Genomic DNA, 113,973 nt, shown 5'->3' on the forward strand with positions numbered 1-113,973 from the left:
TATTTAAAAATCCGTCATTATTTGTGTCTCTCGTAAATTCTACGGTTGGAGTAGGAGGTATAATGATATCTGCTGCATCCTGTGCATTTAACCTACCTCCACTTATTGTAGAATAATCACTTATATAACTACCTCCATTATCCGGCAAATTACCATAATTGGCGTATATGTTACTAATGTGGCCTCCTTCTGCAAAGCTAGTAGAAGATAAGCTTACACCATCTCCACCATTACCACCTGCTTGTGGACCACCTGCAGCAGTTTCTTCTAGAGCATTAAGATCTGTTCCTTTTAAGATGGCTTGTTGTAAAGCTGAGATATCAGCTACTGTTTCGTTATTGTTAGAGTCTTGGTCTAGAGTTAGAGTGTCTTTACCTATTAAAGTTATATCTTTACCATCAGTTTGAGTTATTGTTACTTTAGAGTTAGAGCCCTCTGTAACTATCTTTTCACCTTGGTATACAATATCTCCTACACTTAATTGTCTTACCTCTCCTGTTAAGTCATTAAGTGCTCTTGCTATTCCTCCGTTTATGCTTTTAACTACTCCGGCTTCTTTAGCCATCATGTTCTCCTTATTGTTTATAGTATTTGAAATTTTGAATGAATTATATAAATTTTAGAAGGACTTGTCTATTGTACTGGGGTACGATATGAGATTTTTATAATATAAATAAACGGCATTGTGATACTTCAGAATTTATTTACCATTACTCTATTCCTAGAACATATGACCACCTGATCACCATTTTTATAGTGTTTTATCTTTTAATTGATTTTTGGGATTTTTTTGTTTTTATATTACTACTATACTTTGGATATCTCTAGAAAATTTCCTTACCCCATCTCCATCCCAGCATCATCTTTTGCAAATTTACTCCTTAGCTCTGGCATTTCATTTACTATCATCTCTCTTAACTCTGGGTTGATATTTGCTATTTCTAGTAAAAGACCTAAGCTTTTGTCATTAAATTCTTTTAGTGCGATATTTTCGTTTTGCAAACTTTTGGCTTTATGTATTAGAGATAAATTTTCTCTATTTTTGCTTTCTATTAATGCATTTTGTTTGTCTATTTTAGCTTGTTGGTCTGTATAGGTTTTTAGACTATGCCTTAGCTGAGCTATCTCCTCATCGTTGCTTGTTTGGATATCTTTTTGTTTATCTAGCTCTTTTTCTAGCTGTTCTTTTTCTTTTAAGACTTCTATGCTTTTCTTTTTATCTTCCTCTATGATCTTGTTTTGTTCTGTTACTTGCTCAGCAAGAAGTTCTACCTTTTCTTTTAGCTTCTCATCAGATGTGATGGTTATGCTTTCTTGCATTTGTTCAAAAACTAAATTTGCAAGACTAGATAAATAAGCCTCTTTCTTGTTAGCTTCTAGTCTAAAATGCTCATCAAACCATAAAAATTTTTCCTTTGTCATATACTTATTTGCTTCCGCTTCTATAAGCTTTTGAATTTTCTCTTTTAGCTCTTTCTCGCTCTTATATTCACTTGCTATTTGGTGCATTTGGGTTAAATTCTTATGTCTATTTTTACTTGACTTACCACGAAGCACCTGACCCTCAAATGCCTCTGTACCCATATCTTGTAACTCTTGGCCAAATTTTGCTGTTTGTGCCCTACCACTAAACCTCAAATTTGCATGCTTCTCAAAGTTATAGTTTGTAAAGATGATCTGATAGTGTTTGGTCTTCTCGTCATTATGTTCAGCTATGAGCAGGCACTTTACACCATACTTTGAGCAGTATGCATTTATAAATCTCATTACTCTATCCATGCGTATGTTTTCATTTATAAATTTTGACTCTTCTTCGCTTAATCCTTCTTTTGGCTTTTTCTTTCTATCTGTACCAAACGTGATGATAATCTCACAAAAGCTACTCATATCTTTGCGCCAAGACTTTTTTATAACAGTATCTTTGCCATTTCGCTTTTGTGTGTAGGACTGCTTGGCATAGTCTTCTTTAAAGCTATCCTAAAAGCCTTTAAGAAAATTCTTTACAAAGGCTATATTATGTAGTTCATCATCTTTGCTGTTAGCATCTCTCATATTGCCATTACTATTAAACTCGCTTAGGAGTTTGTAACGATTAATAGTGACTGGATTTTTATTGATATACTTTATATGCTCGGTTTGATTTTTCTCACGACATGCATGTGCAAATCTACCTATAGCTCTACCATATGTTAAAAAATCTAACCTTACGTTTATAACTAGGTTGTGGTCGTTTATTGTATATGCATTAGCCATGGCAAATCACCTCACTACACAAACTTTCTTCCGTGCTAGCGGTGTTAGTTACTATTAATGAAAATTTTTTCATTTTTATCCTTTTAAATATATTTATAGTAATTACACCAATTTTGAAAAAAATCTTCGCTAGAAATGCAAATTTTCGTAAAAAAGTTTATTTTTTAAGAAAGAAAAGTTAAGAATATTAAAATGATAGATGTTGAAAGTGCGTATTTATGGGGATTTGAGATAAAAAGCTAGAAGCAAGAATTTAAAACAAATTTATTTTTATGGTATTAAAAGGGTGATGGCTTTATAATCATTGGAATTTTTAAGAGACTGTCCCACTTTAGTAACTAAGTGTTCCACTCTTAAAGGAAATTTTAAAGAAAGGTAAATAACAAAAGCATCACTACTAGTGCCTAAAATAGAGTGTTTTGGTGTCACGGGGGAGACTTGAACTCCCGACCTCCAGCTTATGAGGGTTTAAAAATAAACCTTGTGTAAGCACCAAAAAGACGGCACACAGCCAGTTTCACAGTAGGTATCTGCTACATTTTGCTACAAAGTTATATTGCATAGGTAACAAAGATGCAATATCTAGTCAAACGAAATGGTATATACTACTTTAGAGTAGCCATCCCACTATATCTGAGGCCTTATTTTGGTAATAAAACCGAATACATAACCTCCTTCCTCACAAAACGCTTTGATACAGCAAAAAATCGTGCTAAGATCTACTCTATAATTTTTAACGCGATCAAAAAGGCATGGAAGATGAATTTGAGCAGCGAACTTATAGAGCACTTGGTGCTTATGCTTTTAAAAGCCAAGGAGGCCAAAAGTATCAAAGAGCATGATATGCTTGGCAGATATATAAATTTAGATGGACTACTATCACTAAATTTGTTTTTAAAACAGAGTTTAAAAGAAGATAGCTTGCCCAGCGTCATATCAAAAGAGGTTGATGATATCTGCAAAAAGCTATCTTGCACTGACTCTCACACCAAAAAGCTTCTTGGCAAAAGAGTGCTTGAGGCAACGATAGATAACATAAATCACATATCATATAAGATGTGCAAAAACCAAAAGCTACTAAATGATAAGCAACAGACATTTGTACCACTTGGTAAAAAGCACAATAGTGCAAATTTAGATGATAATACTAAAGACAAGATAGCAAAAGGTGTTAAAGAGGCTAACATAGATAGCTATCAAGACGACATAGAGACTTTAAAAAAGCAGGATTTGGTGCTGCCTTTCACTAAAAAGTCCTTAAAGCACTCTGTTAGTGAGCTAAGAGATGCTATAAATGAACTAGCTAAGCAAAAGGGAGCACTCACACAAAACGATATCCTAAGAATATTTGGTTGTGAGTTATCACCAGATGGAGACAACGAGCTAAGTGAAGATCTAAAATTTGGATATGGTAATTTGAATGATCCTACCTTTGGTGGTCAGGTGAAGCTATATAGGGCAGATAAATATGAAGATAAAGGCATAGTTTTAAATAACATTGAGGCTAAAGATCTTGCGATAGATGATACAAGTGATGCTAGTAACATGACTTTTAATGAGGCTATAAATTTCTTTCAAAAGCTCTTCTCAAATAGAGCTAGAAGCTTTAAATCACAGCTAGTCTCATCTACTAAAAGCGAGAGCAAAGCTGACATGGTCACGCTAAAGAGTGCATTTGAAAACTATGTATCAAACACTAGTATTTCAAACAACTGGAGTGATAGCACATTTGGTCTTGTTAGACATGTAGGACGGCTAATGTTTATGAAATTTGGTGATGGGCTAGATATTAAAAAGATAAAAAGAGATGACTTGCTAAATTTTAGGAATGTCTTGCTACAACTACCAACCAAACTCTCTCAAAATAGTCTCTATAAAGATAAAAGCCTAGATGAGATTATAGCTTTAGCAAAGAATAGACCAAAAATTTCTAAATCAACCATCAAGAAGTATATTGTTAGAGTTAGTGAGTTTTTTAAATACTGCTACGATAGCGACTATATAGATAAGAATCCAGCTATAGATCTACAAATAAATTTAAACCAAGATGATGTTACAAATAAAAACCCTTATGAAGATAGTGACGTAAACGCACTTTTGGATATTGTGAGTAAGATGAGATCAAATGGTGATACCAAAAGTCAAAGAATTAACAAAGATGAGCTATTTTTCGTTACTCATATAGCAGCTTACTCTGGCATGAGGCTAAATGAGATAATCCAGCTAAACACAGATGACATAGTTGAAAAATATAACATAGTATGCTTTAGTTTAAATACAAAAATAGATGTAAAAACGGGTAAGAGCAAGACTTTAAAGACTAGAAACTCTGTAAGGATAGTTCCTATCCACTCTAAGCTAAGTAACATTGGGCTGTTTGAATTTATAGAGAGTAAAAAGAAGCTAGCTAGGAAATGTGGCAAAGCAGTTAGGTTATTTAGCTGTGATAATAAAGACTTCTCTGAATATTTTAGAAAAAAGATTAATACTAAAGTTATAAAAGATGGTGATAAGACAAGGACATTTCACTCATTTAGGCACACTTTCATAAACAAGCTCATCCAAAGCGGTCAAAGGGTTGAACATATAGCTGCTCTTGTAGGACATGAACAACAATACAAGATCACTATGAATACTTATGGCGAACCAGTAACTCCAAAAATTCTAAAGGATTTAGTTGAAGAGGTAAATTTTTATCAAGAAGGAGAATAGTGAGTACTTTTTAATTGTAAATGCATATAGTCATTTACAATAAAATACGATTTTATTTAAAAAACAATCTTGTCTGTATCTTATTACACACATTTTTGTGCTATAATTGTATTGCATCACATAATTCAGGGATAAGCCATGTTAGATCAACTTTTTTTAAAGAGCAATGACCTTATAAGGTTAAATAATCATAAATTCAAAAGATATTTTATAGATTCCAAGGATTTATCTCATAGGCTTATTGTTATCCTTGGGCAAAGAGGTATAGGTAAAACAACTACTTTGGCTCAGCTTGCCAGTAAAAACAAAGATAGTCTTTACTTAAGCCTAGATGACATAGAGATATCAAACGATATAACCTCGATTATAAGAGAGTTTGTATTAAATGGTGGAAAGCATCTATACCTAGATGAAATTCATAAAAGCAAAGATATATCGGCCGTATTAAAATTTGCCTATGATAATTTTAAAGAGTTAAATATAGTAGCTACTGGCTCGTCTGCTCTTGAAGTGTTAAAAAGCTCTCATGATCTAAGTAGAAGAGCGATCATATATAAGATGAGTGGAATGAGCTTTAGGGAGTATCTAGGACTAAGATATGGTATAAATTTAGAAGCGGTTGAGCTTACAAATTTACTTACAAATCATCAGGAAATAGCTGTTAATACCAATAACGCCTTAAAACAAAAAGATCTAGCAGTTATTAAGCTTTTTAGAGAGTATCTAAAGGCGGGTTACTACCCGTACTATAACGATATGCCAAATGATACTGCCTTTTATCAGACTCTAAGGCAAAGCATAGAAGCTACGATAGATAGCGATCTTTTAAGTATATATCCAAATTTAAACGGCAACACAGCAAGAAAGCTAAAGATATTAACTCATGCCATAAGTACAAGCGTCCCATATCAGCCAAACTACTCAAGCCTAAAATCGCTTGTTGATATAAGGGATGATAGGACGCTAAAAGAGTATCTTGCTATGCTTGATAGTGCCGGGCTTATAAGGCTTTTAATGAAAAACGAGCTTGCTATAAAAAATATGGATAAGGCAGACAAAATTTACCTTGAAAATACAAATTTAATGTATATAAACAGCCCTGATATAGGAAATGTGAGAGAGACGTTTTTTGCCAATCAGCTTGGAAATATCACTGAAATTTACTCGGGCAAAGCCGGAGATTTTATAGTAGGCGAATTTGTCTTTGAAATAGGCGGAGCAAAAAAGAGCTTTGAGCAGATTAAGGATATGCCAAATTCATTTATAGCAGCAGATGATATTGAAGTAGGAGTTGGAAATAAAATTCCACTTTGGCTGTTTGGGTTTTTGTATTAGGATTTATATATGAGTAAAATAAACCAAATAGAACAAGAGTTATCTCAGATAGATGCTTCAAAATTTCACAAATTGATAAACACATATTTATCCAAAAAGTTTTCTTTTATGGTTCATTCAAACGGTACAAAAATAGGCGAAGATAAACCTATTTCAGGGACCCCAGATAGTTTTGTAGCTCTAGAAGATGGGGATTATGTCTTTGTAGAATGTACAACGCAAAAATCGGATATATTGTCTAAATTTTTAAAAGATTTGGAAAAATGTTTTAATGAGGAAAAAACCAATATTAGTATATCTAAAATAAAGAAAATTATTCTAGCTTGCAATTGCGATATTAAGCCTAATGAATTAGAAATTTTACAAAAGTATTGTAATTCAAAAGATAAATTATTTTTTATAGGAATTTCAAGTCTAGCAAATGACTTGTATGCAAACTATTCTAAAATAGCATATGATTTTCTTGGTGTAAACGTAGATACCGTGCAGATATTAGACGAGCGCGATTTTGTTTCGGAGTATGAAAGCGGCGGCTATGCTACGCCACTAAATACGGTACTTTGTTGTAGAGATAAAGAGGTGGCTGATATAGAGCTTGCTTTAAAGGATAGTCAAATAACATTTATAACAGGAAAGGCTGGAGTTGGAAAAACAAGATTAGCAATAGAGGTTGCACCTAAATTTGCTAAGGAAAATGGGTATAAATTTAAGGCCATTTTTAATAGAGGTGTCAATATTTACGATGATTTGATGGCGTATTTTAAAGTTGAAGATGAGAAATTCTTAATTTTTATCGATGATGTCAACAGGATTCATCAAGCACTTGAATATTTGCTTGACTTTTTTAACAAAAAAATTACAAATTCTCAAATCAAAATAGTTGCTACAGTTAGAGACTACGCTAAAGACATTATAGAAAAAGTTCCAAGCAACATTAGTTGCTCAGTTATTGAAATACAATCTATGGACAATATCTCAGTAAGTGAAATCATTTCTAAAAATTTTAAAAATATAGATCCTATACATAACGAAAAAATTTTAGAGATTTCACAAAATAATCCAAGAATGGCTTTTATGGCTTGTAAAATAGCTCAAAATGGATCTTTTGATGCTGTAAATAATGCCTATGATTTATACAAAGAGTATTTTAAAAGTGCTGATAATGATATAAAAATTTTTGGCGATATTGAGATTAAAAAAATAGTTGCGATAGTAGCATTTTTTAGAGTGATCGACAGGCAAAATGATAAACAAGTGGAAGTTATAAAACAAGCCTTTGGGGTTGATATTGTTTCTATTTGGGATAAAATAGAAAAGCTTCATAGATATGAGATATTTGATATGTATGAAAATAGTGTCGTTAAAATATCAGATCAGATACTAGCAACATATCTTTTTTATAAGACTGTATTTGTGGATAAAAGCCTAAAAATAAGTAGTTTTATAGTAAATTTTTTCCTAAACCATTCAGGCAAAATAAGAGATGTTTTAAATCAAATAATGCCAGTTTTTGATATCAATTTAATCTTAAAAGAGCTAAAAGGTCCTGTAGATAGGTTGTGGATAGAATATTCAGATAAATCGTTGTTGTCGGGGCATGATAATAATCCAATAATAGAGTTTATAGAAATTTTTTGGTATCTAAAAGAATCAGAAATACTAGAAAAACTACATGAAGAGATACAAGACTTAGAACAAGAGCATATAGATGTAAATAGTATTGATATTTTTAAAAATGGCGATAACAAATCAAATTTAGTGCTAAAAATACTCTCTTTACTATCCAGAAGCAATGATGAAAGCAACCTAAAGATCACAATAGAATTAATAGTGATGTATCTAAATAAAAAGCCAAATAAAATACATGAAGTTATTTATACTTTGGTAAAAGATTTTGGATATGAGCTTAATAGCTATAGATATGGATACAAAAAAGAAAAGATAGTTATGGATGGGCTTTGGGAACTATCAAAAAATAGCGATACTTTGCTCTTAAAAAGACTATTTATTAGGATCGCCAGTGAGATGTTGGGCACTGACTTTCAAGATGCTAGATATTATGGTAGAACATTCAATTTATACAACTATACTCTTGTTCCGACACAAGCTTTGATTAATTTTAGAAAAACTATATTTGAAAGGCTTGATGAGATCTTTAAAAATAACTGTTTTTTGGCTGACTTGGAAAAATTTATAAATACATACTATCGAAAACCCAATATTTCAAATAGCATAGAAATAATAGAGCAAGATAAAAAATATATAGTAGATTTAGTTGTAAAATACTTTAATCCAAAGATTTATAAACATTGTAAAATAGTAAGAAAATTTTTATCTTTTTTGGATGAAAATAAAATTTCATATGACAAAAATGCACAAATTCTATTTAAGAATAGTTATTTTGATATAGATGATTTGTTGTGCGCAAGTCCTTATAAATTTAAAGGCAATGATATTGAACAAAACAAGGCATATATAAAAAATGAACTAGAAAAAATTTCGAATAATAATAAAACAAAAGATAGGTGGCTAGAGCTACTTAATATATGTGTAGAAATTTATAATGTGATTGATGATAGCGATACATATAGTTTTAAAAACAACTTTAGTATTTTGCTTGAAATTTTATCAAGCAATGATTTGCAACTGTTTATAGAGGTTTTAGGCGAGTATTTTAAGCTAGGCGATCCATTTTTATTATATTTAGATCGTCGTGTTCTTATAAAGATTTTGGGCAAAAATGGTGCTTTTGAGTTTATAGAAAAACAGAATTTTAAAGCAAAAGACTTTTGGAGATTCTGGATATTTGCAGCTATAGACGAAAACGATATCACTCAAACAGATGTTAAGAATTTGCTTGATTTTTATAAAAGTGCCGATATTGCAAATATTCCACAATACTTTGACTATTTACAAAAGTATGAAAATATCAAAAAAGACATTGCACTAAAAATATTAAAAGTACTTTGCAATAGAGCTATCAGCAATAACAAATTTTTAATAACTATTGAGATGTTTTTCTGCCAGTTTGCTGGTATGTTAGATGAATATATCAAAACAGATAAAAAACTGACAGAAACAGCATATTTTATGAGACTAAAAGATAATATAAATTTTGATCATGATGCCAACATCTTAAATAAATTTCTAAACTATGATTCTGATTTTATACACAGATATATAATTAATATATTAAACGCTCTTGGCAATGGTGTTTATAGCGTTGATATGCATACAGATTTTTCCATCCTATTTAATAGAAAAGACCATGAAGAAATATTTTTAAAAATTATAGAAACTATACATAAAATACCTGATAAGAAATTCGTTTTTGAAAAAGGGGAATTTCTAAAATCATTTTTTATGGGATTTCATTCGCCATTATTAGATACACAAAAAACAATAAATATTATTAAGAAATTTATAGATAAATATTTTATGGATAAAGAAAGGATGATTTTTATATCTAGACTTATCTGCGAGTTTAATAGCGATAAATCTGAAAATGCCAACATTGATACCAGGGCACATCTATACGCCTATATGGTTTCAAAAAATAGTGATTACGAGTTATTTAAAAGCCTAAAATTTGAGAAAAATTCAAGAACAGCCTATGGAAGCTGGGTGTCCGTAATACAAAGAGATATTGAATTTTATGAAAAACTAATGTCTGTGATGAATACGGCAAACTTATTAAAACACAGGACTTTTATTAAAGATATAATTGATGATTTAAAACGTCGTATTGATAGAGAAAAGAAATTTGATTTTATGGAAGATGAGAGATTTATAGATATTAATTGGCAATAAAATAAATTAATATAGTTTTTTACAAAGTAAAGCTTTGACTAATTTAAATAGTAATTACAGACAAGATGACTTTATCGTGTTATATTTGAAATTAGAGGGACTAAAAAGGCTTTGAACAGATAAAGGACATACCAAACTCCTATATGACTGCCGATGACATAGAAGTCGGAGTTGGGAATAAAATCCCACTATGGTTGTTTGGGTTTTTGTGTTAATACCTGCCTGATCAGATTAACTTTATTTATTTGTGCATATTAGTATTATGTTCCTAAATATTTAAGGATTAGATACTAAAGACTAGTATGATTGACAAGAAAAGAAGAAATATATTGCCGCAAGGCTAGCAATCAAAAAGATATAGACTTTTAGCTGATACGTTTAGTTTTATAAGAGACTTTCATACCTCGCTGATGTTTGTTTTGCCTACCTCTCCAAACTATCATATCCTGACTTTATATTCTGTTCTTTGGTCTCTATTATATTTGATGGTTGTTTTGTTTGCTCTATCCCAAAATCTTTATCAAGTCCTTGATCATATAGCTCTTGCTTTATTATTTTTAGTGAATCAAATGATATATGATCCTCTGTTAGACATATCTTATCTGTTTTATAACGCTCCTTTAGCTTATTAAAACCTTGCATATCTTTCCAATCTTTCATATATGTTTTTATATTATAAATTAAGCCTTTATAGTTAATCTTAGCTATATCCGATAGATATTTTTTAAAGCTTTCGGTTCTATTTATAAAAGCCAAATAGTATCTATTTATATCTAGATGGTAATCGATGCCTTTTACGAAGCCTTTATATTCATTTTGTGTAATACCTAGCTTTTGAATGAGATCATCATCATGAAATCCAGTTTTTATCTTTCTAGCTGCTTCATAAAATTTATCTCTAATGTAGATATATGGAGTATAGTGTCTATTTTGGCTAAAAGAATAAGCTATGTTTTCTTCTGGCAAGTATAGATATCTACTGTTATTATTAAAAAGTATTTGATAATCTTTATATTTTTTAACCATAGTACTCTCGTCAAAGTATTCTATTAACTCTTTTATTGGAATCTTTGATGATATAGCTTGGTAGCTTGCTCTTTTAATATGTGAGTTGGTATCTTTTGGTTCATGACCAAGCTCATATTTTCTTAGATTTTGTAAATCTTCATATATGGCTTTAATATCCATATTATTAATATATGTTTTTAAGCCCGCATCTTCAATGGCTCTTGTATTATCAAAAGTTTTTCCACTAATGCTTATAACTTCAGATCCTGGCACTGGAGTGTAGTGAAATTTACTAGGATGCAAGCTGGAGTTATTTACTATGTTATATAACCCAAGCTCTCTTGTTATCTCTTTTATGTATTCATCATATTCATTTAAGCTTGGAGCCTTTGTTGTGGGTATGATGAGTTTAAATTTCTCTACTTTTGTGTCTGGCGCTTGATAGGTGGTTGGGTATATGAAGCCTTTTATTCCTTTACTTTGTAGTAAATTTTGAGCATCATTTGCAGTAAATTTAGAGTTATCTATATCATATATAAGCGTAGGAGTTATGCCATCAATACTGCTAGCTTCTTCACTTTTATCTTTGAAACTTGCCACTGATATAGCTGAATAGTTTTTAAGTATTGATTTTAGATTGTATGGCTCTATTTGTACCGTTTCCCAGCTATTTAACACTTGAGCTTTTGGGTCTTTATTTAGCGTACCAAAGTCACTACTTACACTTAATGTTATCTTTGGCTCATTTTTATTAGCTTGAAGCTCTATAAGCATTTGCTCTAGCTCATTAACTACGTGAAACAACGCTCCTTTTCTGCCATTATAGACTATCTTACACATTAGATCAGTTAGATTATAAGTTCCATTAAAACCATCCACTCTTACTTTATATTTGTCATTTACCATTTCAGGTTTTGCGGTGATGTTAAATTTTGCATTGATCATAGGCAAAAATTCTCTTATATCCACTGTATTAAGTCTCTTTGCCCTATCATAATAGTCTTTTTTGAAACCCTCATCTTCTTCTATCATTCTTAATAGATAATCAGCTGTAGAATTTTTAGCATCAGCTAGTAGCTCTTCAACACTTATATTTTGCTCTTTTATATTTGCTTTTGGCTCGATCACTACATCTGTTTCTATCTTCATCTGCGTATCTTTTTCTTTGCCTTTCTTAACCTTTTGTGCTGCACTTTTAAAGCTTTCATATTGCTTTTTTAATTGGTCTTCATCCATACTTAAAGGCTCTATATTATTTAATCCATACTTGTTAGATAAGATATCATTAACTACTCTTTTAAATTTCTCTGCTGACTTAGCCATAATAGCTTTTACTTGTTGCTTGGCTGCACCTTTTGTATATATTACTCCGCCAGTTTTTACACTATGAGTAAATTTCATATTTTCAAAAGAGACTATTAGATGAATATGAGGCTCTCTTTTTAGCGGTTCGCCATTTTTATGTTTCTTATTTAATGTTCTATTTTCTAGTGCCCCTTCTGGACGAGGAATATATGGCTCTTCTTTTATTATAGGCAGATGAGCTTCAGCATAAAAAAGTAGCTCATCTATGTCGTGATTTGGGAAAGTGAGCTTCAAAAAATCCATTATAAGATCATCTATATTGCCACTTTCATATAGCTTGTTCCACTCCTCTGAAGTAAATGACAAGGATATATGATAGTAGTTATGTTTCTTATTCTTTTTCTTGCTCTGGTGCCTTTCAGACATCTCGATAAGATCTAAATTTCCAGCCAGTGGCAATCTATCATCTTTTTCATCTCTAGTTAGCTTCGAATCTCTTTTCTTGCCAGTTTTTAGATAATCAGCTATGCCTTTTTCTCCCTTTGAGATCTTAACTATCATAGCTACTCTTTATTAGGCTTAAAATTTCAGTTAGCACTGATTGAACTTTGTACAACTCTTCTTGTGTCTGCAGTATCGTTTTTAAATCTATATTGCCACTAGTCTTATAAGCTATATTTAGTTTCTTTGCTATTTGATTGATGTTATTAAAAGGTCTAGCAAAATATGTAATGATTGTTGGATATAACTCTTTCTTTTTTATGGATTCAGAATTTACAGTGCCATTATCTATAAGATAGGAAATGATTTCTGATTTTGACATATCTAACTCTAGAGCTATTTTAGATAACTTATCGTATTGTTGATAAGTAATCCTTGCGGAGAGCACTTTATCCTTGACATTTTTTGACATATGATATCCTTTCATAAAATGTGATAGCGAGATAAAGCGTTTTAAAGCTTCTTATATCTCGCATTGTAGCCCTCGGCAGAGCAAGATTATACAAGGTATGAAAACGAAGTGTCATACATTGTATGTGTCTTGCCTATTAGAAAAATTTGCTTACTACTGAACATTACCGTCACCATTTTTGTTTAGCCATTTAGTAAAATCTTCACTAGCTTTTTGACCATCTTGGTTGTAGATATGGATAATAAAGCCTTGAAGATTAGATATGTTATAAAGTGCCTTATCTAGCTTGCTTTGTAGTGCAGATTTGGCTTCATTTGTCTTATGGCTATCATAAAACAAGTAGCCAAAAAAGAAGATCACTTCTATAAATACAAAGGCAATTAATATAGATATTATATTCTTCATCAAAGAGCTAAAAGATGAGTTGATCTTCGATATAGTTTTATCTGCACTCTTTAGAGTATTTTGAAAGTTGTTTTGGACCTCTTTTGCTGCACTTATAAGTTCGGTACTTCCTTGCTTTATTAGCTCTATTTTTTCTTTAAAATCTCCATTAAAACTATCCGCAGTTTTATTAAAAAGCTCAATATTATTTCTAATATTTTCACTAACCTTATTGCCCATTTCAACATGTTCTTGTAGTGCAATTACGGCATTTGCCGCAACTGCTGTATCACTACTCTTGATTGTTAGCGCCATTGCTTAGCTCCTCACTTTCTTTCTTGTCTTCTTTGGGCTCTGGAATATGACATGCATCAGAGGGTTGATTTGCATTTTTTGCATCATACTCTTTCCTCCATTTGGAAAATTCCTTGTTTGATAGCTTTACGCTATAACGATTTTCGATTACTAATCTGCACTCTTTGATCGTAGCTTGTTGTGGAAACAAGGCTTCAAAGCATGCTTGTTTAATCTCTTCTTTTGTTTTATTTTTTCTAATAGCCTTTAAATCATTTAAAATTATTTTTTTATTTGGCATTTTTTCTCCTTTTTGCCATTTAAAAAATCAAGAGACAGTAATAGCCATCTCACCAAATGGACATACCTATAGTGTGCCCAATAAACTCAATATGGTTGGTACTAATGAAGTTTTTTATTTAAGTATTTTAAAAGTAGAGAACGATTACAATAAGAGTGTCACCAACTTAATGTGGGGGTTCTCTTTTAATTACTTAAATAGAACCTCTGCTTTTAACTAATTTTAATCATCTTAATCTCCTTTGGTTAAAAATATTTTATTTTTAAAAATTGTGAGCATTATAATCTTTTTTTATAGTCGAGTCAATGAATTTGATAGTAAGTAGAATAAAAAAATGATTTTATGTTTTAAAAAGCACGATATATCAAGGGGTTTTTACTTATAATTGATTGTATAGCATAAAAATACTTATAAATTACTTAATGCTCGTATTTATACGAGGAATCGAAACAAATATCTTAAAATTACAGACCAAAAGTGACTTTTTTTTGAGTATAAAAATAAAAATATTATTAATAACACATACATTTTTAAATTACCAAATAAAAAATTATTACATAATCATCAATTGCGCACCAAATACTCTCCAAGCAAATTCTCAAATTTTACCTTTAGATATTTTGGATCTTTTATTTTTATAAGGCTCAAGATAAGTTAAGCGGATTCTCTCTTATCAATTTCAACAGTTTCTGATATAAGTTTTCCTGTGTAGTTTTAGTATTATATCTAAATTCACACTCCTTTAGATGAAGTAAAAAATTCTCTTTCTTGATGCCTTTAAATTTAGCTAGTCTATGTTTAGCGTATCCCCAGAAATTTTCTATGCCATTTATATGGTTTTTACCATTAGCAAATTCATTCTTAGAATGCTTTACTCTATAATGAGCTAAAGCTGCATAATCTACTAATCCATCATAAGCTTTCCAACAATCAGAGTATATAGTAGAGCTATCAAGCTCGCTATATCGCGATAGTATTGGTATTAGTTCACTAGCAGAGCAGTTCTTAACTATTTGGGTATAGACTTTGCCATCTCTTTTAAGCATACCGAACACCGGAGTTTTATTTGCTGCTCCTCTACCTCTCTTACCTCTTACTCTTTTAGCTCCGAAGTAGCTTTCGTCAATCTCTATCTCACCTGAAAACTTACTTATTTTTTCACACTCACTAGCCATTAAAATTCTGATGTTTTTTAGAATTTTGTTGATGGAAATTCTAGAAATCCCGGTTAAATTTGCTATTTTAGTAGCCTCTATATCCTCTGCAAAATACTTGAGAATTTCTCTAAATTTCTTCTGCGAAATTCGGGAACGGACTATATACTTATTTTTCATCGGCAGGATCATAGTTAAAACTCCTTTGAAAGTTTTTAACTTATCTTGAGCCTTTAATAAATGTGAGCCGGTATTTGACCACGCGCAGGATCTCGTGATGCTTATGCAGCCTATCTCTATTTTGTGTTTTATTGCTAGGAAATATGAATAAATCATAATCATCAAAAATATTTTTTAGCCCATATTCAATAGCTATAAACGCCATTTTTACTACACATCTATACTCATTTTATTTAAGTTATGGTAAAAATTTAACCCAGTAGAGTGACAGATTATATCATAGTAGATGATTCGTTAAAAAATTTTACTTGTTTTTTAAAATTTTACAAAAAACGTGTTAAAATTACTGCAAGCTTAAAAATTTGCTACATAAAATTTTGTTTTGCTACAAACATTAAGCTATATTTAATGAAAGGTAACTGCAATATAATATTGTAGAAACATCGTAGTTTAGGTATTTATGGTGTCACGGGGGAGACTTGAACTCCCGACCTCCGGCTTATGAGGATTTTTTATATGAGCTCCTAAAAGCCTGAAATACGCACTTTAGACGATTTTTTGCTTAGTGATTACATAAAACTGTTCCATTTTTGACCGGTTGGCTATTAAATATGGGACAACACTTAAGGGAGCGAAACGGTATATATTACTACCGAGTGACGCTTGCTCCAAGCATCAGAAAATTTTTTAACGAAAAGCGAGAAATTTGCTTCTCCACCTCCACTAATCTCTTGGAAAAAGCCAGAAAAAGGGCTAAAATTCTAGACAACAATCTTTACTTGATAAAAAGGGCGGTTCACATGAATCTTAGTGATAGCATAATCCAGTCTTTTGTAAATTCGTTTATGAAAGTAAAGCTTAGCAAGAGTATCAAAGAGCACTCTCTTCTTAATAAGAAGATGGATGTAGAATTTCTAAATGCGCTCAATGACTACTTTAAACAAAGTTTGATAGATGGCAGTCTGCCTCAAATTTTAATTAAGGATATAAGTAATATCACTAACACTGCTGGCGCTCTTGGTAGCAAGGATAAAGAGAACATAGGGCAAACTCTTTTAGAGAAAAACATACTAACACTTAACTATCTTGTATCAAAGCTTGAGAAGAGCAGTGTGCTCTTTGATGACAAGCGTGAGTACTGTTTCCTTGAAGATGGCTCTAATGATACTAAAGCCACTCCTAGTTCGTTTGATGCTAAGGATATAGATTCTTTTCAAGAAAATATAAAAGAGCTTGAAGATAGTGGTTGTTTGCCCATTACTGATGGGCAGCTTAAGGCTATGGCTCAGAGGATTAGCGAAACGGTTTATGCCATACTAGATCAAAAGTATGGCTCAACTTCAAATTTAAAGCTAGTAAGAACAAAGAATGACCATAGAAGCATGGAAGATATCATAATGGATCCAAATCCACCAAAAAATATCAAGATAAAATTAGATGACGATAGTAGCTTTAGTATTTTTAATCCTAGCGCCAAAATAACCAAAGAGTATGAGATCAGGCAAGTACTGCAAGCAACATCTGGCTCTAGCAATCAATTCTCAGCTTTAAATTTAGAAGATCAAAAGAGCTTAAAGGATGCATTCGAGATATTTGAGACAAACACTAAAAGAGCTGACAAGTGGTCGCCAGATACGCAAAGATTAGTTACTGGCGTAAAAAAGCTCTTATTTTTATACTTTAACGAAGATACGCCAGTTTATAGGATCACGAGAGATAACTTGCTTGAATTTAGAGATCTTCTTTATAAAATTCCAACTAAGCTAGCTCAAAAGAGTAGGTATAAAGATAAAAGTTTATCTCAGATACTTAAGCTAGGAGAAAAGGACGATAAACTCTCTGAGCCTACTATCCAAAAATATATGATAAGGGTTATTCAGTTTTTTAACTACTGCTTTGATAGTGGTTATATAGGTAAAAGCATAACTGCAAAAATGAACGTCAAGATAGACATAGACCCTAGCGAAAGGGCAGTGCTTCCATACGAAGTATCAGAAGCTAGGAAGATCTTTGAGATAGTAACTAGTATCAAACAAAGTGGTAAATCTCCAAGCTCAAGGATAGAGGCTAATGAGCTCTACTACGTCACAATGATAGCTGCTTATAGTGGCATGAGGATAAAAGAGATCACACAACTTCATAAAGAAGATATAGTCTTAAAAGATGGAATTTACTGCTTTAACATAAACACAAATGATGGTAAAACTACCAAGACCAAAAACAGCATTAGGTTTGTGCCTATCCATAGTAAGCTCATAGATCTAGGCCTGCTAGAATATGTTAATAGCAAGAAAAGCGGAAATATATTTAAGGTAAGCAATAAGGACTTCTCTGAAATTTTTAGAAGCTAGATCCAAAGAAAGTTTATAGACAAAGACTCTAAAAAGACATTCTACTCTTTTAGACACTACTTTATAGACTATCTAGTGCAGCGCGAGGTAGAAGCTAACCTTATAGCTCAGATAGTAGGGCATGAGAAGCAGTATAAAATTTTGCTAAACACTTATGCCAAGCCTATTAACGCTAACACGCTAAAGGCTAAAGTAGAGATGGTGTCGTATGAAAATGAATATGGGCAAATTTCAAAGCATGAGTTTTAAGACTATCTTTATATCTTATTTAGTATTATTTTAGGTATTAAATAAAGGATAAAAATGCAAACCATACAAGCAAATTTCACAGCTAGCATAAGCGAGCTAAAAAAGTCTCCAGCTCAAATTTTAAAACAAGCTGGAGATAATGTCGTAGCTATACTAAACCACAATGTCCCTAGTGCATATCTAGTACCCAGCTCTGTCTATGAAAAAATGGCAGAGATAATAGAAGAGTATCATCTAAGTAAAGCAGTAGACGCTGCTCTAGTAAGTGGTGAAAAGCCAGTAAAAGTAAGCTTAGATGAGATATGAGTTAGAGTTCTTACCAAGTGCTTTAAAAGAGTGGCAAAAGCTTGATAACAGTATAAAAGTGCAGTTTAAAAAGAAGCTAAGTGAGCGTCTAGAAAACCCAAAGGTTGCTAAAGATAAGCTACGAGGCTATGAAGATGTTTATAAGATCAAGCTAAGAGATGCCGGCTACCGCTTGGCGTATCAAGTAAAAGATGACGAGATCATAGTATTGGTGCTAGTTGTTGGCAAAAGAGAGAACAACGAAGTGTATGAGATGCTAAAGGATAAATTTAACTAAGCATAAAGCTAGACTTTAGTCTTCTGTGATTTGCTAGTAACTAATTTTATGTTATTAGCTTGTCCTATCTAAAGTGCTATTTTATGATGAGCATAACCCCATACATTTTTATTATTTTATTTTCTTAATTTCATACCAGACTAAATTTCTAAGAGAAATTTAAAAGCTACAAAAATTATATTATATATTTCATAGTATTTTTAAAAAACACGCATTTTAGCGGCCTGAAGCCTACCGAATTCCTTGTTTTAGGTTGTGAAATTTTATAAAATAACCTTAAAAGATATTTAAAGAGCAAGTCTGCCAAAAATTTTATGACATAGGATTTTTGAGTGGCTTCTTCTTGGATTAGGAGTAAATTTACGTGAGTTCTGAAAAGATAAAAAAACGCAAGGTAACCAAAGTCATAACTAAAAGACTTAGGCTAAGTAATGCAGAATGGTTGGTAATTAATGATAAATTACAAGAAAGTGGCCTAACTTTCTCAAAATTTGCCCTAAGAGCTATGTTGTCTAAGCAGATTTATGCACCAATTATGAGAGAGCTTTTAGCTGAACTATCTAGACATGGACAAAACATGAACCAAATAGCTGCCAAATTAAATAGTGGGCAAAGCCTAGATAGAGTTGGTATTGAGATCATAGCGGACGATAATGATGTCTTACATAAAGTGTATGAAGCATTGGGTAAATAATATGTTGCTTGATTTACTTTGCATCAATACAAATAAAGGCACTAGTGATGCTAGTTAAATTTCTTCGTACTTATACTGGTGGTGGCCTTGGGAGCATAAATTATCTTTTAAATGAGAGAAAAGCTGCTGGAACAGCAAGAGTTATAAAAGGTGATGAAAATTTAACTAGAGCTATTATAAAAGGCATCACCTATAAACAAAAGACTTGTTTTGGTGTTTTATCATTTGAAGAGAAGTATGACTTTTTGACTGAAGAGCAAAAACTAAAAATCATTAAGGATTTTGAACGTGCTCTTTTGGGTGAATATATGCTTGAACGTACAAATGTATTATGGGTAGAGCATTCTGATAAGGATGGACGGCTTGAGTTAAATTTCCTTATCCCTAAAAGATAGATCTTGAAACAGACAGGTCATTTAATCCTTATTTTGCTAAATATGATCAAACTAGAATAGATCTAATTAAAAAGATCATTAACGATGAGTATGGACTATCAAGTCCAGATGATCCAGCAAAAGAGCAAACTATATTATCTAGTAAGAAAAACGTCAATCATTATAAAAATTTAGAAGAGCTAGATCAAAAGTTGCACGATCTAGTTAAACAAGGATATATTAAAAATAGAGATCACATGATCGAACTTCTTGGTCAACAAGGTATTGAAGTAGCTAGATCTACCAGTAAAAGTATAACAATAATACTTCCTAATCAAAAAACAAAAAATCGTCTTAAAGGAGGAATATACGATGCAACTTTCACAAGCGCTCAAAGACTTGGAGAACTCAGCCAAAGCTCAAGCAGAAGAATTAGAGAATTCCATGATAGAAATACACAAACAGAGTGTAGAGAAAATAGGCGAAAACTTGAGGAGCTTATTGCTAAAAGAGATAGATTTAATCAAAAAAGATATGTCGAAAGAACTTCAAAAAACAATATCCTTGCATCACAAGGACAGATCGGTGATAATCTCGCTATCAGTGGCTATCTCAGTAATTTTGGGAATAGCAATTGGCTGGGTAGTGCACGCAATGATATTGAAGGAAGAAGTAGCTTGGACGATACCAAAACAATGGAGATACAGCCAACCTGCTACGGACAAGACCCAGAGGGAGTATTACATATCGATTCCAAAAGACAAAGAGATAATAGAGAACGAGAGCAGGAAATTTATATTAATGAAAATGGAGTAGAGGATGACAGCATTAGAGAAAGCATTGCTAGAAGAGAACGAGCGCTTGACGAAGACGATCGAAGACGAAAGGAGCAAGCACGAATTAGAAACAATGAATTTGCAACAAGACTGCGAGAAGAAGCTCGCGATATTACAGACAAATGTGACAGAGCTAACAAAGAAAGTCAAGAGCTTGAGCAAAGATTGCAACGACGCCTTAACGGAATCTCTGCAGCAACAAAGAGATATGTACGAGAGTTCAATATCTTGCTTGGAAGAAAAATTAGAAAATTTAGAAGAAAAATTCCAAAATTTGAGAGAAGAATACGAGAGCTTACAGATAGAGCACAAGAGGCTACAAGAATATGTAGAGAATTTATAGAGGAGCGTGAATACACCCAAAAAGCCAGCATGTATCACCATGTGAGTGATGTATGCAAGGAAAAGACTCAAAGCTTAGATATGTTTTAAACGTAGAGACTCTATTAAGTTTATTGCATAATCATCTCATTTATTACTTCCAAACATTATTTGTTACGTTGCCATTTTAAAAATATATTAAAATATATTTTGCAGACTACAAAAATAATTTAGTCTAATTATTTTTATTTTTATGGCTGCCTTTAATCAACTTAAGCTTTTATTAAAAAAAGCCTATCTTGCATGGCCACTTTAATAAAGAAAATATTTTTTAAGCGTGGGTCAAGGGAGCGGCAAGCTATCCTTGCGAGCCTCTATGGAGATGCAAATGGTAACATTTTGTAGCTACATAGAGTATGCTCGCCCTAATATCTGAATTGAATTTTGGCGCATACTGGAATTAAATCAGTCCCACCAAAGAATGACTTAGTAAAAGTAAATTTTTGTAATTTTTGTGATTGGCATATTTGTCACTTGTTTATTTTGACTGATAAATTTGGATAGTCAATTATTTTATGGTTACTTTAATTAAAACTTAAAAAGCAAGAAGCTAGGAGGCAAACCACGAATGATATTAGCATCTTAAGCACCAATATAAATTCATACACTAAGCAACAGCACAAACAAGGCAGGTCTGCAAATTTTAGTGATATTTTTAACCAAAAGACCAAAGAAAAGATTAGCGAGCCAAACCTGTAACAACTTGTCAAGGACTTTCTAATCATTTTTATCATTTTTTTGATGTTTTTCACTCTCAATTTCTCTAAGCATTATGCGTTTCAATTTGTCTTGCATTGTTTCAGTAGTATTTTTATTAAAATGTACAACAACTTCATAGGTAGTTTTTCCAATCTTCTTTATTGTTTTTGTTTCTGTATTATTTTTTTGCATATCATCATTCCTTTTCTTGCAATTAAAAAGCGATTAGAATTTTTTTACTTTTCCAATCGCTCTCATTCATCTATTAAGTTTTGTGCTTTCTTCAGCTTTTCTTTGCTCTGTATTTTTCTTCTATCAAGTCCCGTTATCCTAAGAGGTAAACACATCTCGATTATCCTTGAATAAATCCTGCCAAGCATTATATCTTCCTGTTCTTTTTCTATATCTTTGAAATTAAGGTTAGTAGTTATAATGGTTGGTCTTGCCTTTAGGTATCTTGCATTGATTACATTGTAAATTTGCTCTAAGGCATATTCTGTATTTCTCTCTATTCCAAAATCATCAAGAATTAGTAGGGTAGGGCTTGTTATCTATTCGATATATTCGTTTCTATCAAGATTAAAGCCACCTTTTTGTAAGTCGTTTAATATCTGTGCAAAGTTCCTCATTTTTACTGTATGGCTATATTCTGTAATTATAGCGTTGGCAATAGCACAAGCTACATAGGTCTTGCTACTTCCTACATTTCCGTAAAGTAACAGTCCAACATTATCTTTTCTCATTTCTTCAAAATGTTTTACATAGTTCTTTGCTTTTTTGATGATTTCCTTATCTGTATCTTCATCGGCATTTTTAAAGGTGTAGGCTATTTGATTTTTGGATATAAAGCAGCTTTGTCTCAACCTATCTTGTTTTAACAGTTTTTTCTTGTTCAGCTCTATCTCTATCACATTTACAAGCCGTTCTGATAATCATAGGCTTATCCAACATCGGAATTACCTTACCGTCTATTCTTTCATTACAAATCTTGCAATAGATATGTCCGTCTTCTTCATAGTGAGTATCTTTGTTGTAGATAAAATCTGTCCCTTGAATTTTTGTAGTAATCATATTTTCTTTATCATTCATAATTTTAGTCTCCTTTTCTACATCAGGCTCTATAATGCGTTTTAAGGCTTATTTTTATCTTAACCATAGTCTGACACCTCTTTTATGATTAAACCCTTAAAAACACCTTTTATAGGCTGTCGCTGTCTTCATAGTTGGTTGAATAGGTTCTATGGCTTTTATTTTGATTATTTTTCTGTGATAGCTTTTCTTTATCCTGTTCATACCAATTCATACCAATTAAGGATTGTTACATAGTGGTCTTTGTAGTCTGTGCCTTTACTTTTGATATATCTTAATAGCTTTTCAGTCATTGTATCTGTATGACCTTTCAGCCTATCTTTTAGATTTTGGTATTTTTCATCGGTTAAATGAATATTTTGATACTCTCCATAAAGGGACACTGGGGCAACCTGTTCTATTCTCCTCTTATCTAATCTACCCTTAACTATACTATGCGGACAAACGGTTGACACTTGGTTGTCATTTGGTATACCAAGATTTTCAACCTTGATATATGCTCCATTTTCCGTTTGCGTTATACTTTGCTTTTCTTCAAGATACATCGTTTCTTTTCGTCTGTCATTTCTGATGTAGTTATTTATCTTCCAATAGGTAATGACTATAACCCCTCTTTAAAAGACAATTACAAAACCTTTTGTAATTAGAATTTTTAAGTCATCATCATTTGCCCTCATAGATAGATGAAAATACAGGCATTGGCTACTTAATGGCATATCCAAAAATAAGTCGCTATCCACTATCTTTATTGAAAACATCCTTTTATCTGCCATTTTTCTCTCCTATCTTTTGTTATGAAAATGTAGCAACAAATCGTTACTCCTTTTATCTTTTAAGGAAGTCGTGTTTCACTACCCCCTTTGATTAGTACTGTCTTTGATTTAGGTACACTCCCATTTTGGGAATGTGGCATTTGTCATCTTCTTATTTTTCTTTTGTTGTTTTAGATGTCGGTCTTAAAAATACTTTTGCTTTTCTATAAACTGAATGAGCGTTTTGAAACGGTACAATAGAAAAAGCCGACTATACTTTTAACTTTTGTTGTTTCAGTATGTCGGCTTAATGTAAGCTATCTGTTTCAAATTTTTATTGTCAAGGGTGAGCGATAGTGAATGCGCTTTACCCTTGATGATAAAAAAGCGAATGAATTATATTCAGTTGTCTTTTGCCTTTAATACGGAAAAATGCTTCGGCTTTTTTCTTTGCTCCCCGCAAGGGTAAAAGCACCGCAGGTCGCAAGGACACCTAAAGGGTGTATAATTGCGCCCTTAGAAAATCTAAGGGAATTACAATTATACTATGTCCTTGCGTTTCTTAGTCTTTTTGAAATGCTCTTTGCAAAATAGCCTTTATTTCTTCATTACTTTTCTCGCTTGCTCCCTCAATTAAACTTTCTAAGATTGCTCCTCGCTCTATCAATCTATGGTTTCGCTTTTTTCTTTCTTCAAGGCTCGTTTGCTTTCTGATTTTCTTTTCCTGATTTTTAAGCTGAGATAGTTTCTTTTCATATTTTTTTTCTTCTTACTTGCTTTCAATCTTTTCTTTTACTTTTTCTAATTCTGTTTTTATTGTCCATAAATTTCATCTCCTTTCAAGTTTTTTTCATAAGAAAAGACGATAGATGTTTTACTTTCTATCGTCTTGAATCTGTATTATTCAGCTCGACAAACTGAAATTTGACTTACTTCTTGTATTTCTCAACGATTATGCCTGCTACAATACCTACAATAAATCCCGCCGTAGTAACAGCCGAAAACTTAAACTTACCCCAAAGAGAAGGAAGCGCAGAAATCGCAAGTGCATACCAAAACAGATTACTACTGAGCAACCAACCATATAAATAACTATGCTCACCAGTTGGAATATTAGTAAATAGCCAACCAATCAAGTTGCTCTCACCAATATATCACCAGATATACAGCTATGTATCCCAATGTTATATAAACATTTTTCTTTCTCAAGTATAATCACAATCCTTTGTCAAACGGGAATTTTATTCTCCTGTCACTCGTTTATAGGATCATAGTCGGAAGGGACAGGTGCTACTATACTTACAAAGATGATATCCTCATCTCCAGTATTTTTTGCTCCGTGGCAGGAGTCTTTCTTCGATACTATGACATGGCCTTTCTTGAATGGAACCTCTTCATTAGGCTGGGGGTAGAATATTCCCTCTCCCTGAAGGACGATCCATATATCGTCGGAATTGTGGTGATAGTGCTTTTGCAATGTCTGACCGGGTTTGATAACCCAGACCGATCCGCCTGTAGATTCTGTCTGATAAAACGGTGTTCTGACAGCCTTTTCCGGATCCTCTTTTTTTACAAGGTCCATGCAATAGATTCTCTGTTCGCTCATGATTATTTGCTCCTTTGTATTCCATAGTTTAATCTAAAAAATGCGATTTAATGATATACCGACAAATTCTAATTTGTCTACTTCTTTATGTTTTTTAATCGCTCATCATAATATTCTTCTACAAATTTATGATTTTGGTGTTTTTCAATTTGCTTAGTGATAAGCTCTATCATTTGCTCATTTTGTTCTACTGTGTAGTTGAAATTTTTCCAATGAGAAACATTGTCTAAACATATTTCAACCAACTTTTCAAAGGTTAATACCCTTTCATTATCGGAATAATATGTTTCTTTTATATTTTTTGTTGTTGTAACTTGTATATTAGCCTCATATAGAGTGTTCAATACATCAGAGCTAATAGAAGTATCAAGAGTTGCTAAAAACATTTCTCTTGCACCTGTTCTTCCCATTTCTTCAGGTACTTCTTGCCATCTTTCTCTTAATGTGGTTTTTGCACTAATTAAGACAGTATTTCTCTTATTTACAATGTATTCTAAAACACCCGGAGAAACTAAATCTACCAATTTACCAAGACCTTTATTGACAAACTCTTGTTTACCTATATTACCTTGACTGTCAAGTGGAATCCCTGCACCAATCAAAATGAGTTCTATAATACTTTCAAATTCTTTACCTGCTCTACTCCTCCTACTTTGAGTATTTGACAAAGTCAAAGCATATATATGTTCCGGAAATTCTTCCACAAACCAAGTAATTGCCTCTATTGGTGTAAGAGTTTTGATATACTCATCATCAACTAACTCTTTTAGCATTTTTGAAGTAAAGTCTTTTTCTAATGGCTGAAATTCACTCCAACAGCTATTTCTAAGTTTTTCAACAACTTCACTTGCATTACTTAAAAAGAATTCTTTAGGGACTTTGTCGTATCCTAATGTAATAAAATTATCATAAACTAAGTCATAAGGCTGTTTAAAGCCTTCTTTCCTTTTTTCTTTAACTAAGTTTTTATATTCATCAAGAGAAATATTTGCCATAACTCTTTTCCTTTCTTGAAAAATTTTCTTCTATATGGTACAATAGTGTCAAATAGAGGACAGTTAGTCCTTGAAATAACATATATAAAAAGGAGAATATATATGAATATTATACCACAAATCATAGATAATTCCCCTGCTATTTTAATAAAAAATAAGCGTATCAGATTACAAATGACTCAAAAAGAATTAGCTGATGCTGTTGGTATGTCCAAATTCGGAGATAGGACAATTCGCAGATGGGAAAATGGAGAAAGTCAGCCATCGTCCATTGAGCTGAAACATATTTTATCATTTCCTGAAAAAGTACCTTTCCCTAATAATGAAAATGCCCCCTATAAAATCATTGATTTATTTGCCGGAATTGGTGGTACAAGGCTTGGATTTTACCAAACAGGTAAAACAAATGTCGTATTCAGTAGTGAAATTGATAAATTTGCAGTAAAAACATATAAGGCAAATTTTGGTGAAACTCCTTTTGGAGATATTACAAAAATATCTGAAAAAGATATTCCTAATCATGATATTATTGTCGGTGGTTTTCCTTGTCAAGCATTTAGTCAAGCCGGTAAAAAGCTTGGTTTTGAAGATACTCGTGGAACATTATTTTTTGAAATTGCAAGAATTATTAAAGAGAAACGACCTAAGGCATTTCTTCTTGAAAATGTCAAAAACCTAAAATCTCACGATAAAGGTCGTACCTATAAAACAATAGAAAAAACATTAAAGGATTTAAACTACGATGTTCATTCTATTATACTTAAAGCAAAAGACTTCGGTGTTCCACAAAATAGAGAGCGTATTTACATTGTTGGATTTGATAAGGATAAAATAGATAACTATAAAGATTTTTCTTTTCCAATTCCTCCCTGCCCAGATGTTTCTGTGGGAAATATTTTAGAGCAAAATGTTGATACTAAATACACCATTTCAAATGCACTTTGGCAAGGTCATCAACGACGAAAGAAAGAACATAAAATAAAGGGAAATGGATTTGGTTACACATTGTTCAATGAAAACAGTCCTTATACAAATACATTATCTGCAAGATATTATAAAGACGGGAGTGAAATACTTATTGAGCAAAAAGGAAAAAATCCACGAAAACTAACACCTCGTGAAGCTGCAAGACTTCAAGGCTTCCCCGAAAACTATATCATTCCTGTAAGTGATACTCAAAGTTACAAACAGTTTGGTAATTCTGTTGCCGTTACTGTTATCCATGCAATTGCAAATAACATAATTGATATACTTGATACCTGTACTAAAAAAGAGATTGACTAACTTCAATCTCTTTTTTCTAACTTATTAACTTGTATACCTGCCCTTTTCAGAACCTTTAATTTTTCTTGTTTTCTCTGTTCTCTCCTTGCCTTATACCTTTCCTCATATTCCTGTTGTTTTCCATTTACTTTACGCTTTAAGTAGTTTTGATGAAGTCTATCTTTTCTTTCCTTGATTTTTCTCTTTTCTTCCTCAATTTTTAATCTTTCTTCTTCTTCAGTCAATTCTTCTTTTGGTGGCTCATAGTTACCGATAAAATTAAAATATATCTCTATTTTTTTGCTTTGATGTTTGACTACCTTTTCTATTCCTTTCATGAACAATAATCTTTTCTACAAACTCATTTATCATTGTAGTTGTAAGTTCATCAAAATTTTCATATCGGCTTATTAGAGATATAAACTTTTTCGCCTTATCTGTTTCTTTTTCATATCTTGATATTGCAAACTCTAAGTCTTTAATTTCTTTGCTTAAAGCTATTTGCTCTGTTTCATATTGACTGTTAAGTATCTCATATCTATTACTTGGTATTTTTTCAAGTATCATATCTTCGTAAATACGGCACATCAATCGTTCAAGTTCCTGAAGCCTGTTTTTACTTTCCATTAATCTTATTTTTTTCTTTTCTATCTCTACTTTTTCCTTTTCTTCCATTTCATTTTAAATGGAACGGATAAAGGCTTCGTGATCTTCATCAAGATATTTTTTAATGTCTTTTAAGGTTTCCTGTATAAGGTTTAAGACTGCTTCCGCTTTTATCCTGTGAGTAGATGGACAAAGCGTTCCACAGGGTACTTTCGTGTAAGCACTGCAAGTGTAGTAGGGAATATTTTTGTAATTACTTGTTCTATGAACATACATTTTACTGCCACAATCTGCATAATACATAAGCCCAGTTAAAGGGTGATATTCTCCCCAACCATCGGGATACCTTTTTACATTTCCTCTTATCCTTTGCACATTATCAAAGGTTTCTTGGTCTATAATTGCCTCGTGGGTATTTTCAAATATCAGCCAGTTTTCTTCAGATACATATTTGCTTTTCTTATCCTTGAAATGCTTTCTTGTTTTGAAGTTTACAGTATGACCTAAATATTCCTGTTTCTTTAAGATACTTACAATTGTAGAACTGCACCAACGATAAGGATGTTCAAACACTTTGCTTTGATGTAGTCCATATCCTAATTTTTGCTGATGGTAAGCAGGTATATCTACTTTTTCACTTTCCAATATCTTTGCTATTCGATACGGACCATTGCCTTGCATGGTCAGATTGAATATTCTCCTTACTATCTCCGCTGCTTTTTCATCTACAATCCACTTATCTTTGTCTTTTTCATCTTTGATATATCCATAAGGTGGAGAGCTTGCCGTATGCTTTCCGCTTTCCCCCTTTGACCTGAATGTAGATTGTATTTTTCTTGAAGTATCTCTTGTATACCATTCATTCATAATATTTCTAAAAGGGGTAAAATCATCTTCTCTATAAAAGCTATCTACATTATCATTGATAGCAATGAGCCTAACTCCCTTTTGTCTTAAGATTTCCATACATTGACCGACTTTAAGATAGTCTCTGCCAAGTCTACTCATATCTTTTACGATTATACAACCTATTATATTACCTTGATTAACTCCGTTCATCATTGCCATAAAGCCCGGTCTATCAAACTGTGTTCCGCTTATTCCATCATCTGTAAAATGTATGATGTTGCTTAAATTATTTTTACCTGCATATTCTTCAAGGATTTTCTTTTGATTTACAATAGAATTGCTTTCTCCTTGAAGTTCATCATCACGACTTAATCTCTCATAGAGTGCTGTTATCTTTTCATAATTCCTCATTTTTACCCCCTTTCTCTTAGTTTCTTAAATAAAAAAGAATTAAGAAGTACATATTTCACTAATATAGTGATTAAGTGTTCTCCTTAATTCTATTACTCCAAGAGCCAGCTAAATTTACTTATACTACTTCTTCACAAAATAGTCTCAGCTCTTTAAATTTTAATGACCTTCAAGCTTATGGCTACACAGTAGATAAAGCTGGCTTTATGGGAGCTGATTTTAACAAAGCAGCAGGTTTGCCAAAGGACTTTAAAATCCATAAAAGCACGCTTGATGAACTTAATAGATTTGCCGAGCGCAACCATGTGCTAAATCGCATCAAGAGCAAGGACGAGCAGATAAAGATCTTTGATAATATTGATATGGCTGACACCATAAAGCACTACTACAGACTATTTGACCAAATGACCTCTGCCTTAGGTGATGATAAAAAGAGCTACACCCTTGCAGATATAGGCAAACTACCAAAAGGCTACAGCACAAAAGGCACTAGCTACGATGCCAAAGGACACCTACTAAAAGATCTATCAAACTCTACTATCTCAAACATCTACTCTAGCACTGATGAGCTAAATAGCGCTAAGTCTATAAGTAAAGAGCTTTCAAGTGCAGGCGTTAGGCTCATAGTAAAAGAGGTTGATTTTACGATGAGCGAAGCAGGTGATGAGTTTAGCTTTAACCCTGATATGTCGGTATATCAAGCAGATGAAGGTTACAGTAAAGAGGCTCTTTTTATGGGATTTTTGCGCAGCTCTAGACCGCTACCAAGTGATAGTGCAAAGACTAAGCTAAGTAGCGCTGCCTTAAATGATATCTCAAGCACTGGAGAGCATAAAGAGTACTTTGTGGATTTTGAAAAAGTGGGTAAAGATAGTGAGAGCATAAAAGCGCTCATAAAAGAAAGACTTAAAGAGCTAACTCTTTTAATGTATGCAAGATCAAAGAACACTAGCGCAGAAAGTGTTACCTCAAACGAATATGAGAAATTTAAGCCAACTAGCGAGGATATAAATTCTCTAGCAAATTCTTGGAGTGGGAGGATAAGCGCTATCAGCAATACTTTTGTGTCGAGATAAGCCATATATAAACTAAATTATTTAAAAGACGATTTACCAACTAAGAAAATTTCACTCAAATAAATTTTGAAAAATCGTTGAGTAGTTTAAAATTTACTAAGGATAGTAAAATGCAAATTTCTAGCTCACCATATCCTTATCTGTCTAGAGAACACATAGCTAGTGAGATGGGGTTTAAATTTAACGATATTAACGAGATACTTAGTAACGACATGGGATATGGTATGAGCTTTCCTAAATACGCAAGGCTTGATAGAAAAGCTCAAGCTGCGGCTTACGATAGACACATATATCCACTATCTGGCTTTACAAAAGGCGATGAAGCAAAAGTCACTATCATAGGAAAGCTTAGAGGCTATGATCCTGATTTTACAAGCGAGCAGCTATCAGATCTTAAAAATTTCATAAATGAAAGCAAGGGTTTGTTTGTAGAGTATATACAAGGTCAGCAAGCAAAACCAGACAGTGATAAGCCAAAAATTTTAAGAGATATCCCATACACTGTAAATGAATTTTTAAATGAATATAGTGGCGATCGACAACTGCTATTTATGCAAAACTCAAGGACTGTTGATCTGCTTGATAGCGATATGAGCGTTGATGAGTTTAAAGAGGAGTGGGCTAAATATGCATTAAAAGAGCGGTTTAACATAACTTTATCTGGCGAAGATGCCAAAAATGCTGTCAATATACTAAAAGAGATGAATGAAAAAGGTCTTCAGGATATAGAGAGCGTTGAAGAAGAAAAAGACGACACCAAAGAGAAAAAATTTACTCCCATCCAAGCTGAAAGCAAAAACACTGAAACTTATGACATTACTAAGGATGAGAAATTCTCATATTTACTTAAGCTTCAAGAACTTGAGAGAGAACGAGGTATCGATGTGCTTCGTATCATGCAAAAACTTGAAGAAAATGGTAAAAAGGTTGTCGATAAAAAGGTTTAAATTTATCTTTGTATTTAGCGCAAGCCGCCACTAAGTCATCCTATGACAAGATAGAGGATTATCCTCATTCTGTTTTATTCATCAAACCATCTTATTTAAAATTTGCTTCTTATCTATCTTTTGCATAAGCTCTAAGACGTCTATGCCTCTTTTTTCTTTGAAATTTAAAAGCTCTCTTGCATAGAATCCTTGTTTATATCATAGGTCTCATACTTCTTCTTAACCTGCATAGGTTTAAATTTCTTCTCATTTTGCTCTTTGGCAAAATTTGCATTGTATTCTTGTTCTTCTTTGTGTAGTTTAGTTAGAAATTCTTTATGCTCTTTCGTAGTTTTTTCTACATCTTCTCTATAAAGCTTTTTAAACTCTTCTATACTTAGATCAGCTCTAACAAACAAAGCAGCACCATCATTACTCATCATTGTGTCTTCAGAAAATGATTTTACAAAAGCTTCTAGTTCCGCCTCTTGTTCTGCTGTGCCAAGACCAACCATTTTACCAACTATCGTTGGTTTGCCGTCTATAGAGTTTGTAAGCAACCAGTCCATGTAATCTTGGAGTTCGCGAACTCTAAATTCTTCCATGTTTTCTGGCTCTCTTTTTGCTGATAGAGCTCGTCTTTCTTGAATGGTGTAATTAGATAGCATATTATCAATTCGATTTATAGTATCTGCTATCCAGCCCTCTTTACTTTTGTCTATATCTATAAATTCTTTTATAGTTTCGCTCCAGGGTTTAAAAAGATTCTTTGATCCGTTTATGCTAGTTATCATTTTAACTCCCCCTTACGCCTTTATATCAACATCTCTTTTTATACCAAGCATATCTACTAGATATTTTCCAGCTGGGTTTTCATTTAGCTCTTTTACTAAATTTAAAGGTGGCATACTAAATTTTAAAAAGCTATCCATAAAGTCTTTGCTCTTTTTGCCATCTTTATCTATCTCACCAAAGAGTAGCTTTAGCATTTTTAGATTATGCTCCATCATCTTTTTAAATGAGAGTTCGTCTTCTTCATCTGAATACTTACCAACAAACCCAGTCGTTAGATCTACATAGACAAGGTCTCTTTTATACTTAACATACTCTTGCATGTATTCAGGCATACCAGCTAGATCAGAGTCGCTTGCTTTGTTGAAATTTGCTCCAAATTTCATCTCACCCATAAGCTCAAATAGCTCAAATGCCCTACTAAATTCTTTACTATCTACGCTCTTATCAAAGCCTTGCTTCTTTCCAAAAACGGTGGTTTCACCTTCTTTGACGTCAAGGTTGCTATTTATGACGGCTGCTAAAAGCCCGCCTCTAGTTATAGAGCCATCTTTATTAGTGTATTTCTCTCCATGCGGATCGATAAAAACACCACTGCCTACACTCTCTTTGCCGCCATTGTTATTGTTAAAGATATCTGTTGTTGGCTTTAGTGGCTGCCTGCCATCTCCACCATTAAAGCTTGGGTTGAAAAAAAGCGTGCTTATCATCTGCTTATTTGACTCTTTGCCGTTAAAATCAGCCGCAGCCGAGCCAAATTCATGAATGGAGTTATGGATTTTAGTTACTTGCATACTTTGGCGGTTATAAGAAAAGCCTTGAGGGAAATTTCTTATCTCGTCTAAGCTAAAGCTATCCTTTGAATTTAATGTATCTTCGCCAACTACTTGTGAGAGGATTTTGTAGGCATTGCCAGCAGTCTTTGCTATATCTATGCTTTTAAAGGTGCGACTAAAAAACGATGTCCCCTCTGCAACATTTACTAACGACTCCAGCGTGCTTGAGTGAATTTTATAATCACTTGGGATGCCAGCTTGTTTATTAAACTCATCTGTAAAGTAGCCATCCTTATCTACCTTGTAGCCTAAAACCTCTGAGCTGGTTTGGTTGGTAGAAACTTTGGTTGATACCTTTATGTTCTGCTCTAAATTTAAGTGGTAGCTACCAAGTGTGTTTATCATCTTAGATCCTTTAAATTTAAACCATCTTATTTAAAATTTGCTTCTTATCTATCTTTTGCATAAGCTCTAAGACATCTATGCCTCTTTTTTCTTTGAAATTTAAAAGCTCTCTTGCGTAGAGAAATTTTTGATCCTTGTTTATATCATAGGTCTCATACTTCTTTTTAACCTGCATAGGTTTAAATGTCTTCTCATTTTGCTCTTTAGCAAAATTTGCATTGTATTCTTGCTCTTCCTTAATTATCTGCTTTCTTTGTTCTTCAACATCCTTTGTTGCTTTTTCTCTTGCTTTGGCAAATAAAGTCTTAAACTCTTCTATGCTTAGATCAGTTCTACTTAAAAGACTAAGAGACTCCTTGTTATTATTTGGATAAAGAGAAGACATACTGTCCATAAATGCTCTTAGATCGGCCTCTTCTTCTTTTGTACCAAGACCTATCATCTTACCTTCTATTGTTGGTTTGCCGTCTATAGAGTTATCCCTCAGAAAATCCATATAGCCTTGAAGTTCCCAATCTATCGCTTTTTCTATGGTTTCTGGATATTTTCCGTATAGAGCTCTTCGCTCTTCTGGGGTGTATTTGTTTGATAGCATACTATCTATTTTATCTATGGTTTTTGTTATCCAGTCTTCCGTTCCTTCTTCTATACCGATTATCTTATCTAGTCCAACACCAAATGGTCCTTGCATATAAGCATCAACTTTAGCTTTCTCATCTTCTGCAGATAAATTTTTATTGCCATGAGCTATGTAGTCATCTAAAATTTCTTTATATTGCATCGATCCATTATAGGTAGTAATAAACATTTCAACTCCCCTTTATGCCTTTATATCAACATCTCTTTTTATACCAAGCATATCTACTAGATATTTTCCAGCTGGGTTTTCATTTAGCTCTTTTACTAAATTTAAAGGTGGCATACTAAATTTTAAAAAGCTATCCATAAAGTCTTTGCTCTTTTTGCCATCTTTATCTATCTCACCAAAGAGTAGCTTTAGCATTTTTAGATTATGCTCCATCATCTTTTTAAATGAGAGTTCGTCTTCTTGGTCGCTAAATTTATCAAGGCTTTGTCTGTGTCTCACATAATCTTGCATATAATCAGGCAGCATAGAGACAGCACCATCATCTGCTTTTGAGAAATTTACCCCATAAGCCATTTGCCACATAGCGTTAAAGGCGTTAAATGACCTTTGAAATTCCTTTGTGTTGATGTTTTTATCATAGCCGCCATATTTTCCTATCGCAGTGGTTTCGCCCTCGTATATGTCTAGGTTGTGATTTAGCACACCAGCTATGAGACCGCCTTTGGTTATAGATCCATCTTTGTTAGTGTATTTCTCTCCGTGTGGATCCATAAATATACCAATGACTGTGTTTTCTTTACCGCCATTTGCGTTGTTAAAGATGTATGTTACGTTTTTTGGATGTATCTGCTTGTCTGGTCCGATAGATAAAGAGCCATTATAAAAGAGCGTGCTTATGGTCTTTGTTGGTGTATGCACAAAGCTATCTTCTACCGCAGAATACTCACTAGCACTAGCATATCTTTTATCTACTTGCAGACTTTGACGATCATAAGAAAAACCTTGAGGGAAATTTCTTATATCTTCTGCGCTAAAGCTTTCCTTTGAGCTTAGTGTATCTTCGCCAACCACTTGAGCTAGCAGCCTATAAGCGTTGCCAACTGTTTTAGCTATATCGATACTTTTAAAATTCTTGATGTCTGGGTCTATTATGTCGTTTGATCTGACTAACGACTCCAGTGTACTTGAGTGAATTTTATAATCAATTGGTATGCCAGCTTGCTTGTTAAACTCATCTGTAAAATAACCATCCTTATCTACCTTGTAGCCTAAAACCTCTGAGCTGGTTTGGTTGGTGGCAACTTTGGTTGATACCTTTATGCTCTGTTCTAAATTTAAGGGGTAGCTACCAAGTGCGTTTATCATCTAATATCCTTTTAGCTTCATGCTAAAGATATCGTCTTTTTTGTAAAAAGATTTATTTTGCAAAGGGTTTTTAGTCTGCATAAATTTACTCCTAAACTCTCGCATCTATCTTTTTATAAAGCCTATCTTTACTAGATAGTTCTTTAAAGTTTAGGTCATTTTCAAGATAGGTGATGTTGTAAATTTCTTTGGTGGTGATGCTTTTGCCGTTTTCAAGTCCGATCAGAAATTTGCTTGTAAATTTATCAGAGAGGTTTTTAACCAGCTTTGCTCCAAGCTCTTTTAGGCTAGATATCTTCTCATCTTGCTTTATGCCTATATCTTTAAAGTCAAGTCTATTTAGCTCTACATCATTCATGCTCTTAGCATCTAAATTTATACTTGCTCTTTTGCTATCCTTGTCATCTTTGCTGATTAGCTTGCCAGTGTCGCTATAAATTTCTTTTACCTCTAGCTCTCTTCCGCTATCAAATTTAAGCGTGATCGTGCCATTTTTGTTTAGCTTCATAGCTATTACGCTGTCTGTGTCCTTTAGCGCAGCTGCTGCCTTGCTAGTATCACTCTCAAAAGCATGCTTTGCTCTTTCTAAATTTTCTAGGCTAAACTCCAGTCCAGTCGCTTTTTCAAACTCACTCTCCATAGCGATTATATAAGATGACTTTGTGACTTTTAGCTTTGAGATGAGATCATCTGCGTCTTCTACATCATTTTCTTTTAAATTTTTGCTTATCCACTCTACGTCTTTGCTGTGAGCGCTAGACTCTTTTTGGTAGTCGTTATAAAATTTCATAAAGCTATCTTTTTGATAGCCTGCGTATGAAAAGCTCTCATCTTGTTTAGGCCCAGAAGGCTTTATGATAGGGTTAAACTCGCTAAGCTTTTTCTTGCCGTCAAAGCCAACTTTCTCATAGGCAAAGTTATTTAAGCCGCTCTCTTCGTTAAATATCTTATTATCCCTAAGATCTACTCAGCCGTCTTTGTCTGCATGGTCTTTGAAAAATTTATTAGTCTCTTCTTTGTCTATCTTTTGGTAGCGATATTCGGCTGAAAATAGAGTATAAGGGTTTGAGTTATTTAAACTAACTCTGTAATCAACCGTGTTTTTGCTAGCAAAGTCCATAGCCTCATGGCTTAAATTTCTAATATCTTTTTTGATAAAGTCGTTAAGGTTTATCTCGCTTACAACTTCGCTTAGTTTGAAAATTTTCTCATTTCCGTCTTTATCGTAGCCTCTAACTTTTAGCTTATCAAAGTATTTATCACCAGAATTTATCACTCCGTCCTTGTTGCTATCAAAGTTAAATAAAAATCCATTTGCATCTAGCTTGCCTATGCCTAGTTTGTCATTATCGTTATAAAGATCCAAAAAGACCTCTACATCACCCAGTGAAGTTTTTATCGTTTTTTCATAGGCGTAGTCATTTAAATTTGTAAATTTAGTATCTGCTGCCGCAATGGGCTTAATGGGAGTTTTTGAATTTATAGATGAAAAATAGGTGCTAGTTTGATCCACTTTCCTTAGTGCTGAGGCATCTTCGCCAAAGAGATATTTGTTTTCAAAGTCCTTTTTGTCCCAGTTTCTCCGCTGGATATCCACGTAAGAAAAAGCATCGTTTGTTCCGTTGTCTGCTTTAGCATACTCTGACTTCACGCCACTGGTGCCTGCACTTTGGATGATAGAGTAGGTGCTATTTGAGATGAGCTTAGTAGCGATGTCTTTAAGCTCAGACTTTAAATTTATGTTGTCTAAAGTTTGCACTCTATCTACGCCAAGAAGGACCCTTGAATAGATCATATCTTTGGGTAGATTTATATTTATTGGCTCTAAATTTGGTGATATCGTCATTTTAAATCCTTTTAAAATATATAGCTTATATCGGCAAATATAAAAAATGTTTAGTAGTATAGGAGCTAAAAGGGCTTAGAGCGAATGCCTTCTATGTTATATATTTTTATAGCTCTCTTACTTTCGTCCTCTCATCAAATTCTTTTAAAACATCCATTATCTTACTTGCTAGTCCCTCAAGCGTTTGATATTTTTTAAGCTCTAAATTTCTAAGCTTTAAAATCCTGGCTAGTATATCTTTTAGATCTTTCTTGCCAGATAGTATCTCATCATAATAAGCCTTTGGTATGCCTATCTCGCTTCTATCTTGCTTTGTAAGTATGAGTTTGTCTCTATATACATTGCGAGCCTCATCAGTAATCCTTGTTGTGCCACCTTGCAGCACAAGACCTTGCTCGTTTTTCAAAAATGCCACAAAGATTTGCTCCTTAGTATAGCCTTGTTCATTGTCATATACAGACATATCAGGCTTGAAGTCATATCCAGCGCTACTAACCCACATATAAGGGATAGTATGCTCAGTTGTCATCACTTCTGGAGAAAAGTCAAGGAAATTTCCATTGACTTCTACATTTATATCGCTTAGATCATCCCACAGCCTATGTGCATCTTCTGCGTCTTGGGCTGTCCTAAAGATATGAGTTACCTTCTCATTGCTCCTATCGGTTAGTCCATCTAGCTCATCGCTAGTCATCCTACCCATTAGGTATTCGTAATGCTCTATTTTTTTATCTTTTGAAAAGTAGCCCTTTGGCATCTTTGCTAGATCTTCATTCGAGTAAAACTCTTTACCCTTACTGATCACTCCAGCTGAAATTTGATCAAAAATTTTATAGTATTGCTTTATAGTATCTGCTAGATCGATATTTGCAAAACTATCCTCTCCAAAGAGTTGGTTATCTTTCTTTGTTTCCATTGAAAAATTTATACTATTTGGGTGCTTTTGATTGTGTAGCACTATCGCATCAAGTGTGCTTTTGTGGATTTTAAAGTCCTGCGGTAAGCCTGCAGCTTTGTTAAAATCAGCTCCCATAAATCCTTTAGCATCTACACTATATCCGTAACCCTCTTGTGAAGTAAATTTAGCCTGATAAAGAGAGTCGATACTACTAGATGAAACAAAGTCATTCTTGGGAGTAGTGGTTTGGCTGATCGAATTTATATTTGTAGTGTTAGGTAAGAAATTTGCAAAACCTTCGCTTTTTGTATGTTTTTGGTAGTGCTGTTTTGTTAAGATGGAGTTATAAGAGATTTTCATAGCTTACTCCTTGAATTTAGCTTCAAAGAGTAAGCAAAAGTTGTGCCGAAAATTTAAGAGTGAGATAAATTTAAGTTTGTTCACTTTGAGATAAAAATTTTATCTATCAGTAAAAATAAAAGCAAATTTATAGAAATCATCTTGTAAAATAAATCTATCCTGAAAAAATGTACCACTTTTTATAAAAACTGTACCATACTTTTAGGAAATTTTAAAGAAAGGGAAACTGCAAAAAGGGCAGTTAAAGTATCGATAAGTAGGACATCTATGGTGTCACGGGGGAGACTTGAACTCCCGACCTCCGGCTTATGAGACCAGCGCTCTAACCAGCTGAGCTACCGTGACACTTTAAAATAAGTTTCGGATTATATAATTTTTAAACTTATTTGTAGATAAAAACCATCTTTATCTACAAACACAAAGTAAAAGCACCAAGAATCGACAAAACGTCTATTTTACGAAATAATTTTGAGCTAGAGATTTATCCTCAGGTGTAATACTAAATTTCTCGCTATCGATGCTAACTTCAAATTTATTTTCTCTACTTGCTTTCGTATAAGCAAGTGCAAGTTTAGCAGCAAGCTTTTTATCAGCAATGCTAGCATTTTTACTTATAAAACTAACGGCTCCTACGATGTCATCACTCTCTTTAAATTTTACTTGATCAAATTTATCGTTTGGATGTGCTAAAAGTGCGTTATTATCGCTTTCGTCACGACCTATTATCATTTTTGCACCATCTGGCAAGCGCAGATGCCTACCAAGCTTTAGCCACGTCACATCGATATCTCGCATCTCTTTATCAAAATTTAGGTAATCCTTTATCTTCACAGCAAAGCTCTCGATCGTTAGCAAACATCCACCTCCAGGCGTTGCAAAGTCCTCAAAGCCAATTTCCTTTGCCAAAGCAAGCTGCGGCTTTCTATCGCGCCCGCTTATATCAAGCAGCTTCTCTCTATCAACCCAGCCCTCGCGCTCTGGCTTAGTTGGTGGCAAGAGCTTAGCGCACATCGGACGAAGCACCAGATCATCCTCGTCATCAGCTAGGCGCTTAACCTGAAAGAGTGCATCTCTTCGCTGACTCATCGGTCTTTGACCCAAAACTTCGCCCGTGATGATGAAATTTGCATTTTCACTTTTTAGCATATTAAGAGCTGTTTTAAACATATAACCATGGCAGTCGATGCATGGATTAAACTGCTTGCCGTAGCCGTACTTTGGGTTAAAAAGCACGTCACGAAGATACTCATTTCTCATATCAACCACTTTTAAGCTAGCTCCAGCCAAAGCGGCACGGCGTCTTAAAATTTCATGTTTTTCTTCATCTACGCCAAATCCGGTATCCATATAAAGTGCGACCACTTCGATGTTTTGATCGCTTATTAATTTAATTGAGAGCATGCTATCAAGCCCTCCGCTAAACAAAGCTAAAGCCTTCATTTTTATCCTGAAAGTAAAATTTAAAGCCTAAATTTACTAAATCTAGGCTTTTATGAAGTTTATTTAGTAGCGTTAATTACGATTTTTTTAATCACTTCGCTAGCGGCTTTTAGACTGCTAACTGGTAAATACTCGAAGACGGAGTGAAAGTTATTTGCCCCTGTGAATAAATTTAGAGTTGGTACACCTTTTGCAGATATCACAGCGCCGTCATATCCACCACGCATCGGCTTTATATTTGGCGTGATATTTAGCTCGCTAAAGGCATCTTTTGCTAGTTTTATCGGAAGTGAGTTTTCATCTTTTAAAAATTTAAAGACATTTTCATAGCGTGTTTTTAGCGTGATCTCACAACGCTCTCCATAAATTTTGTTAAATGAATTTGCCATATCGCTTAAAAACTCAAGCCTTTTTTGAAATTTCACCTCATCAAATTCTCTTATGTCGATCTTGAGCGTCGTTTTTGCGCTATTTCCGCTAAGCTCTTTTACCCAGAAATAGCCCTCCTTGCCCTCGGTACACTCTGGTACTTCGCCACCTGGCAAAAGCGAGATAAATTTATGCGCAAGAAGTAGCGAATTTACAAGCTTACCCTTTGCGTTCATCGGATGAGCCGAAACACCTTTAAAGACCATTGTGCAGTCAGCCGCGTTCCAGTTTTCATATATTAGCTCACCTATCTCGCAGCAGTCTAAGCAGTAACCAAAATCAGCTCCCAGCAAATTTACATCAAGTGCTTTTGCGCCAAGCAAGCCCTGCTCCTCATCAGGCACGAAGCAGATCACGATCTTGCCGTGCTTAATCTCAGAATTTTGCATAAAATAGCTAGCCATATTTACGATACTAGCGATTGCCGCCTTATCATCAGCTCCAAGTAAGCTAGTACCGTCAGTCACGACTATGTCATCACCAACGTACTTTTTAAGCTCTGGGTTGTCGCTAAATTTTAGATAAATTCCCTGCTCTTCGTTTAAGCAAATGTCGCCACCAGTGTATTTTACTATCTTGGCTTTAGTATCATTTTTTTGCTCACTACTTGTATCTAAATGCCCAAAGAAGGCGATACTTGGAGCATTTTCGCAGTTTTCAGGAATTTTTGCTATCAAGATAGCATTGTCTTGCAAAATTATATCTTTTATGCCTAGCGAGCCAAGCTCATCTTTTAAAAAAAGAGCCAGCTCGTACTCGGTTGGGTTAGAAGGCATGACACCTTTTAACCCATTTTCTTTATTTGTTGTGGTGTTAAATTTTGTGTAGTTTAAAAATCTCTCTACGATATCCATTTTTCATCCTTTTAGATGACAAAAAATGCAATCGCTACAACAGAGACAAACATACCTAAAAATGTTCTTTTAGCGATTTCAACTGGACTAACCATAGCAATGCCTGCACAAACGATAGCAGCACCGGCAATCGGAGAAGCCGATCTACCTAAAGCACCAGCAATAGCTGCAGCCATACCAAGCTTATCTTGTTCAAAGCCAAGTGCAGCGGCATTTGTTGTGACAGCTTCGTTAAATGCAAATGTAGCAGCGTCGCCTGAACCTGTAACTATACCCATGATAAATGGCACAAATGTTCCGCCAAATTTAACGTAACTTTGATCTGTTTTTAGCCATGCGATGACCACATCAACGGCTCCACATGCCTTTAAGCCAGCGACAAAGACACCAGCTGCGATGATGATACCCATAACATCGGCATAAGCGTGGCCCATTCCGTTAAAAAATTCTTTTGTGATCTTCTGCGGATTTGTAAGCGTAGCAAAGATAGCTATGATGGCACCTAGTATCATTGCCTCAGCAACGCCCATCTTTGTCCACGCAAGAAAGCTGTAGTCTTTTGCTAGGCTTGTTCCGCCAATAACCAAGATAACAAGTGGAACTAAAGGCATAATAGCGTAGATGAAATTTACTTTAAATAGCGGCTTCTCTTCGCTAGCAGCACTACTTTCAAGAGTAAAATTTGTATTTTTTTGATAGTCTTTAAGCAGTATCGCAACAATAACTAATGCGATCACTACGATAACAAGAGCAGTAAATGCACTTGGAATTTGTACTTTTATGACATCTTGAACTGTGTAGCCCTCAACCGTCTTTTTAACAAGATCAGCCACATAGACGTTGTGAGCCGATCCTGGGCTTAAAACTCCACCAAATGTCCCTGCAAAAACAGCAGCGCCAGCCATAGCTGGGCGGATACCTGAAGCCATTAGAAGCGGTATAAGTGTCGCACCAACAGCAGCGGAGCATCCTGCAGCTGAAGGGATAGCGATATTTATAAAATAAGTTAACACGGTTGTTGCGGGGATCAAAATAAAGCCTACATTTTTAAGTGGCTTTGTAAGAAGTGCGACAAGGTGTTTATCGCACATTGTGTATTTCATAACAAATGCAAAACCCATACTTGCACAAATCGCCTTTATAAGCCCTGCTTTAGTCATATAGTCAGTAAAAGCACTTAATGCTCCCATAGGTTTTAGTGCGATTATACAAAGCAGCAAACCAACGCCTATTAGCACCGTTCTTGTCTCTTTTTTTAAGACTAGAAGCGCTACAACAGCTGCGATACCAAGAATGGCAGCAATTAGCTTAAATGTTTCCATACCTCTCTCCTTGTTTAGATTTTAAATTTAGTTCCAACTTCTATTTTTTCTATCTCTTTTTGATACTCAAATTTTAAAATTTCACTGTGTCCTATGACCTGGGTCTCGCTACCCTCTATGAGCAAAGCCGTACCTTCAGGCAAAGCGTAGATAGTCTCTTTTGGATTAGCTATCAAAAATTCCTCCAACCTCTCCTCCCTACTCTCACCGTTATGACCTGCTAGCTTGCCACTTATGAAGTGCGGGTTTATTTGATGAGGAAAGATATTTAGACTATCAAATGACTTTGGCATGATGATAGGCATATCATTTGTCGTCATTATCGTCTTACCAGCGATGTTTGCACCAGCTGACCAGCCAAAGTATTTTGCACCATTTGCCACAGCTTCTTTTATAGGCTCAATCAAATTTAGCTTATAGAGCATGTGAAGTAGCATGAAGGTATTTCCGCCGCCAACTGCGATACTTTTTGCATTTTTGATAGCAGAAATTTTATCTTCATAGCAGTGGATAGATTTGATATTTTTATTATTTAGACACTCTATCACCTTTTGTTCATACTCGTCATTTGTACGTCTAACCCCAGCATAAGGGATAAATAGTATCTCCTCGTCCGCGTCACTTCCTAAAAATTCCTTAATCCAACCCTCGCAGTGTCTTAAGTAACCAGTATCTTTGTAGCTTGAAGCGCTGATTAGTAAAGCGTTTTTCATTTTTTTACTCCATTTAGTTTGTAAGCAGATCTTAGATAGACATCAACTCCGGCTACCAAACACTCCTCGTCAAAGTCAAATTTGTAGTTGTGATGGCCTGCTTTTAAATTTGTACCGATCATCATATATCCGCTCTTTGCGCCTTTGTCTTGCAAAGCTCTCATAAAGTGAGCAAAATCTTCACAAGCACCAAAGTCAAGCTCTTTTACGATCTTATCATCATCTATAAATGGACTCTCTTTAGCTGCTTCATAGAAAATTTCTGTTACCTCTTTATCGCTGTCAGCTCCGCTTGTGCCACCAGTCATTACGACTTTACTCTCTACGCCGTAAATTTGGCTAACGCCTTTAACGATATCCATGCATCTTTCATACATAAATTCGTTTAAATTTGTATCCTCACCTCTTGTTTCGCAAGCTAGATAGCCGTTTGGAGCAATGACGTTTCTGCCTTCACCTGCTTTTAAAACGCCTACGTTTATCCTAGTCACGCCTTTTGCATGTCTTGTGATGCCATGCATGCTTAACGCCATTTGAGATGCAGCTAAAAGTGCATTTGCGCCATCTTGCGGTGCTCCTGCTGCGTGAGCTGAACGACCTGTGATATGCACGTCAAATTTTGAAGTTGCAAGTAGCTTATTTGTTCCACAGATGATGCCTCTATTGGTTTTTGCTTGAAAGCCGATGTGTCCGCCTAATAGGTACTCTATACCATCAAGCACACCAGCAGCTTCCATAGCCACAGCTCCTCTTGTGCCCTCTTCTGCTGTTTGGAATATAAATTTAAATTTACCGTTAAACTCATCTAAATTTTCAGCTATAAGTTTTGCTACACCAAGACCTATCGATATATGACCATCATGCCCACAAGCATGCGTGATACCAGCGATATCTGCACCAAAGCCATCTTTAAAAGGTCTGTGATCCGCATCCTCGCTCTCTGTCACATCGACGCTATCAATGTCAAATCTAAATGCTGTAAATTTACCAGGCCTTTTCGTATCTATAAAGGCAGTTAGGCCAGTTAAGCCATCTTTCATATAAGGAAGATATTTTGCCTCTTCAGGACTTAGGAGTTTTTTGGCCCTTTCTATTGCTTTTTCGCATTGCTCTTTTGAGCCAAGTCCAAGCCTTGCATCGGCTTTAACGACTTTTTCACCAAGGCTTATTTCATAACCAAGATCGCTAAGCCTCTTTGCTAGCACAGCGGTTGTAAAAAATGTAAACCAGCCAGTCTCTGGATGTGAGTGAAAATACCTGCGATCCTTGATCAGCTCATCTTTTAAAGAAAGAGCCAAATTTGCTATCTTATCCATAGATTTCTCCTTATTCATTTGATAGTTTAATTAGTGCATTTGTTAAAATTTGTGTAGCTTTGAAAGCATCATCAAAATTTATAGCTTCTGCTATATTGTGACTGATGCCACCAATACAAGGTATAAAAAGCATGCCAACGCTACTTGCAAGTTTTGTTAGATTCATCGCATCGTGTCCAGCTCCGCTTGGCAAAGTAAGCGTTTTTATGCCAAGTTTAGCAGCCTCTTCGCCTAGTAAATTTATAGTATGTTCGCTTAGTTTTACTGGCTCGTCACTACTTAATTCTCTTATCTCATAACTAAAATTTAGCTCACTGCTTAGCTCTTTTATAAAATTTCTAAGCTCTAAATTTAGCTCTTCTAAGCTTACCTTATCAATATCTCTTAGATCAACTCCAAGCCTTGCCTCGCCTGGCACGACATTTAAAACGCCTGGTTTTGCATGTGCGTAACCAACAGTAGCCACAGCTGTTTTTTTATTTTTAGCAAATTTATTGGCTGCGATTATGATGTGTGAAGCAGCTAGCAGCGCGTCGCTACGCATATTCATCGGAGTTGCACCGCTGTGATCTGCCTTGCCATGAATAATAATTTCAAATCTTATAGGAGCGGCGATCCCACTTACTACGCCAACGCTTATGCCGCTTCGCTCAAGCACTGGGCCTTGTTCAATGTGAAGTTCTAAATATGAATGGAGTGAGTGTTCTTTTAAAATAGAATCATTTAAATTTTGTGGCTCAAGTCCAAATTTGCTCATCGCTTCAAAAAGCGAAATGCCATCTTCGTCTTTTAATTCATGAAGCCTTTGTAGACCAAGTTTACCACTTATTATCTTGCTGCCAATTGTCGCTGTCTTGAACCTACTTGACTCTTCACAGCAAAAATTTATGAGCCAAAGCGGACGCTTTAGCTTAATGCCAGCCTCTTTTATCGAGGTTAATGCTTCAAGTCCAGCCATAACGCCAAGCGTACCATCATAAAAGCCGCCATTTGGCACGCTATCTATGTGAGAGCCTACGCAAACTGGCTTCTCACCTTGATCACAGCCATCATCATAGACGGCAAAGATATTGCCAACATTGTCAATTTTAAGTTTAAAGCCATTTTCTTCTATTAAATTTATAAGAAAATTTCTAGCTTCCAAGTCTTCTTTGCTAAATGCAAGCCTTGTTAATCCTCCACCTTTTAATGCTCCAAATCTGCTTATAGCATTAAAATTAGCCTCAAATCTTTTAAAATTTATCATAATAAATCCTTAAAAATAAAACTAATCTTAAAAATATTTATTACCTTGAACATTTTACATTTAGTTTTATGATTTAAAGCTGAATAAGTGTTAAATTTTGAAATCTAATTTTTTTGTAGTTTGTTGTGTAAGCCTTTAATAATCTCTGAAATTTTTTGCATTATTTCGATTTTATTTGGCTTTTGTGATTTTCTAGTATCTTCGCGAAACTTCTCGTAGTATTTTAGCTTTAGCTTTAAAATGGCCTCTTTAAGACTATCTTCACTAGAAGCTACGTTTGAGCTTTCATCAACATAAATTTCTCTAACAAGCACCGCATTATCTTCAATATTTGGCAATAAAACAGCTTGAAAATAATCTTTATGGTGCAAGAAGAATTTCTCCTCAAGCTCGTTTAAAACAATAGCTTCGTAATTTTTATTTGCTAGCATGCTCTTTAAAACACTAAATTCTAAAATATCAGTTTTATCTTTTTTTTGAGCTGTTTGTTTATTTGTCGTTGCATTTGTAAAATTTTGATCTTGTCTATTTATATATCTTTGCCCATGAAGGCTAAAAGTATTTAGCTCTATTTTGAGCAAATTTGAGACCAGTAATTCGTAACTTTTTGCAATTATTGGCTTTAGAGAATTTGTAAATTCCACTATCTCTTCTAAACATTTTTGCTTTTGCACTGGGCGCGTAATATCATATTTTTTTACAATTTGCTCAATATAAAACTCGCCAAGCTCAGTCCCTGAGCCAAACATCTCTTTTAGCTCGTCGCTTCTACCTGCAAAGACCATATCCGCAGGGTCTGCACCATCTTTTATGATTACAACGCTTCCATCTATTTCGTTTTGAACCAAAAGACGAGATGACTTTATAGCGGCATTTATACCAGCCGAGTCACCATCAAAACAAAGCACAACACTTATCTCTCCTCTTTTTAAAAGTGGTAAGTGATTAGTCGTAAGCGCAGTCCCAAGCACGGCAACAGCGTTTGTAAAGCCAGCAAAGTGCAGCATGATAACATCCAAATATCCCTCTGTGATGATAATCTGCTTCTTTTCAAAAATGCTTTGTCTAGCTAAATGATAGCCGTAAAGCAGCTTTGACTTGTCAAAAACTATGCTTTGTGGAGAATTTACATATTTTGCAGGATGATCTGAGATCGTTCTACCGCCAAAGCCAACTAATTTTGCCGTGTGCGCATATATGGGAAATGTGATACGCTCAATAAAACTAGCATAAATTCCCTTCTCGTTTTGTTTTACTATGCCAACTTCAAGCGCCTCTTTTGGCTCGATATTTTCATTTTGTAAAAGCCTAATAGTACTAGCGCTCTCCCCTGCCCAGCCAAGCTCAAATTTCTCGATCATCGCGTCATTTATGCCACGAGAATAGATATATCTCACAGCGGCTTCATGCTTGAAAAATTCGCTCCTATAAAAGGCATTTGCCTTTTCCAAAATATGCTTATTTTCTTTTTGTGTTGGGGCTTTATCGCTTGTGTATTCGAGGCTAAAATTTACAAGGCTAGCTATTCTTTCGATAGCTTCTGGATAGGTTAATTTCTCATAATCCATTACAAATTTGATCGCATCTCCGCCGGCCTTGCAAGCAAAACAGTGAAAAATTTGCCTACTTTGACTTATGCTCATACTAGGATTTCTATCATCGTGAAATGGGCAGACACATTTGTAGTTTGCACCCATTTTTTTAACTGGTAAATAGTGCTCTATAATGTCAACGATATCGATTTGATTTTTGAGTTTTTCTATGGATTTTGGATCTATCATAAGCAAAATTATACAACCGCTTTGTTATAATTAAAGTAAAATTTTATTACAAAGTATGAGCGTGGATATTTTTTTCATTGGGCACAGAGATCCGATATTTAGCCTTATTATTTTATTTAGCATTATTTTGATGATAGCCGCATTAAGCTATGCTTGGGGTATCTTTTCAAGCAAAGATGAGAAAAAACGCATTGAAAAATTTATAAGAAAATTTGATAGCAAAGATGGCATAAGTAGCGAGCATAAACAGATGCTACAAAGCCCAGAGATAGACGCTCAAAGCCTTTGCATGCTAGGGCAAACTTTTGCTAAAAATGGTGATTTTGAAAAATCAATTAGTGTTTATCTCATCGCACTTGGCAAAGTTAGAGATAAAAATGAAAAAGAATTTATCCTAAACGAGCTTGGAGAGGTCTATTTTAAGGCTGGATTTTTGAAAAAAGCTAGCGAAGTCTTTGAAAAAGTGCTTGAACTAAGCCCAAGAAATGTGCTTGCGCTTCGCTTTTTAACGATGATAGATGAAAAACTGAAAAACTACAAAGAAGCCCTTTATGCGCTAAATTCTCTTGAAGAACTTGGTGTAAATGTAAAAGATCAAAAGGCCTATATAAAGGCGATCAGCACGCTTGATGATAGAAATTTAAGCTTTAACGAAAAGGTAGAAATTCTCTCGCACCTTAGCCAAAATTTTGAGCTTTTAAAACGCATGATCTTAGCCCTTTTCATAAGACACAATGAAAATTTAGAAAATTTAAAAGATTTTGCTCGTTTTGAAGATGTGATCGATCTGCTTTACAACCTAAAAACGCCTATAAATTTAAACGATCCAAAGTACAAATCACTCTTTTATGCAAAGGGCGATATAGATGAGCCATGTGAAATTTATGGCTTTGAGCTAAACGTCATCAAAAAACTAAAAGACGCTAAATTTGACGCGGCTGGGTTAAGCTTTAACTATGTTTGTAAAAGCTGCAAAAACTCATTTCCTATGCATTTTTACCGCTGTCCGGTCTGTCACGAGCTAGGAAGTGTAAAAATTTTATCCCACATCACAGAAAAAGCAAGTGAAGATAGTAACACTTTTTAGCGACGGCTCGTGCCTTGGAAACCCTGGAGCTGGCGGCTGGGCGTATATATTGAGATTTAACGAAGCGCAGAAAAAAGCAAGCGGAGGCGAGGCATTTACTACAAATAATCAAATGGAGCTAAAAGCTGCGATAATGGGGCTAAAAGCGTTAAAAGAGCCTTGTGAGGTGAGGCTATTTACCGATAGTTCATACGTGGTAAATAGCATAAATGAGTGGCTTGCAAACTGGCAAAAGAGAAATTTTAAAAACGTAAAAAATGTCGAGCTTTGGCAGGAGTATTTGAAAATTTCAAAGCCCCATAAGGTCATAGCAAGCTGGGTCAAAGGGCACGCTGGACACCCTGAAAATGAAGAGTGCGATCAGATGGCAAGAGATGAGGCACAAAAGATAAAAGATAAGAACGAAAGATGAAAAATTTAGAAGAATTTGAACATAATCTTGGATATAAATTTAAAAAAACAGAGCTTCTCGAGGAGGCGCTGACTCACAAGAGCACCAAGCAGGCGTTAAATAACGAAAGGCTCGAGTTTTTGGGCGATGCGGTGATGGATCTGCTTGTAGCTGAGTATCTTTTTAAAAAATTTAGCAAGATCGCAGAGGGCGACATGAGCAAGCTAAGAGCTGCGCTTGTCAATGAAAAAAGCTTTGCAAATATGGCAAGGCATCTAAAAATGGGTAAATTTTTAAGGCTAAGCACGGCTGAAGAAAACAACGGCGGCCGCGAGAAAGATAGCATCTTAAGTGACGCATTTGAGGCAGTGATGGGCGCTATCTACCTTGAGGCTGGACTTGATAAAGTGCGAGAAATTTCGATCGCTCTGCTTGAACTTTGCTATCCACAGATCGACTTTGCACACCTCGAAAAGGACTACAAAACCGCTCTTCAAGAGGTTACTCAGGCTAGTCTTGGTGTCATACCAATATACGAGCTCATCGGCACGTCAGGTCCTGATCATAAGAAAGAATTTGAGATAGCCTTGCTACTAAATGGCAAAGAAATTTCACGCGCCGTTGGCAGCTCTAAAAAGCAAGCCCAACAGCTCGCAGCAAAAATCGCACTAGAAAAAATCAAAAAATAGGAAAAATTTTGAATACATTTGGCAAAAAACTAACCTTAACGACCTTTGGCGAGAGCCACGGGGTGGCGATTGGTGGCGTGATAGACGGACTTCCAGCTGGGCTAAAGATAGATGTAGATTTCATCCAAAGTGAGCTAGATAGACGCCGCCCGGGACAAAGCAACTTTACAACGGCAAGAGATGAAGCCGATAAGATAGAAATTTTTAGCGGTATTTTTAACGGAGTAAGCACTGGAGCACCGATAGGTTTTGCCATTTTTAACAACAACCAAAAGTCAAACGACTATGACAATTTACGTGAAATTTTCCGCCCTGGCCATGCGGATTTTACATATTTCAAAAAATATGGCTTTAGAGATCACAGAGGCGGCGGACGCTCAAGCGCAAGAGAAACGGCCATTAGAGTAGCTGGTGGAGCTTTTGCACAGCTACTTTTAAATGAGTTTAATATAGAAATTTTAAGTGGAGTGCTTAGTATCGGTAAAGTTTTTAGTGACAAAATAGACTTTAACTTTGCTAAAAATTCTCAAATTTACGCTCTTGGCAACGAAGAAGCGATGAAAGAAGTGGTAAATAAAGCTAGAAGCGAGCACGATAGCGTGGGAGCTGTGGTTTTAAGCGTGGCTAGAGGAGTGCCAGCTGGTCTTGGTGAGCCACTTTATGATAAGCTAGATAGCGCTTTAGCAGCGGCTTTGATGGGCATAAATGGTGTAAAAGCCGTTGAGATAGGTGCTGGCGTAAATGTAAGCTCCATGCTTGGCTCAGCAAACAATGACGAGATGGACGAGCTTGGCTTTTTGAGCAACAACGCTGGTGGTATGCTCGGGGGCATAAGCAGTGGCGCCGAGATCGTGCTAAAGAGCCATTTTAAGCCTACGCCTTCGATATTTAAAGAGCAAAAGACGCTAAATTTAGCTGGCGAAGTGGTAGATTTTGAGCTAAGAGGTAGACATGATCCTTGCATAGGTATACGTGGTAGTGTCGTTGCAACTGCGATGATAAGGCTAGTTATCGCCGATATGTTACTACTAAATGCTAGTACAAAGCTTGAAAATTTAAAGAAGATTTACGGCTAAATCTATAAAAATAAGTAAATTTAGTGGCTAAAAAGCCACTAAATTTTTAGAATCTATAAGCAAACTGAAGTTTTGCGCTGCTTTGATCTTTTTTGCCAAAAGATTGTGCTATGCCAAAATTTATGAGTGTTGCATAAGTTGGCGTATATCTTAGACCGACCTCAACCTCTGAGCTTGTGCCTTTTTGAGTTAGGCTGATCTCCTCGTCTTCTTGGATTACTGCTATTTTTGAGTAAAATTTAGCTCTACTTGATGTAACGCTGTTAAATTTTAATGTGCTTTGTCCGATATCTGCCTCATCGCTACCGACATAAGAGAGTGCGTAGTTTAGCCCACTATCAAGCATAAAACTATCAAATTTTATCTTTTTGCCGACGCCAAAGCTAGCATTGTAGTATGGCATCGAGATTTTATAATCTACATCTTTTGCATCAACCTTAGTTTGACTCCTGCCAGCTTTTGCCATGAGATCGATATAAAAATCACGTGGTAAATTTAGCCTTGAAAAAATACCAAATCCATAATTTCTAACTCTGCCATCTATTTTGGCATCTTCATCACTGTTATCAAATGTTGGTATAGCAAAAACCCCAAGCATAGACTCGCCATTTTTATTTTTACTTTACTAAAATTTACATCACTTCTATCTGTTAAACCAATATAAACACCTGATTGTCTACTTTTTTCAATAGAAGGGCTAATTGTATTAACTCTTTTATGCATTGTATTTACCCTAACTCCACTAGTAAAATTTATCCATTTTACTTATTTTGTTTCTAAAAAATTTTTATTAGAAATTTTAGCCTTAAGATCGATTTTTCAAAAACGAACTTTTACTAATTTTCATCTATAATCACTCCATGAAAAACGAAGTACAAAAATTTTATGCCGTCATTGATCTAAAGTCCTTTTACGCCTCAGTTGAGTGCGTGGAGCGAGGGCTTGATCCGTTTAAAGCCGACCTAGTCGTGGCTGACGATAGTCGTGGCAACGGAAGTGTTTGCCTAGCCGTTAGCCCAGCTCTTAGAGCAAAAGGTGTAAAAAATAGATGCAGGCTTTTTGAAATACCAAAGGCTATAAAATTTATCATTGCACCACCTAGAATGCAGTTTTACATCGACTATGCGGCTAAAATTTATGAGATATATCTAAAATATGTCTCAAAAGACGATATCTACGTCTATTCTATCGATGAGGCCTTTATCGATCTTACTTCTTATGTTAAATTTTATAATACCGACGCAAAATCCATAGCCAAAAAGATAATGAATGAAATTTTAAAAACTACTGGCGTGACAGCCACCTGTGGCATGGGTACAAATTTATACCTCGCAAAAATCGCCCTTGATATCCTAGCTAAGCACAGTGATGATGGGATTGCATTTTTAGACGAGCAGCTTTATAAAGAACGTCTTTGGACGCATCAACCGCTAGATGACTTTTGGCGTATCGGTAAGCAAACTAGACTAAAACTGGAAAAACATGGAATTTTTTGTATGAAAGATATAGCAAATGCTCCGCGAAGCCTACTTGAGAAATTTTTTGGAGTTGATGCCTATATAACGGTAGATCACGCAAATGGCATAGAGCCAACAACAATAGCTGATATAAAAGCATATAAACCAAGCACAAAATCCTATTTTAGCTCTGAAATTTTACCAAGAGACTACGAACGTTGTGAGGCGGTAGTCGTACTAAAAGAGATGGCTGATAGGCTAGCGCTTAGGATGATCAACAAAGAAGTAATGGCAAGTGGAATAACGATAAATATAAAATTTGCCGACAAGCTTGAGCCACACCAGCGTGCAAGCGTTCGGTTTAAGACACCAACAAATGTCTCAAGTGTGCTGATGAGTTTGGCCGAAGAGCTACTTTTAAACAAGATAAAAAATGTTGGGCTGATTAGGCAAATTAGCATCAGTGCAAATGACGTAGTAAAAGAAAGACTCGCTCACTCTAGTCTTTTTGAGGATAACACTAAAGAAAAGGCGGTTTTAAAATCCCTAAATCTCATAAAAGAAAAATTTGGTAAAAACTCGGTTTTAAGAGCGATCGATCTACTACCAGAAGCCACTGGGCAAGACCGAAATAAAAAGATCGGAGGGCACAAAAGTGGCGAGTAAAGATAGAGTAAAAATTTTTAGCTCGTTTAATCCCCTATCAACCTTAGAGCGAGCCCTGCGACAAAAAGAGCGAGAAAAATGCGAAAAACTAGATCTTGACGAGAGCAAGGTCGATGAAATTTTAAAAAAGATAAGCAAGTTAAGACCAGCTGATGAAGTATATGTGAGCTATCATGACGGCTATACCTATGCAAGTGCTAGAGGGCTAATCTCCGATGTAAATTTCAAGAACAAAACTCTTATGGTTGTAAAAACTAGGATCAAATTTGAAGATATAAATGACCTAAAAATAATTTAGCCCCCAAACGAGGGCTAAATTTATATAAATTCTACAAAGATTGTAAAATTTTTGGTTTAGAAAATGCAGTGATCGGCTTGATCTCGCCTTTATATTTTTCCAAATTTGCAAGGATCGTGTGTCCGCAGTTGCTTTGAGCGATACTAGATGTACCTTTGTCGCGAGTTAGGACATTGACGCAGCCATGCTTGCAAAGGCTCTTCTCACCTAGCACTTCAGGATCGTACCATGCGCCTTCGCAGATGGCGATGACGTGCTCTGGGATGATGTCAGTGACAAGCGCACCGACCAGAATTTCGCCCCTGTCGTTAAATACTCTCACCACGTCGCCAGTTGCGATGCCTTTTGCTTTGGCGTCATTTACGTTTATTAGCATTGGCTCGCGCGCACATACTTCAGCGTAGTTTCTGATTATTGAGTTATTTAGCTGTGAGTGGAGGCGGTATCTTGAGTGTGGGGTTGTGACGCTAAATGGATACTTTTTGGCTTTTTCGCTACCAAGCCACTCAAATGGCTCGATCCAAGCAGCGTGCGGCGCAAAGTCTTTGTAGCCAAATTTAGCGATAGTTGGAGAGTATATCTCTATCTTGCCAGATGGCGTGCCTAGGCGGTTTTTGTGAGGATTTTCTCTAAAAGCACTAAGCCTTGTGTAGTATCTGCTCGCTTCGTCATCTTGCTCAAATCTAACATATCCCTCTTTCCAAAACTCATCAAAGCTTGGCATCTTGACATTTATGCCCTTAGCTTGCTCGGCTGCGTCTGCGTAAAATTCTTTCGCCCAGCCAAGCTCATCTTTGCCCTCTGTAAAGACCTCTTCTCTGCCCCAGCGTTTGCAGATTTGTGAGCAGATCCAGTAATCGCTCCTGCTCTCGCCCATAGGCTCTACGACAGGCTTGTAAGCCACGATGTATTCGTTTGTAGGCACGCTTTGGTTGATGTCATTTCTCTCGACTTCAAGGGCTACTGGCAAGACGATGTCGCTTAGTTTTGCTGTGCTTGTCCAAAATGGCTCAGCTGTTATTACGGTGTCAAATTTACGCCACGCTTTTACGGCGTTATTTACGTCTTGATGCCTTGTAAACATCGATCCAGACGCCATGTAAGCCACTCTCATGTGTGGTAGCTTGATCTTTGAGCCGTCATAGTCTATCTCTTTGCCAGGGTTTTGCAAAGCCTCGATCGATCTTGAAGATGGGATGGTGACGTTTTTAAATTTCTTCCATGGAGCACCATCTACGTTGTCGTATTTCTCGCTTATGCTAGTGCTGATGCCTTTTAGTGACGGAGCGATCTTGTCTGTAGCGCCATTTGAGTGGTAGAGGTTAAACTCGAAGCCAAGTCCCTCTTTGCCTATCTGACCTAGCATCGCGCTAAGTGTTACGATACCCCAAAAGCTCATCTCGCCGTGATCTTGTCTTTGAAGTGATCTGCCTGCGATGATGACGCTTGGCTCTTTTGCAAGTGCTGTTGCAAATTTTGCGATATCCTCAGCTTTTACTCCGCAAATTTTGCTAGCCCAGTTGATATCTTTGACTACCTTGTCGGTTGTGCCAAGCAGGTAGTCTTTAAATTTATTAAAGCCAACTGTGTATTTTTTGATAAATTCTTCGTCATAAAGCTTGTTTTCATATAGATAGTGGCACATGCCAAGCATCATTGCTACGTCGGTATTTGGACGAACGATGATAGCTTCAGAGTCAAGGTATCTTGTGGTGTCGTTTTTAAAGACGCAAACGCTATAAGTTTTTATGCCTGCCTCTTTTATCTTTTTGATGCCAAGATAGCCATCATGTGTTGGTGGTTGCCATGAAATTTGATCAGTTACAAGTGGGTCAGTGCCCCAAAATACAACATTTTTAGCGTTTTTAGCGATAGCCTCCCACTTTGTCGGAGCATCATAAACGGCGCTGTTGCCTAGGACGTGAAGCATGATAACAAGGCCAGCACCCGTTGAGTAGTCGCCGCTCTCTTCTACATATCCGCCAAGCACTTTTAGCATCCTGTGACCAACAGTCCTACCCCAGCTGATCTTGCCGCTACCGCCCCACCAGTAGCACTCGCCGTAGATGCTCTCAGGGCCATATTTGTCGAAATTTTCTTTTAAGGCTTTTGCTGCTAGATCAAGGGCCATGTCCCAGCTAACACGCACAAATTCCTCTTTGCCACGAAGCTCGCTCTTTGCTGCGCCTTTTGCTTTTAGATAGCTCTTTCTCACGTATGGATAGAGCACGCGGCTCTCGTTTTGGATGAGGTCTGGCAAGCTGTTGTTCATGGTATTTGGAAATTTATCGCCCTCAAATGGATCGACGGAGACGATTTGGTTTGAGTTGGTATTTGCCCAAAATAGCCCAAATCTATTTGCGCCAAAGGTTTTGTTTTGGTCAAAAATGGTCTTTGTCACGCCCTCTATCTTGCTTGCTTGCGCTGCTGTGGCAGCAAGTGCAGAAAATTTTATAAAATCTCGTCTTTTCATATTTTCTCCCTTATGAAAATTTATTTTACTTTTTTGGCATTGTGTTGTAGGTATTTAAGCACTAAATTTAGGTCAGTTTCATCTAGTGCGACAAATTTAGCATCGACCATACCAGATAAATTTGCTGGCCACTGAGCAGCTGTGAAGCTGTTTGGCTCGTGCAGCCTGTGACATGCTGAGCAGGTCTCTTCGTAAATTTTCTTTGCCTTTGCGTAAAGCTCTTTTTGGTTACCACCAAGCGTGTCATTTGGCACTTCATAAACGCCATCAACTTGGTACCAAACCTCGCCATAGTCATCTTCAAGATCTTTTACTTTTTTGAAATTTGCCTCGCTCTCGTCATTAAAAGCTACAAAAACTTCAGGATCTTCTATACTTCTTTGAAGTTGGGCTAAATAGTTTGCCGAAACTACGCCATTAACCTTGATCTTGCTCGTTTTATCGCCTTTTTCGACGACTTCAACTGGTGTTAAAACCTCGATCTTTCCGATCATCTTGCCATCTAGCGTTATATTGGCATCTTTTGCGATGACATCGGCACTAAAAGCAAGACTACATGCTAAAGCAGGGGCTAAAAATAGCATTTTCATGTTGCAATCCTTAAAAATAAAATTTAAAAAAATCTTATAACCTAATGGCTTAAAATTACATTGTTATATTTAGCTTTATTTAAGAAATTTAATATTCATTTTTATTAAAAATAAGATTTAGAAGAAAATTTATCAATGAGTTTTATTGATTGTCTTAATGATTAAAAGTATAAGCAAACACAAGCTCTGTAAAAATTTTACTTTTAAGTCTAGTGAAGTAAAAATTTAACTTTACTTCACTAGCTACTATAAAAAGTATGGCAAAGTTTTTATAAACTTAAAAACATAAATTAGTAAACCTCTTACAGTATTTATAAATATACTAAAAGTTACTACTCTACATTGCTGGCTATGCTAAGACTTTCTAGAGTTTTATCGTTTTAAAATTTTTTGTCAAAACGCCTTATTATCAATTTAACAGCTTTGCTTATCGCCTAGCTCGCACGCCTTTTTTCGCATTTGCTTTGCCTTTTTCACGTCTTTTTTTACTTGCTCGTATCTGTTTTCGTTGAAATTTCCCTCATACAGCCACGCCGCCCTCTCGCAGCCGCCTACGTAGCCTAGCTTACACGAGCGCTCGTAATACTCCATCATCTCGCCTATATCGCCTCCCGTTCGCTCTATCATCCAGCCCACGTTGTAGCATCCGGGAGCGTATTTTTTGTTGCATAGGGTATTGTTTATCGCAAACGACTGCACCTCGTCGCCCAGCTCTTCTTGCATGAAATTAGCCAGCGCCAAGCAACCGGGCAAATACTCGTAAAGGACGCAGCTAGCCTTGTAATACGCGCTAATCTTAGTCTCACGCTCGCTCTTATCCGCAGCTTTTACTAGGTTGTTTTTATAAAGTTCGCCCAGATAAAAGCAGCCCTCGCCGTCTCCTTTGGCGCAGGCTAGGCTAAATAGCCCCTCCGCCGCGCCGTAGTCTTGCTTTAAGTTAGCCGCTACCATGCCTGCTTGCACGCACTCTTTGGTGGCGTTTAGGTCGTGGTTTTTGCATTTTTTGAGCTTTTCTAGCGTATCTGCGGCTAGCAATGGCGAAAGACTAGGCTCGCTAGCGAATAAATTTAACGCTACAAGTAGCGCAAATAATAAATTTTTCATTTTTACCATTAAAAATTTACCTAGCCCCGCGCTTTGGCGATGCAAGCGGCGACGGCATCCATCAAGGCGCCGCGAAATCCGCCTTTTTCAAGCGCGACAAGTCCCTCGATCGTGGTTCCCACCGGCGAGCACACCTCGTCTTTTAGCGCGGCCGGGTGCTTGCCGCTTTGGATTAGGCGCGCCGTTCCTTCCACGGCTACCGCAACGACGTCGTAGCAAAGCTGCCTAGGCAGTCCGCCCCGCACGCCGGCATCGGCCGCAGCCTCGATAAAGGCGCACGCATACGCCGGCAAGCTTCCCGCGATGCCCGTAAATGCGGCAAACCCGGCCTCGTCTATCTCATAAATTTTACCGATTTTAGCGATTATTTCGCGCACGGTCTCTTTCTTAGCTTCGCTAAATCCCGCGTCAAAGCAAAGAGCCGTGGCCGATGCGCCGATGCAAGCTGCGATATTTGGCATCGCGCGAGCGATATAAACGCCATCGCCCGTGATTTGCCTAGCGCGCTTTATGTCAAAATTCGGCGCCAAAAGAAGCAAAATTTTGCCCGCAAGCTCGGGCGCGATCAGGCGCAAGATAGCCTCGTAGCTAGCGGGCTTAGTAGCCAGCACGACCGCGTCCACTTCGCGCGCTAGATTCGTTTCGCTCGCGGCTATTTTTACGCCGAATCTCTGCCGCAAAGCTTCGTTTTTGCTTCTGGCATAGGCTAGGATTTCAAATTTCGTCTTTTTTTCGCATTCGCGCTGGCTTGGAATTTTATCCGTTTGCGCTAAATTTTCCGCCCTTTGCGCCTCGCTGCCGCCGTCAAATTTCCGCTCATCCTCGGCCGGGCTTCGCCCCGCGTCCACTTCGTCAGATTGCGCGCGCCAAAGCGCCTCTATCATTGCGCCGCCCATATTTCCGCCGCCAATAAAGCCTATTTTTACGTTTTTCATTTCGCCGCCTTTCTTAGAGTGCCGATTTTGACCGTCTTGCCCGCGACCGCATCACGTACCGCCGTACTATCCGCCCAGATCGCCCCCGTAACCTGCCCAGGCGTCAAGGTATAAACGCCGCCCGTCTGCGCCTCATCGCTAGCCTTAAAGTCGTTTCCGACGACCAGCTCATAGGCGGCCTTCGTGTTGTTTTCAAATTTGATCGCCGCTTTTAGCGTCGGCGCTTCACCCTGTTTCGCCGCGCCCGCATACTGCTCAAGTACGTTTTTGCTAAGCTTGCCGTAGATGCCGCCGTACTCGTCCAGATATATCCGCACGGCGCGCTTGTCCGAGTTTTTGCCGCCCTTTTCGCCCTTGCCGGCGCTAACGCTCATCTCGTAGGCGGTTTCTCCCGTCGGGAAGTCCTTAAATTTTGCGTCCGGGACAAAAATCCGTACGTTGTCCGTTACTACTTTTTCGTCGTGCGTCTGCGGCGTTACGTCCGTTAGCACGATCGTGGATTTCACATCCGCGCCTTTATCCGAAGCAAGCGCGGAGATCGGCACCCGCGTAAGTAGCGTCGTCTCGTAGCAACCGCTAAAAATAAACGCCGCGGCAAGAGCTAAGATAAATTTTAGTTTTTTCATCGGTTTCCTTTAAATTTTCGCCGATTCTAGCATAAACTAAGTATTTTTGTATTGATTATATTAAAAGTAAAAATAGAAAAGTAAGTATGGTATTTTAAAGTATAAATAGTTTTAGGATTGATAAATTTTAGATGAGAGAGAATGACTCTATTTCGTCTTGAACAAAGCCAATTTAAATAAATAATGCAAAAAATATGAGAAATTTATATAAATTTATTTGCTGTTTTTAGAGTTTAATTATTAGCCCCTTTACAAAGGGGCTAGATGACAAATTTTAATTAGAGTTTTGCTTTTCTTTTGCGTTCTGTTGGATCTAAATAGCGCTTGCGAACGCGGATATTTATAGGCGTAACCTCGACTAGCTCGTCATCTTCTATCCACTCTAGCGCGCGCTCAAGACTTAGCTTTCTAGGTGGGACAAGCTTGATCGCATCGTCACTACCGCTAGCACGCACGTTTGTTAGGTTTTTGCCCTTGATAGGATTTACGTCAAGGTCGTTTGGACGGCTATGCTCGCCAATGATCATGCCCACATAGACTTTTGCTTGCGGATCAAGGAAAAGCACACCACGATCTTGCAAGTTAAATAGCGAATAAGCAAGCGTTACTCCGTTTTCCATCGAAACTAGCGCGCCATTTGTTCTGTGCTCCACTGTTCCACTTAACGGTCTAAACTCCAAAAAGCTGTGGTTCATAACGCCCTCACCTTTTGTATCAGTCAGAAACTGGCTTCTAAAACCGATAAGTCCGCGTGCTGGGATCTCAAACTCGATCCTTGTTTGACCATCACCTGTTGGGTTCATAGAGACCATTTCAGCCTTTCTTTTGCCTAGTTTTTCTATGACAGTGCCTGTCGTATCATCAGGTGCGTCGATGACTAAAAGCTCGTATGGCTCGCATTTTACGCCGTTTATCTCTTTTACGATAACCTCAGGTCTGCCAAGTAAAAATTCATAGCCCTCGCGGCGCATATTTTCAGCCAAAATAGTAATCTGAAGCTCACCACGGCCACTTACTTTAAATTTGCCCTCGCCGATGTTTTCGTATTTCATCGCGATATTTGTCTTCATCTCGTTTGCAAGGCGCTCATCGATCTTATTTGATGTAACGTGTTTGCCCTCAGTACCTGCTAGTGGGCCATCGTTTACAGAAAATACAACGCTAAGTGTTGGCTCTTCGATGTGGAGCGGATCGAGTGGATGAGGATTGTTTGGATCAACAACGCTATCACCAACATCAAGTGCGTCAAATCCAGCGATCGCTACGATGTCACCAGTACCAGCTTCGTTAATATCTGTTCTTTCAAGACCCATAAAACCAATTAACTTTGAAATTCTACCAGTTGTCTTTGTGCCATCAGCCTTTGCAAGCATGACATTTTGGTTTTTTGATATCTTGCCGTTAAAAATCCTCGCAATACCGATCTTACCGACGTAGTTATCATAATCAAGCGTGAAAACTTGAAGCTGAAGTGGGTTCTCATCGCTACCACTTGGAGCTGGTACGTGAGATAAGATGGTCTCAAAAAGTGGTTGCATATCTTTGTTTTCATCACTTAGTTTTAGTTTCGCGTAGCCATTTTTCGCAGCTGCATAAACTACCGGAAATTCTAGCTGTTCGTCATTTGCATCAAGTGCGACAAAAAGGTCAAAAATTTCATTTATAACGCGGTCTGGATCGCCAGCAGGCTTGTCTATCTTATTTACAACGACGATTGGGCGAAGTCCAAGAGATAGCGCCTTTTTGACGACGAATTTAGTTTGCGGCATAACGCCCTCTTGCGCATCAACAAGTAGCAAAACGCCATCAACCATCTTAAGAACACGCTCTACCTCGCCACCAAAGTCGGCGTGGCCTGGGGTGTCTATGATGTTGATCTTTGTATCTTTGTAGCGAATGGCGGTATTTTTAGAAAGGATCGTGATGCCACGCTCTCTTTCGATGTCGTTGCTATCCATTACACGCTCGCCAAGGTTTTGATGCTCGTTAAATGTTCCTGACTGCTTCAAAAGCTCATCAACCATTGTTGTCTTACCGTGGTCGACGTGTGCGATAACGGCTATATTTCGTATCTTTTCCAAATTTTTCTCCGTTTATTAGTTTGCTATTTTTCGTTTGTCAGTTTTAAAATAGGGGCAGATTATAGCCAAATTTTTATAAATTTTAAGCTGATATCAAGAAATTAATTTTTGGAATAGATTTTGCATGTTTGGCATTAAGTTTAAAAATTTGAAAGGTTTAAATGCAAGCTTATACAGCGAAAAATAACGTAGATTTGCTGGCTCCTGCTGGAGGTAAAAAGCCATCTGCTTCTAAGAAATCTCAAAACAACGGCGAATTTTTGTCGATGGTTTTAGATGCAGCTGCGAGTAAGGCAAATAGCGGCCAAAAAATCACTGAAAAAGATGTCAAAGAGATAGTAAAAACGGTTACAACTCAAAAAGAGACGCTACAAAAATCTCAAAGCGAAAGTGCGGCAAAAATTTCGGCCGCACTTGAAGAAAATTTGGATGAAAACACAAAAAATGAGCTCTATGAAAATGCAAATTTCATGCAGCTTTTGCAAGTTTTAGAAATTCTAAACGGCAATGAAAAAGTAAGTAAATTTCCAAATTTCAGCGACAAAATAGCAAATTTCTTAAGTGTGCCTGAAAACGTCGAAGAGCTTAGCAACGTTAAAAGCGTTAGCGATCTTATCGACCTTGCTAAGAAATTTGACCTTGGCCTTGAAAATATAGAAATTTCAAACGAAGATGTGCCAAAACTAAATGAGATGTTTAAAAATTTGGGCAAGCAGGAATTTTTCACGCCGATAAAGACTGAGGACAAACCTTTTTACCTAAAAGAGCTAAAAAACGAGGTCGAGCAAACTATCATCAAAAACGAGCCAAAAGAGGTCGTAAAGCTTGATACTTTGTTAAAAGAGGTAGTGGCAAATCCAACTAGCGAAGTTAAAAATTTAGTAAAAGAAGAGCCTAAAAAGCTAGATGATAGCGAAGTAAAGCTTGACGATGAGCCAGTAGATATAGAGCTAGAAAACGAGCCAAAAGTAAAGGTAAATTTACACGAGCAAAAGGCGCAAAAAGCTCCAACTCTTGAGTCGCTACTCTTCCCTGAAAGAGAACAGCAAAAAAATGAGAATTTAGAGAGCAAAGAGACATTTAACAGCGATAATAAATCAGAACTAAATCAAATGGTAAAAGATATCGCTAGTAGCGCTAAACACCAGCTTCAAACAAAGGCTGAGATAAAAGAGACGCTTAGTAACTTCTCTTCTACGCTAAAAGAGCAGGTTCAAAATTACAAAGCTCCGATCACTCGTTTTAACATAACGCTTAATCCACTAAATTTAGGCGAAGTTGAGATCACGATGGTAAATCGCGGCAATAACTTACATGTAAATTTTAACTCAACCACGGCTACGATGAATCTTTTTTTGCAAAATCAAGCCGAGTTTAAAAATAGCCTTGTAAATATGGGATTTACCGAGCTTGAGATGAATTTCTCAGATCAAAATCAAAGACAAGATAAAAAAGAACAAGCAAAGAACAAATATAGCTCAAATCAAAGTGAAGAGAGCGAAAACGCTCAAGCGGAACAAAGCTTGCTTGAGCTAGTAATACCAAGATATATTTAGGAGAGATTATGGCTTCAGTTTCAGATATAACTACACAAACAACACAACAAAAAAACGCCGAGAAAAAGGCAAAAGCAAAGCAAGATGCGGCAGCTGGCACAGGAACTAACCCAAATGCGCAGCTAGATAAAGACGCATTTATGAAGCTACTTTTAACAGAGCTTCAGTATCAAGACCCAACAAGCCCTATGGATACTGAAAAGATGCTCACACAAACTAGCCAACTAGCATCACTAGAGATGCAACAAAATACAAACTCAGCTATGAAAGAGCTTGTAAATCAATTAAAATCAAATGCAAATGCCTACGCTATCTCAGCTCTTGGAAAAATGGTCTCAACCGGTTCAAACTCAGTTTTACTAACAGATGAGCAAAAAACTGTGAATTTTGCACTTTATTTTAAATCAGATCTTGCAAATGGCAAGCTTGAAATTAAAAATGCAAATGGAGAGGTCGTTCGTTTAATTGATATAAAAGATCTAAAATCAGGAGTTCGCAGAATATCTTGGGATGGTAAAGATGATTCTGGAAAACAATTACCAAACGGCGCATATACAGTTTCTGTTAATTACACTGGAAAAGATGGTAATTCATACAAGACTCAAGTAGGTAGCTATCCGGTTGAAGCAGTAAAATTTGTAGATGGCAAAGCTATGATAAAAATCGCAGGTGAATATGTCCCAATGGATAAAATATCTGAATTTTACGAAGGATAAAAGCCATGATGAGAGGTTTTTACAACGGAATTAGTGGCATTAAAACACAAAGCTTTGGCATGGATGTTTGGGCAAATAATATCTCAAATATCAACAACGTAGGTTTTAAAGCTTCAATCCCTGAGTTTAAAAATTTAATCAATCAACATATGGCTTCCGCTGGAAGTGGTCCAACTAACAATCAAGTAGGTCTTGGAGCTACGAAACAAACGACAGCTTTAAAGATGACAAATGGTAGTTTTCAAAATACCGATAATAACTTCGACCTAGCCATAGGTGGTAAAGGTTTTTTTGGTGTCGTTGATAAAAATGGCAAAAACTACTATACAAGAACAGGTAGCTTTGATATAGATGGGGCTGGAAATTTAGTAGATAATAAAGGCAACTTGCTTCTTGGTACGTTAACAAGTTTTACTCCAGTTACTCCAAGTGCTAATGCTCTTAGAAAATATGGTCAAACAAAAGGTACCACGCAGGCATTTACTGCAAAAGAAGAAGATCTAAAACTAGGCGATACTGGCTCACAAAAAGGTATAAATTTACCTCATTTTTTATATATGCCAGCCAAGCAAACAAAAAATATAAATTTAAAAGGTAACCTAGACTCAAGTCTAATAACAAATAGACAAACAACAGCCATTGATGCGGCAAATTTTAATTATACACTTGATAATACAAACAAAACTATCTCACTAAATGGGCAAATCCCACTAAGTCAGACAAGATTTGGTGCAAAAGCAGGTGATAGCGTGGTGGTAAAAGTAAAAGACGGTGATGGTAAAATTAGCGAGTTTTCAACTATGCTAGAGAGCGATGGCAGCTGGCATATAAACAATAAAAGCCTAAAATTTATGAATTTTGCTAGCTTAGATGTAAAAGCTGAAGTTACATCACTAGTTGAAGTAGCTAATAAAGAAAAACTAAGCTCAGAGATATATAACAGCGATGGTACAAAGAGCTTAGTAACTATAAATTTTATAAAGCAAATCCCTCAAGGTGGCAATCAAACTACATGGAATGCCACAGCTACGATAACTGATGCTAATGGTGTTGTACAAAATACAGCTATGGGAACACTTACTTTTGATGGTAGCGGCAGGCTTGTTACAAATACATTAACAAGCGTTGGAAACGTAGCTTTAAATTTTCTTGGCGATGGAGATGCAAATGTCTATAATGGCATAACAAGCTCGGCTAATTCAAAAAAAGACTTTGTCATAAAAGCAGATGGCTACGCCGAAGGAAATCTCTCAAAATATAGCGTCGATGACCGTGGAAATATCATGGCAAATTTTGACAATTCTCGTTCATTTATAGTTGCAAAAATAGCTCTATATCACTTCCAAAATGAACAGGGCGTATCAAAAGTAGGTGATAATCTCTATGAGGCAACTCCAAATTCAGGTGAAGCATTTTTTTACAAAAATAAAGCTGGTGAGACCATTTATGGAGCGCAAATTCTTGCAAATAAACTTGAAATGAGTAATGTCGATCTTGGTCAAGCGCTAAGTGAGGTTATAGTCACACAAAAGGCTTATGAGGCTAGTGCAAAAAGTATCACAACAAGTGATGAGATGATCCAAACTGCTATTCAGATGAAGAAATAATTTTTATACTAGTTGATGATTAAAAATTTAAATATCAATGATAATTTTAAGAATAGAGTTTGACTTCGTTTATTAAAAACTCGTAAACTCTTTGCTGAACTAAAATTTCTTCCTCGCAGCCACTCATCAAGCGACGAAGGTGAGAAAAATCTATCTTTTTGGCATATCTTTTGTGATCTTTTAGGTCTTTATCAATGCTTAAAAGTAGTGCATCAAGTGTGATCCTATCGTTTCTTTTAACTCTTGCTACATACTCTTTAACAGTTTGGATTAAAAAATCTTTTCTGGTTTGGTCATTTTCATAAATTTCATTTGTAATGTCATTTAAAACAAAAAAATCATCTTCGTCTGGGTCAAATTTAGCAGAGATCATAGCGGCAAAAATTTTGGCACGAAATTCTAAAGATTTGTGATGATAGATAAAAAAATCTCTAAAAGCTGATAAAAAACGAAGTTTAAACTTTCCAGACATTACTCTACTTTTTATGAAATTTGGGCTGATTATATACTTTTAAAGCTAAATTTTTAAAAATGTAACTATAAAACAAAATTTAAGTATAGTTTCTGTATGATTGCGAAGCTCCTTCTTAGACCTGTGCAATGCTTTTTATGAGCACCGCTTCAGGGTGGGAACACAGCAGAGCACTTGTATTAAGTGTGTGCCGCAGTTATCTGAGAGGGGGTCTTTCTAAACCAAAATGTTCATTAAAATCATCGCAAATTTCTAAAAAATCCACTCCGTCAATCTTAGGTTTTTCACTAAAAAATTTATACATATTATTAAAGCCATCAGTTAGCTCTTTTGACTTGACGCCGTAGCTTATAGAAATTCCAGCTTCGATGTAGGCTGAGAGTTTGTCGCAGTATTTTAATGCTTTGCCGTCGATCGGGTTAAATTTATCCTCATTTACGTTTTCCATAGTCCCTTCGTGGCAGATGATCTTGCGCTCATATGTTCTATTTTCAAACTCATCTTTTATAAATTTCTCGCCATCTTTTCTGATACCAAGGATATAGCTAAACTCATCTTTGATCTTTTCAGGCACAAATGGCAAAATCCTCTCATCAATAAGCCTCATCTCATACTCGCTGATGATCTCATTTAGCCCCTTTACGCCGTATTTTACAGGGCTTATGATATCTCTTGTGAGGCTCTCTGGCAGATCGTGAAATAGTGCGCAAAAGAAGTTATTTTCTAGGCGTCTTTTGCAAGCTTTTGCTTTGAGTGAGTAAAAATAACTAAGTATCGCAACTACTAGCATATGTCCTAAGACCGCAGTTTCAGGGATGCGAGGCGTTTGTGCCCAGCGCTTTTGAAACCTTAGCCTACCGCTTAGATCAACAAGGCGGGCTAATTTTTGGTTCATAGCGATCTTTCTAACGCCAATTAGCTCATAATAATCCTCCATCTCCTCTTCAACCTTCGCCTTAAGCTCGTCGATGTCGCTTAAAAACTGGCTCGTTTGATAGACAATAGAAAATTCCCACCTCGTGGCAAGATAACTGGCTGCTTTTAGGATTAGGCGCTCTTTTTCATGCTTTTTATCATTTTTAAAGTGGTTTTTAAATCTCTCTAAAAATTTGCCATCTTCGATCTCTGAGATCAGCTCCTCTAGGTTGCTTAAGACCCAGCTATTTATTTGCTCTTTTTTTGTCTTTTGTATGTGATGAAAGACATCTGGTCGTATGTCAGTGACTACGACCCTACTTAAAAACTCAAAAATTCCAGCCTCAATGATATAGTTCATATCGGCGTCTTGCTCTTGTTTTGCTATGAAATAAGCGATGATAAATTTATGAGCCTGCTTGTCAAGCTCGACTAAATTTGTCATCTTTGGATAGTCGTTCCAACGTGATATAGATGCTGCTTTAAAGATATGTTCTATAAGCTTAGCACTTATCATTATTTATCCTTTTTGACTACTTTTGGCTTCTTATCATCGGCATAGCTTATCTTTCTAAAGCCCTCTTTGTTTGAGCTTCTTCTTGGCTTGTCATCTTTTTTAAATTTATCATCTCTGCTGCCTCTGCTACTAGCACGATCGCTTGTGCTACGTCTCTCACGCGCTTTGTCGCTAAAGCTTCTCTCCCTACTTCTTGGAGCGTATTCTTTCTCTTCAGCTGGCTTTTTTACAACTAGATCGGAGCTGATCTCAATAACCGTATGAACATTTCCACGTGGGTTAAAGTCGCCCACTATCTTCATAAATTTTGGCTCAAGTTTTTTTTCTAAAACAGAGTAAATTTCATTTATACTATCTTCGTGACTGATGTTGCGGCTCATAAAGCTATTTATATAAAGCTTTATCGCTTTTAGCTCGACAACTAGCTTGTTTGGGATGTACTCAAGATATATCGTCGCAAAGTCAGGATAACCAGAGCGAGGGCAAAGGCAACAAAATTCAGGCAGAGTGATCTTTATGACATAGTCCCTTGTTTGCTTATTTTCCCAGACCTCAAGGTCACTCTCTACGTCAAATTCTTTCAAAATTTTCTCGCCGTATTTCATCTCTATCTCTAGCTCTTCGCTCATTCTTTATCCTTTATTTTTTGCTAATTAGGTCAAATTTAAATTTGATCACCTTTTAAATATCTAAGTGTTTTACATCTTTTGCGTGGTCTTGGATGTAGTTTCTTCTTGGCTCAACCTCATCGCCCATAAAGAGATTAAACGTGTCAGAAGCGCTTATAGCGTCGTTTATATCGATCTTTAAAAGTCTTCTGTTCTCAGGGTTCATCGTAGTCTCCCAAAGCTGCTCAGGGTTCATCTCACCAAGACCTTTATAGCGCTGGATATATGCACCTTTTTTCGCATTTTTTTCTACTTCATCAAGCACTTCTATAACATCACTATGCAAGTCTAGGCCGCGCTCTTTTATCTTTTGGCTGATATAAAGCGCCTCTTCATAAAGTGGGTTTGTGAATAAATTTTCATTTACTACAAGCTCTTCTAGGCCGCTTTCAGTTTGCACATAAATTCTAATCTCATCTTCGCTAACGTAGTGGTTTAGGATGTTATGACCCTCAGCTTTTAAGAAATTCTTTAAAATTTCAAAAATTTCATTGTAGCTTTTTGAGACGATGTCTGGATTTTCTATCATATAGCGGATCGCTGAAAGGACGTTAAAGCGTTTTTCAAGCTCTTTTAAGACACTTCTATAAGCCGCAACGATCTTTAAAAAGTCAATCAAATCCGCACTGCCAATGCCCTCTATATCAACGCCTTCGATACCAGTTTCGATAAGAAATTCGTTTAATGCCTTTTCATCTTTTAGATAAATTTCTTTCTTACCTTTTTTATATCGGTAAAGTGGTGGCTGAGCTAGGTAGATGTGGCCGTTTTCTACGACTTTATTTAAAAATCTAAAGAAGAAAGTTAAAAGCAGTGTCTGGATGTGGCTACCATCGACGTCTGCGTCGGTCATGATGATGATCTTATGATATCTAAGCTTCTCAGCGTCAAATTCATCTCCAATGCCGCAGCCTAGCGCTGTTATCATATTTTTTATCTCATCAGACTTTAAAATTTTATCCAGTCTTGCCTTTTCAACGTTTAGAATTTTACCCTTAAGCGGCAATATCGCTTGAAAAACTCTATCACGTCCCTGCTTTGCAGAACCGCCCGCAGAGTCGCCCTCCACTAGATATAGCTCGCTAATTACTGGGTCTTTGCTTTGACAATCAGCTAGTTTGCCAGGGAGCGTGCCTACGCTCATGCTCTCTTTTTTGCGAGTTAGATCCCTAGCTTTTTTAGCAGCTTCTCTACCACGAGCTGCCATTAGAGCTTTGTCCATTATCGCTCTTGCTTCAATAGGATTTTCTTCAAAATACTTTGTAAGCACGTCAAAAACCATCTTTTGAACGATAGGTTTTACATAGCTTGAGCCTAGTTTGCCCTTTGTTTGTCCCTCAAACTGCGGCTCTGGCACTTTTACGCTAACAACTGCAATAAGTCCCTCGCGGATATCTTCGCCAGTTATCTTTGTATCTTTTTCACGTGCAGCAGCGTTTGCTTGAACATAGTTTGTGATGACTCTTGTAAGGCCCGCTCTAAAGCCAGCCTCGTGCGTACCACCATCTGGAGTTTTGATGTTATTTACAAAGCTTAGTAAATTTTCACTATAAGTGTCGTTGTAAAGCAGGGCAAAATCAACCATAACATCATCTTCGCCGCCGCTAAATGATACTGCTTTACTAACAGCATTTGCTTTGTTCATATCAGTTACAAAGCTCTCTAACCCGCCCTCGAAATGAAAGCTCTCGCTTCTGCCATTTCTTTGATCTTTAAAATTTATAGTTATCTTTGGGTTTAGATATGCTAACTCGCGAAATCTTTTTACTAAAATTTCATCATCAAATTCTGTCACTTCAAATATACTATCATCTGGCCAGAACTCAACTTGCGTACCTGTGCGGTTTGTAGTTTTTATCACTTCAAGATCACTTTGAGGGATACCTTTTGCAAATTCTTGTCTATGAAGCTTGCCATCACGCTTGATATTTACGACTAGCTTTTTAGAAAGGGCATTTACGACAGATACACCAACACCGTGAAGACCGCCAGAGACCTTATAAGTATCTTTGTCAAATTTACCACCAGCGTGAAGCACTGTCAAAACAACTGTCGCAGCTGAAATTTTCTCAGTTGGGTGCATATCTACTGGGATACCACGGCCATTATCGCTAATGATCGCTGAGCCCTCACGTGTAAGCTCAACATCTATCGTATCACAGTAGCCGGCCATTGCCTCATCAATAGAGTTATCAACTACTTCGTAGATCATGTGGTGAAGGCCGCTTATGTTAGTATCGCCTATATACATGCCTGGGCGTTTCCTGACCGCCTCAAGACCTTTTAGTACTTTGATATTTTCTGCGCCGTAATTATTTTCCATAACCTAGACCTTATCTTATAAATTTATCGGCATTATCACTGTTGTTAGCTCCTTTGAACTTACAACAAATGCCAATGAGCTTTCATTAAATCCAAGCTCAAAATTTTCATTCTCGATGCTACTTAAAAAGTCAAGTAGATATCTATTTTTTATACCTATGAAAAATTCATCTCCAAGCTCTAAACCAGTTTGATAATCTATCGTAGTTTTTGCTTCAGAATTATCTTCTATAACACTTTCAAATGTTATATTGTCTTTTGAAAAAGTTATTTTCATTGTATCACTTAGCATTGAGATAGTTTTTATGCCTTCTATCATCTTGTCTCTATTTAGTTGAAGCCTTTTTCTTACCTCTTTTGGTATGACACGCTCATAGTCTGGAAATTTACCATTTATAAGTTTTGTGAAAAATTCAAAATTTTGGCTTTGAGCGATTAAAATATTTTCATCATAGTAAATTTCTATCTTGTCAAAAAATAGTTTTTGTATTTCATTGATAGCTTTTTTAGGGATTATGAGTGAAAATTCTTTTTCAGTTGGTGTTTGAAATTTAAATACACTAAGTCTTCTTGTGTCGGTTCCAACGATATTTATAAAGTCTTGTTTAATATCAAGGAAAGCACCATTTAGTTCAAATTTTGGGTTATTACTATCAATACTTGGTAAAATTTTCTTTAAACTTCTTCCTAACATAACAGCATCAACATCAAATTTTGATTTACCTTCTATCGTTGGAAATTCTGGAAAATCTTCAAATTTATACATTGGAAGTTTGTATTTTGAGTTTTTTTGTTTTATATAAAGATAGTTATTTACAGTTTCTAACATCACTTCTTCGTCTTTTAGACTTTTTATAATGTCAAGTAGTTTTTTACCATTTGCAGTTGCATAACCTTGATCAACGATTTTTACATTACTTAGCTTATATGCTAGACCTATTTCATGATCAGTTGCTTTTATATTTAAAACCCCATCTTTTGCTGAAATATAAATGTGAGAAGTTATAGCACTAAGATCTCTTTTTTCAAGATATGGATTTGTATTTGTTACTATGCTTTCAAGCATATTTTTGTTTATTAAAACTTTCATTAAAAACTTCCTTCTATTTTTAAATTTAATTTTTTTGTTTTAGTAGGTGATGTTAAAAAGTGAAAAGTGCTTTCAAACATCGAAATACAGCTATTTGAAATGTGAAAATTTATATTTTCTTTTTCACATTTATTCACAAATTTCATATTGTATTTTATCCTTTTGTCAAAATTTTGTTTTTTAATTCAGTAACTTTTAGACTAAAAATTTCATTAGTTTGTATTAGTTCATTTATCTTTTTAATATTATGACTAACGGCACTGTGATCTTTCATACCAAAATAGTTTGCAATTTGTGGCATTGAGTTTGTTGTAAGCATCTTTGCAAGATATATGATGATTCGTCTTGCTTCTACTATATTTGTAACTCTTGATTTGCTTTTTATATCACTTTGTTTGATATTTAGTTCTTTACTAACTATTTCAACGATAGTATCGAAATTTATATTTTCACGTTTTTCTTTGATCAAATCTTTTAATATACTTTTTGCAAGATCAAGTGTGATCTCTTCTTTCATAAGAGTTTTAAATACGTTTAAATTTATGATAGCTCCCTCGATCTCACGGATATTATCTCCCATGTTTGTAGCTATGTAGTTTATGACCTCCTTATTTAGATCGATTTTATCAAATTCGCATTTTTTGATGATGATGGCTATTTTTGTATCAAGTTCAGGTGGCGTAATATCAGCCATAAAAGCCTTATCAAATCTTGAAATCATCCTATCTTCAAAGCCTTTTAGTGTCTTTGGAGGTCGATCTGAAGTCATAACTATTTGACCATTTTTTGCTAAAAGTTCATTATATGTGTTGAAAAATTCCTCTTGGATTTTATCAGTTTTACCAAGAAACTGTACATCGTCTATTAGTAAAACATCGCAGTTTCTATATTTTTCACGAAATTTTGGCATTGAGTGGTTATTTATGTGACTGGTAAAATCTATCATAAATTGTTCGCTAGTTACGCAAATAACGGTTTTTCCTTTATTTAAACAATGATTTCCGACTGACTGGAGTAAGTGAGTCTTGCCAAGTCCCGTCGTGCCGTAGATAAAAAGTGGATTATAAAGTACGCCAGGTTTTTCAGCGGCTGCTTTTGCGCTTAAAAATGCATATTGATTTGACGCTCCACAGACAAAATTTTCAAATGTGTAGCTTGGATTTAAAATGCTACTTTGTATTTTTATTTGCTTAACATTTATTTGATTTTGTTTTGATACCTTGCTACTTTTAGTAGATGAAATTTCTATATTTAGTTTTATGCCTGTTCTAACTTCATATAGATGAGCGATCTTATCAGCATATCTTGTATTTATAAATTTAGCCATTAACTCATTTGGTGCAGTGAATACTATAATATGATCGTCTGAAGCCTTTTCGTTAAATTTTAATTGCTTGATATAACTTTGGTATTCTTCAGGTGAAATTTGTGTTGAAAGATTTTCTAAAATTTCGTCTGCTATCAAATTTTTATGCCTTAAATTTTGAGAATTTTTATAGTGATACTATCTTAAATTTAATAAAACCTTTGTTAAACTCTGACAAACTTTTTCACATCGTGAAAAAGTCGTGAAAAAGTATTGAAAAGATAGTGATGAAAATTTTAGGAATTGATCCAGGTACGAAGAATTGTGGTTATGCAATACTTGAAAAAAATAAATTTAAAACTACACTTCTTGAAGCAGGACTCATAAAAATAAAACCAAACACACTTCAGTATCAGATTACCGAGCTTTGCGAGGGGCTCGATCTCATCTTTAAAAATAATAAATTCGACGAGGTCGCGATCGAAGATATATTTTTTGCTTATAATCCAAAAACGGTTTTAAAGCTCGCTCAGTTTCGCGGAGCACTTAGCCTTAAAATTTTACAGCTTCATGGCGATTTTGCCGAGTATACGCCGCTTCAGGTAAAAAAAACTGTCACTGGCAAGGCCAAAGCTGACAAAGAGCAAGTAGCATTTATGGTGAAGAAAATTTTAGGTATAAACAAAGAGATAAAACCGCTTGATATTACCGATGCGATCGCAATCGCACTAACTCACGCAAATAATTTAAGAGTAAGCTAAATTTTGATAGGGGAAAAATGGCAATTGTAAAAGCATTATTAATCGGCGAGGTAAAAAACTACGGCTCGCAAAGTGCGACTGATAAGCTAAATACACCTTGGAGCTCAGCTATTTTTAAAGTAGCTCAAAATGACGAAATTTTTGCAAATGAGCTTGGCTTTGAGGGTGATAGTGTCGCTGATACGAAGCATCATGGAGGCCCTGAGAAAGCTGTATTTGCAAATTCGTTTGAAAACTACGCTAAATGGGAGAAATTTTTAGGATTTAAAAATATGGCTTATGGAGCTATGGGTGAGAATTTATGCATTGACGGCCTTGATGAGAGTAGTGTCTGCGTGGGCGATATCCATAAGATCGGCTCACTAGTCCTTCAAGTATCGCAGCCAAGAAAGCCTTGCTTTAAGCTCTCAAAAAGATGGGGCAATGAAAATATGGCTACTCACATCTTTGAAACCGGCTTAACAGGCTGGTATTACCGCGTAATCACTCCAGGATCGTGTAAGGCAGGTGACACCATAGAGATCATCAAAAAGGATGAAGTTGGCATGAGTATTTTGGAGGTAAATAGGCTCTTTTTCGCACCAAATGAAAATTTAAATTTATTAGAGAAATTTAATTCTTTTACCACTCTTCCAAAAAGTTGGTATGGTGATATGGAAAGACGTATTCAAGGTATTTATAGTACAGAATATATGAGAAATTTATAATAGTAAGTAAAATTTTTATTATTTTAATACCCACAAACATTCAGATATTACAAGGCTTATGTGAAATTTTGCATGAGCCTTTAAATTTTAAACATTTTTTACGCTAGAATTACCAAAATTTAAAGGAGAAGATATGCCATTACTTGATAGTTTTTGTGTAGATCATGTAAAAATGCAAGCCCCAGGAGTAAGACTAGCAAAAAGTATGAAAACGCCAAAAGGCGATGATATAAGTGTTTTTGACTTGAGATTTTGCAAGCCAAATGAAGAAATTTTGCCAGAAAAAGGTACCCATACATTAGAGCATTTGTTTGCTGGCTTTATGAGAAATCACCTAAATGGCAACGGCGTAGAAATCATCGACATCTCGCCGATGGGCTGTAGAACTGGCTTTTATATGAGTTTGATCGGCACACCTAGCGAAGAAGCCGTAAAAAAGGCATGGCTAACCTCTATGAAAGATATCTTAGAGGTTAAAGATCAAGATAAAATTCCAGAGCTAAATAAATTTCAATGCGGTACTTACAAGATGCACTCACTTGATGAAGCACACGCCATAGCAAAGAAAATTCTTGATCTTGGCTTAGTCATCATAAATAACGATGAGATCAAGCTTGACGTTGATGCTATGGGACTAAAAAAGCACTGATTTGAAGCCAGCAAAACAAGAAAATCAAGCCTATTTAAAAGAGCAAATTTTAACCTATCTTGGTAATAAACGCTCTCTTTTAGGCTTTATAGATCTAGGCGTAAAATACGCAAAAGACGAGCTTAAAAAAGATAAGCTTAGCTGCTGTGACCTCTTTAGTGGAAGCGGCGTGGTGGCTAGGTTTTTAAAGCAAAATAGCGAATTTTTAGTTGCAAACGACTTGGAGCTTTATAGCTTCATCACAAACTCATGCTACCTGCAAAACGCCACAAATGAACTAAAAAATGAGATAAATTTCTGGCAAAAAAAGCTTGAAAAAGAGATAAAAAATAACCTTTCTGAGGGCTTTATAACAAGACTTTATGCCCCACAAGATGATAAAAATATTACCGAGGGTGAGAGAGTTTTTTATACTAGAAAAAATGCTATTTTTATTGATACAGCAAGAAGACTCATAGACAAGTTAGTGCCAGCTAAAATGAAAAATTTCTTCATAGCTCCGCTTCTTTATAATGCAAGCGTGCATGCAAATACAAGCGGAATTTTTAAAGGCTTTCATAAAAATAAGGAAGGTATCGGTCAGTTTGGAGGACAGGGGCAAAATGCCATCTCAAGGATCACCTCTGATATAAATTTGACTAAGCCTATTTTTTCAAATTTTAGTGTGCCCTTTGAGGTCTATCAAAAGGACGCAAATTTGCTCGCAAAAGAGCTTGATGGGCTTGATTTAATCTATCTTGACCCACCTTATAATCAGCACCCATACGGCTCAAACTACTTCATGCTAAATCTCATCGCAAGCTACGAGGAACCAAGTAAAATTTCAAAAGTTTCAGGCATTGCAAAGGACTGGAACAGATCAGTCTTTAATAAAAAATCGTCAGCAGGTGAGGCATTTTTCGAGTTGATAGCAAATTTAAAGGCGAAATTTGTTCTGATTTCATTTAACTCAGAAGGTTTTATCAACCAAGATGAATTTGATAAAAATTTAAACAAAATGGGCAAGGTTCATCTGCTTCGTAAAAAATACAACGCTTACCGTGGTAGCAGAAATTTAAAAGCTAGAAACATCCACGTAGACGAACTTCTTTACGTTTTACAAAAGTAAATTTGCCTATTTCATCACTTCTAAACCACAAACGGCACTAACTCAAATGTTAGTTTGATTCATCTTCTGGCAAACATCTCTCAAATATAAATTTATGCTCATCAGGCAAGGCAGCAAAAATAGCATTTGCTAAATTTCTTATCTCCCAAAGGGCTGATTTTGAGCTGCGAAGTGAGATAAAATTTTGCAAGCTTCTAGCATTTATGCTCCATGTAAGCTCGGTTTTGTAGCACTCTGGCAGGCAGTATTTGACGATGTCAAGGCTTTTTGTAGTTGAGGCTAAAATTTCACGTAAATTTTCAAGCGCTCTTATGCTTGCGTTATCCACTAGCTCGTCATTTGTTAGTACGATAAATTTAGCCGCACGCTCAAATTGCCCTACTTCAAATTTTTCCTCTTTTTTTAGCTCTTTTAGCGTGTAGCGAGTCGATTTGACGCTTAAACTTGCCAAGCGATGACGAGCGAGCTCTTGAAGTAGCGCACGAGAGATACCTTGGATGTAGAAGTTATAATATAGGTGCTCTAAGGTCGAGGCATGCTTAAATTTATTGCCTACTCTATCTATTAGCTCAATATCTTTTTCGCCACCGTTGTCGCCTTTATCAAAGCTTTGCCAGCATGTGCGGATAGCGTGAGAACAGATATTTAGTGGAGTGTGATTTAGAAGTGTTACTTGCATTTTTTCTCTTTTGTAAAATTTTTTAACATTTTACAAAAATAAGGCTGATTTTATTTGTAAATTTAGAGCATAAATTTCAAAGGGAGGCAAACGCTCCCTTTTGTAAAAGTCTTAGTTATTATTGTTTTAATTGAAGAAGTGTATTTAGCATCTCATCGCTCGTTGTGATCGTTTTTGAGTTTGCTTGAAAGCCTCTTTGTATGACGATAAGATCTGTTAGCGCACGGCTTAGATCGACGTTACTAGCTTCAAGTTTTGAAGCTGCGATCGTTCCCTTATCGCCTGTGCCAGCTGCACCGATAACTGCCTCGCCTGAGTTTGCGGTTTGTGAAAAGACATTTCCACCCTCGCTTTGAAGACCTTCGTTGTTTGTAAAGGTAGCAAGTGCTACTTTAGCTAGGCCAAAGCTTTGGCCATTTGAAAATGAGCCTATTATTGTTCCAGTCTCATCTATTTTTATGCCATTTAGAGTGCCACCTGTGTAGCCATCTTGTGAGATTGACTCAGTTGATGAGTCTTTATCAAAGCTTGTTAAGCCGTTAAAATCAGTTCCAAGACCAAAATTTAAACTAATGTTTTGACCACTTTGTGATCCGTTGTTGGCTGAAAATGTTATCGTTGCTGGGTGAAAACTTGCAAGTGAGCCATTTGAGTTAAATCTAGCTGAGCCAGTTATAACGTTATCTGGACCTTGGCCTGTGTAGTTTATCTTAGCTGGCTCTGGTACTTGGATGATCATGCTCCACTCTGTACCACCATCTGTTGTAGTACCAGTTTTTGCCCATTTTATACTAACTGTGTGTTTTGAGCCAAGTGAGTCAAAAATTTCTGCCGTTGAGCCGTGGCTTGACATCATCATCTTTCCACTTGCTCTTAGTGCTTGACCAGGGCTTAGTGCACCATCAAGTGCTTTCATAATATTTGTAAAACGTACGTTTTCGTTTACTGCCGCATTGTTTGTGCCTTGAGCTGGCTTTGTAAGAGCAGTTGTTGTCATATAAAGGGCTTGATCAGCTATTTCGTTTGTTGGGTTTTCTAGTTGAAACTGGCCTAATTTATTTACAGTAACCTTTACACCATCGTTTGTATCGTCACCAGCAAGTGCTTGAAGTGCTGCAACACCAGCTGCGTGAGCTTGGTCCGGCGTATGACCTGCAGCGATTTCAGCATTATAAGCAGTGTTATAGGCTGTTTGGTATGCAGTGTTTGTTATAGCTGCTCCGCCAGTACCAGCAGCTATCTTATGAGCTGCAGTTGCTAGTTTTGCAGCATCTAGTGCATCCGAGTTTGCTCTTATTTGACCGTCACCGTTGTAGTCAACGTGGTTTCTAGCATCTTCTTGCATAGCAGCGCGAAGATCTTCTGTTGTTGTTATTTGTCTTGCGATTTTATCGTTATTTGGATGAACAGCTGTTGTTTGAGAGCTCGTATAGACATATTGATAAGCTGTTATGATATCTTTATCAGCTAAGCCAGTAACTGTATTTCCACCATTTACTTTTAGATGGATATTTTTTGTCTCTTCAGTAGTGCCTGAGTTATTTCTATTTATAAGTGTTAGTTTATTACCTTCTGAAATTTCAGCTCTAACACCAGTTTTGTTGTACTGAGCATTGATCGCAGCTGCAACGTCACTAATACTTGTCATTGAATTTGCTTGAGATTTTATAGTAGTACCATTTATTGTGATATCAAGTGTTGCTGGTGGATTTATCTGGCCGATATTTTGAGCGGCTCCACTTCCTACAGTAAATTTTTGTGTTTTAGCATTTGCGTAGCTTACCCAGATACCTTGTCCGTCTCTTAACGCAAGACCATTTCCAAGCTCATCAAATGTAACACCAAGATCTACACCACGCTCTGTTAGGCTTTGTTCTTTTCTTGAGTTCGTATAAAACTCATCGTTATTTGTATCATTTTCGTTGTGGACTTCATTTGCATTTAAAATTCCGTCATTGTTATAGTCACGTCCGCCAGCAACTGAGTCTAGTGAATAAATAGGAGTACTTCTTTGGTCGATGGTGTTACCTGAGTCAAGGTTGCCTTTTATCTTTACTTCTGTTGTAGCTCTTGCCGGAGTTGTAAGACCCTCTTTGATTACGATATTTTTTATCGGACCTGTTGAGTCGATAGTGCCAGTCTCTTCATCTCTTGTCCAGCCTTGAACTATATAGCCGCTATTATTTACAAAATTTCCCGCTTTATCACGGACAAAGTCACCATTTCTTGTATAGTATCTTGTAGTTCCACCATCTGGAGATACGACGAAGAAACCATTTCCTTGAAGTGCAAGGTCTGTTTGCTTATCAGTAGATGTTAGTGTGCCTTGTGAGAAAATTCTCGTAGTTGAGTTTATAGTCGTTCCTAGACCTATTTGCATAGCGTTTTGACCGCCTAGCTGACCTTGTGGAGCAGTAGCGACTCTTGGAGTTTGGCTTAGTATATCAGCAAAGTTTGCACGGTTGTATTTATAACCATAAGTATTGACGTTTGCGATATTATTGCCCTCTACGTCCATGGCTATCTGGTGGGCTTGCAGGCCTGAAACACCAGACCAAAGTGATCTCATCATTGACTTATCCTTTTTGCATTTTAAATTTTTATATTTTTCAAAAGCAAAAGATGTTCCAAAAAATTTATATTGATAAAAAGTAGAAGAAATAAAAAGAAATTTGGCGTAATTAACGCCAAATTTTATCCAAGTATCATTGCACCTACGATGCCACCGATGATAAGTGGGATATTAAAAAATACAAATGTAGGCACACAAGTATCATATATGTGGTTGTGCTCACCATCAGCATTTAGACCACTTGTTGGCCCAAGTGTGCTATCACTTGCAGGACTTCCAGCATCTCCTAGAGCCGCAGCTATACCAACTAACAAGATGATGGCTGGTACGCCAAAGCCAAGACTAAGGCAAAGCGGCACGTAGATAGAGGCTAAGATAGGTATCGTGCCAAAGCTAGTGCCTATGCCCATCGTGACTAAAAGACCGATAAGAAGCATCAAAAATGCTCCGCCTATCTTGCCGCCAGATACCAAGCTAGCATATTTTACAAGCTCGTCTATGCCGCCACTCTCTCTTAAGATAGTACCATATCCCGCAGCAACTAGCATGATAAATGCGATAAATCCCATCATAGCAAGGCCATTGTCCATGATCTTATCTACTTTTTTGTATTCGATACCGCCAAAAACGACCATAACTAAAAGTCCAAGTAATGCACCAAGAGGTAGCAGCTCAGTATAAATTTGCACACCAAAAGCAACAACTGCACCAGCTAAAACTGCCCACTCCTTTTTAGTCATCTCAAGGCTTTTTGCGCGCTCGATCTCATCAAGCTCTTCTTTTTCAAATTTTGAAGTTTTATAAGCTCTTTTTTTACCATAAAAAAGTATGGCAAGGATAAGTCCGATAAGCATAGAAGCACCACCTATCCACATAACAGAAGAGATATCAGAAATAGATGTGGTTATGCCGTTATTTGCTAGCTCTTTTTTTAAGATATTGTGAAAAAGCAGACCAAAGCCAACGCTAAGGCTTACATAAGGTGCTTGAAGACCAAATGTCAAAGCACAAGCCACTGCACGTCTATCTACCCCCATTTTATTCATAATAGCAAGAAGTGGCGGGATCAAAATAGGTATAAAAGCTATGTGAACTGGGATTAAATTTTGAGATAAGCACGCTATAAATGCAATAGTTAGTATAAAAATCACTTTATTTGAGCTAAGGAATTTACTCAAAGCATTTATCAAGATAGCAGTTAAATTTGTATTTGCGATGGCGGCTGCTAAAGCACCAAGCAAAATATAACTAAGCGATGTTTCAAGATTGCCTTGCATACCGCTTATGAGGCTTTGTGTAGTCTCTTTTAGGGCTGTAAAGAGGCTATCGATCCCACCTGCAATACCACTTTCAAATCCACTAAATCCATGCTTATACATTACTCCCGCAACAAGAGCAGAGATAAGGATAGAAAGCAAGATGTTAAAACGTAATAGACAAAGTATTGTCATTACCAAAATGCTAAAAATAACAGGGTTAAAAATAAGCATAAGCGTCCTTTTTGTAAGAGTGTGAAGATTATACAAATGTGTGGCTTATTAAATTTTAAAAAGAGTGGCTTAAGTGGGCTTGTGTTAAGATTTTGAGTAAATTTTAAAAGGAAAAAACGATGGATTTAGAGAAAATTTATAAAGAGGCTGGAGCATATTTAGAGGGACATTTTTTACTAAGCAGTGGCAATCACTCGCAGTTTTATCTCCAAAGTGCAAAGGTGCTTGAAGATCCAGCTTTGGCTGGAAAGCTAGCTGATGAGCTTGCCCGTGTGATAGAGAAATTTGGCATTAAATTTGATAGCGTTTGCTCACCTGCACTTGGAGGAATTTTAGCTGGCTATGAGCTAGCTCGCGCAGCAAAGAAGCGTTTTATATTTACAGAGCGCGTTGATAGGGTGATGAGTCTTAGACGTGGTTTTGAGGTAAAAAAAGGTGAGAAATTTATCGTTTGTGAAGATATTATCACGACTGGTGGTTCAGCACTTGAAGCAGCGCACGTGATAGAGAGCCTTGGTGGTGAGGTAGTTGGCTTTGCAGCACTTGCGAACCGTGGCTTTTGTAAGGTTACAAATTTAGACAATGAAGCTAAGCCAAATGCTAAACTGCCAAGTGATAAGCCATTTTTTGCTTTAGGAAATTTTGAGTTTGAAATTTATGAGCCTGAGCATTGCCCACTTTGTAAAAATGGAAGCAAAGCGATCAAACCTGGAAGTAGAGGCAACTAAAATTTATACTATAAATATAGCTATCTTTCTTCTTTAAATTGATCGATAGCTAAAATTTTTAGAAAATCCAAAATAGTACTTATAGAAAATTTTAATCAAGACTTCAAGTCACTTCAACAAAAATTTATAGTTTAATTTTTAAAAGTAATCTGTCTTTTATATTGGTATGAATTATTTTTTAGATAATCTTATTTTTTAAGCTACCAAGTGATAATATCTGCTCAAAAAGCGAGATGAAGCTATGCAAGAATATGATATTTTAGACGTTTTATCAAACAAAAAGGTCCTTTGCCTTGAAGATGAAGAGGCGATTTTAAAAAATATTTGTGCTTCTTTGGAACTATTTTTTGCCGAAGTAAATGGCGTAACAGATGGCTATGATGCACTTGAGCTAGCGATGAGCGATGCTTATGATGTTTTGGTGCTTGATATAAGCGTGCCAAACATCGATGGCCTAGAGATCGCTAAAAAAGTAAGAACTATAAATCAAAAAATTCCTATCGTGATCTTATCAAGCCACGTCGAGCAAGAGTATTTGTGGAGAGCGGTTGAGCTAAAGATCACAAGATATCTTGCAAAGCCATATGATAAAAAATCATTTATAAAAGCCCTAGAAGACGTTGCTTTAGAGCTTGTTGGACGCAAGCCGACTCTTAGGCTAAATGATGAATTAGAATACGATTTTGGTAAAAAAGTACTTTATATAAATGGTGAAATTTCTCATCTAAGCAAGAGTGAAAGTAGGCTTTTAGAGTATTTTTTAAACAACAAAAATCAAACTATAACTTATGAACAAATTTTTGATTATATTTGGGAGTATGAGCAGCCAAGCAAAGAGGCGATAAAGACGATCGTAAAAGAGCTTAGAAGGAAGCTTGGCAAAGATGTGATTAAAAATTTATATGGTGTAGGTTACCTTTGTGAAATATAAATTTCAGCTAATCGTTAGTGTTTTTATCTTTGTTTATCTCTTAATATCCGCACTTGTTTTAAATTTTTATAATAATCTTGCAATGAAAGATGCCAAAAAAGAGGCATATTATGTGCTTGAGAGTATAAATTCTGTAAGAGAGTACATTGCAGGCGTTCAGCGTCCGTTGATAGAGCAGCTAAAGCATGATGGCATTATAAAAGAGGATTTTTTTGATGAGAGATTGCTCTCATCTTCGTATATAAGCCGTGAAATTTATAATATCCAAAAGAAAAAATACAATCTTGACTTTGACTACAAACTAGTCGCGATGGCACCTTTAAATAAAGCTCATGAGCCAAATGAATTTGAAGCGCAGGTGTTAAGAGGCTTTAAAGAGAATAAATTTAGTGAGTTTTCAAAGATTATAAAAGATGAAAATGGCTCACAATTTTTTGTAGGACTTCCTATAAGAAGTCAAAATACATCTTGCTTAGCCTGTCACAATAGCGAAAGTGCTCCAAAACAGATGTTGGATCGTTATGAAATTTCAAATGGAAAAATTTCTGAAGCAAGCGAGATGATGGCAATGCTATCTTTTAAAATCCCACTACGTGCCATTTTTTCTTACCATTTAAAAGAGGTTGTCATCATAATGAGCGCGATAGCCTTTGTATTTGGGATATTTTTGCTACTTGTTTATAAGATGCATAGGCGTGGCGAAGAGAGCAAAAGGCAGACCGAGCAGCTAATGATACATCAAAGTCGCCTAGCTTCAATGGGCGAGATGATAGGCAATATCTCACATCAGTGGAAGCAGCCTTTAGCTCAAATCAGCTCAGCTTTAATAAATTTAGAACTCTATCAGGAGCGAAAAAAGCTTGATGAAGCAAAAATTTATGAGTTTATAGAAGAGACTAGCAAGCAGATAAATTTCATGTCTGAAACGGTTGATGATTTTAAAAACTTTTTTAAGCCAAATACTTTAAAAAGGGAGTTTAGCGTAGAGGAAGTGGTAAATCAGACTATAAAAATTCTAAACGCCTCACTTAAGAAATATCAAATAGAAATAGAGATCGATATAAGAGAAAATTTTACGATTTTTGCAAATTTTAATGAAATAATCCAAATTTTAATAAATATTATAAATAACGCAAAAGATGCATTTAAACAAAGCTATGTAAAGCCAAGAGTAATAAAAATTTATACTTTTATAAAAGATAATCGTAAAAATTTATGCGTTCAAAATAATGCAGGAGCGATAAAGACTTCGTTTTTAAAGGTTATCTTTGAGCCACACTTTAGCACAAAAGAGTCTGGCAGTGGGCTTGGCCTATATATGAGCCGGCTAATCGCTAACAAAAATAACGCGCTAATCTTTGCTAGAAATGTAGATGAAAATAGTATTACATTTACAATTAGTTTCGAAAATTTATAATTTATTAAAATTCCCCCTTTTCTACCCTTTTTTGGTGTTAGTATTATCAGTATGAAATCATTTTGATTTTAGGATAAAAATTTAAAGGAGGGCACATGAGAAATCTACAAAAAGCCTTAGCTGGTTTGCTCATGGGTGTTAGCATCTTCGCTTCACAAGCCTGTTGCGAAGAGCATAATATGCAGATGTCCGATAAAGCACGTGATGTTATCGCAAATCCTAAAGGCACACTGCAAAGTAGAGGTGTTATCTCCTTGCAAGACTACGTTGTAGAAGAGCAAGAGATGTATAACTGGTTATTTAAAAACCACCCTATTTTTACAAAGTATGGTGGCAAAACCGTCGGTAAAATGGTCGTTCACGACCGTGGTTTAGAGTGGCTTGCCGAGGGACATGGCTTTGATATGTCAAAGCTTAGTAAAAGAGATGGCGGTAAGGGCTATAGCTCTATGATGTATAGAATTCCAGCCACTTCATCACTTCAGTTTCCTAACAAATTTGTAGGACCAGAAAAGTGCGGTGAGTGTCACCCAGCCCAGTATGAAGTGTGGAGCAGATCTCGCCACGCAACTACTATGCGTTTCCCTGGTGAGCACCCAGAGGTTAATAACAACCTAACTGAGCCAGTATTTGACAAAGATACAGCTTCTATCCTTCCAAAAGGTATCACTCCAGATGTTATCTATGCAACTGTTGGTCACTTAAGAACCAAAATGGGCTACGTCGATGCATGGCTACTTCGTGGTACTTACTACGTTGAGGGCGGTTTGCTAAGAGATGGTACAGGTCAGATCGTAGCTGGTGGTAACCAATGGCAAAGAACATGGGCGTTAAATTTAGACGACGCTACTGTTAAAAAGATAAAAGAGCTTGTCCCAGAATTTCCTGGCACTCTTGAAGAGTACGGCGATAATGGCGGATATGTTAGAGGTCTAGCTTCATACGCCGCAAAACATAAAAAATCAATGTTTTTCCAAGCAAACTCATCATATTGTGAAGTTTGTCACCCAGTTAAATTCGACTTTAAATCAAAAGCAGAATTTTACGCAGCACTTGGTAATGCTAAAGAGCTTCAAAAACACACTATCTCAAAAGGCGTAAGCTGTGAGGAGTGTCACGGAGCTGGCGGTCACCTTGATGGGGCTACAAATTTTAGAACATCAAACTGCGAACGCTGCCACCAAAGATTTAACTTTAGCCCAGATCTAGCTCGTGCTAATCCGCTTAATAACGGTAAGCTTGATCTCTCACTTAGCTCTAAATTTAAATCAATGGGACCAGGATGTGGTTCTGAAGGTTCACAATCATACTTTACAGCTCACTATGACAAAGGTATGAGATGTGTTACTTGCCACGATCCACACGACAATACAGGTCCAGTTGTAGGTGATAAGAGTGTAACAGGTATGAACTATAACTCAGAGCAAGGCTATCTAAGCTCATTCTATACTAAACCAAAAATTAGAAAAGAGTGTAAAGATTGCCACGAGACTCAAGCATATATCGCATCTAAAGCAGATACTCACAAAGATAACACTTGTGCATCTTGCCACATGCCATTTATGATGAGTTGTGAGAATTTCTACGCTGTTCAGTTCCAAGACAACGCTGGCTTTGATACTCAAAGAAGATCTCACATCTGGAAGATCATGGTTGATCCAAAAGAGAAATCTCTAGTACCAGGTGATGCCGCTAAAGGTCCAAGAGATGCTAAAGATTGGCACTTTGAAAGAGATAAAAATGGCCATAACTACGTTGACTTGATGTGGGCGTGCGCTAGAACATCTTGGGCCGATAAAGATATGAAAGATACCAAAGGCTGCCACAGCCCAGTACTATCTGAGCTAAAACCAACACTTCACTTCAAAAACCAAAAACAAGTTTATGATGAAGTCATGGGATGGCAAACTCCAGTTAAGAATGAATTCTCTGAAGTTAAGATTGGTATTGAAGGACTTTACTCACTACTTGAGACTAAAAAACTTGATGCAAGTGATAAAGTAAGAGTTTATGAGCTTATCCAAAATGCTCAAGAGATCATCGATATGGTTGAAAAAGATGGTTCATGGGGTATGCACGGATTTAAATTTACTAAACAAAAACTCGATGCATCAAAAGAGTATATAAAAGAAGCTCAAAGAATTTTGAATAAAAATTTATAGCATTTAGGGGCTAGTTTTAGCCCCTTTAATCTTAAGGGTTTGATATGAAAAATAAGGTTTTAAAATTTACGCTACTTCTTAGCTTAAGTGCTTCTGGTTTGCTTGCAAATGTAGATTCAAATGAGTCTTATGCTATGGGAGCAACAAGTGGTGGATATGTTTTAAAAGGGTTACTTGAACAAAAACAAATAGGCATTAGCTACGATGCTGAGGCCGTTATCAAAGGTTTTAGTGATGCACTAAAAGGAGAGCTAAAACTAAGCGATGATGAGATAGCAAAGCTACTAAACAAAAGAGCTGAAAATTTAGACAAGATAGTAAAAGAAAAAGAAGCCGCCATACTTAAAGAGAATTTAAAGCAGGGCAAGGCTTTTATGGATAAAAATGCAAAAAATAAAAATGTAAAAACGACAAAATCAAAATTGCAATATGAAATTTTAAAATCAAGCAAAAAGGGAGCGACTCCAAAACAAGAGAGTATCATCATAGCAAACTACAAAGCTAGCTTTATCGATGGTAAGGTCTTTGATGAGACAAAAGAGGCTCCAGCTCATCTTTCTATGCTAAATTTGATCCCAGGTCTTGAAGAGGGCTTAATGCTCATGAAAGAGGGCGATAAGTTTAAATTTGTTATCCCGCCAGAACTTGCGTATGGCAATAGCGGTATGGAGGGCATACCTGGAGGCGAGACTATTGTTTTTGAGATAGAGCTTGTTAAGGTCTTAAAGCCAGGTGAATTAGCCGAGGCTGCAAAGAAAATTCACGAAAAAGAACTAAATGAGGGCATTAAAAAGCCTCATTAAGATATAAAATGGAGTTAAAAATGCAAAATCAAAAAAATAGAAGAGCCTTTTTAAAAAGCATGGTAGTTGTGGCTGCTGGTGCTGGTGCGGCAAGTAGTGGTTTTGCTTTTAAGAGTGAAGAAAGTGTAAAAAAACCACACTTTGGTATGATATTTGACCAAAATAAATGTGTTGGCTGTACAGACTGCGAGATAGCTTGCAGAAAGGTAAATTTAGTCCCAAAAGGACAGATGAGACTTTTTATAGAAGATAAGACTAATCCTAAAAATTTACTCGATAAAAGATTTGTAAGAGTGTCTTGTCAGCAGTGCGTCGATGCGCCTTGTGTAGCTGTTTGTCCGACCAAGGCTTGTCATAAAGACGAAAAAACGGGCATACAAACTACAAATATAGATGATTGTATCGCCTGTAAATACTGCATCGTAGCCTGTCCATATGATGTGAGATATATCGATAAGGTTACGCACTCAGCTCAAAGCTGTAACTTTTGTGTAGATACAAATTTAAAGGACGAAAAAGAGCCAGCCTGCGTAGAAGCTTGTAGATATGAGGCGATCGTCTTTGGTGATCTTAACGATGAAGATTCGCACATCAGTAAGCTACTAGCTGTAAAAGATAGCATAAGGCTAAGAGCAGAGCTTGGTACAAAACCAAGCCTTAGATATATTCCTAAAGTAAAAATGGGGGTGTAAGATGGATGGTGCATTAAATTTTACTGCAACATTTTCGCATGGAGTAGAGTGGGGCTGGCCGATCGCTGTTTATCTTTTGCTAGCTGGTATGAGTGGTGGAGCGCTAATCGCTGCTATACTTTTAAAACACTATAAAAAGCAAGAGAGCTTTAGCCCATTTTTTAAGGCTGCTTCGCTTTTAGCATTTGTTAGCATCATGCTCGGTATGGTTTGCTTGATAGCTGATCTTGAAAAGCCGCTTTTATTTTGGAAAATTTTGATTAATTATAATTTCACATCAGTTATGTCTATTGGTGTTGCTGGACTTTGTGTATTTATACCGCTTAGCTTTTTGATGTGCCTTTATGCATTTAATGATGAGATTTCAAATTTCTTAGCCAAAAGTTTAAAATCCTTTAGCACTCTTTTTGCACTAATAATGAAAATTTTAATACCGCTTTATCCATTTTTAAGTCGTATTTGTCTTATTTTTGCTGTAATAATTTGCGCTTATACTGGATTTTTGATCTCAGTTTTGATTAGATTTCCACTTTTAAACACAGCTGTGCTTCCAGCTTTATTTATAGCTTCAGGACTAAGTGCTGGCATAAGTGGCAGTAGCTTGGTCGCAGCAGCTTTATTTAAAGAAGATCCACATTCAAGCGACCTTCATTCGCTTCATAGCGTAGAATTTAGCGTTTTGGGAGCTGAAATTTTACTCATTTTAATGCTTTTTGTATCGCTTTTACTTGGTTCAAGTTATCAGCAAAATGCAGCTGTAGCTTTTTATAGTGGCGTTTGGGCAAATTTCTTTTGGCTTGGCGTTGTGCTAGTTGGCTTTATTGTGCCTTTTGTTTTAAATTTTGCATTTGGCAAAAAAGTAGCTAGCCTAAAATTTAGCTTTTATATCAGTTCATTAGCGGCTGTTATCGGTGTTTTACTGCTTAGGGTGTTTATACTTTATGCGGGACAAACTTATAGCATTTAAGGTAGAGGCGAGCGATGAGAATTTTAAATATCTACCGCTTGTCTTTGATATTATTATTTATTCTTGCTTTTGGTGCAGGACTTGCGACCTTTTTAGAAAATTTTTATGACACACAAACGGCCAGAGTGCTTGTTTATGAAGCGCTTTGGTACGAGTGTGTTATGTTTGCTTGCACCATTTGTTTAGCCATTAGTATCGTAAAAACCAAGATGTATAAAAAATTTGGCGCATTTTTGATACATCTTGCTTTTATCGTTATTTTCATCGGGGCTGCGCTTACAAGGTATTTTGGCGAAGAGGGCGTTATGCATCTTAGAGCTCTGCAAAGCTCAAACGTAATGCAAAGCGTTAAGCCTTATCTTAGGGTTGAAACGCTTGGAGAAAATTTTAGTTATCCATTAAAATTAAGCTTATTTGGTAAAAACGACTTTGAGTTTAAAAATTTTATAGATGGCAAGGAATTTATAATTAACTTGCTTGGATATAAAAAAGATGAGAAAAATGCTCCTGCTACGCTTAGTTTAGAGATAAGCTTTAACGGCGAAAAAAAGAGCGTTAAGCTAAAAGGCGGAGCCGGATATGAGCTAGAGCCTAGTGTGCTAAGTTTTGGTGGGCAAGAGGTGAAATTTTACTTTAGTTCAAAGGCTTTAAAATTACCATTTTCATTAGAGCTTGACGAGTTTATTTTAGAGCGATATGCAGGGCTAAATAGTCCATCATCTTATACAAGTAAAGTAAGTATCGCTGGCGGCAAGTACGACATCTCGCTAAATAATCCACTAACGATTGATGGCTATAAAATTTTTCAGTCTTCATACGATCCTGACGAGCTTGGAAGCGCTTTTGAGATCAGCCGTGATCCTGGCAAAATCCCAACTTACATAGGATATTTTTTACTTTGCCTTGGCTTTGTGGCAAATTTATTTAGCAAAAAGAGCCGTTTTTTTAGACTGCTAAATTTTATAAAAGGTTCGAAAATCGCATTTTTGGCTATTTTGCTTTTAAATGCTACTCCAAATTTTGCTAATGAAAATAATAAAAATTTAGACGCTCATGCAAGCAAATTTGCCAAAATTTTGACTCAAGCTGATAGCAGAATCGCTCCAGCTGGCTCTTACTCAAGAGCTGTGATAAGTAAAATTTCAATCAAAACTACGCTATTTGGGCTTAGCAGCGAGGAGCTAATGCTCTCTTTTGCCATCTCGCCAAAAGAGTGGATGGATAAAAGGATAGTAAAGATCACAAGTGAGCGCGTAGGCGAGCTTTTGGGAGTTAATGAGAAATTTGCTAGTTTTAACGATGTTTTTAACGAAAATGGCGAGTACAAGCTGGCTAAATTTGTAGAAGTTGCAAATGAAAAATCTGCCTCAAAAAGAGATAAATTTGATAGTGACGTGATCAAATTTGACGAGAGGTTAAATGTCTTATATCTTGCGCTAAAGGGAGAAATTTTAAAATTTATCCCAGCTAAAAATGGCGATAAACTAACGTGGCTAGGCGTAAATGAAGCCTTTGGCTCAAGTGAAATTTCAAGCGAGCTTAAAAGCGTTTTAGGCGCTTATATAGAAAATTTAAGCCTTTGCGTAAAAAGTGGCGAGTGCAAAGAGGCTGATAGGAGCTTGGAGAAAATTTCAAGCTATCAAAGAAGCACTCTAGGCTCTCTTGCACCAAGTGAGGCAAAGGTGGAGCTTGAAGCGCTTTACAATCAAATGGAAATTTTTAAATTTCTTATATATTTTTACATGATCCTTGGGCTAGTTTCGCTCGCTCTTGGCTTTTATAGGCTATTTTCTGGAAAGAAATTTAGATTTGAAAGCGCATTAAGCCTTGCATTTTATTTTGGCTTTGCGGTGCATTTGTTAAATTTAGCTCTTCGTGCTTATATCTCAGAACATGCGCCTTGGAGTGATGCCTATGAGAGCTTAGTATATATCTCGCTTGCAAGCGTACTAGCTGGAGTTTTATTTTTTAAACATCAAAGCTTTGCCCTTGGAGCTGCTTCACTTTTTGCAAGCGTGAGCTTGCTTGTAGCCCATCTAAATTTTATAAATCCACAAATAACAAATCTAGTCCCAGTTTTAAAGTCATTTTGGCTTAGTGTGCATGTGAGTGTCATCACGGCAAGCTATGGCTTTTTGGGCTTTAGCTTTGTGCTTGGGCTTCTTGGGCTTCTTTTAATGGCTATAAAAAATCAAAAAAACGAGCAAAAGCTCAGCGAGCAGATAAGATACCTCGCTGCAACTGATGAGCTAAGCCTCATCATAGGACTTAGCTTGCTAACTATTGGAAATTTTCTTGGCGGTGTCTGGGCGAATGAGAGCTGGGGCAGATACTGGGGCTGGGATAGCAAAGAGAGCTGGTCGTACATAACGATAATTATTTATGCTATTGCACTTCATTTAAGATTTATCCCAAGATTAAAAAATATTTTTACCTTTTTAGTAGCTAGCGTGCTCTCTTTTGGTTCAGTTATTTTTACCTATTTTGGTGTAAATTTCTATCTAAGCGGACTTCACTCATACGCAAATGGCGATGGATTTAGCGTTTCAAATTTGCTCTATTTGCTTTTAATGCTCTTAGCTTTGCTAATTGCCTTTGCTTATAGAGGTAAGGATATAAAAGAGATTTAGGAGATATGATGAAAAAGAGTTTAGTTTTATTGTTTGCTTGTTTGGGACTATTAAATGCTGGCTATATCAAAGAGGCTTTAAGTGCAAAAGATGACCACAACAAGCTAGCACAAATTTATGAAGATGCTTGCGATAAAGAGAAAAAGGCATCAGGCTGCTACAATCTAGCTGTGCTTTATAGCAGGGGCGATGGCAACGTCAAAAAGGACGAAGCAAAGGCGGCGATGCTTTATGAAAAAGCTTGTGATCAAAATTTCTCTATGGCTTGCAGCAACCTTGGCTATGTATATGAAAAGGGTAAAGGCGTGGAGAAAGACCTAGAAAAAGCGGTTAAATTTTACGAAAAGGCTTGTAAGGATAATGAGGGTTGCACGGAGCTTGGCTTGCTTTATGCAAATGGCACCGGCGTGACAAAGGATATTAAAAAGGCAAAAGAGCTTTACGAAAAGGCTTGCAAAGCAGGGGACGGCATAGGATGTAGCAACCTTGGCTATCTATATGCACAAGGCGAAGGTGTCGAGAAAGACTACGCAAAAGCCAAAGCAAACTACGAAATGGCTTGTGCAAACGAAGCTGGCATAGGGTGTGATAATCTCGGCTTTTTATATGTTTATGCACAAGGCGTTGATCAAAACCTCACAAAAGCCACAAAACTTTACGAGCAAGCGTGTGCATATGGATATGAAAAGGGCTGCAATAACTACGCTATCATGCTAGCAGAGGGCAAAGGTGTGAAAGAAGATTTAGAAAAAGCACGTGAAATTTTTACTAGAAGCTGCAAAAATGGCTTAAAAGAGGCGTGCGAGAATTTAGAAATTTTAGAAAAGCATTGATGTTTGATAAAGTTAGCTCAGTGGCATTTAAAGCTTATAAATATAAAAATAAAAAATACTAAAGGAGATAATTATGATTTTACGTTCTATCTTGGGTTCAGCACTGCTGGCGACCCTGCTTTTTGGTACTTCGGCAAATGAACAATCTGTCAAAATGAAACCGATGTTTCAAAGCGTGGATCCTAGCAAGGCTACACTAGTAGGAAATGGCGAGGGTAAGGAATATTGTGCTGTTTGTGGAATGAATTTGGTTAAATTCTATAAGACTAATCACGTATATAACGGCAAGCAAGTAGCATCACTTCACTGCCTATACGAGCTAACAGAAGGCAAGATCCCAAGTGACGCACAAGTTGTAGATACTAAAAATCTAAATTTAATCGATGTAAATAAAGCCTTTTATGTCGTTGGCAGTAGTGTTAAAGGCACAATGACTAGAAATAGCAAATACGCTTTCTCAACCGAGGCTGACGCAAAAGAATTTCAAGCAGAAAATGGCGGCGAGATAATGAATTTTGCTAAAGCTTACGAGATCGCTGGACAGGATTTCGATGGTGATAATAAGATGATCAAAGCTAAACGCGAAGACGGCGTTTATGCGTATGGTAAGGAATTTTACGAGGCAAACTGCGATAAAACTGATCCAAAAAGCTTTAAAGCTATCTCTGAGCTAAAAGCTCATCTTAAACAAGTATGTGACTCAAAAGAGGCCAGCAAAGCTCCAGAGTACGACAAACACCTACAAGCTGCCGCTTTGTATCTATGGGACGCTCCAGTAAATTTAGGTACTAGCAACCAAGCCTCAAAAGCTAAACAAGAAATAAAAAAACCTGAGAGAATAGTCGTACCAAAAGGTGCAAGATGTGCGGTATGTGGCATGATTGTTAAAAATTCTCCATGGGCGACACTCATCAAAGCAGATGGCAAGGATTATTATTTTGATGGCGTAAAAGATATGGCACAATTTTATTTTGCGGATGGCAAAATAAAAGATGCTTATGTGAGCGATTATTACACGCTAGAAAAGCTTGATGCAAAAGATGCGTTTTATGTTCATGGCTCAAACGTTTATGGACCAATGGGCGATGAATTTATCCCATTTAAAGATGAAGCAAAGGCAGTGAGCTTTTTAAAAGATCATGCTGGCAAAGGTGTCATAAGATTTGACGAGATAAAGAATTTTATCGGTAAATAGTGTGAAATTTCTAGTTTTTTTGGCGTTATTTTTTGGACTTTCTTATACGCTTTTAGCGGCACACTATCTTAGCTTTGATCATAAAGCAAAGCAAGATGAGCTAAGAGAAATTTCTAAGATAACAAGAGCAAATGCTGCTTTTAGTTTTAACCAAAAGGGGCAAAAAGGCTTTGTCTATGATAGGTAAAAATTTTATAAACTATGCTGTGGTTCTGCTTTTTAAAGATAGGAAGGATCACCTTTTTAGCTTCTGCCTCTTTGCACTCATTATTTTTGTGTTAAGCTCGGTACTTTTTATCTCTGGATCGATCCAACATGATCTTATAAATTTAGTAAAAGATAGATCAAGTATCGTAGTGAGCGCATTTCGTGCTGGCAAAGGCGATCTAATGCACCCTGGCTATATCTATGACATCTCAAAGATTGATGGCGTGGCTGACGTTAGGGGCGTGGTTGATGGAGAGTACTACTTCGTTCAAAAGCGTGTTTGGTTTCATCTATATGAAGATGATAGCTTAAAAGAGGATGAGATGATCGTCGGAGAAGGTGTAAAGGCGGCGATGAATGAGCTTTACTACGACGAGAGCTTTAATTTTCTAACTGAAGAGCGCATGATACCAGTAAAGATATTAAAGACTATGCCGGCACAAAGTGGTTTAATCTCAAATAACGCTATATTTTTGCATCCAAATACGCTAAGGGCTATCTTAAATTTAAAAGATGAAGAGTATACAAAGCTCTACGTTGAGGTGCCAAATACCGATGAGATCAGTGAAGTAGCTTTAAAGATAGAGAATTTATATCCAAATTCTTTCGCTCTTAGTATAGAAGATGAGGTGGCTAAGGTTAGGCACCTTTACTATTACAAGGGTGGAATTTTTATGAGCATTTACGTTAGTGTTATGCTTATATTCTTTGTCTTGCTTAAAAACCAAATTTCACTCGCCTATGGTAGTAAAAAGCGTGAAATAGCTATTTTAAGAAGTATTGGTTTTTGTATAAAAGACATTATATTTTTAAAATTTATACAAAATTTCATCGTTAGTGTTAGTGCTTTTTTACTCGGTGTTATGCTGGCTTATCTCTTTGTTTTTGTATTAAATGCTCCACTTTTAAAAGGGATATTTTTAGGTGATGAGCTTTTAAATTTTACAAATTTCACGCCTATTTTAGAGTTTGACAAGCTCTTTTTGATCTTTGTTTTTGGTGTGATACCATTTTTGGCGTTTGTACTCATACCTTCATGGAGAGTAGCAAGTAGTGACATAAATGAGGGGCTAAAATGATAAATATAAGAGGTGTTAGCCTAGTTTATAACCAAAACAAACAAAATGAGTTTTGTGCTTTAAAAAATATAAATTTAGATATTAATGACGGCGAGCTAGTGATACTAAAAGGCATTAGTGGAAGCGGTAAAAGTACCCTACTTTCTCTTATCGCCCTACTTCAAAAGCCAACTAGTGGAGAAATTTTGATAGATGGCACTAACATCGCAAAGCTACCCGATGCTTTTTGCTCTGAGCTTAGACACAAAAGGCTTGGATTGGTTTTTCAAAATTTTAACCTTATTGATGGCTTGAGTGTATATGAAAATTTACTAGCTCCATTTGCTCTAACAAATTTCAAGACAAATGTGCGAGATGAGATGATAAAAAAGGCTCTAAGCCTCGCAAATATCGCTCATAAAAAAGATGAAAACGTATCAAATTTAAGTGGTGGCGAGCGTCAAAGATGTGCGGTGGCTAGAGCTTTATCTATGGATGCTGATATCATCTTGGCTGATGAGCCAACGGCAAATTTAGATAGAGATAATGCACGTGCCTTTTTAGGCTTACTAGAGTCTTTTAAAGCTCTGAAAAAGAGTGTTATTGTCGCTACTCACGATAGCATTTTTGATGAGCTAAGTGCAACAGATAGGGTTGTTTCTTTACAAAACGGAGAGATAGTATGAGTGTCTTTTTATCAAACGCCGTTATTGCCTTTTTGTTAGCGGAGTTTGTGCTTTTAGTTTTGATGAGTATTTCGCTATTTTATGTCGTTAAGATCGTGAGGTCGTGGGACTACAACGCACTAACATCGCTTCAATACTCACTTGAAAAACAAAACTATCTTGTAAATACGATCTTACTTTTTTGCGTATGTATCAAGATCGTATTGTTTATATTTTTTGCACTTTGCCTAAATGAACTCTCTGACATTGTGCCTGGTGCCATGTGTTCAGCTGGAGTGATTGGCTCAAATAAATTTGGCGGCATATTGATGCTCACTAAAATTTTGCTGATCTTTGGACTTGGTATTTGGTTGGTTATCAATAAACTTGACTTAGAAGCCCTAAATTTCCCTTATCTAAAGAAAAAATACGCCATTTTCATCTGCCTTTTTGTCATGATATTAGTCGAACTTGGTATAGAAATTTCATTTTTTTACAATATCCCACTAAAAGTGCCGGTCTTTTGCTGTTCTGTTACTTTTCAAGCTCCAAAGTTACCATTTGGCTATACAAATTTTGGCTTAGTGAGTGCATTTTATGTGCTCTTTTTTGTCATTTTGGTGCTAAATTTTTTAAAGCAAAGTATGGCGAGCTTTGTGGCAAATTTGTTGTTTTTGGTGCTTAGCTACTATGCCATTACCTACTTTTTTGGCCTTTATGTTTACGAGCAGCCAAACCATAAATGTCCATACTGTATGCTAAAAAGTGACTATTTTTACGTTGGCTACCTCATCTGGGGCAGTTTGTTTCTCGGTGTATTTTATGGTCTTATGCCATATTTTGTTGAGATTATCACAAAGACTAACTACTCACACAAGCTTAAATTTTCATCGATCTGGCTAGGCGTTTGCGTGCTGATCTGCGCGCTTTATGTACTCAAATACTATTTGTTAAGAGGATTTTTATTTTGATAAAACAAATTTTTTCTTTGTGTTTGTTAGCTCTAGTCTTAGCCGTGCTCGCCTATAATGCCGACATAAGCGACGATAAAATTTTAGTTTCACATAGCGACAAATCAGAGCCGATCGAGGTGCTCACACCAAATAAATATATATGTTATGAGAGCAGGACGCTCATCGCTGATAACAATGACACAGCCCAGGCGATCATGCCAAATGGCGACATCTACTTTTTTAATGACGTCACAAATTCTTTCATCTGGTATATGGCGCAAAAGAGCAAAGATAAGATCAAGTTATATGTCTATTCAAGAGATACAAACCGCTACATCCCAGCGCAAAATGCCTGGTACTCGAGGGTCGATATCACGCCGATGGGATACGGCATAGGGGCGTATGAGTTTCACACTTACGGCATAAACGACAACTACTTTAAAGAGGTCTTGCTCTACGCAGCACGCGGCGAAACGCTGCTAAATCCATACATAAACATCCTACTTTCAGAAAATAAGATATAAATTTATGTAGCTCTAAATTTGTTAGAGCTCGCTAGGTTGTTTTTTGAGTAATAAAAGCCTTTTTCATTTAGTTTTTTGTAAAAATCACATCCTGGTTGAAGACCTAAATCACAAGCCTTCCCAAATAACTCTTTTGCTATATGGTAATCTCGCCCTACCCCTTGTCCTTTTTCATATAAAATACCTAGATCATAACAGCTCATATCATCTCTACTATCACAACCTTTTTGCCACAACTGAGCTGCCTTGTAGTAGTCTTGTTTTACGCCCAAACTCTCAAATTATTCGATATTATGTAGCAAACACACAAAACTTTCACTCTAAAAAACAGCTAAAATTTTACTATAAAAAACATCTTATTAAAGGATTGCATTATAGCAGAATCTCACATTGTTTTAGCCCTTATAGCTAAACATTCAGGGTGTCAAGGTAAGATTAGGTACTATCAAGAGGCTATTTTAAAATTTCAAGACGAATTAGCTATTATAAATAAGGTATTCTCAACTTTTGTTACAAACAATAAAACAAGCTCAATATTAGCTAAAAACATTAGAAGCTTATCATATTTTGCTCGTGGTGAGTTAAATCGTAGAATAATTGAGAGATTAAAACCAAACTTTGTAGCACTAGTGATATAATAAAGTATATCTTTAAAGACGATGTAGTCGATAGTTCGTTCTATATAAGTAAAATATCTACTTTGTCTCAATAAGCTAATTATGCGTGGTATTTTAGTTACTTTTACTGACAACGCCGTTAAGTTTCACAAGATATCTAATTAAGTTCTAAACCTTTCAGCTACTCTTTTGCTACCTTGCCAGTATCCACAAAATTCATTTGATATGGTATTATTTGACAAGCAACGAGCTAAAATATCATCAAATATCGCATTGTTATAAAGCCTACAAGTATTTTTATGGTATGTTATCTCGCTTGCGTAGTTTGAGAAACATGGAGTGCCTATTTTATGAAGTTGCCCCAACTACATACACCTAAATTTTGCGTTGCAGCTTTCGCTTTGATTGTTGTTCTCGCTATTTAGTCCGCTGTATTCAATATGATGATTGACACGTTTTAAGTCTTAATGAGCCAACAAGTCATCATAAGCTAAATTTTCATCGGTATATATTTGAGAACTAGGTAAGATGAGTTTTTAGAACTTATAAAAGCAAACAAACTTACAATAAACGGCTGGGTTACAACTATAGGCAAGTTAAAAAACACCTGAATGGGCTGATAGCTGTATATTAATAATAGAAAAAGGCTATAATTATAGTTGAGTCAAGGATATAAAAAATTGAATATGTGGTAAAAATAATAAGAAATGATAGGATAATAAAAATTGTTTTTCGATAATATTTTTAACAATAGTAAAGTAGAATTTGACTATGATGAAGATTCTTTGTTGATTTTAGGAAACTCTTTGCAAGTTTTAACAACAATATCAAGCAAGTCTATTGATTTGATATTTGCAGATCCGCCGTATGGCATAGGTAAAGATTTTGGGAACGATACTGATATTTTTAATTCATCGAATGATTACTTTATTTGGGCTAAAGAATGGATTGATGAATGTATGAGAGTTTTAAAAGATGACGGAACAATGTATTTTATGTCATCTACACAAAATATGCCCAAATTAGATGTTTATGTAGATGAAAGATACAATGTTGTAAATAGGATAATCTGGTCATATGATTCATCTGGAGTACAATCTAAAAGCAAATACGGGTCGCTGTATGAACCAATAATTATGATTACAAAGAGTAAAAAAAGTAAATATACTTTCAATTATAGTGATATTATGATTGAAGCTAAAACAGGTTCGCAAAGAAAGTTAATTGATTATAGAAAAACACCACCACAGCCATATAATACGAAAAAAGTACCAGGTAATGTATGGGATTTTAGTAGGGTGAGATTTAAAATGGAAGAGTATGAAAATCATCCAACACAAAAACCAAAAGAGTTGCTAGAAAGGATAATTTTAGCATCGAGTAATGTAGGGGATATTGTATTAGACCCTTTTAGTGGGAGTTTTACTACATCAAGTGTTGCTAAAGAATTAGGGAGAAAATCTATAGGCATAGAAATTAATGAAGAATATTATAAAATTGGTTTACGAAGAACAGGAATTTCCAATGAATACAAGGGTAAAATTTTGGAAAAGAATAAGTCGAGAAAAACAAAAAATAAGTCAAAAAATGACCATTTAAATAAATAAGTTACAAAGAATAGCTATTGCTTGAAAGTATGAAAGTATGGAATATGAAAGATTTTTTTAAGAAAATTTTGGTGGAGCAATTAGGGGAAACCATTAATGTGGAGGATTTTTATAATAATAGCCCATTGTTAAAATATTTAGACTCTAAAATGGGTGCTATTTATGGAAATTCAAAAAGTAGAAGAAGTTTAGCGAATATTTATGCAGTTTATTCAATCATATATTTTTATGTAGAAGAGTTTTTTTCAAACAAGGAGTCTTATAAAAATTTTGGAGGATATGATTACACCAAGTTATTTAATTTTTATAGAGGACTATATGGAGGAAGTAAGTTACAAAACCATGCTTTAAATTCCAGGGTTAATGGAGAATTTAAAAACAAAATAGTTTCCGAACATGACAATGACTTGATTATTGTAAATAATGGAAAGTATGCACTTCATATCGAGTACCTTTATGTAGATCACATTGATATATCTAAGATTGCAAAAAAGGCAATTGAAGAATATATAGCAATTTTGGAATTGAAAGATAGCAAGCTGATTGGAGATATAAACCTACTTATAAATTTAGAAACAACAGATGAGAAGAAAACTAAGTTAAAAGAATTATTGGATGAAGATTCAGAGGCAAGAATATTTGAGATTATATCTTATGCCATACTTAAAAACCATTATAAAAACATAAAAATATATATAGGATATTCAACTGAAACACTTAAAGAAGAATATCTTACATTATATAGGACTGGTAGAACAAATGCTAATGATGGTGGAATTGACTTTGTTATGAGTCCATTAGGTCGTTTTTTCAAGTAACAGAAGTTAATAACTATGACAAGTATTTGCTTGATATGGATAAAGTAATGCACTTTCCTGTAACATTTATTATAAAAACTAAAAAAACAGAGGACATAATTCAATCTGAGCTAATGGATTATATAAAGAAAAAATCCAAAGGTATGAAAATTATAGAAGATAGATACAATAATGCTATTGAGGAAATTATTACAATTAATGAATTAAGAAATTGGCTAGAAGAGCTAAATGATGAGTCGACAGATAATCTATTAAGAGATATAGACATATATTATAGATTGGAGTTAAATATTTAGATTCAAAACAGATAAAAGAATTAAAGAAGGAAGAAAAATTTTCATAGAACAATCTTGTGCATTTGCTACACAATATCGAAATTATTGTTGACTTGGGTAATATTGTCATCACAAGCTTTTCTGTATAGATCAGCTGCTTTGTTATAGTCCTCGCTACACCTTGACCGTTTTCAAATAAAGTTCCTAAATTAGTGCAACTATCAATATTCCCACCATCACAACTTTTTGCCATTGCTTGGCGGCTTTATCAAACTCGCCCTTATCGTAAGCCTCAAGCCCAAGCTCAAAAAGATCTTTAGAAAGGCTGGTAGTTAGTAAGATCACAGATAAAAGAATAGCCTTTTTCATTTCTTCTTCATTTTTATAAATTTAATTTGCCTCTTTGTTAGAGAAACAAGCCTGATGTTAGTATCTAATGTTATTAACTTTTAAAAAGTCTCTTAGGTCTTCGTATTCGCTATTTTCGAAGTATCGCCATTTGCCAGGCTTTAGCATATCAAGGCTAACACGCCCAAAACTAACACGTTTTAGATCCATCACTTCAAGGTCAAAGTAGCCAAAGAAGCGGCGTAGCTCCCTATTTTGCCCCTCGTTGATGATGACCTTTAGTTTTGTGTAACCACCGCTTGAGCCAAAGACTTTATAGGCTAGAAATGGCTTAAATTCCATTGATTTTATAGTTGTTTTTGCGTGAGCGCCTTTGGTGGCATCCTTGGCGAAAAAGCCATTTGTCATAGCTTCTATCACCTCTTTTGAAATTTCGCCTTTTACCTTTAGATAATATTCTCTTTCAATATCGCTATTCATTAGTGCTGTGGCGATAGCTGGGGCGTCGGTTAGCAAAAGTAGTCCTTCGCTCGCGTAGTCTAAGCGCCCCACACTAACAAATTTAGCAAATTTCTTATCTAACGTGTCATATATCGTCTTTCGTCCGCGGTCATCTTTCTTGCTAACTAGTTCGCCCTTTTGTTTGTGATAAACGATAACAGTAAATTCTTTTTTTAGCTTTATCAAACGACCATTTATACGCACTTTGTCATCTTCATCTACGCTTGTAGCAAGGTCGCTAACCACACGTCCTGCTATGCTAACCTTGCCAGCTTTTATCAGCTCATCTGCCTCACGGCGTGAGTAGTTTGTGTTATGTGAGATAAATTTATTTAGTCTTGTTTTTTCCATTTTATAGTCCTAAATTCGCAAGGTCGTGGATGTGTAAAACGCCTACAGGCACGCCATTTTCTACGACAGCTAGAAGCTGAATTTTATACTTTTCTATGAGGGCTAACGCATCTACAGCTAACATCTCTTTGTTGTCTATCTCTTTTGGATGCAAGGTTGCAAATTTCATCGCTGGCTCTTCTAGGTCAAAGTCCTCTCTCATAAGCGCGCGCCTAAGATCGCCGTCACTTAAAAGAGCGTCTAGCACGCCATCTTTATCGACTATTAAAACCGTGCCAAGCTTGCCGTGTGTCATCGTATCGATCGCGCTTTTTAGGGTTGCATTCCAGCGAACTATCGGTAAATTTTCGCTTCTCATCACATCTTTGACCTTTAAAAATAGCCTCTTGCCAAGGCTGCCACCTGGGTGAAAATTTGCAAAGTCCTCTTTTTTAAAGCCTCTCTTTTGCATCAAACAAACAGTTAACGCATCGCCAAGAGCTAACGTTAGCGTAGTTGATGCTGTTGGAGCAGCATTTAGCGGGCAGGCCTCCTTCTCTACGTCAATGCTAATAAATGCATCACTAAATTTACCAAGCGAGCTTGTTTTACTCCTTGCCATTGCGACGATTTTTACGCCAAAGCGCTTTACATGAGGCAAAATTTTGATAAGCTCATCACTCTCGCCACTAAAGCTAATGGCTAACAAAACATCGTCTTTTTCTATCATGCCAAGGTCGCCGTGCATAGCCTCTGTTGGGTGCAAGAAAAAGCTTGGCGTGCCAGTGCTTGCAAGTGTGGCAGCGATCTTTGCGCCTATGTGACCGCTCTTGCCTACGCCTGTTACTATGACCTTGCCCTTTGTATTAAATATCAAATTTACAGCATCTTCTATCTCTAAGTTTTTAGCATGTCTTAAAAGCTCGTTTGCTTCTATCTTTAAAACTTCGGCTGCGATTTGGTTGATTGTTTGCATAAATTTCCCTTACATTAGATAGATAATTGGCACGATAGTTGGGTACTTTTTGACCTTTCTAAAGATATGCTTTCTGATCACTTGACGCACTTGTGACTCGAGCAGTCTGCCATCTTTTAAAAGCTCCTCTTTGACATTGCTTAAAAACTGCGTCAAAATTTCTTGCATCTCTTTGCTAAACTCCGCATCTTGTTTATTGCCTACAAGTCCGTAGCTAATGACACGAGGCTTATTTATGAGCTTTGCGCCATGACGTGAAATTTGAGCGATTATCATGACTACACCTGCTTCAGCAAGATTTTGTCTGTCGATCACGACATCGTCTGATATTTGTTTATTTATTTGATTGTCTATGAAGACTTTACCAGTTTTTACCGTTTTTACACGTTTTAAGTATTTTTGACAGATCTCCATTTGATCGCCATCGCTCATTAGATAGATATTTCTCTCGTCTACGCCGCAGCTTGTAGCTGTCTCTTTATGCTTTGCGATGTGATTGTACTCGCCGTGAACTGGCAAGAAAAATTTTGGTTTTATAAGACGTAGCATCAGCTTTTGTTCTTCTTGTGCTGCGTGACCGCTGACGTGGATCTCGCTAAAGTCTTGGTAGGCAACACTTGCACCTGATTTGATAAGGAAATTTAGCACCGTTGAGACACTATTTTCGTTACCAGGGATCGCTTTTGAGCTGATTATTATCTGATCGGTCGGCTTTATTTTGATGTATTTGTGCTCGTCGGTAGCCATTCGGTAGAGCGCGCTCATAGTCTCACCCTGAGAGCCTGTGGTAACGATCAGCACTTCGTTATCTTTAAATTTACCGACTTCATTTGCATCGATAAAAATTTTCTTATCAAGTTTGATGTAGCCAAGCTCCATTGCAGTATATAAATTTCTCTCCATTGATCTACCAATGACACAGACTTTGCGGTTGTATTTTAGCCCCCACTCGATCGCCTGATAAACGCGGTGGATGTTTGAACTAAATGTACTCATAATGACGCGACCTTTGGCCTTTGAGAAAATCGCATCAAAGGTTTTGCCAACACTGCTTTCGCTTTTAGTAAAGCCCTCTTTGTAGCTGTTTGTGCTATCGCTTAATAGACAAAGCACGCCGCGCTCGCCGTAGTATGCAAGTCTGCCAAGGTCGGTTGGATAGCCATCTATCGGTGTGTGGTCAATCTTAAAGTCACCCGTATGGATGATGGTGCCCGCCTTTGTCGTGATGGCTAGCGCGCTAGCATCGATGATAGAGTGTGTGATGTGTATCCATTCAATCTCAAAGTCGCCTATTAGATATGGCTTTCTTTTTTCGACAGAGCGGAAAAGCGAGCGCTCCTGCTTTAAGCCGTGCTCTTCGAATTTGTTATTTATCATGCCAAGCGGCAAAGGTGTGGCATAAATCGGAAATTTAAACTCTTTGTAAAAATATGGTACTGCGCCGATGTGATCTTCGTGCGCGTGAGTGATGATGACACCTTTTATCTTGTCTTTTATTTTTCTAACATAGTCAAAGTCTGGGATGAGGATATCCACGCCGTGCATGCTCTCGCTCGGAAAACTCATGCCGATATCCACGATGATAGCGCTAGTTTCAGTTTCAAAGATAGTCATATTTCCGCCGATCTCGCCAAGACCGCCAAGTGGAGTTATGCGAATTTTATGCTCACTTGAGTTTAGATACTTCATCGGCTCCAGACGTAGCTCGTGAACGGCCTTGTTTGCTACCATTGCGCTTGCGATATCTTGCTGCCATTGCTCATTACCATTTAGTTTTGCAGGTAAATTTTTCTTTGGCTTTTTAGCTTTTTTAGGCTTTTCTTTTTGTTCTTGCGTTTTGGTTTTTGTTTCTTGTGGTTCTTGTTTTTGATCTTTTGGCTTATTATTTTCGCCATTTTTATTTTGATTTTTGTTATTTCTTGGCTTTTTTGGGCGAGAATTTTGACTCTTTGGCTCGGCGTGCGTTTCAGTTTCAGCTTGCTCTGCTGCAAAGAAGTTATCTATCACGCTTTTGCTTGCTAGTGAAGCTTGCTCGGTAATTTCGCTTTCTTGTTTTGGTTTGTTTTTTGGTCTAAATCTTCGTCTTTTGTTGTTTTTGCTTTGATTAGTTACAACTTTCTCTTCGTTTTTGTCGTTCATTATCTTCCTTTAATCTTTCAAATACTTTTAGATAAGAATCGACATCTAGCTCGTGTGGACGTAAATTTTGGTTTAAAGCTAGGCTTTCAAAAATTTCTTCTAACGCATTTTTGTCAAAATTTGTGGATAAATTTTTCAAAAGCGTCTTTCTTGGCGAAGCAAATGCAGCTCTTAAAAATACTTTAAAAGCCTCGTATTGTTTTGCATCTTTGAAAATCCCGTCTTTACCAAAAATCTTTTTTGTTTTTTGTAGTTTGATGACTGAAGATGTGACCTTTGGAGGTGGATTAAAAAGCTTTGCATCCACATCAAACAAAAGCTCACACCTGCCTTGAAGTGAAGCGAGGATCGATAAAGAGCTAAATTCTTTATCCTTGCTCTTTGCACTAAATTTAAGAGCAACCTCTTTTTGTATCATCACGATAAGCCCAAGGCATTTTTCGTCATCTATCGCATTTAGGATCATCTTCGTAGCAACGTAATAGGGCAAATTTGCGACCAAAAAGTAGTTTTCGCTACTTAGTCCGCCCTCTTGCTGCCACTGCTCTAATGCATCTTTACAAAAAAGTTTTAATTGTCCATTTTGGATCTCATTTGCAAATTTGGCCTTTAAAATTTGAAACAGCTCACAATCTATCTCAAAACAGGTTGTCTTATAAATTTGCAAAAGTCTAAATGTCAAATCACCTAAGCCAGGCCCAATCTCAACGACGTTTGCTACGTCATTGGGTATCGCTTGGATGATCTTATCTAGTGTCGCTTTGTCTTGTAAAAAATTCTGTCCAAAGTGCTTTTTTGCCTTTATCATAGCCGCGATATTAGCCAAAAATTACTTATACAATGATTACAAGTTTAGTTTAATCATATATAAAATGGACTATAATCACTAAATAACAACAAAATAAGGCATAAATTTGAGCAAAGCAAATACCTTAAAATACTTTTTATTATCACAATATTTAGAGCCAAAAACTTTAGACGAGCCAAAAAAGACAAATACGAAATTTAAAAAATCAATAGACCTTGAGATTGCAAATTTCGATGAGAAGCTTATGCAAATTTTAAGAGCATTTGATAGCTCACTTTTAAAAAATGGTATAGAAATTTCAATTTATGGCGGCATTTTTGAGACTGACTTGCTTGCCATTTATATATCAAAGCTGGCAAAGGTGAAATTTGAAAAAGAGCAAATTTTAGATGAGCTACGATCTGAGCAAACGAGCTTTGATAAGGCGTTTTGCTATAAATTTAAGCTTACTGGTGATTTGGTATTTTGTAAAGATGATCAAAATTTTGCTTTAAAAGATGTAAATTTAGATGATGATTTAACTCCATTTTTTACACCAAACTCATCTGATGATCTTTTCATCTCAACAGCTCCTTGGGCAATGGCTCGCCTAGATCATCTAAAAGAGATAAGCCAAAGTGACTTTAGCAAAGAGTGCGAGCGCATAAAAGACAAGCTATCTATCTATAAAGAAAAAATGGAATTTGGCAAATATATAAAGCTTATAAACGATGAGCTAAAAAGTGCACTTAAAACACCATTTTGTAATGATTTCTTAAGGCTTGAAGTAAAGATCATAAATCCAAATTTTAAAGAAAATGATAGCCTTTTAAATAGCTTTTTTATAGATGATATAAATTTGCTTATAAAATTTTACGAGTCAGGTAGGACACACGAGCTGACGGATCAGTTTTTGGACGAGGGCAGTGAGAATAAATTTGAAAGACTTGATGTAAGAGATGAGCAAAATAAAAGGCTTGTTAGAGATTTTTTTAAAGCAGAGGAGTATCCAAGATCGGCCTTTGCTAGCGACTTCGCTCTAAATTTTTCACAGCAAATTGCTGTTAATAACATCATTAAAAAATTTAAAGAAAAAAGTGGTGGAATTTATAGTGTAAATGGTGCTCCAGGTACTGGCAAAACAACGCTTTTAAAAGACGTAATGGCTGAAGTCGTTACGCTTAGAGCGATAAAGCTCGCACAAATGAGTAGACATGATATCTTTGCACCAGTTCGAGATAGTAGCGATAAGGTGCTTTATTTCACTCTAAATAAAGAACTTCAGGGCTATGAGATGGTTGTTAGCTCTTGTAATAACGGTGCGGTTGAAATTTTAAGTAAAGAGCTTAGCCAACTAAAAAGCATCGGTAGCTACGCAGGCGAGATTGATTATTTTAAATTTATAGCTACAAGGCTTCTCTCGGCTGATGAAAAGACAAATTTTGGAGAAAAATCTTTTATCTCAAAACCTGCATGGGGGCTTTTTTGCATACCTCTTGGCTCAAAGCAAAATAAGTCAAATTTTGTTTTTAACGCGATTAATGGCGTAAAGATCGAAAAAACACATAGTCAGTTTGAAGATATTTCAAAAGAATTTAAAGAATTTATAGAGCAAGATGGCTTTTTGATGGGGCTTGGCAAGTATTTGGCTACCGGCGAAGGAGTTGATGATTACGATGAGGCAAAGGAGAAATTTAATCAAGCCCTACATGAAGTAAATCTACTTTTTAGTGAGATCAGGATCAAAGAAGAGGAGCTAAAAAGTATAAATAGCGAGCTTATAAATATCGATAAAAGACTTGATAACTATAATTCAGCAAAGCAAATAGACGAGCTTTTAAGGCCACTAATAGATGAGCTGGATTTGAGCAAAAATGAACTAGAACAAAAGGTGGCTGAAGCTAACGAGCTAACAAAGCTTATTGGTCAAAATGAAATTTTACAAGAGTATCTAAGTACGCCTATAAAGCCATCATTTTTTATTTTCCAGCAAATTTTAAAGACACAAGCTTTTGAAAAATATAACAATGAAGTACAAAAAGTTAGTGAGATAAATCGACAAATAGCTGAGCAAAATTTGAAAGCAAGCAAGCAAAATAGTGAAAATAAAGAGAAGAATGAAGTAAAATTAAACGAACTAAAAGCTCAAATAACTCAGCTTGAAGAGAAAATTTTAGAACTTAACACCAAGATAGACCATCTAAACAAGCTTAATGATGACTTTATTAGACGTCAAAAATTAATTGGCAGAAGCGAAGAACTTGATAGCTTTTTAAATGGTAGTTTTAATCAGAGTAATGAAGAAATACAAAAGAGTATGCCATTTATGATGGAGTGTGATCTTGATGAGAAACCCCACAAGACGAAGCTTTTTAACGCAAGAATCAAGCTTTTTAAAGAAGCGCTTAATCTGCATAAAGCCACTATCTTTGCTTGCAAAGAAGCTGTTAGAACAAATTTACGAGCTCTTAGCGTTATATTTAATGATGAAAAAATGGCTGAGAAAAATGGGCTTGAAGCTAAAGATAGACGTGAAATAATAAAAGGATTATTTTTACTAACGCCAGTTGTTAGTTCTACTTTCGCATCTTTTAATAATACCTTTAAAGAGCTACTAAATGGCGATATAGGTTTGCTCTTAATAGATGAAGCAGGACAGGCAAATTTAACTAACGCATTAGGTGCATTGCTTCGTTCGAACATGGCTGTTGTAGTTGGTGATCCACTTCAACTTGAGCCCGTTGTAACATTGCCACCAGCTTTAAATAACGCTATTTTACGCTACTGTGATGCAAAGGATGAGTTTAATCTACTAAAATCATCAGTTCAACTTCGAGCCGATAAAGTACAAAATATTGGTACATATATAAAAGGAGAGGGTAAGTCCATTTGGGTTGGTTCGCCACTTATCGTTCATAGAAGGTGCGCCAACCCTATGTTTAAAATTTCAAACGAAACAACATATGATGATATGATGATACTTGGTAGAAGTAGTGAAAGTAAACTTAGCGACCCTAACATCAAAACAGAATGGATTGATGTTAGTAGTGATGAATGTATAGGTAATTATAATAAAGCTGAAGGCATGATCGTTAAAAAGCTTTTAGATAGTAAGCTAGCCAAGCTAAAAGATAGTGTTAAGATAATAACACCTTTTAAAGATGTTTGTAAAAATTTAAAAGGGGCCGGTACTATTCACACCATGCAAGGCAAAGAAGCCGATGTTATTATCTTTGTCCTTGGCGGTGCTACAAAAGGTGCTAGAGCATGGGCTGCTAGTACGCCAAATTTACTAAATGTAGCACTAACAAGAGCAAAAGAGGTTGTTTATATAGTTGGCAACCGAGAAAATTGGTCTAATTTGCCATATTTTGAGGTAGCAGCTAGAAAAATAGATAAAGGACAGATTTGAATCATTTTGCAAAACGCATAATCCCATGCCTTGATGTAAAAGATGGCAGAGTTGTAAAAGGTGTAAATTTCGTAGGACTTGTCGACGCTGGAGATCCTGTTGAGATAGCTAAAAGATACAATGACGAGGGCGCTGATGAGCTTTGCTTTTTAGATATCACTGCCTCTCATCTTGGGCGTGATACGATAGTTGATGTCGTAAAAAAGGTCGCAAGTAAGCTTTTTATCCCGCTAACAGTTGGCGGAGGCATACGCACGATCGATGATATCTCTCGCCTTTTAAATGCTGGCTGCGATAAAGTAAGCTTAAATTCATCAGCCATACAAGATCCAAATTTGATTGATGAGGCAGCTAAGAAATTTGGCTCACAATGTGTCGTAATTGCGATCGATGCCAAGAAGATCGAAAATGGTTATAGTGTTTTTATAAATGGTGGCAGGATCGATACCAAAAAAGATGCCTTTTCTTGGGCGAAAGAGGTCGAGTCGCGTGGAGCAGGGGAGATATTGCTAACCTCTATGGACAATGACGGCGTCAAACAGGGCTTTAATCTTGAGCTAACAAAGGTATTTAGCACGCTTTCCATACCAACTATCGCAAGTGGCGGCGCTGGTAAGATGGAGCACTTTAAAGAGGCTTTTGAAGCCGGGGCTGATGCGTGTTTAGCTGCTTCGATATTTCACTTTGGCGAGATCGAGATAAAAAAACTAAAAGAGTATCTCAAGACAAATGGTATTGAGGTTAGGCTCTGATGTTAGTTATCTCTGCTGGAAAAAATGAAATTTTTGACTTTGCTTTGCCAATGGGTGTGGGGCTAGTTGATATGGCGATAAATTTGACAAAATTTTTGCAGAAACGAGCATGTATTGGAGCGGATGAAAAGGGTATAAATTTAAAAAATATCGATCCGCACTATCTTGCAAAGATTGAAGCTAAATTTGCAAACTCATCAAATCCAGAGCTACAAAATCTAATCCAAAATTTGTCAAAAAATCCTGAACGAAATTTGTATCAGATGCCAGAAAAAATAGTTTTCGTTGGCTCGGCAGGTCTTTATAAAGACGGTGAAATTTTACAAATTTATGAAAGTTCGGTTGGGGCAAATATAGAAATTTCTAGCGTAGAAAATAGATCTTATTCACCGATTGAGTGTGAAATTTCTTCTATAGTTTCACGTGGAACTATCAAAGCAAATTCGTCAAATTTTATAACGACTGATAAAAATTTAGCTCATAAGATGTTTGAAAATGGTTATTTTTTAGAAAATATGGAGTTTTATTCTGTTCTAAAAGTAGCTCAAATTTTTAAAATTCCAGCTTATGGAATTTTCGTAGCGACAAATTTTTGTGATAAAAATGCACATGCTGATTTTATAAAAAATCACGCAGAGGCCAAGAAAATTCTAACAAAATATATAAAGGAAAATATGTGATAAATTTGCTTGATCTTAGTATTGATGAGCTAAAAGAGTTAGTTTCTCCACCATTCAGAGCAACACAAATCTACGAGTGGATATATAAGAAAAACGCAACCGAATTTAGCCAAATGCTAAATTTACCTAAAGATATGCGTCAAGGTCTAGCTGAAAAATTTTATATCGAACCTTTAAAATGTGTAAAATTTGAGCAAAGTAGTGATGGTTCGATCAAGTATCTTTTTGAGCTAAAAGATGGGCTAAAGATAGAGAGTGTTTTGCTGCCGATGAAAGAGGAGATAAGTGATGAGAATGGAAAGATCAGTCGCCATGCTCGCTATACGGTTTGTGTTAGCTCGCAGGTTGGCTGTAAAATGGGCTGTGCTTTTTGTCTAACAGCAAAGGGTGGGCTTGTTAGAAATTTGACTGCAGGCGAGATTGTGGGACAAATTTTATGGATAAAAAGAGAAAATAAAATACCTTATGAAAGACGTATAAATGTCGTTTATATGGGTATGGGTGAGCCACTCGATAATCTTACTAACGTTAGTAAAGCGATCAAAATTTTAGCTCTTAACGAGGGTCTAGCCATATCGCCGCGTCGTCAAACCGTTTCAACTAGCGGCCTTGGTAGCCAGATAAAAAAGCTTGGTGAGATGGACCTTGGCGTGCTATTGGCCATATCGCTTCATGCTGTTACTAATGAGCTTAGAAGCCGTCTAATGCCGATAAATAAGGCGTATAATATTGAGGCTGTTATGGATGCTGTTAGGGGATTTCCTATCGATATGCGAAAGCGTGTAATGTTTGAATATCTTGTTATCAAAGACCTAAACGATAGCGTGAGTGATGCTAAAAAGTTGGTAAAACTACTTCATGGCATAAAAGCGAAGGTAAATCTTATATATTTTAACCCACATGAAGGTAGCGAATTTGGACGACCCGAGCTTACCAGCATGCTAAAATTTCAAGAATATCTAAGAGATCACGGTGTTACTTGCACGATCAGACAGAGTAAAGGACTTGATATAAGTGCAGCTTGTGGACAATTAAAACAACGCAATGAAAATGCAAAATTTAAAGCTATTGCTAGTGATAAAAATTCAAAAATACAGTCGCTTGAAGATAATAGTAAAGCCAGCGTGAGTTAGAATGAGTGCACTTGATATAGCCGAAATAGTCTTTGTTGCTATTGTGGTTTTACTTGGATTAGGGCTTATTTTAAAAGTTTTAAAAGATGAAAAAGATAGGCATAAATTCTAAGCCTTAACATCAAGATAAAGCCTAACTCTTATAAAGAAATAAAATGGAGTGTTAATTGCATAAACTATAAAATTATTATTGTGGTATTTAAAAGCGATAAACTTTGGCAAAACGTAGGTAAAGGTTTATGAGAAATAGAAATTTATTAAAAAAATTAGACTAAAGTTAGCTCTCTTTTGCAAATCTATAAAACTCGTTTTCAGCGTCAAATTTGCTTTTTATCTTGTAAAAAATTTCATCAAATTTAAATGAAATTTCGTCCGAGTGAAGCAAGAGCCTTTTTGCACCAGTTAAATTTATCCGTTCACTCTCGCTCATCTCTTTGTCTAAAATTTTCTCGATCTGCGGACTTGACAAGCCATAAAGTGGTTCGCCAAGGATCTTGTGTTTCACATGAAACAAATGTAAGCGAATTTGATGCTGTCTGCCAGTGAGTGGGATAGCACGAACCAAAGTCGTATCGATATCGTCAAAATATCTAATCGGCAAAATTTTAGTCACAGCACTTTTTCCGTTTTCGCAAATTTGCATTCGCATTTTCACATCGTCGTAGTTGTTTGCTAGATCCATTTTGGCATCGATCGTAAATTCTCGTTCGATCTTGCCTTGCGCCATTGCGACGTAGCTTTTAGAAACCTCTCTGTCTTCAAAAATTTTCTTTAGTTTTATCGTAGAATTTCTGTCTTTTCCAACGACTATCACGCCACTCGTCTCAAAGTCTAGCCTATGCGCCACGCTCGCATCTCGTCCAAAAAGCGTGTAAATTTCATCATTTAGCGAGTACTCACAGTGTCTACCATTTGGGTGGCTTAGCACTCCGCTTGGTTTGTCAAATACAGCAAAGCTCTCACACTCAAAGATCGGCTTTAGTCCCTTTGGCTTGGCCTCATAGTCGATCAAAAAAATATCGCCACTCAAAATGGTATTTTTCTCACTCACGACATCGCCACCACATATCAGCCTACCTTTATCTATTAGGCGTTGAGCCTCTCTCATGCTAAAGCCAGTTTTCATTAAAATTTCATACGCTTTTTGTTTGTTTGCAGTGGCAATAAATTTATTTACATAGGGCAAAAATGATCCTTTAAACAAGTGAGCTATCTTAAGCACAAATTTATAAGTATATAACCGACATTTCAGCACGGATTTTATATAATCCAAACTTAAATTTTATAAAATTATACGATGTGATTTTTAGCTTTCAAGGCTGAAATTTACTTTTATGATAAAGAAAACTGATACAAAAAGGTTCAACAATGGTCGAAAGATACTCACGCAAAGAGATGGCTGAAAAGTGGAGCATACAAGCAAAATACGACGCTTGGCTCAAGGTAGAAAAAGCTGCTGTTAAAGCTTGGAATAAGCTTGGCTTTATAAGCGACAGCGACTGTGAGAAAATTTGCAAAAACGCTAATTTTGAAGTGGCTCGCATCGACGAGATAGAAAAGACGACAAAGCACGACGTCATCGCATTTTTAACAAGCGTCAGCGAGAGCCTTGGCGAGGAGAGCAGGTTCGTGCACTACGGCATGACCTCAAGCGACTGCATCGACACAGCCGTCGCACTTCAGATGAAAGAGAGCCTAGAGCTCATCATCAGCGACGTAGAGGAGTTCATGCAGGCGGTTAAAAACAGAGCAATCGAGCACAAGCACACGCTTATGGTCGGTAGAAGTCACGGCATCCATGGCGAGCCGATAACTTTTGGCCTTGTGCTTGCCATCTGGTACGATGAGATTGCAAGGGCGCTAAAGCTCATCAAAGATGCAAAAGATACGATCAGTTACGGCAAGCTCTCAGGTGCTATGGGAAATTTAGCCCACGCTCCAATGGAATTTGAAGAGCTAACATGCGTTGAGCTCGGCCTTAAAGCCGCACCAGCGTCAAATCAAGTGATCCAGCGCGACCGCTACGCTCATGTGGTAAGTGCTATCGCAGTTTTAGCCTCTACTTGTGAGAAGATCGCAGTCGCCGTCAGACACTATCAAAGGACAGAGGTTTATGAGGCGGAGGAGTACTTTAGCCCAGGACAAAAGGGCTCAAGCGCTATGCCACACAAACGCAATCCAGTTCTTAGTGAAAACATCACCGGTCTTTGCAGGGTGCTACGCTCATACGTCACGCCAGCGCTTGAAAACGTCGCCCTTTGGCACGAGCGCGACATCAGCCATAGCTCGGTTGAGAGATTTATCCTGCCAGATATGTTTATCACGGCTGATTTTATGCTGGTTCGTATCAAAAATTTAATAGCAAATCTAGTCGTCTATCCAGAAAATATGATGAAAAATTTAAATTTGACGGGTGGCCTGGTATTTTCTCAGCGCGTGCTTTTACAGCTACCACAGCGTGGAATCTCTAGAGAGGACGCCTATAAGATCGTTCAGCGCAACGCCATGAAGGTCTGGGCGGACTTGCAAGAGGGCAAAAAGGCGATCGACGAGCAAGGTCGCAGCCTGTTTTTGCAAAATTTGCTAAACGACGAGGACCTAACTAAGAGCCTTGGCAAAGATGAGATCAAAGAGTGCTTTGACTACAACTACTACACTAAAAACGTAGATAAAATTTTCGCCAGAGTCTTTGGCAAGTAAATTTAAACGCAAGAAGTAAATTTATGCTTCTTGCTTCAAGACATCGCTTCAAAAATTTTTACAATCATTTTAAAATAAGATCAAATTTTTTAATTTTTAAAAATAAAATATTATTTTTCGAGTTAAATTTTATATCAAAAATCACTTTTTAAACAAAGAGAGTTTTTATCTCCTTTTGGATAAAATCCCAAATTAAATTTAACATGGAGAGATATTTTTGAAAGTTATAAAACGTAATGGCAGAACCGAAGAGCTTGATATAAGTAAGATTAAAAAATATACAAATGAAGCCGTTTTTGGCCTTAGCAATGTAAACCTTAGTGAACTTGAAGTGGACGCGAAAATCCAGTTTAGAGATATGATAACTACTGAGGAAATTCAGCAGACTCTTATAAAAACAGCAGTTGACAAGATAGACATCGACCGTCCAAACTGGACATTTGTCGCTGCGAGGCTATTTTTATACGACCTTTATCACAAAGTATCTGGCTTTAACGGCTACAATCACCTAAAAGACTACCTAGTAAAAGGCGAAAAGGTAGGCCGCATCATCCCTGGACTAAAAGAGAAGTATGACCTTGAGGATCTAAACGCTTACATTAGGCCTGAGCGCGACCTTCAGTTTGCATACCTTGGTATCAAAACGCTTTATGACCGCTATCTCATCAAAGACAAAAATGGCATGCCAATCGAGCTGCCACAGCATATGTTTATGGCGATCGCGATGTTTCTAGCGCAAAACGAGCTAGACAGTCAAGGCTGGGCTAAGAAATTTTACGACCTTATCTCTAAATTTGAAGTGATGCTAGCCACGCCAACACTCTCAAACGCAAGGACTACACGCCACCAGCTAAGCAGCTGTTACGTAGGTAGTACGCCTGATAATATCGAAGGAATTTTTGATAGCTACAAAGAGATGGCACTACTTTCAAAATTTGGTGGCGGTATCGGCTGGGACTGGAGCAAGGTGCGCGCAATGGGCGGTAGCATCGATGGACACAAAA

At 36.3% G+C, this 113,973-nt stretch carries 104 protein-coding genes, 1 tRNA gene, 1 other RNA gene and 3 pseudogenes; 51 read left to right on the forward strand and 58 right to left on the reverse strand.

Features of this window, described 5'->3' with window-relative positions; all coding sequences use genetic code 11:
• The 3 genes from B9N62_RS06315 to B9N62_RS06325 form a co-directional block, all read right to left on the reverse strand.
• A partial coding sequence (locus tag B9N62_RS06315) for a retention module-containing protein (RefSeq protein WP_180382165.1) occupies positions 1-565 on the reverse strand: 565 nt, incomplete at its 3' end.
• A gap of 272 nt (positions 566-837) precedes the next feature.
• On the reverse strand, positions 838-1,887 hold the full coding sequence (locus B9N62_RS06320) for a hypothetical protein (RefSeq protein ID WP_087584831.1): 1,050 nt from the start codon (positions 1,885-1,887) through the stop codon (positions 838-840).
• Positions 1,888-1,977: 90 nt separating this feature from the next.
• Positions 1,978-2,253, reverse strand: coding sequence for a hypothetical protein (locus B9N62_RS06325; RefSeq protein WP_087584832.1), 276 nt, complete (start codon positions 2,251-2,253; stop codon positions 1,978-1,980).
• A gap of 573 nt (positions 2,254-2,826) precedes the next feature.
• Between B9N62_RS06325 and B9N62_RS06330 the strand changes: the two genes are divergently transcribed.
• From B9N62_RS06330 to B9N62_RS06340, 3 genes are all read left to right on the forward strand, one after another.
• A complete protein-coding gene (locus B9N62_RS06330) occupies positions 2,827-4,965 on the forward strand; it encodes a site-specific integrase (protein ID WP_087584833.1) in 2,139 nt (712 codons plus the stop codon).
• Positions 4,966-5,103: 138 nt separating this feature from the next.
• On the forward strand, positions 5,104-6,300 hold the full coding sequence (locus B9N62_RS06335) for an ATP-binding protein (RefSeq protein WP_087584834.1): 1,197 nt from the start codon (positions 5,104-5,106) through the stop codon (positions 6,298-6,300).
• A gap of 9 nt (positions 6,301-6,309) precedes the next feature.
• Complete coding sequence (locus B9N62_RS06340; protein ID WP_087584835.1) at positions 6,310-10,110, forward strand: PhoH family protein; 3,801 nt, start codon at positions 6,310-6,312, stop codon at positions 10,108-10,110.
• A 423-nt stretch (positions 10,111-10,533) separates the two neighbouring features.
• Here the strand turns inward: B9N62_RS06340 and B9N62_RS06345 are convergent, their stop codons facing one another.
• From B9N62_RS06345 to B9N62_RS06365, 5 genes are all read right to left on the reverse strand, one after another.
• Positions 10,534-12,984, reverse strand: coding sequence for an aminotransferase (locus B9N62_RS06345; RefSeq protein ID WP_087584836.1), 2,451 nt, complete (start codon positions 12,982-12,984; stop codon positions 10,534-10,536).
• Positions 12,974-13,336: a plasmid mobilization relaxosome protein MobC gene (mobC, locus tag B9N62_RS06350; RefSeq protein ID WP_054195894.1), complete on the reverse strand. Its 363-nt coding sequence runs from the start codon at positions 13,334-13,336 to the stop codon at positions 12,974-12,976. The genes B9N62_RS06345 and mobC overlap by 11 nt, the downstream gene beginning before the upstream one ends.
• Positions 13,337-13,489: 153 nt before the next feature.
• A complete protein-coding gene (locus B9N62_RS06355; protein WP_087584837.1) occupies positions 13,490-14,035 on the reverse strand; it encodes a hypothetical protein in 546 nt (181 codons plus the stop codon).
• Positions 14,013-14,315, reverse strand: a complete 303-nt coding sequence (locus tag B9N62_RS06360) for a hypothetical protein (protein WP_087584838.1) — start codon at positions 14,313-14,315, stop codon at positions 14,013-14,015. Before B9N62_RS06360 ends, B9N62_RS06355 begins: the two co-directional genes overlap by 23 nt.
• Positions 14,316-14,959: 644 nt before the next feature.
• Complete coding sequence (locus B9N62_RS06365; protein ID WP_141083205.1) at positions 14,960-15,661, reverse strand: IS1595-like element ISCamsp1 family transposase; 702 nt, start codon at positions 15,659-15,661, stop codon at positions 14,960-14,962.
• A 599-nt stretch (positions 15,662-16,260) separates the two neighbouring features.
• Here B9N62_RS06365 and B9N62_RS06370 point away from each other — a divergent pair.
• The 7 genes from B9N62_RS06370 (at position 16,261) to B9N62_RS10775 (ending at position 21,168) form a co-directional block, all read left to right on the forward strand.
• Positions 16,261-18,000 carry a site-specific recombinase gene (locus tag B9N62_RS06370; protein ID WP_257640201.1) on the forward strand — a complete coding sequence of 580 codons (1,740 nt, stop codon included), beginning with the start codon at positions 16,261-16,263 and terminating at the stop codon, positions 17,998-18,000.
• A gap of 75 nt (positions 18,001-18,075) precedes the next feature.
• The gene (locus B9N62_RS10765) at positions 18,076-18,249 is read left to right on the forward strand and encodes a hypothetical protein (RefSeq protein ID WP_257640202.1); all 174 of its coding nucleotides are present in this window, start codon (positions 18,076-18,078) and stop codon (positions 18,247-18,249) included.
• Between the two features lie 54 nt (positions 18,250-18,303).
• Complete coding sequence (locus tag B9N62_RS06375; RefSeq protein WP_072595326.1) at positions 18,304-18,555, forward strand: type II toxin-antitoxin system prevent-host-death family antitoxin; 252 nt, start codon at positions 18,304-18,306, stop codon at positions 18,553-18,555.
• Complete coding sequence (locus B9N62_RS06380) at positions 18,545-18,832, forward strand: type II toxin-antitoxin system RelE family toxin (RefSeq protein WP_072595325.1); 288 nt, start codon at positions 18,545-18,547, stop codon at positions 18,830-18,832. The genes B9N62_RS06375 and B9N62_RS06380 overlap by 11 nt, the downstream gene beginning before the upstream one ends.
• A 364-nt stretch (positions 18,833-19,196) precedes the next feature.
• Complete coding sequence (locus tag B9N62_RS06385; protein ID WP_072595324.1) at positions 19,197-19,526, forward strand: plasmid mobilization protein; 330 nt, start codon at positions 19,197-19,199, stop codon at positions 19,524-19,526.
• Positions 19,527-19,573: 47 nt separating this feature from the next.
• On the forward strand, positions 19,574-19,921 hold the full coding sequence (locus tag B9N62_RS10770; protein WP_257640203.1) for a relaxase/mobilization nuclease domain-containing protein: 348 nt from the start codon (positions 19,574-19,576) through the stop codon (positions 19,919-19,921).
• A 236-nt stretch (positions 19,922-20,157) separates the two neighbouring features.
• Complete coding sequence (locus B9N62_RS10775) at positions 20,158-21,168, forward strand: hypothetical protein (protein WP_257640204.1); 1,011 nt, start codon at positions 20,158-20,160, stop codon at positions 21,166-21,168.
• Positions 21,169-21,834: 666 nt separating this feature from the next.
• On the opposite strand, the gene B9N62_RS06395 is transcribed toward B9N62_RS10775, so the two are convergent.
• The 8 genes and pseudogenes from B9N62_RS06395 to B9N62_RS06430 form a co-directional block, all read right to left on the reverse strand.
• Positions 21,835-22,008 carry a transposon-encoded TnpW family protein gene (locus tag B9N62_RS06395; RefSeq protein WP_009295461.1) on the reverse strand — a complete coding sequence of 58 codons (174 nt, stop codon included), beginning with the start codon at positions 22,006-22,008 and terminating at the stop codon, positions 21,835-21,837.
• Positions 22,009-22,070: 62 nt separating this feature from the next.
• Positions 22,071-22,367, reverse strand: coding sequence for an ATP-binding protein (locus B9N62_RS11095; protein ID WP_107698022.1), 297 nt, complete (start codon positions 22,365-22,367; stop codon positions 22,071-22,073).
• Positions 22,368-22,727, reverse strand: a complete 360-nt coding sequence (locus B9N62_RS11100; protein WP_223228625.1) for a hypothetical protein — start codon at positions 22,725-22,727, stop codon at positions 22,368-22,370.
• Entirely contained in the window at positions 22,681-22,905 is a 225-nt protein-coding gene (locus tag B9N62_RS11105) for a hypothetical protein (protein ID WP_009295464.1), read from the reverse strand. The genes B9N62_RS11100 and B9N62_RS11105 overlap by 47 nt, the downstream gene beginning before the upstream one ends.
• A gap of 200 nt (positions 22,906-23,105) precedes the next feature.
• Positions 23,106-23,450: a hypothetical protein gene (locus B9N62_RS10625; protein ID WP_009295465.1), complete on the reverse strand. Its 345-nt coding sequence runs from the start codon at positions 23,448-23,450 to the stop codon at positions 23,106-23,108.
• Between the two features lie 769 nt (positions 23,451-24,219).
• Positions 24,220-24,408: pseudogene (locus tag B9N62_RS06415) on the reverse strand (DUF3847 domain-containing protein); the annotation flags it as partial.
• Positions 24,409-24,909: 501 nt separating this feature from the next.
• Positions 24,910-25,263 carry a cupin domain-containing protein gene (locus B9N62_RS06425; protein WP_009295467.1) on the reverse strand — a complete coding sequence of 118 codons (354 nt, stop codon included), beginning with the start codon at positions 25,261-25,263 and terminating at the stop codon, positions 24,910-24,912.
• A 77-nt stretch (positions 25,264-25,340) separates the two neighbouring features.
• Positions 25,341-26,258, reverse strand: coding sequence for a type II restriction endonuclease (locus B9N62_RS06430; protein ID WP_009495139.1), 918 nt, complete (start codon positions 26,256-26,258; stop codon positions 25,341-25,343).
• 102 nt (positions 26,259-26,360) lie between these two features.
• Between B9N62_RS06430 and dcm the strand changes: the two genes are divergently transcribed.
• A complete protein-coding gene (dcm, locus tag B9N62_RS06435; protein WP_009495138.1) occupies positions 26,361-27,542 on the forward strand; it encodes a DNA (cytosine-5-)-methyltransferase in 1,182 nt (393 codons plus the stop codon).
• 2 nt (positions 27,543-27,544) lie between these two features.
• Here dcm and B9N62_RS11110 read toward each other — a convergent pair whose 3' ends face one another.
• The 3 genes from B9N62_RS11110 to B9N62_RS11120 are packed head-to-tail and all read right to left on the reverse strand — an operon-like array spanning position 27,545 to position 29,387.
• Positions 27,545-27,859: a hypothetical protein gene (locus B9N62_RS11110; protein ID WP_429800342.1), complete on the reverse strand. Its 315-nt coding sequence runs from the start codon at positions 27,857-27,859 to the stop codon at positions 27,545-27,547.
• Positions 27,801-28,196, reverse strand: a complete 396-nt coding sequence (locus B9N62_RS11115) for a DUF4368 domain-containing protein (RefSeq protein WP_429800343.1) — start codon at positions 28,194-28,196, stop codon at positions 27,801-27,803. Before B9N62_RS11115 ends, B9N62_RS11110 begins: the two co-directional genes overlap by 59 nt.
• A 6-nt stretch (positions 28,197-28,202) precedes the next feature.
• A complete protein-coding gene (locus B9N62_RS11120) occupies positions 28,203-29,387 on the reverse strand; it encodes a recombinase family protein (protein WP_021092745.1) in 1,185 nt (394 codons plus the stop codon).
• 74 nt (positions 29,388-29,461) lie between these two features.
• On the opposite strand from B9N62_RS11120, the gene B9N62_RS06445 reads away from it, so the two are divergent.
• A complete protein-coding gene (locus B9N62_RS06445) occupies positions 29,462-30,463 on the forward strand; it encodes a Cj0814 family flagellar-dependent secreted protein (protein WP_257640205.1) in 1,002 nt (333 codons plus the stop codon).
• A 110-nt stretch (positions 30,464-30,573) separates the two neighbouring features.
• Positions 30,574-31,410: a polyribonucleotide nucleotidyltransferase gene (locus tag B9N62_RS06450; protein WP_087584840.1), complete on the forward strand. Its 837-nt coding sequence runs from the start codon at positions 30,574-30,576 to the stop codon at positions 31,408-31,410.
• Between the two features lie 81 nt (positions 31,411-31,491).
• On the opposite strand, the pseudogene B9N62_RS06455 reads toward B9N62_RS06450, so the two are convergent.
• The 15 genes and pseudogenes from B9N62_RS06455 to dnaG all read right to left on the reverse strand — a co-directional run bounded on the left by B9N62_RS06455 (position 31,492) and on the right by dnaG (position 47,521).
• Positions 31,492-32,183 (reverse strand): annotated as a pseudogene (locus B9N62_RS06455) (cell surface protein).
• A gap of 12 nt (positions 32,184-32,195) precedes the next feature.
• Positions 32,196-33,362: a Cj0814 family flagellar-dependent secreted protein gene (locus B9N62_RS06460; RefSeq protein WP_087584841.1), complete on the reverse strand. Its 1,167-nt coding sequence runs from the start codon at positions 33,360-33,362 to the stop codon at positions 32,196-32,198.
• Between the two features lie 16 nt (positions 33,363-33,378).
• On the reverse strand, positions 33,379-34,170 hold the full coding sequence (locus B9N62_RS06465; protein ID WP_374188113.1) for a cell surface protein: 792 nt from the start codon (positions 34,168-34,170) through the stop codon (positions 33,379-33,381).
• Positions 34,171-34,182: 12 nt separating this feature from the next.
• On the reverse strand, positions 34,183-35,316 hold the full coding sequence (locus tag B9N62_RS06470; protein ID WP_087584842.1) for a Cj0814 family flagellar-dependent secreted protein: 1,134 nt from the start codon (positions 35,314-35,316) through the stop codon (positions 34,183-34,185).
• Positions 35,317-35,407: 91 nt separating this feature from the next.
• Positions 35,408-36,106, reverse strand: coding sequence for a hypothetical protein (locus tag B9N62_RS10795; RefSeq protein ID WP_257640207.1), 699 nt, complete (start codon positions 36,104-36,106; stop codon positions 35,408-35,410).
• Positions 36,107-36,283: 177 nt separating this feature from the next.
• Positions 36,284-37,162, reverse strand: coding sequence for a hypothetical protein (locus B9N62_RS10800; RefSeq protein ID WP_257640208.1), 879 nt, complete (start codon positions 37,160-37,162; stop codon positions 36,284-36,286).
• A gap of 106 nt (positions 37,163-37,268) precedes the next feature.
• Positions 37,269-38,420 carry a Cj0814 family flagellar-dependent secreted protein gene (locus tag B9N62_RS06480; protein WP_087584843.1) on the reverse strand — a complete coding sequence of 384 codons (1,152 nt, stop codon included), beginning with the start codon at positions 38,418-38,420 and terminating at the stop codon, positions 37,269-37,271.
• Between the two features lie 268 nt (positions 38,421-38,688).
• Positions 38,689-38,765 (reverse strand) — tRNA-Met (locus tag B9N62_RS06485).
• 105 nt (positions 38,766-38,870) lie between these two features.
• Positions 38,871-39,860: an argininosuccinate synthase domain-containing protein gene (locus B9N62_RS06490; protein WP_087584844.1), complete on the reverse strand. Its 990-nt coding sequence runs from the start codon at positions 39,858-39,860 to the stop codon at positions 38,871-38,873.
• A 59-nt stretch (positions 39,861-39,919) separates the two neighbouring features.
• Positions 39,920-41,143, reverse strand: coding sequence for a peptidase T (gene pepT / locus B9N62_RS06495; protein ID WP_087584845.1), 1,224 nt, complete (start codon positions 41,141-41,143; stop codon positions 39,920-39,922).
• Positions 41,144-41,154: 11 nt separating this feature from the next.
• Positions 41,155-42,465, reverse strand: coding sequence for a C4-dicarboxylate transporter DcuC (gene dcuC / locus B9N62_RS06500; RefSeq protein WP_087584846.1), 1,311 nt, complete (start codon positions 42,463-42,465; stop codon positions 41,155-41,157).
• Between the two features lie 14 nt (positions 42,466-42,479).
• Positions 42,480-43,178 carry a dipeptidase PepE gene (gene pepE / locus B9N62_RS06505; RefSeq protein ID WP_087584847.1) on the reverse strand — a complete coding sequence of 233 codons (699 nt, stop codon included), beginning with the start codon at positions 43,176-43,178 and terminating at the stop codon, positions 42,480-42,482.
• A complete protein-coding gene (locus B9N62_RS06510) occupies positions 43,175-44,494 on the reverse strand; it encodes an amidohydrolase (protein ID WP_087584848.1) in 1,320 nt (439 codons plus the stop codon). The genes pepE and B9N62_RS06510 overlap by 4 nt, the downstream gene beginning before the upstream one ends.
• 10 nt (positions 44,495-44,504) lie before the next feature.
• Positions 44,505-45,740: a M20 family metallo-hydrolase gene (locus B9N62_RS06515; RefSeq protein ID WP_087584849.1), complete on the reverse strand. Its 1,236-nt coding sequence runs from the start codon at positions 45,738-45,740 to the stop codon at positions 44,505-44,507.
• Between the two features lie 104 nt (positions 45,741-45,844).
• Positions 45,845-47,521 (reverse strand): DNA primase, encoded by a 1,677-nt coding sequence (gene dnaG, locus B9N62_RS06520; protein WP_087584850.1) that lies wholly within the window; start codon positions 47,519-47,521, stop codon positions 45,845-45,847.
• Between the two features lie 55 nt (positions 47,522-47,576).
• On the opposite strand from dnaG, the gene B9N62_RS06525 reads away from it, so the two are divergent.
• Genes B9N62_RS06525 through aroC form a run of 4 tightly spaced genes read left to right on the forward strand, consistent with a single transcriptional unit; the run spans position 47,577 to position 50,764 of the window.
• Positions 47,577-48,608, forward strand: coding sequence for a tetratricopeptide repeat protein (locus tag B9N62_RS06525; RefSeq protein WP_257640209.1), 1,032 nt, complete (start codon positions 47,577-47,579; stop codon positions 48,606-48,608).
• The gene (gene rnhA / locus B9N62_RS06530; protein ID WP_087584852.1) at positions 48,586-49,020 is read left to right on the forward strand and encodes a ribonuclease HI; all 435 of its coding nucleotides are present in this window, start codon (positions 48,586-48,588) and stop codon (positions 49,018-49,020) included. Before B9N62_RS06525 ends, rnhA begins: the two co-directional genes overlap by 23 nt.
• A complete protein-coding gene (rnc, locus tag B9N62_RS06535) occupies positions 49,017-49,688 on the forward strand; it encodes a ribonuclease III (RefSeq protein ID WP_087584853.1) in 672 nt (223 codons plus the stop codon). The genes rnhA and rnc overlap by 4 nt, the downstream gene beginning before the upstream one ends.
• Before the next feature lie 8 nt (positions 49,689-49,696).
• Entirely contained in the window at positions 49,697-50,764 is a 1,068-nt protein-coding gene (gene aroC / locus B9N62_RS06540; RefSeq protein ID WP_087584854.1) for a chorismate synthase, read from the forward strand.
• Positions 50,765-50,810: 46 nt separating this feature from the next.
• Here aroC and B9N62_RS06545 read toward each other — a convergent pair whose 3' ends face one another.
• The gene (locus B9N62_RS06545) at positions 50,811-51,362 is read right to left on the reverse strand and encodes an autotransporter domain-containing protein (RefSeq protein ID WP_087584855.1); all 552 of its coding nucleotides are present in this window, start codon (positions 51,360-51,362) and stop codon (positions 50,811-50,813) included.
• A gap of 262 nt (positions 51,363-51,624) precedes the next feature.
• Between B9N62_RS06545 and B9N62_RS06550 the strand changes: the two genes are divergently transcribed.
• The gene (locus B9N62_RS06550) at positions 51,625-52,887 is read left to right on the forward strand and encodes a Y-family DNA polymerase (RefSeq protein WP_087584856.1); all 1,263 of its coding nucleotides are present in this window, start codon (positions 51,625-51,627) and stop codon (positions 52,885-52,887) included.
• Positions 52,877-53,185 (forward strand): YolD-like family protein, encoded by a 309-nt coding sequence (locus tag B9N62_RS06555; protein ID WP_257640210.1) that lies wholly within the window; start codon positions 52,877-52,879, stop codon positions 53,183-53,185. The genes B9N62_RS06550 and B9N62_RS06555 overlap by 11 nt, the downstream gene beginning before the upstream one ends.
• Positions 53,186-53,216: 31 nt before the next feature.
• Here B9N62_RS06555 and B9N62_RS06560 read toward each other — a convergent pair whose 3' ends face one another.
• The 6 genes from B9N62_RS06560 to typA form a co-directional block, all read right to left on the reverse strand.
• Positions 53,217-55,658: a molybdopterin-dependent oxidoreductase gene (locus B9N62_RS06560; protein WP_087584857.1), complete on the reverse strand. Its 2,442-nt coding sequence runs from the start codon at positions 55,656-55,658 to the stop codon at positions 53,217-53,219.
• Positions 55,659-55,678: 20 nt separating this feature from the next.
• Positions 55,679-56,248, reverse strand: a complete 570-nt coding sequence (locus B9N62_RS06565; RefSeq protein WP_087584858.1) for a hypothetical protein — start codon at positions 56,246-56,248, stop codon at positions 55,679-55,681.
• A gap of 414 nt (positions 56,249-56,662) precedes the next feature.
• On the reverse strand, positions 56,663-57,352 hold the full coding sequence (locus tag B9N62_RS06570) for a tetratricopeptide repeat protein (RefSeq protein ID WP_141083206.1): 690 nt from the start codon (positions 57,350-57,352) through the stop codon (positions 56,663-56,665).
• A 20-nt stretch (positions 57,353-57,372) separates the two neighbouring features.
• Positions 57,373-58,287, reverse strand: a complete 915-nt coding sequence (proC, locus tag B9N62_RS06575) for a pyrroline-5-carboxylate reductase (protein WP_087584860.1) — start codon at positions 58,285-58,287, stop codon at positions 57,373-57,375.
• Positions 58,284-58,913, reverse strand: coding sequence for a hypothetical protein (locus tag B9N62_RS06580; RefSeq protein WP_087584861.1), 630 nt, complete (start codon positions 58,911-58,913; stop codon positions 58,284-58,286). The genes proC and B9N62_RS06580 overlap by 4 nt, the downstream gene beginning before the upstream one ends.
• Before the next feature lie 278 nt (positions 58,914-59,191).
• A complete protein-coding gene (typA, locus tag B9N62_RS06585; protein WP_087584862.1) occupies positions 59,192-60,994 on the reverse strand; it encodes a translational GTPase TypA in 1,803 nt (600 codons plus the stop codon).
• 1,172 nt (positions 60,995-62,166) lie between these two features.
• On the opposite strand from typA, the pseudogene fliK reads away from it, so the two are divergent.
• The 3 genes and pseudogenes from fliK to B9N62_RS06600 form a co-directional block, all read left to right on the forward strand.
• Positions 62,167-62,550, forward strand: a pseudogene (gene fliK, locus B9N62_RS11125) (flagellar hook-length control protein FliK); the annotation flags it as partial.
• Between the two features lie 8 nt (positions 62,551-62,558).
• Positions 62,559-63,266 carry a flagellar basal body rod modification protein gene (locus tag B9N62_RS06595; protein ID WP_087584864.1) on the forward strand — a complete coding sequence of 236 codons (708 nt, stop codon included), beginning with the start codon at positions 62,559-62,561 and terminating at the stop codon, positions 63,264-63,266.
• Between the two features lie 5 nt (positions 63,267-63,271).
• On the forward strand, positions 63,272-64,873 hold the full coding sequence (locus tag B9N62_RS06600; protein ID WP_180382166.1) for a flagellar hook protein FlgE: 1,602 nt from the start codon (positions 63,272-63,274) through the stop codon (positions 64,871-64,873).
• Between the two features lie 46 nt (positions 64,874-64,919).
• On the opposite strand, the gene B9N62_RS06605 is transcribed toward B9N62_RS06600, so the two are convergent.
• Entirely contained in the window at positions 64,920-65,345 is a 426-nt protein-coding gene (locus B9N62_RS06605) for a hypothetical protein (protein WP_072595304.1), read from the reverse strand.
• 112 nt (positions 65,346-65,457) lie between these two features.
• On the opposite strand from B9N62_RS06605, the gene ffs reads away from it, so the two are divergent.
• An RNA gene (ffs, locus tag B9N62_RS06610) (signal recognition particle sRNA small type) lies at positions 65,458-65,555 on the forward strand.
• Here ffs and B9N62_RS06615 read toward each other — a convergent pair.
• From B9N62_RS06615 to dnaA, 5 genes are all read right to left on the reverse strand, one after another.
• Positions 65,542-66,777, reverse strand: a complete 1,236-nt coding sequence (locus B9N62_RS06615) for an HD domain-containing protein (RefSeq protein ID WP_087584865.1) — start codon at positions 66,775-66,777, stop codon at positions 65,542-65,544. The two genes, ffs and B9N62_RS06615, sit on opposite strands and share 14 nt — an antisense overlap.
• Positions 66,777-67,406 carry a preQ(1) synthase gene (gene queF, locus B9N62_RS06620; protein WP_257640211.1) on the reverse strand — a complete coding sequence of 210 codons (630 nt, stop codon included), beginning with the start codon at positions 67,404-67,406 and terminating at the stop codon, positions 66,777-66,779. Before queF ends, B9N62_RS06615 begins: the two co-directional genes overlap by 1 nt.
• A gap of 52 nt (positions 67,407-67,458) precedes the next feature.
• Positions 67,459-69,768, reverse strand: a complete 2,310-nt coding sequence (gene gyrB, locus B9N62_RS06625; protein ID WP_087584866.1) for a DNA topoisomerase (ATP-hydrolyzing) subunit B — start codon at positions 69,766-69,768, stop codon at positions 67,459-67,461.
• A gap of 15 nt (positions 69,769-69,783) precedes the next feature.
• Complete coding sequence (gene dnaN, locus B9N62_RS06630) at positions 69,784-70,857, reverse strand: DNA polymerase III subunit beta (protein WP_087584867.1); 1,074 nt, start codon at positions 70,855-70,857, stop codon at positions 69,784-69,786.
• A 154-nt stretch (positions 70,858-71,011) separates the two neighbouring features.
• Complete coding sequence (dnaA, locus tag B9N62_RS06635; RefSeq protein ID WP_087584868.1) at positions 71,012-72,322, reverse strand: chromosomal replication initiator protein DnaA; 1,311 nt, start codon at positions 72,320-72,322, stop codon at positions 71,012-71,014.
• 122 nt (positions 72,323-72,444) lie between these two features.
• Between dnaA and ruvC the strand changes: the two genes are divergently transcribed.
• The 4 genes from ruvC to B9N62_RS06655 all read left to right on the forward strand — a co-directional run bounded on the left by ruvC (position 72,445) and on the right by B9N62_RS06655 (position 75,388).
• Positions 72,445-72,924: a crossover junction endodeoxyribonuclease RuvC gene (gene ruvC, locus B9N62_RS06640; protein ID WP_180382169.1), complete on the forward strand. Its 480-nt coding sequence runs from the start codon at positions 72,445-72,447 to the stop codon at positions 72,922-72,924.
• Between the two features lie 17 nt (positions 72,925-72,941).
• Positions 72,942-73,631, forward strand: coding sequence for an MOSC domain-containing protein (locus B9N62_RS06645; protein ID WP_087584870.1), 690 nt, complete (start codon positions 72,942-72,944; stop codon positions 73,629-73,631).
• A 133-nt stretch (positions 73,632-73,764) separates the two neighbouring features.
• Positions 73,765-74,280: an S-ribosylhomocysteine lyase gene (gene luxS, locus B9N62_RS06650; protein WP_087584871.1), complete on the forward strand. Its 516-nt coding sequence runs from the start codon at positions 73,765-73,767 to the stop codon at positions 74,278-74,280.
• A gap of 1 nt (position 74,281) precedes the next feature.
• Positions 74,282-75,388 carry a DNA adenine methylase gene (locus B9N62_RS06655; RefSeq protein WP_087584872.1) on the forward strand — a complete coding sequence of 369 codons (1,107 nt, stop codon included), beginning with the start codon at positions 74,282-74,284 and terminating at the stop codon, positions 75,386-75,388.
• A gap of 49 nt (positions 75,389-75,437) precedes the next feature.
• Here B9N62_RS06655 and thyX read toward each other — a convergent pair whose 3' ends face one another.
• The 3 genes from thyX to B9N62_RS06670 form a co-directional block, all read right to left on the reverse strand.
• Positions 75,438-76,067, reverse strand: coding sequence for an FAD-dependent thymidylate synthase (thyX, locus tag B9N62_RS06660; protein WP_087584873.1), 630 nt, complete (start codon positions 76,065-76,067; stop codon positions 75,438-75,440).
• 118 nt (positions 76,068-76,185) lie between these two features.
• Positions 76,186-78,639: a flagellar hook protein FlgE gene (flgE, locus tag B9N62_RS06665; protein WP_087584874.1), complete on the reverse strand. Its 2,454-nt coding sequence runs from the start codon at positions 78,637-78,639 to the stop codon at positions 76,186-76,188.
• 122 nt (positions 78,640-78,761) lie between these two features.
• Positions 78,762-80,129: a Na+/H+ antiporter NhaC family protein gene (locus B9N62_RS06670; RefSeq protein WP_087584875.1), complete on the reverse strand. Its 1,368-nt coding sequence runs from the start codon at positions 80,127-80,129 to the stop codon at positions 78,762-78,764.
• A gap of 119 nt (positions 80,130-80,248) precedes the next feature.
• Here B9N62_RS06670 and pyrE point away from each other — a divergent pair, with 119 nt between their 5' ends.
• The 15 genes from pyrE (at position 80,249) to B9N62_RS06745 (ending at position 95,894) form a co-directional block, all read left to right on the forward strand.
• Positions 80,249-80,857: an orotate phosphoribosyltransferase gene (gene pyrE, locus B9N62_RS06675; RefSeq protein WP_087584876.1), complete on the forward strand. Its 609-nt coding sequence runs from the start codon at positions 80,249-80,251 to the stop codon at positions 80,855-80,857.
• Between the two features lie 241 nt (positions 80,858-81,098).
• Complete coding sequence (locus B9N62_RS06680) at positions 81,099-81,788, forward strand: response regulator transcription factor (protein WP_072595294.1); 690 nt, start codon at positions 81,099-81,101, stop codon at positions 81,786-81,788.
• The gene (locus tag B9N62_RS06685) at positions 81,778-83,205 is read left to right on the forward strand and encodes an ATP-binding protein (protein ID WP_087584877.1); all 1,428 of its coding nucleotides are present in this window, start codon (positions 81,778-81,780) and stop codon (positions 83,203-83,205) included. The genes B9N62_RS06680 and B9N62_RS06685 overlap by 11 nt, the downstream gene beginning before the upstream one ends.
• A 95-nt stretch (positions 83,206-83,300) precedes the next feature.
• Positions 83,301-85,367 carry a multiheme c-type cytochrome gene (locus B9N62_RS06690; protein WP_021090404.1) on the forward strand — a complete coding sequence of 689 codons (2,067 nt, stop codon included), beginning with the start codon at positions 83,301-83,303 and terminating at the stop codon, positions 85,365-85,367.
• A gap of 44 nt (positions 85,368-85,411) precedes the next feature.
• On the forward strand, positions 85,412-86,170 hold the full coding sequence (locus tag B9N62_RS06695) for an FKBP-type peptidyl-prolyl cis-trans isomerase (protein ID WP_021090397.1): 759 nt from the start codon (positions 85,412-85,414) through the stop codon (positions 86,168-86,170).
• Positions 86,171-86,190: 20 nt separating this feature from the next.
• A complete protein-coding gene (locus B9N62_RS06700; RefSeq protein WP_072595319.1) occupies positions 86,191-86,862 on the forward strand; it encodes a 4Fe-4S dicluster domain-containing protein in 672 nt (223 codons plus the stop codon).
• 1 nt (position 86,863) lies between these two features.
• The gene (gene nrfD, locus B9N62_RS06705) at positions 86,864-87,829 is read left to right on the forward strand and encodes an NrfD/PsrC family molybdoenzyme membrane anchor subunit (protein WP_087584878.1); all 966 of its coding nucleotides are present in this window, start codon (positions 86,864-86,866) and stop codon (positions 87,827-87,829) included.
• Between the two features lie 14 nt (positions 87,830-87,843).
• Positions 87,844-90,459 (forward strand): cytochrome c biogenesis protein, encoded by a 2,616-nt coding sequence (ccsA, locus tag B9N62_RS06710; RefSeq protein ID WP_087584879.1) that lies wholly within the window; start codon positions 87,844-87,846, stop codon positions 90,457-90,459.
• Between the two features lie 8 nt (positions 90,460-90,467).
• Positions 90,468-91,292: an SEL1-like repeat protein gene (locus B9N62_RS06715; RefSeq protein WP_087584880.1), complete on the forward strand. Its 825-nt coding sequence runs from the start codon at positions 90,468-90,470 to the stop codon at positions 91,290-91,292.
• A gap of 73 nt (positions 91,293-91,365) precedes the next feature.
• Positions 91,366-92,487: a nitrous oxide reductase accessory protein NosL gene (locus B9N62_RS06720; protein WP_087584881.1), complete on the forward strand. Its 1,122-nt coding sequence runs from the start codon at positions 91,366-91,368 to the stop codon at positions 92,485-92,487.
• A 1-nt stretch (position 92,488) separates the two neighbouring features.
• A complete protein-coding gene (locus tag B9N62_RS06725) occupies positions 92,489-92,674 on the forward strand; it encodes a hypothetical protein (protein ID WP_054197437.1) in 186 nt (61 codons plus the stop codon).
• Positions 92,664-93,773: an ABC transporter permease gene (locus B9N62_RS06730; protein WP_087578080.1), complete on the forward strand. Its 1,110-nt coding sequence runs from the start codon at positions 92,664-92,666 to the stop codon at positions 93,771-93,773. The genes B9N62_RS06725 and B9N62_RS06730 overlap by 11 nt, the downstream gene beginning before the upstream one ends.
• Positions 93,770-94,438 carry an ABC transporter ATP-binding protein gene (locus B9N62_RS06735; RefSeq protein ID WP_087584882.1) on the forward strand — a complete coding sequence of 223 codons (669 nt, stop codon included), beginning with the start codon at positions 93,770-93,772 and terminating at the stop codon, positions 94,436-94,438. The genes B9N62_RS06730 and B9N62_RS06735 overlap by 4 nt, the downstream gene beginning before the upstream one ends.
• Complete coding sequence (locus tag B9N62_RS06740) at positions 94,435-95,388, forward strand: hypothetical protein (protein WP_087584883.1); 954 nt, start codon at positions 94,435-94,437, stop codon at positions 95,386-95,388. Before B9N62_RS06735 ends, B9N62_RS06740 begins: the two co-directional genes overlap by 4 nt.
• On the forward strand, positions 95,385-95,894 hold the full coding sequence (locus B9N62_RS06745; RefSeq protein WP_012140661.1) for a hypothetical protein: 510 nt from the start codon (positions 95,385-95,387) through the stop codon (positions 95,892-95,894). Before B9N62_RS06740 ends, B9N62_RS06745 begins: the two co-directional genes overlap by 4 nt.
• Before the next feature lie 2 nt (positions 95,895-95,896).
• On the opposite strand, the gene B9N62_RS06750 is transcribed toward B9N62_RS06745, so the two are convergent.
• Both B9N62_RS06750 and B9N62_RS10360 read right to left on the reverse strand, forming a co-directional pair.
• Positions 95,897-96,130, reverse strand: coding sequence for a hypothetical protein (locus B9N62_RS06750; protein WP_257640212.1), 234 nt, complete (start codon positions 96,128-96,130; stop codon positions 95,897-95,899).
• A 542-nt stretch (positions 96,131-96,672) separates the two neighbouring features.
• Positions 96,673-96,876, reverse strand: coding sequence for a hypothetical protein (locus B9N62_RS10360; protein WP_141083207.1), 204 nt, complete (start codon positions 96,874-96,876; stop codon positions 96,673-96,675).
• A 360-nt stretch (positions 96,877-97,236) separates the two neighbouring features.
• On the opposite strand from B9N62_RS10360, the gene yhdJ reads away from it, so the two are divergent.
• From yhdJ to B9N62_RS10630, 3 genes are read left to right on the forward strand one after another with little or no spacing between them, the layout of a single operon-like run.
• On the forward strand, positions 97,237-98,118 hold the full coding sequence (gene yhdJ, locus B9N62_RS06755) for an adenine-specific DNA-methyltransferase (protein ID WP_219336782.1): 882 nt from the start codon (positions 97,237-97,239) through the stop codon (positions 98,116-98,118).
• 44 nt (positions 98,119-98,162) lie between these two features.
• Positions 98,163-98,936, forward strand: a complete 774-nt coding sequence (locus B9N62_RS06760) for a hypothetical protein (RefSeq protein ID WP_219336783.1) — start codon at positions 98,163-98,165, stop codon at positions 98,934-98,936.
• A 35-nt stretch (positions 98,937-98,971) separates the two neighbouring features.
• The gene (locus B9N62_RS10630; RefSeq protein ID WP_219336784.1) at positions 98,972-99,232 is read left to right on the forward strand and encodes a hypothetical protein; all 261 of its coding nucleotides are present in this window, start codon (positions 98,972-98,974) and stop codon (positions 99,230-99,232) included.
• Positions 99,233-99,415: 183 nt separating this feature from the next.
• Here B9N62_RS10630 and B9N62_RS10500 read toward each other — a convergent pair whose 3' ends face one another.
• From B9N62_RS10500 to rsmA, 5 genes are read right to left on the reverse strand one after another with little or no spacing between them, the layout of a single operon-like run.
• Positions 99,416-99,580, reverse strand: a complete 165-nt coding sequence (locus tag B9N62_RS10500) for a hypothetical protein (protein WP_180382167.1) — start codon at positions 99,578-99,580, stop codon at positions 99,416-99,418.
• A 57-nt stretch (positions 99,581-99,637) separates the two neighbouring features.
• On the reverse strand, positions 99,638-100,411 hold the full coding sequence (locus B9N62_RS06765) for a pseudouridine synthase (protein ID WP_087584884.1): 774 nt from the start codon (positions 100,409-100,411) through the stop codon (positions 99,638-99,640).
• Between the two features lies 1 nt (position 100,412).
• On the reverse strand, positions 100,413-101,366 hold the full coding sequence (locus tag B9N62_RS06770; RefSeq protein WP_087584885.1) for a KpsF/GutQ family sugar-phosphate isomerase: 954 nt from the start codon (positions 101,364-101,366) through the stop codon (positions 100,413-100,415).
• A gap of 9 nt (positions 101,367-101,375) precedes the next feature.
• On the reverse strand, positions 101,376-103,505 hold the full coding sequence (locus B9N62_RS06775; RefSeq protein ID WP_180382168.1) for a ribonuclease J: 2,130 nt from the start codon (positions 103,503-103,505) through the stop codon (positions 101,376-101,378).
• Positions 103,471-104,313 (reverse strand): 16S rRNA (adenine(1518)-N(6)/adenine(1519)-N(6))-dimethyltransferase RsmA, encoded by an 843-nt coding sequence (gene rsmA, locus B9N62_RS06780; protein ID WP_087584900.1) that lies wholly within the window; start codon positions 104,311-104,313, stop codon positions 103,471-103,473. Before rsmA ends, B9N62_RS06775 begins: the two co-directional genes overlap by 35 nt.
• Before the next feature lie 106 nt (positions 104,314-104,419).
• On the opposite strand from rsmA, the gene B9N62_RS06785 reads away from it, so the two are divergent.
• The 4 genes from B9N62_RS06785 to rlmN are packed head-to-tail and all read left to right on the forward strand — an operon-like array spanning position 104,420 to position 110,269.
• A complete protein-coding gene (locus tag B9N62_RS06785) occupies positions 104,420-107,704 on the forward strand; it encodes a DEAD/DEAH box helicase (protein ID WP_087584886.1) in 3,285 nt (1,094 codons plus the stop codon).
• Positions 107,701-108,456: an imidazole glycerol phosphate synthase subunit HisF gene (hisF, locus tag B9N62_RS06790; protein ID WP_087584887.1), complete on the forward strand. Its 756-nt coding sequence runs from the start codon at positions 107,701-107,703 to the stop codon at positions 108,454-108,456. The genes B9N62_RS06785 and hisF overlap by 4 nt, the downstream gene beginning before the upstream one ends.
• Entirely contained in the window at positions 108,456-109,136 is a 681-nt protein-coding gene (locus B9N62_RS06795) for a purine-nucleoside phosphorylase (RefSeq protein ID WP_087584888.1), read from the forward strand. The genes hisF and B9N62_RS06795 overlap by 1 nt, the downstream gene beginning before the upstream one ends.
• Positions 109,133-110,269, forward strand: coding sequence for a 23S rRNA (adenine(2503)-C(2))-methyltransferase RlmN (rlmN, locus tag B9N62_RS06800; RefSeq protein ID WP_087584889.1), 1,137 nt, complete (start codon positions 109,133-109,135; stop codon positions 110,267-110,269). Before B9N62_RS06795 ends, rlmN begins: the two co-directional genes overlap by 4 nt.
• Positions 110,270-110,546: 277 nt before the next feature.
• On the opposite strand, the gene B9N62_RS06805 is transcribed toward rlmN, so the two are convergent.
• Positions 110,547-111,455 carry a pseudouridine synthase family protein gene (locus B9N62_RS06805; protein ID WP_087584890.1) on the reverse strand — a complete coding sequence of 303 codons (909 nt, stop codon included), beginning with the start codon at positions 111,453-111,455 and terminating at the stop codon, positions 110,547-110,549.
• Positions 111,456-111,637: 182 nt separating this feature from the next.
• Here B9N62_RS06805 and purB point away from each other — a divergent pair, with 182 nt between their 5' ends.
• Both purB and B9N62_RS06815 read left to right on the forward strand, forming a co-directional pair.
• The gene (gene purB, locus B9N62_RS06810; RefSeq protein ID WP_087584891.1) at positions 111,638-112,969 is read left to right on the forward strand and encodes an adenylosuccinate lyase; all 1,332 of its coding nucleotides are present in this window, start codon (positions 111,638-111,640) and stop codon (positions 112,967-112,969) included.
• A 217-nt stretch (positions 112,970-113,186) separates the two neighbouring features.
• Positions 113,187-113,973 (forward strand): ribonucleotide reductase N-terminal alpha domain-containing protein (locus tag B9N62_RS06815; protein ID WP_257640213.1); only part of this gene is annotated, 787 nt, incomplete at its 3' end.

Source organism: Campylobacter concisus, from assembly GCF_002165785.1.
In the GTDB taxonomy this organism is placed as follows: domain Bacteria; phylum Campylobacterota; class Campylobacteria; order Campylobacterales; family Campylobacteraceae; genus Campylobacter_A; species Campylobacter_A concisus_W.

What these genes read in the sequence shown, in the direction of transcription:
- B9N62_RS10630 (WP_219336784.1), top strand. Translation starts at nt 98,972, where the DNA reads ATGGATAAAGTAATGCACTTTCCTGTAACATTTATTATAAAAACTAAA.
- B9N62_RS06565 (WP_087584858.1), bottom strand. Translation starts at nt 56,248, where the DNA reads ATGAAAATGCTATTTTTAGCCCCTGCTTTAGCATGTAGTCTTGCTTTT.
- B9N62_RS06605 (WP_072595304.1), bottom strand. Translation starts at nt 65,345, where the DNA reads ATGTCTGGAAAGTTTAAACTTCGTTTTTTATCAGCTTTTAGAGATTTT.
- B9N62_RS06550 (WP_087584856.1), top strand. Translation starts at nt 51,625, where the DNA reads ATGAAAAACGAAGTACAAAAATTTTATGCCGTCATTGATCTAAAGTCC.
- B9N62_RS06515 (WP_087584849.1), bottom strand. Translation starts at nt 45,740, where the DNA reads ATGATAAATTTTAAAAGATTTGAGGCTAATTTTAATGCTATAAGCAGA.
- B9N62_RS11110 (WP_429800342.1), bottom strand. Translation starts at nt 27,859, where the DNA reads ATGAAAGGAATAGAAAAGGTAGTCAAACATCAAAGCAAAAAAATAGAG.
- B9N62_RS06325 (WP_087584832.1), bottom strand. Translation starts at nt 2,253, where the DNA reads ATGGCTAATGCATATACAATAAACGACCACAACCTAGTTATAAACGTA.
- queF (WP_257640211.1), bottom strand. Translation starts at nt 67,406, where the DNA reads ATGAGCGAAGAGCTAGAGATAGAGATGAAATACGGCGAGAAAATTTTG.
- B9N62_RS06795 (WP_087584888.1), top strand. Translation starts at nt 108,456, where the DNA reads ATGTTAGTTATCTCTGCTGGAAAAAATGAAATTTTTGACTTTGCTTTG.
- B9N62_RS10770 (WP_257640203.1), top strand. Translation starts at nt 19,574, where the DNA reads ATGCTAGTTAAATTTCTTCGTACTTATACTGGTGGTGGCCTTGGGAGC.
- B9N62_RS06380 (WP_072595325.1), top strand. Translation starts at nt 18,545, where the DNA reads ATGAGATATGAGTTAGAGTTCTTACCAAGTGCTTTAAAAGAGTGGCAA.
- B9N62_RS06345 (WP_087584836.1), bottom strand. Translation starts at nt 12,984, where the DNA reads ATGATAGTTAAGATCTCAAAGGGAGAAAAAGGCATAGCTGATTATCTA.
- B9N62_RS06570 (WP_141083206.1), bottom strand. Translation starts at nt 57,352, where the DNA reads ATGAAAAATTTATTATTTGCGCTACTTGTAGCGTTAAATTTATTCGCT.
- B9N62_RS06425 (WP_009295467.1), bottom strand. Translation starts at nt 25,263, where the DNA reads ATGAGCGAACAGAGAATCTATTGCATGGACCTTGTAAAAAAAGAGGAT.
- proC (WP_087584860.1), bottom strand. Translation starts at nt 58,287, where the DNA reads ATGAAAAACGTAAAAATAGGCTTTATTGGCGGCGGAAATATGGGCGGC.
- B9N62_RS06595 (WP_087584864.1), top strand. Translation starts at nt 62,559, where the DNA reads ATGGCTTCAGTTTCAGATATAACTACACAAACAACACAACAAAAAAAC.
- B9N62_RS11115 (WP_429800343.1), bottom strand. Translation starts at nt 28,196, where the DNA reads ATGGAAGAAAAGGAAAAAGTAGAGATAGAAAAGAAAAAAATAAGATTA.
- pyrE (WP_087584876.1), top strand. Translation starts at nt 80,249, where the DNA reads ATGGATTTAGAGAAAATTTATAAAGAGGCTGGAGCATATTTAGAGGGA.
- thyX (WP_087584873.1), bottom strand. Translation starts at nt 76,067, where the DNA reads ATGCAAGTAACACTTCTAAATCACACTCCACTAAATATCTGTTCTCAC.
- B9N62_RS10500 (WP_180382167.1), bottom strand. Translation starts at nt 99,580, where the DNA reads ATGAAAAAGGCTATTCTTTTATCTGTGATCTTACTAACTACCAGCCTT.
- purB (WP_087584891.1), top strand. Translation starts at nt 111,638, where the DNA reads ATGGTCGAAAGATACTCACGCAAAGAGATGGCTGAAAAGTGGAGCATA.
- B9N62_RS06460 (WP_087584841.1), bottom strand. Translation starts at nt 33,362, where the DNA reads ATGATAAACACACTTGGTAGCTACCACTTAAATTTAGAGCAGAACATA.
- B9N62_RS06430 (WP_009495139.1), bottom strand. Translation starts at nt 26,258, where the DNA reads ATGGCAAATATTTCTCTTGATGAATATAAAAACTTAGTTAAAGAAAAA.
- B9N62_RS06645 (WP_087584870.1), top strand. Translation starts at nt 72,942, where the DNA reads ATGGCAATTGTAAAAGCATTATTAATCGGCGAGGTAAAAAACTACGGC.
- B9N62_RS10625 (WP_009295465.1), bottom strand. Translation starts at nt 23,450, where the DNA reads ATGTATCTTGAAGAAAAGCAAAGTATAACGCAAACGGAAAATGGAGCA.
- dcuC (WP_087584846.1), bottom strand. Translation starts at nt 42,465, where the DNA reads ATGGAAACATTTAAGCTAATTGCTGCCATTCTTGGTATCGCAGCTGTT.
- B9N62_RS06770 (WP_087584885.1), bottom strand. Translation starts at nt 101,366, where the DNA reads ATGCAAACAATCAACCAAATCGCAGCCGAAGTTTTAAAGATAGAAGCA.
- B9N62_RS06365 (WP_141083205.1), bottom strand. Translation starts at nt 15,661, where the DNA reads ATGATCCTGCCGATGAAAAATAAGTATATAGTCCGTTCCCGAATTTCG.
- B9N62_RS06765 (WP_087584884.1), bottom strand. Translation starts at nt 100,411, where the DNA reads ATGGAAAAAACAAGACTAAATAAATTTATCTCACATAACACAAACTAC.
- B9N62_RS06760 (WP_219336783.1), top strand. Translation starts at nt 98,163, where the DNA reads ATGAAAGATTTTTTTAAGAAAATTTTGGTGGAGCAATTAGGGGAAACC.
- B9N62_RS06740 (WP_087584883.1), top strand. Translation starts at nt 94,435, where the DNA reads ATGAGTGTCTTTTTATCAAACGCCGTTATTGCCTTTTTGTTAGCGGAG.
- B9N62_RS06360 (WP_087584838.1), bottom strand. Translation starts at nt 14,315, where the DNA reads ATGCCAAATAAAAAAATAATTTTAAATGATTTAAAGGCTATTAGAAAA.
- B9N62_RS06730 (WP_087578080.1), top strand. Translation starts at nt 92,664, where the DNA reads ATGATAGGTAAAAATTTTATAAACTATGCTGTGGTTCTGCTTTTTAAA.
- dcm (WP_009495138.1), top strand. Translation starts at nt 26,361, where the DNA reads ATGAATATTATACCACAAATCATAGATAATTCCCCTGCTATTTTAATA.
- B9N62_RS06695 (WP_021090397.1), top strand. Translation starts at nt 85,412, where the DNA reads ATGAAAAATAAGGTTTTAAAATTTACGCTACTTCTTAGCTTAAGTGCT.
- B9N62_RS06335 (WP_087584834.1), top strand. Translation starts at nt 5,104, where the DNA reads ATGTTAGATCAACTTTTTTTAAAGAGCAATGACCTTATAAGGTTAAAT.
- B9N62_RS06480 (WP_087584843.1), bottom strand. Translation starts at nt 38,420, where the DNA reads ATGAAAATCTCTTATAACTCCATCTTAACAAAACAGCACTACCAAAAA.
- B9N62_RS06490 (WP_087584844.1), bottom strand. Translation starts at nt 39,860, where the DNA reads ATGAAGGCTTTAGCTTTGTTTAGCGGAGGGCTTGATAGCATGCTCTCA.
- B9N62_RS06340 (WP_087584835.1), top strand. Translation starts at nt 6,310, where the DNA reads ATGAGTAAAATAAACCAAATAGAACAAGAGTTATCTCAGATAGATGCT.
- rnc (WP_087584853.1), top strand. Translation starts at nt 49,017, where the DNA reads ATGAAAAATTTAGAAGAATTTGAACATAATCTTGGATATAAATTTAAA.
- ccsA (WP_087584879.1), top strand. Translation starts at nt 87,844, where the DNA reads ATGAGAATTTTAAATATCTACCGCTTGTCTTTGATATTATTATTTATT.
- rsmA (WP_087584900.1), bottom strand. Translation starts at nt 104,313, where the DNA reads ATGATAAAGGCAAAAAAGCACTTTGGACAGAATTTTTTACAAGACAAA.
- B9N62_RS10800 (WP_257640208.1), bottom strand. Translation starts at nt 37,162, where the DNA reads ATGACGATATCACCAAATTTAGAGCCAATAAATATAAATCTACCCAAA.
- B9N62_RS06370 (WP_257640201.1), top strand. Translation starts at nt 16,261, where the DNA reads ATGGGACAACACTTAAGGGAGCGAAACGGTATATATTACTACCGAGTG.
- B9N62_RS06670 (WP_087584875.1), bottom strand. Translation starts at nt 80,129, where the DNA reads ATGCTTATTTTTAACCCTGTTATTTTTAGCATTTTGGTAATGACAATA.
- pepE (WP_087584847.1), bottom strand. Translation starts at nt 43,178, where the DNA reads ATGAAAAACGCTTTACTAATCAGCGCTTCAAGCTACAAAGATACTGGT.
- B9N62_RS06470 (WP_087584842.1), bottom strand. Translation starts at nt 35,316, where the DNA reads ATGATAAACGCACTTGGTAGCTACCCCTTAAATTTAGAACAGAGCATA.
- B9N62_RS06560 (WP_087584857.1), bottom strand. Translation starts at nt 55,658, where the DNA reads ATGAAAAGACGAGATTTTATAAAATTTTCTGCACTTGCTGCCACAGCA.
- B9N62_RS06690 (WP_021090404.1), top strand. Translation starts at nt 83,301, where the DNA reads ATGAGAAATCTACAAAAAGCCTTAGCTGGTTTGCTCATGGGTGTTAGC.
- B9N62_RS06375 (WP_072595326.1), top strand. Translation starts at nt 18,304, where the DNA reads ATGCAAACCATACAAGCAAATTTCACAGCTAGCATAAGCGAGCTAAAA.
- pepT (WP_087584845.1), bottom strand. Translation starts at nt 41,143, where the DNA reads ATGGATATCGTAGAGAGATTTTTAAACTACACAAAATTTAACACCACA.
- B9N62_RS10795 (WP_257640207.1), bottom strand. Translation starts at nt 36,106, where the DNA reads ATGAAATTTTATAACGACTACCAAAAAGAGTCTAGCGCTCACAGCAAA.
- dnaG (WP_087584850.1), bottom strand. Translation starts at nt 47,521, where the DNA reads ATGATAGATCCAAAATCCATAGAAAAACTCAAAAATCAAATCGATATC.
- B9N62_RS06395 (WP_009295461.1), bottom strand. Translation starts at nt 22,008, where the DNA reads ATGCAAAAAAATAATACAGAAACAAAAACAATAAAGAAGATTGGAAAA.
- nrfD (WP_087584878.1), top strand. Translation starts at nt 86,864, where the DNA reads ATGGATGGTGCATTAAATTTTACTGCAACATTTTCGCATGGAGTAGAG.
- B9N62_RS10775 (WP_257640204.1), top strand. Translation starts at nt 20,158, where the DNA reads ATGATCGAACTTCTTGGTCAACAAGGTATTGAAGTAGCTAGATCTACC.
- B9N62_RS06680 (WP_072595294.1), top strand. Translation starts at nt 81,099, where the DNA reads ATGCAAGAATATGATATTTTAGACGTTTTATCAAACAAAAAGGTCCTT.
- B9N62_RS06735 (WP_087584882.1), top strand. Translation starts at nt 93,770, where the DNA reads ATGATAAATATAAGAGGTGTTAGCCTAGTTTATAACCAAAACAAACAA.
- B9N62_RS06320 (WP_087584831.1), bottom strand. Translation starts at nt 1,887, where the DNA reads ATGAGTAGCTTTTGTGAGATTATCATCACGTTTGGTACAGATAGAAAG.
- flgE (WP_087584874.1), bottom strand. Translation starts at nt 78,639, where the DNA reads ATGATGAGATCACTTTGGTCTGGTGTTTCAGGCCTGCAAGCCCACCAG.
- B9N62_RS06525 (WP_257640209.1), top strand. Translation starts at nt 47,577, where the DNA reads ATGAGCGTGGATATTTTTTTCATTGGGCACAGAGATCCGATATTTAGC.
- B9N62_RS06600 (WP_180382166.1), top strand. Translation starts at nt 63,272, where the DNA reads ATGATGAGAGGTTTTTACAACGGAATTAGTGGCATTAAAACACAAAGC.
- B9N62_RS06330 (WP_087584833.1), top strand. Translation starts at nt 2,827, where the DNA reads ATGCAATATCTAGTCAAACGAAATGGTATATACTACTTTAGAGTAGCC.
- B9N62_RS06720 (WP_087584881.1), top strand. Translation starts at nt 91,366, where the DNA reads ATGATTTTACGTTCTATCTTGGGTTCAGCACTGCTGGCGACCCTGCTT.
- luxS (WP_087584871.1), top strand. Translation starts at nt 73,765, where the DNA reads ATGCCATTACTTGATAGTTTTTGTGTAGATCATGTAAAAATGCAAGCC.
- B9N62_RS11120 (WP_021092745.1), bottom strand. Translation starts at nt 29,387, where the DNA reads ATGAGGAATTATGAAAAGATAACAGCACTCTATGAGAGATTAAGTCGT.
- mobC (WP_054195894.1), bottom strand. Translation starts at nt 13,336, where the DNA reads ATGTCAAAAAATGTCAAGGATAAAGTGCTCTCCGCAAGGATTACTTAT.
- B9N62_RS06775 (WP_180382168.1), bottom strand. Translation starts at nt 103,505, where the DNA reads ATGAACGACAAAAACGAAGAGAAAGTTGTAACTAATCAAAGCAAAAAC.
- B9N62_RS06715 (WP_087584880.1), top strand. Translation starts at nt 90,468, where the DNA reads ATGAAAAAGAGTTTAGTTTTATTGTTTGCTTGTTTGGGACTATTAAAT.
- gyrB (WP_087584866.1), bottom strand. Translation starts at nt 69,768, where the DNA reads ATGGAAAATAATTACGGCGCAGAAAATATCAAAGTACTAAAAGGTCTT.
- B9N62_RS06510 (WP_087584848.1), bottom strand. Translation starts at nt 44,494, where the DNA reads ATGGATAAGATAGCAAATTTGGCTCTTTCTTTAAAAGATGAGCTGATC.
- B9N62_RS11105 (WP_009295464.1), bottom strand. Translation starts at nt 22,905, where the DNA reads ATGAATGATAAAGAAAATATGATTACTACAAAAATTCAAGGGACAGAT.
- B9N62_RS06465 (WP_374188113.1), bottom strand. Translation starts at nt 34,170, where the DNA reads ATGTTTATTACTACCTATAATGGATCGATGCAATATAAAGAAATTTTA.
- B9N62_RS06450 (WP_087584840.1), top strand. Translation starts at nt 30,574, where the DNA reads ATGCAAATTTCTAGCTCACCATATCCTTATCTGTCTAGAGAACACATA.
- B9N62_RS06700 (WP_072595319.1), top strand. Translation starts at nt 86,191, where the DNA reads ATGCAAAATCAAAAAAATAGAAGAGCCTTTTTAAAAAGCATGGTAGTT.
- B9N62_RS06545 (WP_087584855.1), bottom strand. Translation starts at nt 51,362, where the DNA reads ATGCTTGGGGTTTTTGCTATACCAACATTTGATAACAGTGATGAAGAT.
- B9N62_RS06580 (WP_087584861.1), bottom strand. Translation starts at nt 58,913, where the DNA reads ATGAAAAAACTAAAATTTATCTTAGCTCTTGCCGCGGCGTTTATTTTT.
- B9N62_RS06355 (WP_087584837.1), bottom strand. Translation starts at nt 14,035, where the DNA reads ATGGCGCTAACAATCAAGAGTAGTGATACAGCAGTTGCGGCAAATGCC.
- B9N62_RS06615 (WP_087584865.1), bottom strand. Translation starts at nt 66,777, where the DNA reads ATGATAAGTGCTAAGCTTATAGAACATATCTTTAAAGCAGCATCTATA.
- dnaN (WP_087584867.1), bottom strand. Translation starts at nt 70,857, where the DNA reads ATGAAAGTTTTAATAAACAAAAATATGCTTGAAAGCATAGTAACAAAT.